This window comes from Deinococcus yavapaiensis KR-236 (genome assembly GCF_003217515.1).
Taxonomy (GTDB): Bacteria; Deinococcota; Deinococci; order Deinococcales; family Deinococcaceae; genus Deinococcus_A; species Deinococcus_A yavapaiensis.
Genome location: NZ_QJSX01000007.1, coordinates 74,075 through 189,417 on the forward strand (window position 1 = coordinate 74,075; position 115,343 = coordinate 189,417).

Annotated in this window: 95 protein-coding genes and 3 pseudogenes (1 of these 98 cut by a window edge); 47 read left to right on the forward strand and 51 right to left on the reverse strand. The window is 65.6% G+C overall.

The features are described 5' to 3' along the window. Positions 1-6: 6 nt before the first annotated feature. The 10 genes from DES52_RS10220 to DES52_RS23270 form a co-directional block, all read right to left on the reverse strand. The gene (locus tag DES52_RS10220) at positions 7-1,206 is read right to left on the reverse strand and encodes a sensor histidine kinase (RefSeq protein WP_146237249.1); all 1,200 of its coding nucleotides are present in this window, start codon (positions 1,204-1,206) and stop codon (positions 7-9) included. Continuing rightward, the gene (locus tag DES52_RS10225) at positions 1,199-2,980 is read right to left on the reverse strand and encodes an ATP-binding protein (RefSeq protein WP_110886722.1); all 1,782 of its coding nucleotides are present in this window, start codon (positions 2,978-2,980) and stop codon (positions 1,199-1,201) included. Before DES52_RS10225 ends, DES52_RS10220 begins: the two co-directional genes overlap by 8 nt. Next, a complete protein-coding gene (locus DES52_RS10230) occupies positions 2,977-3,978 on the reverse strand; it encodes an ATP-binding SpoIIE family protein phosphatase (protein ID WP_245900898.1) in 1,002 nt (333 codons plus the stop codon). Before DES52_RS10230 ends, DES52_RS10225 begins: the two co-directional genes overlap by 4 nt. Positions 3,979-3,982: 4 nt before the next feature. Then, positions 3,983-4,387 (reverse strand): anti-sigma regulatory factor, encoded by a 405-nt coding sequence (locus DES52_RS10235; RefSeq protein ID WP_110886723.1) that lies wholly within the window; start codon positions 4,385-4,387, stop codon positions 3,983-3,985. Continuing rightward, complete coding sequence (locus tag DES52_RS10240) at positions 4,368-4,769, reverse strand: STAS domain-containing protein (RefSeq protein WP_110886724.1); 402 nt, start codon at positions 4,767-4,769, stop codon at positions 4,368-4,370. Before DES52_RS10240 ends, DES52_RS10235 begins: the two co-directional genes overlap by 20 nt. A gap of 7 nt (positions 4,770-4,776) precedes the next feature. After that, entirely contained in the window at positions 4,777-5,634 is an 858-nt protein-coding gene (locus DES52_RS10245; protein ID WP_110886725.1) for an STAS domain-containing protein, read from the reverse strand. 78 nt (positions 5,635-5,712) lie between these two features. After that, the gene (locus DES52_RS10250; RefSeq protein WP_110886726.1) at positions 5,713-6,150 is read right to left on the reverse strand and encodes a response regulator; all 438 of its coding nucleotides are present in this window, start codon (positions 6,148-6,150) and stop codon (positions 5,713-5,715) included. A gap of 90 nt (positions 6,151-6,240) precedes the next feature. After that, positions 6,241-7,461: an NAD(P)/FAD-dependent oxidoreductase gene (locus tag DES52_RS10255; RefSeq protein ID WP_170130989.1), complete on the reverse strand. Its 1,221-nt coding sequence runs from the start codon at positions 7,459-7,461 to the stop codon at positions 6,241-6,243. Positions 7,462-7,561: 100 nt separating this feature from the next. Continuing rightward, a complete protein-coding gene (locus tag DES52_RS10260) occupies positions 7,562-7,903 on the reverse strand; it encodes an amidase family protein (RefSeq protein ID WP_211317898.1) in 342 nt (113 codons plus the stop codon). 169 nt (positions 7,904-8,072) lie between these two features. Beyond that, entirely contained in the window at positions 8,073-8,276 is a 204-nt protein-coding gene (locus tag DES52_RS23270; RefSeq protein ID WP_211317899.1) for a hypothetical protein, read from the reverse strand. Between the two features lie 35 nt (positions 8,277-8,311). On the opposite strand from DES52_RS23270, the pseudogene DES52_RS10265 reads away from it, so the two are divergent. The 6 genes and pseudogenes from DES52_RS10265 to DES52_RS10290 all read left to right on the forward strand — a co-directional run bounded on the left by DES52_RS10265 (position 8,312) and on the right by DES52_RS10290 (position 15,985). After that, positions 8,312-8,990 (forward strand): annotated as a pseudogene (locus DES52_RS10265) (SDR family NAD(P)-dependent oxidoreductase). Positions 8,991-9,359: 369 nt separating this feature from the next. Continuing rightward, complete coding sequence (locus DES52_RS10270; RefSeq protein WP_110886728.1) at positions 9,360-10,943, forward strand: PxKF domain-containing protein; 1,584 nt, start codon at positions 9,360-9,362, stop codon at positions 10,941-10,943. Between the two features lie 241 nt (positions 10,944-11,184). Beyond that, the gene (locus DES52_RS10275; protein WP_110886729.1) at positions 11,185-12,195 is read left to right on the forward strand and encodes a GlxA family transcriptional regulator; all 1,011 of its coding nucleotides are present in this window, start codon (positions 11,185-11,187) and stop codon (positions 12,193-12,195) included. A gap of 46 nt (positions 12,196-12,241) precedes the next feature. Then, on the forward strand, positions 12,242-13,531 hold the full coding sequence (locus DES52_RS10280; RefSeq protein WP_110886730.1) for a DJ-1/PfpI family protein: 1,290 nt from the start codon (positions 12,242-12,244) through the stop codon (positions 13,529-13,531). Beyond that, positions 13,528-14,700, forward strand: a complete 1,173-nt coding sequence (locus DES52_RS10285; RefSeq protein WP_110886731.1) for an alpha/beta fold hydrolase — start codon at positions 13,528-13,530, stop codon at positions 14,698-14,700. The genes DES52_RS10280 and DES52_RS10285 overlap by 4 nt, the downstream gene beginning before the upstream one ends. Positions 14,701-14,704: 4 nt before the next feature. Further along, on the forward strand, positions 14,705-15,985 hold the full coding sequence (locus DES52_RS10290) for an MFS transporter (protein ID WP_170130990.1): 1,281 nt from the start codon (positions 14,705-14,707) through the stop codon (positions 15,983-15,985). A gap of 563 nt (positions 15,986-16,548) precedes the next feature. Here the strand turns inward: DES52_RS10290 and DES52_RS10295 are convergent. Further along, positions 16,549-17,409: a hypothetical protein gene (locus tag DES52_RS10295; RefSeq protein WP_110886733.1), complete on the reverse strand. Its 861-nt coding sequence runs from the start codon at positions 17,407-17,409 to the stop codon at positions 16,549-16,551. 478 nt (positions 17,410-17,887) lie between these two features. On the opposite strand from DES52_RS10295, the gene DES52_RS10300 reads away from it, so the two are divergent. Next, on the forward strand, positions 17,888-18,997 hold the full coding sequence (locus tag DES52_RS10300; protein WP_245900899.1) for an MFS transporter: 1,110 nt from the start codon (positions 17,888-17,890) through the stop codon (positions 18,995-18,997). 127 nt (positions 18,998-19,124) lie between these two features. Here the strand turns inward: DES52_RS10300 and DES52_RS10305 are convergent, their stop codons facing one another. Beyond that, a complete protein-coding gene (locus DES52_RS10305) occupies positions 19,125-21,155 on the reverse strand; it encodes a beta-galactosidase (RefSeq protein WP_110886735.1) in 2,031 nt (676 codons plus the stop codon). A 745-nt stretch (positions 21,156-21,900) separates the two neighbouring features. On the opposite strand from DES52_RS10305, the gene DES52_RS10315 reads away from it, so the two are divergent. Then, positions 21,901-22,104, forward strand: coding sequence for a hypothetical protein (locus tag DES52_RS10315; RefSeq protein WP_110886737.1), 204 nt, complete (start codon positions 21,901-21,903; stop codon positions 22,102-22,104). A 76-nt stretch (positions 22,105-22,180) separates the two neighbouring features. On the opposite strand, the gene DES52_RS10320 is transcribed toward DES52_RS10315, so the two are convergent. Next, positions 22,181-22,468, reverse strand: a complete 288-nt coding sequence (locus DES52_RS10320; protein WP_110886738.1) for a hypothetical protein — start codon at positions 22,466-22,468, stop codon at positions 22,181-22,183. Between the two features lie 251 nt (positions 22,469-22,719). Between DES52_RS10320 and DES52_RS10325 the strand changes: the two genes are divergently transcribed. Next, positions 22,720-26,568, forward strand: a complete 3,849-nt coding sequence (locus tag DES52_RS10325; RefSeq protein WP_110886739.1) for a PAS domain S-box protein — start codon at positions 22,720-22,722, stop codon at positions 26,566-26,568. A 93-nt stretch (positions 26,569-26,661) separates the two neighbouring features. Here DES52_RS10325 and DES52_RS10330 read toward each other — a convergent pair whose 3' ends face one another. Further along, positions 26,662-27,339 (reverse strand): M15 family metallopeptidase, encoded by a 678-nt coding sequence (locus DES52_RS10330; RefSeq protein WP_110886740.1) that lies wholly within the window; start codon positions 27,337-27,339, stop codon positions 26,662-26,664. Positions 27,340-27,539: 200 nt separating this feature from the next. Further along, complete coding sequence (locus DES52_RS22905) at positions 27,540-27,701, reverse strand: hypothetical protein (protein ID WP_170130991.1); 162 nt, start codon at positions 27,699-27,701, stop codon at positions 27,540-27,542. A 160-nt stretch (positions 27,702-27,861) separates the two neighbouring features. Between DES52_RS22905 and DES52_RS22550 the strand changes: the two genes are divergently transcribed. Then, a complete protein-coding gene (locus DES52_RS22550) occupies positions 27,862-28,065 on the forward strand; it encodes a hypothetical protein (RefSeq protein WP_146237251.1) in 204 nt (67 codons plus the stop codon). 207 nt (positions 28,066-28,272) lie between these two features. Here DES52_RS22550 and DES52_RS10340 read toward each other — a convergent pair whose 3' ends face one another. Further along, positions 28,273-31,737, reverse strand: coding sequence for an ATP-binding protein (locus DES52_RS10340; RefSeq protein WP_110886742.1), 3,465 nt, complete (start codon positions 31,735-31,737; stop codon positions 28,273-28,275). A 263-nt stretch (positions 31,738-32,000) separates the two neighbouring features. Between DES52_RS10340 and DES52_RS10345 the strand changes: the two genes are divergently transcribed. Genes DES52_RS10345 through DES52_RS10355 form a run of 3 tightly spaced genes read left to right on the forward strand, consistent with a single transcriptional unit; the run spans position 32,001 to position 34,897 of the window. Beyond that, on the forward strand, positions 32,001-33,260 hold the full coding sequence (locus DES52_RS10345; RefSeq protein ID WP_146237252.1) for a DUF3500 domain-containing protein: 1,260 nt from the start codon (positions 32,001-32,003) through the stop codon (positions 33,258-33,260). A gap of 9 nt (positions 33,261-33,269) precedes the next feature. Then, a complete protein-coding gene (locus DES52_RS10350) occupies positions 33,270-33,815 on the forward strand; it encodes a hypothetical protein (RefSeq protein WP_110886744.1) in 546 nt (181 codons plus the stop codon). Continuing rightward, on the forward strand, positions 33,812-34,897 hold the full coding sequence (locus DES52_RS10355; protein WP_170130992.1) for a HupE/UreJ family protein: 1,086 nt from the start codon (positions 33,812-33,814) through the stop codon (positions 34,895-34,897). The genes DES52_RS10350 and DES52_RS10355 overlap by 4 nt, the downstream gene beginning before the upstream one ends. Positions 34,898-35,024: 127 nt before the next feature. Here DES52_RS10355 and DES52_RS10360 read toward each other — a convergent pair whose 3' ends face one another. Both DES52_RS10360 and DES52_RS10365 read right to left on the reverse strand, forming a co-directional pair. Further along, the gene (locus DES52_RS10360; RefSeq protein ID WP_211317901.1) at positions 35,025-36,137 is read right to left on the reverse strand and encodes a glycoside hydrolase family 43 protein; all 1,113 of its coding nucleotides are present in this window, start codon (positions 36,135-36,137) and stop codon (positions 35,025-35,027) included. 416 nt (positions 36,138-36,553) lie between these two features. Continuing rightward, the gene (locus tag DES52_RS10365) at positions 36,554-37,339 is read right to left on the reverse strand and encodes a hydroxypyruvate isomerase family protein (protein ID WP_110886840.1); all 786 of its coding nucleotides are present in this window, start codon (positions 37,337-37,339) and stop codon (positions 36,554-36,556) included. A 266-nt stretch (positions 37,340-37,605) separates the two neighbouring features. Here DES52_RS10365 and DES52_RS10375 point away from each other — a divergent pair, with 266 nt between their 5' ends. From DES52_RS10375 to DES52_RS10395, 5 genes are all read left to right on the forward strand, one after another. Continuing rightward, a complete protein-coding gene (locus tag DES52_RS10375; protein ID WP_146237253.1) occupies positions 37,606-40,224 on the forward strand; it encodes an ATP-binding protein in 2,619 nt (872 codons plus the stop codon). 84 nt (positions 40,225-40,308) lie between these two features. After that, positions 40,309-40,581 (forward strand): DUF4242 domain-containing protein, encoded by a 273-nt coding sequence (locus tag DES52_RS10380; RefSeq protein ID WP_110886748.1) that lies wholly within the window; start codon positions 40,309-40,311, stop codon positions 40,579-40,581. A 22-nt stretch (positions 40,582-40,603) separates the two neighbouring features. Next, complete coding sequence (locus DES52_RS10385; protein WP_110886749.1) at positions 40,604-41,149, forward strand: hypothetical protein; 546 nt, start codon at positions 40,604-40,606, stop codon at positions 41,147-41,149. 253 nt (positions 41,150-41,402) lie between these two features. Beyond that, complete coding sequence (locus DES52_RS10390) at positions 41,403-42,281, forward strand: helix-turn-helix domain-containing protein (RefSeq protein WP_110886841.1); 879 nt, start codon at positions 41,403-41,405, stop codon at positions 42,279-42,281. Positions 42,282-42,347: 66 nt separating this feature from the next. Further along, positions 42,348-43,595: an MFS transporter gene (locus DES52_RS10395; RefSeq protein ID WP_110886750.1), complete on the forward strand. Its 1,248-nt coding sequence runs from the start codon at positions 42,348-42,350 to the stop codon at positions 43,593-43,595. A 120-nt stretch (positions 43,596-43,715) separates the two neighbouring features. Here DES52_RS10395 and DES52_RS10400 read toward each other — a convergent pair whose 3' ends face one another. Next, the gene (locus DES52_RS10400) at positions 43,716-44,288 is read right to left on the reverse strand and encodes a GNAT family N-acetyltransferase (RefSeq protein WP_245900901.1); all 573 of its coding nucleotides are present in this window, start codon (positions 44,286-44,288) and stop codon (positions 43,716-43,718) included. A 209-nt stretch (positions 44,289-44,497) separates the two neighbouring features. Between DES52_RS10400 and DES52_RS10405 the strand changes: the two genes are divergently transcribed. Next, on the forward strand, positions 44,498-45,268 hold the full coding sequence (locus tag DES52_RS10405; protein ID WP_211317902.1) for an alpha/beta fold hydrolase: 771 nt from the start codon (positions 44,498-44,500) through the stop codon (positions 45,266-45,268). 23 nt (positions 45,269-45,291) lie between these two features. On the opposite strand, the gene DES52_RS10410 is transcribed toward DES52_RS10405, so the two are convergent. Continuing rightward, a complete protein-coding gene (locus DES52_RS10410) occupies positions 45,292-45,969 on the reverse strand; it encodes an ABC transporter substrate-binding protein (RefSeq protein WP_110886752.1) in 678 nt (225 codons plus the stop codon). Positions 45,970-46,409: 440 nt separating this feature from the next. Here DES52_RS10410 and DES52_RS10415 point away from each other — a divergent pair, with 440 nt between their 5' ends. Continuing rightward, positions 46,410-47,471, forward strand: coding sequence for an EAL domain-containing protein (locus DES52_RS10415; RefSeq protein ID WP_110886753.1), 1,062 nt, complete (start codon positions 46,410-46,412; stop codon positions 47,469-47,471). A 17-nt stretch (positions 47,472-47,488) separates the two neighbouring features. Then, entirely contained in the window at positions 47,489-48,337 is an 849-nt protein-coding gene (locus DES52_RS10420) for a sensor domain-containing diguanylate cyclase (RefSeq protein WP_170130993.1), read from the forward strand. A 246-nt stretch (positions 48,338-48,583) separates the two neighbouring features. Here DES52_RS10420 and DES52_RS22910 read toward each other — a convergent pair whose 3' ends face one another. Further along, positions 48,584-49,225 (reverse strand): DUF1517 domain-containing protein, encoded by a 642-nt coding sequence (locus DES52_RS22910; RefSeq protein WP_170130994.1) that lies wholly within the window; start codon positions 49,223-49,225, stop codon positions 48,584-48,586. A 43-nt stretch (positions 49,226-49,268) separates the two neighbouring features. Here DES52_RS22910 and DES52_RS22915 point away from each other — a divergent pair, with 43 nt between their 5' ends. Next, complete coding sequence (locus tag DES52_RS22915; protein WP_170130995.1) at positions 49,269-49,529, forward strand: hypothetical protein; 261 nt, start codon at positions 49,269-49,271, stop codon at positions 49,527-49,529. Between the two features lie 696 nt (positions 49,530-50,225). Here the strand turns inward: DES52_RS22915 and DES52_RS10430 are convergent. Continuing rightward, positions 50,226-50,627 carry a nuclear transport factor 2 family protein gene (locus tag DES52_RS10430; protein WP_110886756.1) on the reverse strand — a complete coding sequence of 134 codons (402 nt, stop codon included), beginning with the start codon at positions 50,625-50,627 and terminating at the stop codon, positions 50,226-50,228. A 291-nt stretch (positions 50,628-50,918) separates the two neighbouring features. Here DES52_RS10430 and DES52_RS23715 point away from each other — a divergent pair, with 291 nt between their 5' ends. After that, a complete protein-coding gene (locus DES52_RS23715) occupies positions 50,919-51,089 on the forward strand; it encodes an IS1/IS1595 family N-terminal zinc-binding domain-containing protein (RefSeq protein WP_110886757.1) in 171 nt (56 codons plus the stop codon). A 196-nt stretch (positions 51,090-51,285) separates the two neighbouring features. Continuing rightward, positions 51,286-51,639, forward strand: a pseudogene (locus tag DES52_RS10440) (IS1 family transposase); the annotation flags it as partial. Between the two features lie 137 nt (positions 51,640-51,776). Here the strand turns inward: DES52_RS10440 and DES52_RS10445 are convergent. From DES52_RS10445 to rsgA, 5 genes are all read right to left on the reverse strand, one after another. Continuing rightward, positions 51,777-53,132 (reverse strand): AAA family ATPase, encoded by a 1,356-nt coding sequence (locus DES52_RS10445; RefSeq protein ID WP_170130997.1) that lies wholly within the window; start codon positions 53,130-53,132, stop codon positions 51,777-51,779. A gap of 456 nt (positions 53,133-53,588) precedes the next feature. Beyond that, complete coding sequence (locus DES52_RS10450) at positions 53,589-54,761, reverse strand: PQQ-dependent sugar dehydrogenase (RefSeq protein WP_110886760.1); 1,173 nt, start codon at positions 54,759-54,761, stop codon at positions 53,589-53,591. Positions 54,762-55,209: 448 nt separating this feature from the next. After that, positions 55,210-57,693: a UvrD-helicase domain-containing protein gene (locus DES52_RS10455; RefSeq protein ID WP_170130998.1), complete on the reverse strand. Its 2,484-nt coding sequence runs from the start codon at positions 57,691-57,693 to the stop codon at positions 55,210-55,212. Further along, positions 57,690-60,278, reverse strand: a complete 2,589-nt coding sequence (locus DES52_RS10460; protein ID WP_110886762.1) for a PD-(D/E)XK nuclease family protein — start codon at positions 60,276-60,278, stop codon at positions 57,690-57,692. The genes DES52_RS10455 and DES52_RS10460 overlap by 4 nt, the downstream gene beginning before the upstream one ends. 141 nt (positions 60,279-60,419) lie before the next feature. After that, the gene (rsgA, locus tag DES52_RS10465) at positions 60,420-61,427 is read right to left on the reverse strand and encodes a ribosome small subunit-dependent GTPase A (protein ID WP_110886763.1); all 1,008 of its coding nucleotides are present in this window, start codon (positions 61,425-61,427) and stop codon (positions 60,420-60,422) included. Between the two features lie 450 nt (positions 61,428-61,877). On the opposite strand from rsgA, the gene DES52_RS10470 reads away from it, so the two are divergent. After that, positions 61,878-64,154 carry a 3'-5' exonuclease gene (locus DES52_RS10470; protein WP_245900903.1) on the forward strand — a complete coding sequence of 759 codons (2,277 nt, stop codon included), beginning with the start codon at positions 61,878-61,880 and terminating at the stop codon, positions 64,152-64,154. A gap of 42 nt (positions 64,155-64,196) precedes the next feature. Here the strand turns inward: DES52_RS10470 and DES52_RS10475 are convergent, their stop codons facing one another. Beyond that, the gene (locus DES52_RS10475; protein WP_146237254.1) at positions 64,197-64,397 is read right to left on the reverse strand and encodes a hypothetical protein; all 201 of its coding nucleotides are present in this window, start codon (positions 64,395-64,397) and stop codon (positions 64,197-64,199) included. A gap of 797 nt (positions 64,398-65,194) precedes the next feature. Between DES52_RS10475 and DES52_RS10485 the strand changes: the two genes are divergently transcribed. Together DES52_RS10485 and DES52_RS10490 are read left to right on the forward strand one after the other, a co-directional pair. Next, complete coding sequence (locus tag DES52_RS10485) at positions 65,195-65,998, forward strand: recombinase family protein (RefSeq protein ID WP_110886767.1); 804 nt, start codon at positions 65,195-65,197, stop codon at positions 65,996-65,998. 190 nt (positions 65,999-66,188) lie between these two features. Beyond that, positions 66,189-67,295, forward strand: a complete 1,107-nt coding sequence (locus tag DES52_RS10490) for an acyl-ACP desaturase (RefSeq protein ID WP_110886768.1) — start codon at positions 66,189-66,191, stop codon at positions 67,293-67,295. A 54-nt stretch (positions 67,296-67,349) separates the two neighbouring features. Here DES52_RS10490 and DES52_RS10495 read toward each other — a convergent pair whose 3' ends face one another. The 5 genes from DES52_RS10495 to DES52_RS10515 are packed head-to-tail and all read right to left on the reverse strand — an operon-like array spanning position 67,350 to position 73,186. After that, positions 67,350-69,128 (reverse strand): ABC transporter substrate-binding protein, encoded by a 1,779-nt coding sequence (locus DES52_RS10495; RefSeq protein ID WP_110886769.1) that lies wholly within the window; start codon positions 69,126-69,128, stop codon positions 67,350-67,352. Between the two features lie 60 nt (positions 69,129-69,188). Next, positions 69,189-70,226: an ABC transporter ATP-binding protein gene (locus tag DES52_RS10500; protein WP_110886770.1), complete on the reverse strand. Its 1,038-nt coding sequence runs from the start codon at positions 70,224-70,226 to the stop codon at positions 69,189-69,191. Beyond that, the gene (locus tag DES52_RS10505; RefSeq protein ID WP_110886771.1) at positions 70,219-71,238 is read right to left on the reverse strand and encodes an ABC transporter ATP-binding protein; all 1,020 of its coding nucleotides are present in this window, start codon (positions 71,236-71,238) and stop codon (positions 70,219-70,221) included. The genes DES52_RS10500 and DES52_RS10505 overlap by 8 nt, the downstream gene beginning before the upstream one ends. Further along, positions 71,235-72,101 carry an ABC transporter permease gene (locus DES52_RS10510; protein ID WP_110886772.1) on the reverse strand — a complete coding sequence of 289 codons (867 nt, stop codon included), beginning with the start codon at positions 72,099-72,101 and terminating at the stop codon, positions 71,235-71,237. Before DES52_RS10510 ends, DES52_RS10505 begins: the two co-directional genes overlap by 4 nt. After that, the gene (locus DES52_RS10515; protein ID WP_110886773.1) at positions 72,098-73,186 is read right to left on the reverse strand and encodes an ABC transporter permease; all 1,089 of its coding nucleotides are present in this window, start codon (positions 73,184-73,186) and stop codon (positions 72,098-72,100) included. The genes DES52_RS10510 and DES52_RS10515 overlap by 4 nt, the downstream gene beginning before the upstream one ends. Positions 73,187-73,472: 286 nt before the next feature. On the opposite strand from DES52_RS10515, the gene DES52_RS10520 reads away from it, so the two are divergent. Continuing rightward, the gene (locus tag DES52_RS10520) at positions 73,473-74,204 is read left to right on the forward strand and encodes a GntR family transcriptional regulator (RefSeq protein ID WP_110886774.1); all 732 of its coding nucleotides are present in this window, start codon (positions 73,473-73,475) and stop codon (positions 74,202-74,204) included. Positions 74,205-74,301: 97 nt separating this feature from the next. Here the strand turns inward: DES52_RS10520 and DES52_RS10525 are convergent, their stop codons facing one another. Together DES52_RS10525 and DES52_RS22920 are read right to left on the reverse strand one after the other, a co-directional pair. Next, positions 74,302-75,753 (reverse strand): serine hydrolase domain-containing protein, encoded by a 1,452-nt coding sequence (locus DES52_RS10525; protein WP_110886775.1) that lies wholly within the window; start codon positions 75,751-75,753, stop codon positions 74,302-74,304. A gap of 152 nt (positions 75,754-75,905) precedes the next feature. Further along, positions 75,906-76,073 carry a hypothetical protein gene (locus tag DES52_RS22920; protein WP_170131000.1) on the reverse strand — a complete coding sequence of 56 codons (168 nt, stop codon included), beginning with the start codon at positions 76,071-76,073 and terminating at the stop codon, positions 75,906-75,908. A gap of 743 nt (positions 76,074-76,816) precedes the next feature. Here DES52_RS22920 and DES52_RS10535 point away from each other — a divergent pair. Both DES52_RS10535 and DES52_RS10540 read left to right on the forward strand, forming a co-directional pair. Continuing rightward, positions 76,817-77,626, forward strand: a complete 810-nt coding sequence (locus DES52_RS10535; RefSeq protein ID WP_146237255.1) for a hypothetical protein — start codon at positions 76,817-76,819, stop codon at positions 77,624-77,626. Between the two features lie 121 nt (positions 77,627-77,747). Continuing rightward, positions 77,748-79,919, forward strand: a complete 2,172-nt coding sequence (locus DES52_RS10540; protein ID WP_170131001.1) for an ATP-binding protein — start codon at positions 77,748-77,750, stop codon at positions 79,917-79,919. 21 nt (positions 79,920-79,940) lie between these two features. On the opposite strand, the gene DES52_RS10545 is transcribed toward DES52_RS10540, so the two are convergent. The 4 genes from DES52_RS10545 to DES52_RS10560 form a co-directional block, all read right to left on the reverse strand. Beyond that, positions 79,941-80,192, reverse strand: coding sequence for a DUF2249 domain-containing protein (locus DES52_RS10545; protein ID WP_110886779.1), 252 nt, complete (start codon positions 80,190-80,192; stop codon positions 79,941-79,943). An 87-nt stretch (positions 80,193-80,279) separates the two neighbouring features. Then, positions 80,280-80,978, reverse strand: a complete 699-nt coding sequence (locus tag DES52_RS10550; RefSeq protein ID WP_110886780.1) for a Crp/Fnr family transcriptional regulator — start codon at positions 80,976-80,978, stop codon at positions 80,280-80,282. 284 nt (positions 80,979-81,262) lie between these two features. Further along, positions 81,263-82,525: a multicopper oxidase family protein gene (locus DES52_RS10555; RefSeq protein WP_110886781.1), complete on the reverse strand. Its 1,263-nt coding sequence runs from the start codon at positions 82,523-82,525 to the stop codon at positions 81,263-81,265. Further along, complete coding sequence (locus tag DES52_RS10560) at positions 82,522-83,781, reverse strand: multicopper oxidase domain-containing protein (protein ID WP_170131002.1); 1,260 nt, start codon at positions 83,779-83,781, stop codon at positions 82,522-82,524. Before DES52_RS10560 ends, DES52_RS10555 begins: the two co-directional genes overlap by 4 nt. Before the next feature lie 486 nt (positions 83,782-84,267). Between DES52_RS10560 and DES52_RS10565 the strand changes: the two genes are divergently transcribed. Next, on the forward strand, positions 84,268-85,089 hold the full coding sequence (locus DES52_RS10565) for a hypothetical protein (RefSeq protein ID WP_110886783.1): 822 nt from the start codon (positions 84,268-84,270) through the stop codon (positions 85,087-85,089). 92 nt (positions 85,090-85,181) lie between these two features. Here DES52_RS10565 and DES52_RS10570 read toward each other — a convergent pair whose 3' ends face one another. The 3 genes from DES52_RS10570 to DES52_RS10580 form a co-directional block, all read right to left on the reverse strand. Then, positions 85,182-86,312, reverse strand: a complete 1,131-nt coding sequence (locus DES52_RS10570) for a serine hydrolase domain-containing protein (RefSeq protein WP_110886784.1) — start codon at positions 86,310-86,312, stop codon at positions 85,182-85,184. A 433-nt stretch (positions 86,313-86,745) separates the two neighbouring features. Further along, positions 86,746-87,207: a hypothetical protein gene (locus tag DES52_RS10575; RefSeq protein WP_146237256.1), complete on the reverse strand. Its 462-nt coding sequence runs from the start codon at positions 87,205-87,207 to the stop codon at positions 86,746-86,748. 245 nt (positions 87,208-87,452) lie between these two features. Beyond that, positions 87,453-88,439, reverse strand: a complete 987-nt coding sequence (locus DES52_RS10580; RefSeq protein WP_110886786.1) for a hypothetical protein — start codon at positions 88,437-88,439, stop codon at positions 87,453-87,455. A 626-nt stretch (positions 88,440-89,065) separates the two neighbouring features. On the opposite strand from DES52_RS10580, the gene DES52_RS10585 reads away from it, so the two are divergent. Continuing rightward, positions 89,066-89,731, forward strand: a complete 666-nt coding sequence (locus tag DES52_RS10585; RefSeq protein WP_110886787.1) for a Type 1 glutamine amidotransferase-like domain-containing protein — start codon at positions 89,066-89,068, stop codon at positions 89,729-89,731. A gap of 230 nt (positions 89,732-89,961) precedes the next feature. On the opposite strand, the gene DES52_RS10590 is transcribed toward DES52_RS10585, so the two are convergent. The 3 genes from DES52_RS10590 to DES52_RS10600 all read right to left on the reverse strand — a co-directional run bounded on the left by DES52_RS10590 (position 89,962) and on the right by DES52_RS10600 (position 92,544). Further along, positions 89,962-90,339: a GIY-YIG nuclease family protein gene (locus DES52_RS10590; protein ID WP_211317903.1), complete on the reverse strand. Its 378-nt coding sequence runs from the start codon at positions 90,337-90,339 to the stop codon at positions 89,962-89,964. A gap of 68 nt (positions 90,340-90,407) precedes the next feature. Continuing rightward, positions 90,408-90,968 carry a DUF2239 family protein gene (locus DES52_RS10595; protein ID WP_110886788.1) on the reverse strand — a complete coding sequence of 187 codons (561 nt, stop codon included), beginning with the start codon at positions 90,966-90,968 and terminating at the stop codon, positions 90,408-90,410. Between the two features lie 208 nt (positions 90,969-91,176). Continuing rightward, complete coding sequence (locus tag DES52_RS10600) at positions 91,177-92,544, reverse strand: hypothetical protein (protein ID WP_110886789.1); 1,368 nt, start codon at positions 92,542-92,544, stop codon at positions 91,177-91,179. Between the two features lie 182 nt (positions 92,545-92,726). Between DES52_RS10600 and DES52_RS10605 the strand changes: the two genes are divergently transcribed. Beyond that, positions 92,727-92,978, forward strand: a complete 252-nt coding sequence (locus DES52_RS10605) for a hypothetical protein (protein WP_110886790.1) — start codon at positions 92,727-92,729, stop codon at positions 92,976-92,978. Positions 92,979-93,262: 284 nt separating this feature from the next. Beyond that, a pseudogene (locus tag DES52_RS23815) lies at positions 93,263-93,574 on the forward strand (hypothetical protein); the annotation flags it as partial. 282 nt (positions 93,575-93,856) lie between these two features. Here DES52_RS23815 and DES52_RS10615 read toward each other — a convergent pair. Beyond that, a complete protein-coding gene (locus DES52_RS10615) occupies positions 93,857-95,368 on the reverse strand; it encodes a S8 family peptidase (protein WP_110886844.1) in 1,512 nt (503 codons plus the stop codon). Positions 95,369-95,850: 482 nt separating this feature from the next. On the opposite strand from DES52_RS10615, the gene DES52_RS23580 reads away from it, so the two are divergent. After that, a complete protein-coding gene (locus DES52_RS23580) occupies positions 95,851-96,078 on the forward strand; it encodes a serine hydrolase (RefSeq protein WP_281268566.1) in 228 nt (75 codons plus the stop codon). Then, positions 96,018-97,172 (forward strand): serine hydrolase domain-containing protein, encoded by a 1,155-nt coding sequence (locus tag DES52_RS10620; protein ID WP_281268567.1) that lies wholly within the window; start codon positions 96,018-96,020, stop codon positions 97,170-97,172. Before DES52_RS23580 ends, DES52_RS10620 begins: the two co-directional genes overlap by 61 nt. Before the next feature lie 105 nt (positions 97,173-97,277). On the opposite strand, the gene DES52_RS10625 is transcribed toward DES52_RS10620, so the two are convergent. From DES52_RS10625 to DES52_RS10635, 3 genes are read right to left on the reverse strand one after another with little or no spacing between them, the layout of a single operon-like run. After that, complete coding sequence (locus tag DES52_RS10625) at positions 97,278-98,126, reverse strand: transglutaminase family protein (protein WP_110886792.1); 849 nt, start codon at positions 98,124-98,126, stop codon at positions 97,278-97,280. 4 nt (positions 98,127-98,130) lie between these two features. Beyond that, positions 98,131-99,093, reverse strand: a complete 963-nt coding sequence (locus DES52_RS10630; protein WP_110886793.1) for an alpha-E domain-containing protein — start codon at positions 99,091-99,093, stop codon at positions 98,131-98,133. Next, positions 99,093-100,589 carry a circularly permuted type 2 ATP-grasp protein gene (locus tag DES52_RS10635; protein ID WP_110886794.1) on the reverse strand — a complete coding sequence of 499 codons (1,497 nt, stop codon included), beginning with the start codon at positions 100,587-100,589 and terminating at the stop codon, positions 99,093-99,095. The genes DES52_RS10630 and DES52_RS10635 overlap by 1 nt, the downstream gene beginning before the upstream one ends. A gap of 105 nt (positions 100,590-100,694) precedes the next feature. Here DES52_RS10635 and DES52_RS10640 point away from each other — a divergent pair, with 105 nt between their 5' ends. The 3 genes from DES52_RS10640 (at position 100,695) to DES52_RS10650 (ending at position 103,936) form a co-directional block, all read left to right on the forward strand. Beyond that, the gene (locus DES52_RS10640) at positions 100,695-101,555 is read left to right on the forward strand and encodes a transglutaminase-like domain-containing protein (protein WP_110886795.1); all 861 of its coding nucleotides are present in this window, start codon (positions 100,695-100,697) and stop codon (positions 101,553-101,555) included. After that, a complete protein-coding gene (locus DES52_RS10645; protein WP_170131004.1) occupies positions 101,552-102,484 on the forward strand; it encodes a transglutaminase family protein in 933 nt (310 codons plus the stop codon). Before DES52_RS10640 ends, DES52_RS10645 begins: the two co-directional genes overlap by 4 nt. A 489-nt stretch (positions 102,485-102,973) precedes the next feature. Continuing rightward, the gene (locus tag DES52_RS10650; protein WP_110886797.1) at positions 102,974-103,936 is read left to right on the forward strand and encodes a GNAT family N-acetyltransferase; all 963 of its coding nucleotides are present in this window, start codon (positions 102,974-102,976) and stop codon (positions 103,934-103,936) included. A gap of 196 nt (positions 103,937-104,132) precedes the next feature. Here the strand turns inward: DES52_RS10650 and DES52_RS10655 are convergent, their stop codons facing one another. Further along, positions 104,133-104,573, reverse strand: a complete 441-nt coding sequence (locus tag DES52_RS10655; RefSeq protein WP_170131005.1) for an ester cyclase — start codon at positions 104,571-104,573, stop codon at positions 104,133-104,135. A gap of 467 nt (positions 104,574-105,040) precedes the next feature. On the opposite strand from DES52_RS10655, the gene DES52_RS10665 reads away from it, so the two are divergent. The 4 genes from DES52_RS10665 to DES52_RS10680 all read left to right on the forward strand — a co-directional run bounded on the left by DES52_RS10665 (position 105,041) and on the right by DES52_RS10680 (position 110,205). After that, the gene (locus DES52_RS10665; protein WP_110886845.1) at positions 105,041-107,341 is read left to right on the forward strand and encodes a LuxR C-terminal-related transcriptional regulator; all 2,301 of its coding nucleotides are present in this window, start codon (positions 105,041-105,043) and stop codon (positions 107,339-107,341) included. A gap of 400 nt (positions 107,342-107,741) precedes the next feature. Beyond that, on the forward strand, positions 107,742-108,353 hold the full coding sequence (locus DES52_RS10670) for a hypothetical protein (RefSeq protein ID WP_146237257.1): 612 nt from the start codon (positions 107,742-107,744) through the stop codon (positions 108,351-108,353). 168 nt (positions 108,354-108,521) lie between these two features. Continuing rightward, positions 108,522-109,157: a phospholipase A2 gene (locus DES52_RS10675; RefSeq protein ID WP_170131006.1), complete on the forward strand. Its 636-nt coding sequence runs from the start codon at positions 108,522-108,524 to the stop codon at positions 109,155-109,157. A gap of 466 nt (positions 109,158-109,623) precedes the next feature. Then, complete coding sequence (locus DES52_RS10680; protein ID WP_110886802.1) at positions 109,624-110,205, forward strand: hypothetical protein; 582 nt, start codon at positions 109,624-109,626, stop codon at positions 110,203-110,205. Positions 110,206-110,685: 480 nt separating this feature from the next. Here the strand turns inward: DES52_RS10680 and DES52_RS10685 are convergent, their stop codons facing one another. Then, entirely contained in the window at positions 110,686-110,955 is a 270-nt protein-coding gene (locus tag DES52_RS10685; RefSeq protein WP_146237258.1) for a hypothetical protein, read from the reverse strand. 269 nt (positions 110,956-111,224) lie between these two features. Between DES52_RS10685 and DES52_RS10690 the strand changes: the two genes are divergently transcribed. From DES52_RS10690 to DES52_RS10705, 4 genes are all read left to right on the forward strand, one after another. Further along, positions 111,225-111,425, forward strand: a complete 201-nt coding sequence (locus tag DES52_RS10690; protein ID WP_110886804.1) for a lysozyme inhibitor LprI family protein — start codon at positions 111,225-111,227, stop codon at positions 111,423-111,425. Between the two features lie 45 nt (positions 111,426-111,470). Next, on the forward strand, positions 111,471-111,710 hold the full coding sequence (locus tag DES52_RS22555; protein ID WP_146237259.1) for a hypothetical protein: 240 nt from the start codon (positions 111,471-111,473) through the stop codon (positions 111,708-111,710). 61 nt (positions 111,711-111,771) lie between these two features. Next, a complete protein-coding gene (locus DES52_RS10700) occupies positions 111,772-114,201 on the forward strand; it encodes an ABC transporter substrate-binding protein (RefSeq protein ID WP_170131007.1) in 2,430 nt (809 codons plus the stop codon). 427 nt (positions 114,202-114,628) lie between these two features. Further along, a protein-coding gene (locus DES52_RS10705) for a beta strand repeat-containing protein (protein ID WP_146237260.1) crosses the window boundary here: on the forward strand, positions 114,629-115,343 show its 5' end (the start). Its footprint extends 1,901 nt past the window's final position; only the first 715 of its 2,616 coding nucleotides appear in the window; it begins with the start codon at positions 114,629-114,631; the stop codon falls past the right edge of the window.

Genomic DNA, 115,343 nt, shown 5'->3' on the forward strand with positions numbered 1-115,343 from the left:
CTTCTCTCAAGGCGCCTTGGGAAGCGAGAAGCCGAACAGCGCGCCCTGACCGACGTGGCCTTCGGCCCATACGCGGCCGCCGTGCCTCACGACGACGCGCTTGACGTTCGCGAGACCCACGCCGGTACCTTCGAAGTCCCGCTCGTGATGCAAACGCTGAAAGACGCCGAACAGCTTGTGCTCGTACCTGGGGTCGAAGCCGACGCCGTTGTCGCGCACGAAGATCACGTCTTCGTCCACGCTCGCTTCCGACCACACTTCGATCACAGGGTTCGGCGTGTGCCGCGTGTACTTCACGGCGTTTTCGAGCAGGTTTTGCATCACCGAGCGCAGCAATCGCGCGTCTCCCCACACGAGCGGCAACGACTTGACGCGCCACGTCACGTCGCGTCCGTGCGTGTGAGCGTGCAAGTCCGCCTGTATGTCGCGCACGAGACGTTGCACGTCCACGCGCTCGAAGCGCAACTCTTCACGCGACGCTCGAGACAACGTCAGCAGCGCTTCGATGAGCCCGTTCATGGTGTGCGCGGCGCTCTCGATCGTGTTCATGTACGCGTGTGCCTGCTCGTCCGGGTAACGTTCCAGGCGGCGGCGCAGCAAGGTCGTGAAGCCGCTGATGTGCCGCACGGGCGTGCGTAAATCGTGCGACACCGAGTACGCGAACGCTTCGAGGTCCTGGTTGGCGAGTTCCAATGCCTGTTTTTGCCGCGCGAGGAGGCGTGCTTGCGCTTCGAGCGCGGCGTTGCGCTCCTCGAGTTGCGTCGTGCGTTCGGCGACCGTGCGCTCCAACGCTTCGTTGAGCTCGCGCAAGTTCGCCTCGGCCGATTGCGTGCGCAGCAAGGCTCGCACGGTCGCGAGCAGCACCGTGGGCTCGATCGGATGCGTGAGGTACGCGTCCGCGCCGCCCTCGAGGCCCATCACGCGGTCCGCGCTCGACAAGTGCGCGGCGGACACCATGAGAATCGGCACGTGCGCCGTTTCCTCCTCGGCGCGCACGAGTCGCGCGACTTCGAAGCCGCTCATGTCCGGCAAGTTCACGTCCAGGATGATCGCGCTCGGAAGGTCGCGCGCCACGTCCAAGGCCGTACGGCCGGTGGCGGCTTCCAGCACGTCGTACCCACCGTGCCGAAGCGTGCGAACCAGCACGTACCGTCCGGCGTCGTTGTCGTCGACGATCAGCACGCGTGGCGGCGCGCTGTCAGGCACGGCCTTCCTCCGAACGCGCGGCCGCGCCGCGCAGCGCCGCCGTGAAGGTCGCGTTGTCACCTTGATACAACCGCTCTTTGGCGTGCGCGGACGCGCCCAGCGCTTGAAACTCGCGGTGAAGCGCGTCCGTCAGCGGTTGCGACGTGACGATCAACACCGGGACATCGCGCGTCGCCTCGTCGGCTCGTAAAGCCTGCAAGACCTCCTGTCCGGACACGTCGGGCAAGTTGAGGTCGAGCACGATGACGCGGTGCGCGCGTGTGCGCGCCGCGGAAAGCCCCGCCTGTCCGTGGTGCGCTTCTTGCACGGTGAAGCCTTCGCGTTGGAGCAGCGTCCTCAGCAAATACCGATCCGAGGCTTGATCGTCCACGAGCAGGACGGTGCCGCTTTGCACCGCCGAGCCGTCTTGCTCGGGCAGGACGAGTGGAACGTTCGAGGCGGCGATCCCCGCGTACACCGCGGGCAGAACCGCGAAGAACTCGGAGCCTTCGCCGAGGGTGCTGATGACGCCGACGTGCCCACCGAGCAACTCGGTGAAGGTGCGCGCGATCGACAAGCCGAGGCCCGTGCCGCGCGGCACCTTCATCATCGGCGTGCGAAGCTGCGAAAAGTCCTGAAAGAGCTTTTCTCGATCGCCGGGCGCGATGCCGATGCCCGTGTCACGCACCGCGAAACGTACGACGCCGCGCGACGCGTCGTACGACGCGGACACGCGCACATCGCCGTGAGACGTGAACTTGAGGGCGTTGGCGATGAAGTTGCGCAACACTTGCGACACCTTGCCTTCGTCCGTCGAGAGGCGCGGTACGTCCAGCGGCTCCTCGAAGACCAGCTTCACGTCCGGATTCGTGACGAGCGGCGCGAACAAGGCGCGCAAGGTGCCGAACAAGGCACCGACTTCGAACGTCGACACGTGCACGTCCGTCTTGCCCGCCTCGACTTTCGCGAGGTCCAGCAAGTCGCCGACCATCGCCAGCAAATCGCTGGCCGCGCCTTGAATGAGCGTGACCTGCTTGTGCTGCTCGTCCGTCAAGTCCCCGTCGAGGCGCGCGAGCAGAAAGCCGGCGAGGCCCAGAATCGAGTGAAGCGGCGTGCGGAACTCGTGACTCATGTACGACAAAAACGTCGACTTGAGGTCGTTCGCTTCACGCAAGCGCTCGGCTTTCTCTTCGAGTTCCGCGTACAACGCGACCACGCCGCGGTTGGTTTCTTCCAACTCTTGGTTGAGCGACCGCAAGCGCTCTTCTCGCTCGGCGAGTTCGGCGAGCGCGCCCATCAATTCTTGGTTGTGCTCTCGCAACTCGCCGAGCACGCCGACGGGGTGTGTGCGGGCGAGGGCGTCCACGGCGCGTCGGAGATCCGCCGCGTTGACGTCGGACGGCAAGCGCTTGCCGACTTCCACGATCGTTCCGCCGCCGGGTCGCGCGCGCACATCGAAGGTGTCCATGAGGCGTTTCGAGCCGAGCAGGCCCACGCCGAGCCCGGTGGTGGACGCGTACGTGCCGCTCAACACCTTGTCCAGCTGGCGAATGCCCGGCCCGCGGTCGCTCACGGTCATCGACAGCGTCAACGGCGCGGCGTTCGTGTCCACGTGGAACTCCACGGTGCCGCCGCCCGCGTAACGCAAGGCGTTGCGCGCGAGTTCCGACACGACGGTGGCCACGCGCGCTTGCTCTTGCGGTCCGAGCCCGAGCGCGCCCGCGAGGTGCTTGGCGCGCCCGCGCGCGTCCACCAAGTCCTGCTCGGATTGCACGTGCACCGTCAGCAACTTCACGCGCGGGCCTCTTTCACGACCAGTACGCCCGCGTCGTCTCGGTCCCGCGAGAAGTCGCGGTAAAGCACGCCCGCGATGAGGGTGGCGGGCTTCATCAAGAGTCCCGGGTAACGCTCCAGGCTCCAAGTGGACGTCAGACCGTCCGAGTGCATCACGAGCGTGCTGTCACGCGTCCACGGGCGCGTGTCTTCGTGCACGCGCGGCGTGGTCAAGCCGAGCGTGCCGTTTTGCGATACCAGGCCGCGCCGTCCTTCGGCCGTGACGATCGTCGCGCTGACGTTGCCCATGCCGCTGAACGTCACGACGCCGTCGCTCGGCTGCACGCGCGCCACGCCCGCCACGCCGCCGCGCGTGCCGCGCAAGCCGTGATGCACGGCGGCGAGCACGTCGTACGGCGCGGCGGCGGCGTGCGCGTGAAACGCGTCCAAGGCAGCGCGCGCCGCCTCGTGCGCGCCTACTCCGTGCCCGAGGCCGTCGACGAGGAGCGCGCCGAGATGTCCGCCACGCACGCTGATCGCCACGCCGTCTCCGCACACGCGCTCGCGAGGATGCGCGACGAGCAGCACCCCGAAGTCGAACGCCGAGGAAGCCTGCGGCGGCGTGGTGTACATGCGGGCGAGCACGGCCGTACCGAGGTCGGGCACCGAGTGGAAATCGAACACGCTCGCCAGACGCCGCACGGCGCCAAGGCCGGTGCCCGGCGTGCCCGCCGTGGAGTACCCGTCGCGCAGCACCTCGGCGGGTCGCGCCACGCCCGGCCCACGGTCGAGCGCCAGCACGTCGAGGCCCGTCACGCCTTCGAGCTCGAACGGTTGCACGAGCAATTCGCCGCCACGCGCGTGCTTCACGAGGTTCGACGCGAGTTCCGTGACGATGATCGCCACTTCGCCTTGCCGCACTTCCGTCATGCCGAGGATGCGCGCGAGCGTCACGCTCGCGCGTCGCGCCTCGCCGACACCGCTGTCTTCTTGCACGGCGCACTTCAAGCTTTCGCGCACATCGTCACTTCCATTTCGTCGCGATGACGCGCGTGCCCACCCCGGGGGTGGACTGAACTTCGAAGTCGCTCATGAGCCTCTTGGAGCCGCCGAGGCCGAGACCGAGACCGCCGCCCGTGGTAAAGCCGTCTTGAAGCGCGCGCGCCACATCGGGAATCCCGGGGCCTTGATCTTCGAAGGTGAGGCGCACGCCGATGCGTCCGCCCAGCTCGACGCGCTCGAGGCGCGCGAGGCCGCCGCCGCCGTGAATGAGCGTGTTACGCGCGAGCTCCGAGGCGGCCGTGACGAGTTTCGTCTGCTCGACGAGGCTGAAGCGCGTGTCCACGGCCAGTTGTCGCACCGCGTGCCGCACGCGCACCACGTCTTCTTCGCTGCGAATCGGCAACGTGTCAAGAGAAGCGGTCGTCACGCCCGCCCCCGAATTCGGTGCGCCGCGCGTCGATGGAGGCGCGCAGACGCCCCATGCCTTGCTCTACGTTCAAGGCGGTGCGCACGTGCTTCCACGTCACGCCGAGTTCCACGAGCGTGATCGCCACGGCCGGTTGCATGCCGACGATCATCGTGTCCGCGTCGAGCACGCGGCTCATCGCGGCGATGTTGCCGAGCACCCGACCGATGAACGAGTCGACGATGTCGAGCGCGGAAATGTCGATGAGCACGCCGCGCGCGCCCGTCTTGACGATCATGTTCGTGAGGTCGTCTTGCAAAGCGAGCGCGAGCCGATCGTGCATGTCCACTTGAATCGTGACGAGCAGGCAATCGCCGAGCTTGAGAATCGGAAGGCGGTCCATGCCGCCGTTACGCGAGCGGACCGCGCGCGACGCGGAAGCCGCTGCGTTCCATGGCGACTTGAATGGCGTCCGCGAGGGACGCTTTCGTAAGGACGCCGCTGAGGTCGATGCCGAGATGCACGATGGTCTGCGCGATTTGAGGGCGGATGCCGCTGATGATGCACTCCGTGCCCATGAGTTGCGCGGCTGCCACCGTGCGCAGCAGGTGCTGCGCGACGAGCGTGTCGACGGTCGGAACGCCGGTGATGTCGATGATCGCGATCGTCGCGCTCGTCTCGACGATGCGCGTGAGAAGCGTCTCCATCACGATTTGCGTGCGCTCGCTGTCGAGGGTGCCGATGAGCGGCAACGCCACGACGCCTTCCCAGACTTTCACGACGGGCGTCGAGAGTTCGAGCATCTCTTGGCGTTGCCGCTCGATGATCGTTTCACGGCTGCGTTGGTACACCTCGACGGTGTAAAGCCCCAAGCGGTCGAGGAGCGTCGTGATCGTCCACAACGCCTCGGCGAGATCCACGATGGAGGTGTCGGCACGCAGACGCTCGAACAGCGGTTGCTTGAACGAGAAGACGAACGTCGCGACTTCCGAGAAGGTGAAGCCTTGAGCGGCGCGTTGCCTCGACAAGCTTTCCAGGAACGCGCGCACGCCCGTCCACGGCTCGCCTTGAACGTCGTTCAAGGCGCCGCTTTGCACGGCGCGCGTGAAATGCCGCAAGAAGTCTTGCGATTGCATGCGCAGTTCCGCTTCCCCGATCAAATCACGGCGAAACGTGGCCGAGGCCAATTGCTCGCCGACCCAGCGTTGCAGCAACGCGTCCGGGTCATGCTGTACGGCTTGTACGATCCATTGGTCAGAGTTCGTCATACGTCAATATGCTTCCGTCGAGCTCGAGGCGGGCCGACGCCTTTGCGAGGAGTGTAGCAGCAAGCGCTTCGTGCGGCGTCACGAGAGCTCGGATGAAGGGGGACGGTCGGGCGCGAACAGCACGTGGTGAAACCAAAAGGCGTTCAAGGCGCTCAAGGCCGCCTGGAGTCGCTCGGGCGTGTCGGGCTTGATCAGCACGGCGTTCGCGTACTGCTGGTACGCGCCGCGCACGTTGTGATCGTCGTCGTGCCCGGTCAGCACGATGATGGGCATCGCCGAGGTGCTCGGATCGCTTTTCAAGTGCCGCAGCAACTCCAAGCCGGACAAGGAGGGCATCACGAGGTCGAGCAGCATCAAGCGCGGAGGATGCTCGCGTACCGCCGACAGGGCTTCTTGGCCGTCGCGCGCCACCTGCACGTCGAAAGCGGGATTGATGCGTTCGAGAAGTCGACGCGTCAGGTACGAATACCCTTCGTTGTCTTCGGCGAGCAGCACGGGAAGTGAACGTGTCGACATGGATTCTCCCCGTTCAGCTTACCTCGCTTTGTCGCGGCGTGGACGACGCCACCTCGGTGGCCGAAGCGAACGACGGCCAGGAGGACTCGCTCAAATGCCCGCGGCGTGCTCGCGTTGCTCGCTCGGCTGCACGTCATCGAGCCGCACGCCTCGCCGCAACCGCTCGAATTCGAACACGCTCAAATCCAGCGTGGTGTACCGCCCGTCGAGCAGCACCTCCGCCACGCCACGCCCGATTCCCGGCGCGTGCATCACGCCGTGGCCGCTCAAGCCGCACGCGAACAGCAAGTTCCGCATATCCGGGTGCGGACCGATCACGGCGTTCTGATCGAAGGTGTTCAGCTCGTAATGTCCCGCCCAAGCGTCCACCAGCGTCACGCGCTCGAAGCCGCGCACGCGACGCGCCAACGCCGGACGCAGCACCTCCTCGAACAACGCGTGATCCACGCCGAGGTCCTCGGTGTCCGGATCGTCGTGCGGCAACGGCGACGTCACCGCCATGAATCCGCCTCCGTACGGCCTCGCGTACAGCCCTCGTCCGTCCGGCAGGGGCTCGACGAGGTTCACGAAGCCCACCGGGGGCGTGTCCGCGTGGAACACGAAGGCGCTGCGTTTACGCGACTCGACCGGCAACGGCACGCCTGCCTGCGCCGCCACCCGGCCCGCTTGCGCTCCGGCGGCGTTCACGACGCTCTCCACCGTCAAGGAGGTGCCGTCGTCGAGGTGGACGCGTTCCACCCGCTCACGCCGAACGTCCATCGCGATCGCGCGCCGGGGAAGGAACTCGGCGCCGAGCGATTCGGCTTTTCGCCTCAACGCGTCGAGGGCGCGCCTAGGATCGAACCAGCCTTCCCCTCCTTGCCCGAGGGTTCCGGCCCCGAGACCGTTCGGACGCAACCACGGCAAGCGGTGCGTCAGCGTCTCGACGTCCAGGAACGCGACGTGCGCGCCGTGGCGGACTTGTTGCTCGTGCGCGTCACGCAGGCGGGCGACGCCTCGAGGCGCGGCGAGCACCAAGTACGGACAGTCCTGGAAGCGAAGGTCGACGATCTCGTCGTTCACGCCGAGGTGCTCGGAGGCGTTCTTGTAGAAGTCGTACCCGACGCGGGACAAGGCGACGTTGGCGCCGAGGTGGAATTGGGTGCGAATGGCGCTGGCGGAGCGGGGAGTGGAGGCGCGGGCGTAGCTGGCGTCGGGTTCGAGCACGACGACGCGCGGCGCGCCGGGATGGCGGGCGAGGAAGTAGGCGACCGAGCAGCCGAGGATGCCGCCGCCGACCACGACGATGGGTGCGCGCGAAGGAGAAGTCATGATGGTTCCTGGAGGCAGCATACGCGCTGCGCTTCACGCGTGCTTTCCGTCGTTTCCGTGAAGCGTGACCCGACCAAGGAGCCCGCTTCGTCGGTGTGCCCTAGGTGACTCCAGCCTCGCGAGCCGAGCGTCGCGTTCCCCGCCCGCGTCGCTGGCGGGGACGGGAGAAGGGGTTCCATGGCTGCGCCGAGCGCCAGGCAGACCGAGTCGGTTCCGGGCGGCGTGACGAGTTGAAGCCCGAGGGGAACTCGGGCATGATGGTCTTCCCGAGGCACGCCCCGCCCGCTTCACGCAGGCGCGTCGCGATGGAGGCGTCCCGGTCGGGAACGCGGTCGGCGAGAATGCGCGAGGCGCAGGTGGTGCGGACGCCCTCGGTGTCCACGAGGTCCTTGACGGCAATGGGAATGCCATGCAGGGGACCGAGGTCGCGTCCCGCTCGCAAGTTCCTCGCGAAGCGCGGCGTCCTCGGTAACGGTGATGAAGGCGTTCAAGGTCGGCTGTGCGGCATGGAGGCGGTCCAGGCACATCCGCGTGACCTCGACGGGGGAGACTTGGCCCGCGCGGTACTGCGCCGCGAGGTGCGTGATGAACCCGAACTCGAGGGGTGCCGCTCACGACTCGCCTCCTTCCAGGCCTTTGAAGGGCTGAAGGGTGCCGAGGCCGAGCTCGATGACGCGCGCGTCGGCTCGCAAGATCACTTCGAGGGCGAGCGCGGCGTTTCGCGGGTCGGTCAGGGTGACGTGCACGCCCGAGAGCGCCGCGAGGCGCTGCACGGTCGGAGCGTCGAGCGCCGAGCGGGGCGCTTCCTCATTCACGGATGCGCCTGCGCATCGTCACGGCGTGCGCGGCCATGCCTTCGGCGCCAGCATCTGCTGTGAACTTGCCGCGTCGGGCGCGACCGTCCTCGTCGGCTACTCGCGTGGCGCGCGCCGAGCACCTCGCCTCGCAACTCGACGGGCCGCGCCGCGCCCTGCGCGTTCAAGTGGACGACGGCGCGTCCGTCGCACTCGCCGCCGAAAGCGTGCGAAGCACCGAGGGCCGTTTGGACGTCCTCGTGAACAACGCGGGCGTCACGACTCCCGTTCCTCACGAGAACCTCGAGGGGCTCAGCGACGACTGGATCGATACCATCTTTCGCGTGAACGTCCGCGGCGCCTTCGCGTGCGTTCACGCGTTCGCTCCCCTTCTGCGCGCCGACGAAGGCGGCCTGGTCGTGAACATCAGCTCGATCGCCGGACGAACCGGGATAGGCAGCAACGTCGCGTACTGCGCCAGCAAAGCCGCCCTCGATTCCATGACGCGCAGCCTCGGCCGAGATTCGCGTCGTGAGCGTCTCGCCCGGTTGGGTCCAAGGCGAGTACGCGCGGCGCATGCCGCCCGAGCTGATCGAGGCGCAGGCGAACCGCACACCGCTCGGACGCATCGCTCGACCCGAAGAAGTCGCGCGGGCCGTCTTGGCCGCCGCGACCCTCCTGACGCTCAGCACGGGCTGCGTGATTCCTGTCGACGGCGGTCGCCCGCTGACGTGAACTCCACGGCGTCGGCGCGCCTGGAAAACAGCGCGCCGACGAGAAAGCCGCGTTCTTGCTCGAGGGTCCGTGACGCCGCTTCGGGTCATGTCGAACGGTTGACTCGAGGGCGTTGAAGGCACGGCTTCGTGGCAAAGCTCCTGTGAACTCGGCGGCTTCCGGAGCGGAAGCTGTTGTTCGAGCTGGCCGACTCACCGATGAGTGTAAGAACTCTGTCAGTACCACGTGAGTACGATACGTGCAGTCGAAAATTCCACGAAGAGCTCATGACGCCTGCGCTGAGATCGTCGGAGGAATGCGATGAAGTCCGCTCCCAACTGCCCCGGCAGCAGGATTCCGCCGTATCGCTACTTCCCAAGGAGCAGCACCATGCGCAAGATTCACCATTACGTCGTCGGTTGTACTGCCCTGCTCATGCTCGCCGCCTGCGGCCAGCAGAACTTGGCGGGCACGCCCAGTCCCGTCAAACCGCTCGACATCGTCGTCGTGAACGACCAGACGAACACCGTCACGGTGCCCGGCAACATCACGGCCGCTCCCGGTGAGTCGGGCAGCATTCCCATCTACCTCCATCCCACCAACGATGACGGGAAAAACGGCTGCAACGCGACAGGCGGTCCCTCGGTTCCCAATGTCAACGTGCAAGTCACCTCCAGCCATCCCGGCGTCATCTCGAGCGGCGTGGTCTTGGACGTCAAGTGCGGAACGGCCAATCCTGCCACGTTCAACTACGCGGTCTCTTCCTCCGCCGTGCCGGGCACGGTCGTCACCCTCACCACGAGCGCCAGTGGCGGCGCTTCCGGCAGCACGTACACCTCCACGAACGCCGTCAGCAAGTTGACGATCACGATCGTCCAGCCGAACGTCGCCGACACCACCGGTCCGGTCATCACCCCCGTCATCGTGAGCGGCACGCTCGGCGAGAACGGCTGGTACACCAGCGACGTCGAGTTGAAATGGGACATCTCCGATCCCGAAAGCGCGACGATCCTCACGAAGACGGGCTGCGACACGGTCATCATCAGCAGCGACACGCCGTTCGTCGGCAACACGTACACGTGCTCCGCGACGAGCGCCGGCGGAACGAGCACGAACTCCATCACCATCAAGCGCGACGCCACCGCCCCGGTGGTTCAACCCGCCGATCAAATCGAGACGGCGTGGCGCAACAGCGACTTCATCAACAACTTCACGGCGAGCGACGCCACGTCCGGTCTCGCCGACTCGAACGACGCGGCGTTCACCCTCACGGCGTCCGCCGAATCCGTCGATACGACGACGCCCACCACGAGCAGCCGCGTCGTCAAGGACCAAGCGGGGAACAGCACCACCCGAACGATATCGGCGTTCATCGACAAGACCCCGCCCACCAACCTTCAATTCGACTTCGGCTCGAACCCCGTCATCAACGACAACAGTAGCTTCTACTGGGGCGAAGTTCCCGCCGCTCCCCTCGGATGCAGCGCGAGCGACGCCTTGTCGGGCCTGGCCAGCTGCAACGTGAGCGGCTACGCGAGCAGCATCGGCCAGCACACCTTGACGGCGACGGCGACCGATAACGCCACGAACACTGCGAAATTGGAGCGTAAGTACAGCGTGCTGGCTTGGAGAACGGAAGGCTTCTTCCAGCCGGTGGACATGGGCAAGGCCGTGTACAACACCGTCAAGGGCGGATCGACCGTTCCCTTGAAGTTCCGGGTGTTCGGATCGACCGAGAAGACGAGCGTCGACGCGATCAAGCCGCTGACGTGGACGAAGGTGAGCTGTCAGCCCAGCGTTCCCGCGGACGACGTGACGGTCGTCGCGACGGGCGGCACGAACTTGCGGTACGACACGACCGCCGGTCAGTTCGTGTACAACTGGCAAACACCGAAAACGGCGGGCATGTGCTACACGGTGACCGTGACCCTCGCGGACGGCTCGAAGATCAGCGCGAACTTCAAAATCAAGTAACCCGACCTCGGCCGCTCGAAGAGGAGGAACGTGTGATCCACGTTCCTCCTCTTCCGTTCGGTCCTCCTCGGCGAGCTCGACTGCCTCCTGTTCCTCCTGCCCGAAGGCGAACGGCGCGGCTGCCGACGTTCGTACGGTCATCGGCACGAAGCGTAGTCCCCGCCTGGTCAGTGCCATATCCGCCCGCACAATCACGTTCGCGTCCCTGTTCAAGCCGTCTGGCGGCGCTTAAGCTCGGGGCATGACCGACTCCCTCGGGTTCTCCAATCCGCCAAGCGACGGGTCGCGCCCACCGCGCCGGGTGTTGGTCCTGGTCTTGCCCCAGGTGAACGTCCTCGACCTCGGCGGCCCCGTTCAAGTCTTCGAGACCGCCGCGCGCTTCGGCGCTCCCTACGCGTTGGAGTTCCACGCCTTCACGACAAACGTCCTGAGCGCCCAAGGCTTACCGCTCGGTTCCTTCACGCTTCCGCCAACGCCGTGCCAGGACGACCTCGTGCTCGTGCCCGGCCCCAGGGTGTCCACGCCCGCGCCTGGACAGCCGCTGTACGACCCGCGCGTCCTCACCTGGCTGCGCGAAGCTTACCGGCAAGGTGCGGAGGTGGCGTCCATCTGCAGCGGGGCCGTCGCCCTCGGTGAGGCCGGACTGCTCGACGGCAGACGCTGCACCACCCACTGGTCCATGATCGACTTGATGCGCGAGCGTTACCCCGACGCGCACGTGCAAGACGGCGTGCTCTTCACGCATGACGGACGAATTACCACGAGTGCGGGCATCGCTTCCGGAATCGACATGGCGCTTGCCCTCATCGAGCGCGAGCATGGCCCACAACTCACCGCGAAGGTCGCGCGCTACCTGGTGGTGTACCTGCGGCGAGACGCCTCGCACGGTCAGGGCAGCGTCTACCTCGACCACCGTACCCACCTGCACCCGGGCGTACACCGCGTGCAAGACCACCTCGCCCAGCATCCCACCGAACGCTCGACGCTCGACGCTCTCGCCGGCATCGCGCGCATGAGCGCCCGCGGTCTCACCAAGGCGTTTCGGCAGCACACGGGTCTCACGCCCTTCGAATACCAGCAGAAACTGCGCTTGGAACTCGCCGCGCAACTCATGCACGATCCGCGTCTGACCCTCGAGGCCATCGCCGCGCGCAGCGGCTTCGACGATCCGCGCCACTTCCGGCGCGTGTGGCGCGATCACCACGGCACCTCGCCCTCCGAGGCGCGCGTCGCATCCGTTCGCCCTTCCTGACGTCCGCCGACGCTCGAACATTTTCCTTTCCGAAAGGAGCAAGACCATGCCGTCATTGCTCAGGGTCGGCCTGTCCCTGACCGCCTTCCTCGTCGCGCCCGCCCTCGTGGGCGTGGTGAATTTGAGCCGAGCGACGACCGAGCAGCGAGCGCCGTCGCCGCTTCGAACCTCGGAAGCCCGGCCGCCCGCCCCGACCCTCGATCCCGCCAAGCCCACCGTCGCCGTCGTTCTCGGCGCGGACGTTTCGGAAGTCGCGGATGTCCTCGCTCCCTACGCGGTCTTCGCGGCTTCCGGGCGGTTCAACGTCGTCACCGTCGCTCCTGACGCGACGCCCGTGGTGCTGACGGGCGGCCTCGACCTCCTGCCGCACTTCAGCCTCGCCGCCCTCGACCGAGCGGTGCCCGGAGGACCGGCGGTGATCGTCATTCCCAACATCCCCACGATCCGCGCCGAGCAGAACCGCTCCTTGCTGTCATGGCTGCGCGCGCGAGGCAAGACGGACACCAGCCTCCTGTTGAGTATCTGCACCGGAGCGGACGCCCTCGCCGAGACGGGTCTGCTCGACGGTCGGCAGGCAACAGCCCACTGGGGTGATCTGGGCTGGCTGTCGAAAAAGCACCCCCGCGTGAAGTGGGTGCGCGGCGAGCGGTACGTGGACGAAGGGCGGATCGTGAGCTCGGCGGGCCTCCTCTCGGGCATCGACGCCAGCTTGCACGTCCTCGCCCGCTTGACGAGCCGCGAGGAGGCGATGCGAACGGCCCGGGCGCTGAACTATCCCGGCGCCCGATTTCTCGACGATCCTCGCATGACGCCCTACCGCCTCGCGCCGTCCGACGCCATCACCCTGCTCAACGCGGCCTTCCTCTGGGATCGTCCCACGTACGGGGTGGCGCTGCGCGACGGCATGGACGAGCTGACCCTCGCCGCCCTGTTCGACACCTACGCCGCGAGCTCGGCGGCTCGGCTGGCCACGACCGCGCCGAGCGCTTCGGGCGTCACGTCCCGCTACGGACTGCGGCTGCTTCCCCGCTTCGACTCGGCACGAAGCCACTTCCCGGCGCTGACCCTCGAAGGGCTCGGCTTTCCCTTCGATCGTGCGCTGACCGACTTGGCCGCTCGGCAAGACGTCCCCACCGCTCGGTTCGCCGCTCGACGCCTGGAATACCGCTTCGGCCCGACCGACCTGCGCGGGCGAGGCTGGTCGGGCAAGGCCGTCTACCGCCCCCTGCTGCTGGGCGTGCTCGCCGCCCTGGGCGTGTGGGCGCTCGACCCGCTCGTGAGACGGCGCGGAAATCGACGCGTCCGGTCGCCGAACCAGCGGGCGCGTGTTTCGTGAGCGAACCGAGCGACGCTTCGCCGCTCGCGGTGAGCCACGAGGTTCAGGGCGCACCTCCCACGCCGCCAAGATCGGCGGCGGACGACCGCGGCGACGCCGCGCTTCGGAAGGACGAGATGATTCAGCACGAACAACCCCCGAGAGCCAAGCGGCCCGACATTCGGTTCCTCCTCAAGGCCCGGTTTCACCTGCTGAGTCGCTGGCTGCTGCTGGCCCTGGGCCTGCTGATGCTCGGGACCTCTTACGAAACGGCCTCCGAGGCGTCCGACGCCCTGACCTACCGCCCTCCAGGTCGGCTCATCAACGTGGGCGGCCACCGACTGCACCTTCACTGCCTGGGGCGCGGCGGCCCCACGGTGGTCATCGACGCCGGACTGGGCGACTGGTCGACGTCTTGGATGCAGGTACAAGCCCTGGCGGCGAGAACCACGCGCGTCTGCACCTACGACCGAGCCGGCATGGGCTTCAGTGAACCGGGCGAGTGGCCGCGCACGGCCGAGCGGTTCGCCGCGGAACTGCATACCCTGCTGCGACGAGCAGGCGTCGAGGGGCCGTACGTGCTGGCCGGCCACTCCATGGGCGGCTTGACGGTGCGAGTGTTCACGCGGCGGTACCCGACAGAGGTGGCGGGTGTGGTGCTGATCGAATCGATGAGCCCGCAACCCTCGCACGCTGCCGTCGTGGCGACCTCGCACGCTCCGTCGGTCTCGCTGGCCTGGCTGGCCGCACGAGTCGGGCTCGTGCGCTTGCTGGCCGGACCGTTGGGCCTGACGGAGGGCATGCCGCGGCACGTCGGCCCCACGTACTTGGCGTTGCTCGCCACGCCACGGTACTTCCGGACCCTCGCGGACGAAACGGAGGGCCTGCCGACGAGTTTGAAGCAGGCGGGCGCCGTGACGACCTTGGGTGACTTGCCGTTGATCGTCTTGTCGAGAGGGCTGAATTCGACGCCGGACTGGCAGGCGCGGCAGGCTCGGTTGCTGCAGCTCTCCTCCAACAGCCGGCAGTTCTTCGCGCGGCACAGCGGCCACAGCATCCAACTCGACCAGCCCGACGCGGCCGTCGCGGCCATCGTGGACATGGTCGAGGCGCTGCGCTCGGCACGGCCCGACCATGACTCGACGCGCCCGGCCCGCCCCGTCGTGGCCGCAACCGAAGAGGAGGTGTGACGGCATGCAGACTCGACGCGAAGGGCGCTCGAGCCTCACACGCCCCGAGATCGCGCGTTCCGCTCGCCTTGCCGCTTGGGCGGTGCTGCGTCACGGCAACTTCCGGTTGCTGTGGATCGGACAGGCCGTGTCGGGCGTCGGGACGTTCATGCAGGTCGTCGGGCAGAGCCTGCTGGTGTTGAAGCTCAGCCACGACTCGGCCGTGGCGCTCGGCGCGGTGTCCCTCGCGCAGGCACTGGCCTTCTTCGCCTTCTCGCTCCTCGGTGGGGGCGTCGTGGACCGCTTCGACAAGCGCCGCGTGCTGTTCGTCACCCAGTCGCTGCTGGCACTGCTGGCCGGGACCCTGGCCGCGCTCACCGCGACGAACACGGCCACACTTCCCATCGTGGTAGGCCTCGCGTTTCTCTCGGGCGTGGTGGCCAGCTTCGACCAGCCCGCCCGTTCGTCGTTGCTGCCCAGTCTCGTGCCGCGCGAAGACTTACCGCACGCCACCGCCCTGAACTCGCTCGCGATGACCACCGCCGGGACCCTGGGTCCCGCGGTCGCGGGTCTCACGGCGGCGACGCTGGGGCTCGCCGTGAACTTCGGCGTGAACGCGCTGGGATTCCTGGTGGTGCTCGTGTGCCTCGCCCTGATGCGCCTTCCGCGCGCGCCTGCCGTCCAAAAGCCTTCGACTCCGCTGTTCGCGTCCGTGGGAGAGGGCCTCGCGGTCGTCGCTCGCCACTCCACGCTGCCGTGGGTGGTGAGTGGGTACGGTTTGCTGCTGCTGCTCGGCCCTTCCCCGTCCGTGATCTTGCCGCTGTACGCGGTGCGAGTGCTGCACGTCGGAGGCGGCCAACTCGGAATGCTGTTCTTGATGGTGGGGGCCGGTACCGTGCTGGCATCGGTCACGCAGGCGTTGCTCGGAGCCGGTCGTCACTCGCGTGTCTTCGTGGTGGTGCTGAGCGTGTGGGCGATGGCGCTGGTGGTGTTCTCGCTCAGCTCGTCTTTGCTCGTGTGCGCCGGTGCGCTGCTGTTGCACGGTGCGGCGCGAAACGTGGTCGGAACCACGGCGGTCACGATGATGCAGCTTTTCTCGCCGGACTCGGCGCGCGGGCGGGTGATGAGTTTGAACACCCTGCTCGTGGGCGGCTTGCGTCCCCTGGGCGACTTCGGGGTGAGCGCGGCGATGGCCGCGAGCTCCGTGGAGATCGTCACGACCGCGTGCGGAGTCTTGGTGGCCTCGTACGCGCTGTGGTTGCGAGGCCGCCTGCGCTCCGACTCGCTCGGGGAAGAGCAGCCTTGATTGGCCACGAGGTCGAAGGTTTCGAATCGGGATTGCAAAAGCCTCTCGCCGTAGCGCCGTGCTTCGAAAGCAGAATCCTCGCGAGCGTCAGGTCCTGAAGACGCGAGCGAGCCACGAAGAAGACGCGTCAACCGACAAGGGCGAGCCTCCTCGTGCTGGGCCGTTGGCGCTCGGTAATTAGATTCTCCCGAAACAAGAGACGATCAACATCAAGAAGCTTGACATTGAGGAGCTTAGATTCTATACTGTGGTCATCAGCGGAGACGTGAACGCGTACCCGCCAGATCACTTCCGGAGGTCCTCACCTTGATGCATCCCAACTCCGTCCGCGAAGTTCTCCAACTCGCCTAAACACACTCAACAGGCCACGCTCGAGCGTGGCCTGTTCATTTCGATCGATCCAACGGGGTATCCAAGTACGAAGGCTCGACAAGCGCCCGCCCGACCTTGACGGATCACTCCGGCATGAGCGATCGTCGCTCATGCCGTTGCCTCGTATCACGGCTGGGACTGCGGTCGAACGCGGGACGCGACAGGAGGTGAGGGCGAAGCCTGGGCCGCCCTCAAGGCTCCACGGAAGGAGCGGCGAGTTGATTCAACCATCGTCTCGCCTTGGCGGTTTGACCGACTTCGGGAAGATGCCGCGCCACGAGGTCGTACGTCTCTTCCCACAGGCCGTGAAGCACCTCGACGCCTTCTCGCGGAGGGCCGCTCAGCACGGCGGCGAGGCGAGCCGTGAGGTCGCGCGGAGCCCACGCCAACGAAGCTTCCAAAGCCGCCAGCCATTTGAACTCGGCGTGCGGCAAGTAGACACCGTTGAGCGCGGCGAGCACCATCAGCAAGTGCTTTTGGTCGCGCACCAACCGCTCGTACAGCAAGATCCACTCGCCACGCTCGACGTGCTGACGAAGCCACACCGTCGGCGTCGGCTCGAGGTGCGCGTCGATCACCGCGTCGCGCAACACCGGCGGGTACACCGCGATTCGCTCACGCCAGCCGCTCAGCGATTCCATGCTCGTCAGCGGCAAAGCGTACTGTAGAACCGCGAGCGCGTTGAGCGCGTACACGCTCCACTCACCCCGCGTCACGACGGCCTCGATGCCTTGCTCGACGCCCTGCACGGTACGGTGGATGATGTCGAGTCGAACGTCGTCCACGAGCCCCTGATCGAGCCACAAATCCTCGTCGGGAAAGTACGGAAACGACCGCGGATGCCGAACATGCCCCGCACGAAGCAGGGCGGCGCGGTCGTCGTCGGTGGGCGGCGAGTGCCAGAACACGCCCAACTCGAGGTCGGATCGAGCGTCCGCCAAGTCGCGGGCGACCGACCCGCCCACGACGACGCACGCCACTTCAGGATGCGGAGCGTAAACGCTCGCGAGTGTTTGGGCGAGCGTGACTCGCCGCCGAGTGTGATCATTCATGAAGTTCCTGCTTTCCAACGTCGGGCGAAAAGTGAACCTCGAACGGCGAACGACCACGGGCCGCCGCGCCGAGGGATGGCACGAACAGTCATCGAAGCGAAGTAGCCCCGAGGGAAGCGTGCACGAGCGCCCGGCGTTCAAACGAGAAAACAGGCAGAGGGCGAGATCGTCGCCGACGGAGCGCGTTGCACGCGACGAAGCGCGTTCCCTTGTGGCACGATGTCACCCCCTTTCGCCGTCATCGTACACCACGTGACGCCGCCGTGAGCGGCGCGGATCGAGCGTGACCGAGGCGACCTTCCCTCTCAAAGCGCCGCCCGCGACTTCGAGGTGTTCGCGCGAACGGCCTGTTCGGTCGCGGCGGGAAAGCCGAACGCGGCCATGGCTCGTTCGTCCGTCGCACCGCTCGCCTTTGCCGCCCTTCCACCGCGACCGAGCTTCAGATGATCTCTCGGGAACGCCTACGATGACACACGACATGACGGTTTCCCCTCGCGCCGCCCTGACCAGCATCCTCGTCTTCGTGCTCATCGGCGCGACGCAAGCGCTGTACGGTCCCGCCTTGCCCAGCCTCAGTCGCCAGTTCGGCGTGAGCGTCAGCACGGCTGGCCTGCTCATCAGCGCGCACAGCCTCGGCGCGTTGCTCGGCGTGCTCAGCGCCGTTCCCCTGCAAGGACGTCCGTTCGCGCGGTGGCGCGCGGGCGTGGCCGTCGCGCTGCTCGGCGTGGGCGCGGCGCTTCTCGCCGTCGCCTCCTCGTGGAGCGCCGCGCTCCTCGCCGCCTTGCTGATCGGCCTCGGCTACGGCGCGATCACCGTCGGCCTCAACAGCTTGTTCGCCGCGGGGTTCGGGCCGCGAAGCGCCGCCATGGTGAACCTCCTCAACGCGCTGTTCGGTGTCGGCGCGGTTCTCGGGCCGCTCGTCGTCGCCGCCGCTCCCGCCAACGCCCGCCTGCCCTTCGTGGTCATCGCGGCGAGCGCGTTGCTGCTGCTGCCATTCGCCGTGGCGCTCGACGACCGTGTCGCGTCCGCCCCGAACACGAGCCGACCGCGCTCACCCAAAGGACCGCTCGTGGGATTCATCATGCTGCTCGCGCTCGGCGTGGGCGTGGAAGCGAGCAGCATCGGGTGGAACGCCACGTACCTCGTCAGCCTCGGCAAGACGCCGCAAGCCGCCGCGAGCTTCACGGCGTTGTTCTTCGTGCTGTTCACGCTGGGCCGCCTCGCCGCCGTGCCGCTCAGCTTGCGTTTCGCCCCGCCGATCCTCGTGCTCGTCGCCCTCACGCTCGCCATGGGCTTGCTGCTCGTCGCGCACGTGCCGAGCGCCGCGCCGTACGCGCTCGTCGCGCTGGGCGGAGCGCTCGCCGCCGTCTTCCCGAACACCTTCACGTGGGCGTCGCGCGCCGTGCAAGCGCGGCAGGACGCCACCGCCGTGATCGTCGCGGGCGCCCTGCTGGGCAGCACGATCTTCCCGGCGGTGGTGGGACGAGCCGTGGCACTGTTCGGAGAACGCGCGATTCCGACGACGCTCGCGACCCTGGCCGCGCTCACGTTGACGATGGCGCTGTGGATGCGCTGGCGCACTCGCTGAACCGGCCCGCGTTGGCCGCGCTGAACACGTGCTCGTCCGAGCTTCCCTGACCGCTCCGACGCCGAGGGCATTGCGGCGAGCAAGCCGAGAGCGATCGCGCGAAGCGTCGACGGCGAGAAGACGAACGTCACCGCGTGGGGCGACCGACCAGCACTCCGTACGGCGGTAAGCGCACCTCGTCCTTCACGATGCCGCCGCCCAGCAAGTCTCGCACCGCCTCCACGAGCGGCACCGTGACCGCCTGAGATCCGTGATTGAGCAGGAACAACACGTGATCGTCATCGTCACCACGCACCACCGCCTCCACGCCGACCGGGAGGTTCGGGTACGTCGGCTCGACTCGCTGCTCGCGGCAGAGGTGTCCGAACAACTTCCTCAGGAATTCAGGTTCGGCGCTCGACGCGACATGCCACGCGTACCCCTCGCCGTACGCGTGCCGCGTCAACGCGGGCGTACCCGCGTAGAAGTCTCCCTCGTACGTACCGAGCACTTCGGCGCCCTCCACGCGGATGATGTCGAACAGCAAGTTGCAGTCGTAAGCGCCCTTCAGCTCACCGAGCGGCTCGGACAAGACGATTCGGTTCGTGACCTCGGGTGCAAGCGCGTCGATTTCCTCCACCCACAAGCCCAGCAACGCTCGCAGCGGTCCCGGAGGTCCCCCGGGGAAAACGCGGTCGCTGACGTCCGCGACTCCGCTCAGGAAGGTCGTCACCAAGTGCCCCCCGCGCTTCACGAACGCGCTGAGGGCGTCCACCGTCTCGGGATGCAACAAGTACAGCACCGGCGCGGCCAAAACCTCGTACCCGCTCAAGTCGCTGCCAGGTCCGACGAGATCCACGGCCACGCCGTTGGCGTACAACGCGTCGTACATCTGCGCGACCTGCTCGACGTAATCCAACGCCTGACTCGGCCCGAGGGAGTTCTCGCTCGCCCACCAGCTCTCCCAATCGAACCACACCGCCGTTCGCGAGCGGATGCGTTTCCCCAGGGTGACGTTCCCGAGTCGCCGAAGCTCCTCGCCGAGCGCCGCCACTTCTCGGAACACGCGCGTGTCGGCGCGTCCGTGATGCTCGATCACCGCGCCATGGAACTTCTCGCCCGCGCCGGGCGAGCGACGCATTTGGAAGAACATCACCGCTTCCGCGCCGTGCGCCACCGCGTGGTAACTTTGCAGGCGCATCACTCCGGGGCGTTTCAGGGCATTGAACGGCTGCCAGTTGGTTTGACTGGGCGTCTGCTCCATCAGCAGGAACGGCTGGCCGTCCTTGAGGCCGCGCATCAAGTCGTGCAGCATCGCCGTCCTGGGGGGCGTGTCACGCCCCCCAGGGTAGGAGTCCCACGCGATGACGTCCAAGTGAGGCGCCCACGCACGGTAGTCCAGCGAACGGTACGCTCCCATCAAGTTGGTCGTGATCACCGCGTCGGGATGATGAGCGCGAATGGCGCGTTCCTCCAGCACGTACGTGTCGAGGATGTTGTCGCTGTTGAAACGCAGGTAATCCAGGGACAAGCCTTGAAGGACCGTCCGTCGATCGTGCGCCTGCACGCTCAGGACGTTCGGCGCGACGATCTCGTCCCAATCGGTGACGGTCTGATTCCAAAACCGTGCGTTCCACGCGTGGTTCAGCGCTTCGAGGGTGCCGTACCGCGCGCGCAGCCACTCGCGGAAGCGGCCTTCGCATCGCTCGCAGTAACAGGCGCCGCTGAACTCATTGCTGACGTGCCACAACGCGAGCGCCGGGTGCGCCGCGTACCGCTCGGCGAGCGCCCCGGCGAGACGAGGCGCGAACCGTCGGTAGGTCGGACTGCTGGGGCAGGAGTTGTGGCGGTTCCCGAACTTGCGTTTGCGGCCCTGCGCGTCCACCCGCAGAATGTCCGGGTAGCGTGTCGCCATCCACGCGGGGTGCGCGGCCGTGGCGGTACCGAGGCACACGCGCATGCCGTGGGCGTGCAGCAGCGTGAAGATCTCGTCGAGGTGCGTGAAGTCGTAGGTGTCCTCGTCGGGTTGCAGCATCGTCCACGCGAAGATGTTGATGCTGAGCAAGTCGATGCCAGCCTCGCGGAACAACCGGACGTCTTCGCGCCACACGTCACGGTCCCACTGTTCGGGGTTCCAGTCGCCGCCGTACGCGATTTTCTCGAAGTCAAGGTCGGTCACGTGGATTCCTCTCGCTCGAGGTGACGGAAGGCAAAGGGGACGAGGACGTGCCGAGCACGCTCGGGCCCTCTGCGTTGCCGCTCACTTCCACGGGCGAGTTCCTTTCGCTGAAATCGGGGACGCCCCGTGAAACGATGGGAGCGGCCCGTGCGGTACGGGCCGCTCGAGGTCTTGGAGGTGAGCGCGGCAACTACCTCGCGAAGTGCGCGCCAAGATCGGCGGCGTACAAAACGAGGCACGTCCTTCTGTGACTTCGGGCGGCCAGTTGCAAGGCTGACCGAGGATTACTCGTTCGTGTGCGCGTGGCGCTTTGCCGGAACGCGTCCGGAAAGCGCTGGAGAACCGCCGGGAGATCGACGGGGATGACGCATGATCGGAGAGGGGCATCGATGTAGGGCGCATTCTACGAAGGCGGCGTGCGTGAATGGCGGAACGTCCTCGAACTCTTTGGAGAACATGAAGATAGCGTTCGCGCTCGAAGCGCCTGGCACGCTGTCCGCAGCGCAACGCCTTGAATCACGAATCGACCAACGGGTGATCGACGCATCGGGGCGGCTTGGTCGGTGAACCGCGACCGCCCCCCGCCTTGCTCGCGCGAGCCGCCTCACGGAACGGGTTCGGTGACTTGCCAAGCTCGCGCCGTGCTGAATCGGACGCGCTGAGAGCGGTCTCGACTGAGAGCTCGACATTCAGCGCGTGAAGAGAAGCGTCATAACAAGCGTTCGTTTCCTCGATATGCTGAGGCATGCTGCCAAGCGAGACCATCGCGATTCCCATCGAGGACGTCACGGTGTCCGGATTCATCACGCGCGACGACCTTCAGCGTATCGAGCGTGGCGAGCGTGTCACCGTCCTCATTCACCACGCAGCCGGAAACGGCGTCGAGCTGGGCAAACTGCGTGCCGTGTTCGACCACGGCGACCTGACGGAAGGCCCCGTGCCTTACTGAACGGTCGCTCGATCGGCGTCATACGAAGAGCGAGCGCTCCACCAAGAGGGCGCTCGCTTTCACGACGTCGACCGCTTCAATTGAGCGGTTTGGGTCGACTCGAATCGGGAAGCGTCAACTTCGTCTCGACTTCGAGGTAAAGAACGTCGAAGGCGGCGCCGATGTCGTTCTGCTCGTGCTGAACGGCAAGCAAGACGTGGTCGATCACGGCGCTCAATCGCACGTGCGCCGGGATGCCGTTCTGCTCGTCCGCAGACACGAACACCGCTTCGACGCGGCACTTGCGGGCGCGAAGCGCGGCGAGCCGCTCGCGCTGCTCGTCAGACAAGGCCGCCTCCCAGGTTTCGACACGCTCGTGATCCATTGCTTGCAGTGTAGGCGCAAGGTGCAGAAGCGCGCCCAAACGACTTCTTTACCAACCATGATAGGGAATTTCACCAGCGCGGCGCCGCACCGAACCTTCGAGAGAACGCGTCCACTCTGCTTGTCCATCGTCCATCGGCGGCGAGTCGGCACGCGCAGCTCGAACCCACCACTCGCTCGATTGACCGCCCGCCGCCCTCGGGATGGTAAAAAAGCAACCATACCTTCGAGCTTTCCCCATATCCTTGGTAGATGCCCGAGCAGTCCGCCGAACGCCTGACGTCCTTCCTGCTGGACCAGCTGCCGCTCCCTGCTTGCCTGAGCGACGCGAGCGGCAGGGTGGTGTTCGGCAATGCCGCGTTCACCGCGCACGTCGGCCTCGAACTGACTTCGCAACGTGGAGGCGACTTCACGAGCCTCCTGCACCCAGACGACCGCGAGCATGCCCGGCGCGTTCCGCGCGACGGTCGATCCGACGAAATCGAGCTGCGCGTGCGTGTACGCGACGGCGCGTACCGCTGGCACCGCCTGCGCAGCCTCGCGACGTTCGATGGTGGGCGCCTCGCGTACGTCATCAATACCTTCCACGACGTGCACGCTTTCAAACAAGCCGAGGTTCACGCGCACTCGCTGTTCCAGACCGCACCGCAGATCATGTGGACGAAGCGCCCCGACGAAGAAAGCACGCGTTTGAATCGCGCGTGGAGGGAGTACACCGGCTTGCGGCAGGAGTCCGACGGGCACGGGTGGCTCATCGCCGTTCATCCCGGCGACCGCGAGCACGTGAGCCGCCTTCACGCCAGCAGCCTCGCGCGAACCGAGGAGTTCGCGCTCGACGTGCGTTTGCGCCGACACGACGGCGTGTACCGTTGGCACCACGTCGTCATGCGCCCGCTCGACGGCGGGGGGTGGCTGGGGACGGCGACGGACGTGCACGACCGTCTGCAAGCCGAACAAACCGCGTTGGAAGTGATCACCGAGCGCGTGGAAGCCGAGCGGGCTCACTTCGCGGCCGACGAGCGCTTTCGCGCGGTGTTCGAGAACGCCGCGGTGGGCGTGGCGCGCGTGAGCTTCGAAGGTGAGCGCTTCTTGGAAGTGAACGACGCGTTATGCGCCATTCTCGGCTACGGCCGCGAAGAACTGCTCGCGACGCCGTGGACGGCGATCACGTCTCCGCAAGACGTCGACCTCGCCCTCGCGTCCTTTCGGCGCATGGCCGCCGGCGAGCTCGGTTCGTACACGCTCGAGAAGCGCTTCGTGCACAAGCTGGGCCACGTCGTGTGGACGCAGTCGACCCTGTCGCTCGTTCGAGACGTGCACGGCCAGCCCGACTACGGCATCGGCATCATCGAGGACACCTCCGAGCGCAAGGTGACCGAAGCGCGCGTGCGCGCCAACGCCGAGACCTTCACCAACCTCGTGCAGAACAATCCGTTCGGCATTTACGTCGTGGACGCCGACTTCCGCTTGACCGAAGTGAGCCGGGGCGCGAGGAAGGTCTTCGAGAACGTCCGTCCGCTGCTCGGGCGGGACTTCGCGCAAGTGCTGAGGCTCATTTGGACCGAACCGTTCGCGTCCGAGGCCATCTCGCGCTTTCGGAACACGCTCGCGACGGGCGAGCCGTACGTCTCGACGCGGACCAACGAGCAGCGTCAAGACGTCGACGAGACTGAAGCGTACGACTGGCGCATCGAGCGTCTCATCCTGCCCGACGGCCGCTTCGGCGTCGTGTGCTATTTCTACGACTTGTCCGAACGCCTCGCGTGGGAAGCGAAGTTGCAGGCGAGTGAAGCGCGCCTCACGGCAGCGCTCGACGCGCTTCCCGTCGGCGTGGTCTTCTCCGACGCTTCCGGCCACCTCATGCACGACAACGCCGCGCATCGCGCGTTGTGGGGAGGCGCTCCTGAAACGACGAGTTGGAAGCAGTACGGAGAATGGATCGGCTGGTGGCCGAAATCCGGAGCGCGCATCCAAGCGGACGAGTGGGCGATGGCCCGCGCGTTGCTGCACGGTGAGACCGTGCGAGGCGAACTCGTCGAGTACCAACTGTTCGGCACGAACGAACGACGGTTCTTCCTCAACAACGCCGCGCCCGTGCTCGACAGCGAAGGGCGCGTGATCGGCGCGGTGATCGCCGAGCAGGACGTGACCGAGCAGATCACCGCCGAACGGCTGCTTCGGGAGAACGCCGAGCGCGTGCAACTCGCGCTGTCGGCCGGGGCGATCCTCGGCACGTGGTTCTGGGATTTGCGCGCCAACCAGGTGACCGTCGACGAAGGGTTCGCGGTGAACTTCGGCCTCGACCCGGCGCTCGGACGCGAAGGGCTCAGCGCGGAGCGGATTCTCGAGACGGTGCATCCCGATGATCTTTCGGGCGTCGTCGCCGCCATCACCGAGGGCATCGCGCGCGGCGGACCGTACGCGTACCAATACCGCGTGCGGCGACTCGACGGACGTTACTACTGGATCGAAGCGAACGGCCGCGTCGATCACGCCGAGGACGGCACGCCGCTGTCCTTTCCCGGTGTCCTGCTCGACGTGCAGGAACGCCGCTCGATGCTCGCCGCGTTGAGCGAACGCGAAGAACGCTTGCGCCTCGCGACGCAAGCGGCGTCGATCGGCACGTGGGATTACGATCTCGTGGCGGGAACGCTGCAGTGGGACGCGCGCACGAAAGAACTCTTCGGCTTGGCACCTCAAGCGGACGTGGCGTACGAAGCGACCTTCCTGGCGAACTTGCATCCCGACGATCGCGACCGAGTCGAAGCGGCCGTCGCGGCGGCGCTCGATCCCGGCGGAGCGGGTGAATTGAACGTCGAGTACCGCGCCATCGACCACGAAGACGGCGCGGAATGCTGGATGGCGGCGCGCGGCCGCGCCTTCGTCGACGGCGGGCGCGTCGTGCGCTTCATCGGCACGGTCATCGACATCACCGAACGCAAGTACCTCGAAGTGGAACTCGCGCGGCAAAACGCCTTTCAACGAAGCTTGCTCGACAGCAACGCCGACTGCATCAAGGTCCTCGACATGGACGCGCACCTCGTGTGGATGAATGAAGGCGGCCTCGACGTCATGGAAGTCGAGGACTTCCAGATGTGCAAGAACGCCTTGTGGCCGACCTTCTGGAGCGGCGAGGCCCGCGAGCACGTCGAGCAGGCGTTGCGCGAAGCCCGTGAAGGGCACGTCGCGTCCTTCACGGGCTTTTGCCCCACCATGAAAGGCACTCCGAGGTGGTGGCACGTCACCGTCAGCCCGATTCGTGACGAAGGAGGCAACGTGACGCGCTTGCTGGGCGTGTCACGTGACATCACCGAACTGCACGCCAAAGAGCAGGCGCTTCGCGACCTCACCGCCACGCTCGAAGCGCGCGTGGCGGAACGCACGGCGGAACTCTCGACGGCCAACGAAGCCTTGTCGCGCAGCAACGAGGAACTCGAACGCTTCGCGTACATCACCAGCCACGACCTTCAAGAGCCCATCCGAACCGTGTCGAGCTTCGCGGGCCTGCTGGAGAAACGCTACGCCGAGAGCCTCGACGAGCGAGGCCTGCTGTACCTTTCGACGCTCGTGAAAGGCGCGGAGCGCATGAAAGCGCTCGTGGACGACTTGTTGACGTTCTCGCGCGTTCACGGCGACGCCGCGCCCCTCAAGGCCGTGGACTTGCACCAACCCCTGACCGAAGCGCGCGCGCGGCTAGCGAGACGCTTGGCGGACACGCGCGCGCAACTCCTCGTGGGCGAACTCCCGATGGTGCTCGGCGACGGACCGCAACTCGCGCAACTCTTCCAGAACTTGGTGTCGAACGCCGTGAAGTTCCAAGCGCTGGGCACCACGCCCATCGTGCGCATCACGGCCGAGCGGGAAGGAAACGCGTGGCACGTGCGCGTGGCCGACAACGGCATCGGCATCGAGCAAGCGTACTTGGAGCGGGTGTTCGAGTTGTTCAAGCGCCTTCACTCGCACGACAAGTTCGAAGGTACGGGCTTGGGTCTCGGCATCTGCCAGAAGATCGTCGAGCGGCACGGCGGGCGCATCTGGGCGGAATCGACGGTGGGGCAGGGCAGTACGTTTCACTTCACGCTGCGCGCCGTCGATGCTTGAGGGCGCGCGACACGACGATGAGGGTCGGTCCTCCTGGTCGGCGTGTGAATCCTCGCTTGACGTCGGTGCAAGCCGCGTTCGCGAAGCCTGCTTTCAGCGCCCGGACTTCGAGAAGTGCTGGTAATCCTTGGGCGACGTCCACGATCCGCCCCAACTCCACCCGATCGCCGTGAACGCGGCGACGACACGGTCATTCGCGTGAATCATGCCAGGACGAACTCGAGCGCGGTTCTCGAACGCCGTCGCCGACGGTGGCAGCACGGTCCGCCCGCGCACGTAGGGATTTTGCACGGGGTTGATGTCGATGGCCCGTCCGTACGAGTGCTCCGACCACACGCCCGGGCGTCCCGTCACCGCGCGGCAGTTGAAGGCCGAGGTGTTGTTCGCCTCCATCGACTTGTCGTCGTTCCCGTCGTACACGTCCACGAGCTTCATCTCCTCGATGGGAAACCGCTGCTCGTACAAGGCCCGCATGACGGCCATCACATCCGAGGCGACCTCTTCGTGGACGACCAGTTCGCCTCGGTGCGGTTTCGTGTCGAAGCCCCAATAGCTCAGTTGCAGCAACCGCAGCCGTTCCAACGAGACGGGACAGCCCACATGCCACGAGGAAGTCATTCGGGCGCGCGTCGCCGCGTCGATCTTCGAGATGGTGCCGTCGAAGGCGACAAGGGACGCCTCCTGCGCCGCTCCTTGGCCGAGCGGCATCGAGGTGAACGTGAGCGACAGCAGGACGACGCGGCGGGCGAAGCGTCGGGTGGCATGAATCATGGCAAGCTCCTGACGAGGAGAGGCGCGACCGACCGCGTCGCTTCGTAGCGCGACGTCGACGGGACATGACAGACGAGGGCAAAGGGGCGCGTCGGCGCCGTCATGCCTTCCCGGATTTCTTGAAGTCGAAGCGCGAACTCAGGCGGAACGCGCGCTGTCGATGCTTCGTGGAACGCCGTGCGTTCGACGGCGAGACGTCTTCAATCGATGGGCGTCACGGACGGCCGTCGATCCTCGGGACGTGACGTGAAGAGCGCGTTCGAGAATTCCACTGCCGAAGGAGGCGGACGCGTCGAGCGTGCAGCACGGTGTTCCTTGAACGCCGAAGCGGACGCGGCGGGCGGCAAGGGTGGGATGAGCATGCCTTCCTCCTGCCTGCAACGTACGAACGCAGCGCAACAAGCGCGTAATCGCGAGGTCCGGCCGACGTCGGACGTGAATTGCGGTGCGATTGCGCAGCCCACGTACCGTGAAGGCAGATCGACCGGCCTTCCGCTTCTCTCCCTCGAATCGAGGTTCCTCATGTTCGACGCCACGCACGTTCAAGAACAAGCCCAACGCAAGCTCGACGTCCTGCGCCACGAGGCTCGCGTGGCACGCGCGTTGCCGCGCCGCGAACCTCGCGGCGTTCTTCGCACCTTGCGTGCCTGGTCGGGCCGCGACAAGGTGACCCATATCCTCGACTTTGTCGCCGCGCTCGATTTGCCTTCCATGCGCTTCTATTGATGACCCGCGCAGTCGGGACCAGGTAGACCGACCCGAGGGACTTCAGGGCGGACCCGCCCTGAAGTCCCTCGTCGCGAGCCGAAAAGCCGCCCTCACGTTCCGCTTCCACGATCTTCGAGCGAGCCAAGAGAAGGCATGTTCGGCCTTCGGGGAGAAGGGCGTTTCAGGTGAGCGCGGCAAACGGCGCGCGATGCGCGGACCGGCCGATCATCCGCGGTATTCGTACGCGCGTCGAAAGCTCGACGCGACCTCGTTCGGCAGGAACTTCGCGTGCTGCTCGACCGCCTCGGCGATCCAAGCCGCGACCGTTCGCGCCTCCTCGGTTCGGTTCGACTCGCCGAGCAGCCGCGCGTGCTCGCCCGCGAGACGCAAGCCGAGCAGAGGCCGCCGCAACGCCTCGGCGTGCTCCCGAGCTCGGGAGTACAAGCGTTCGGCTCGCTCGGCGTGACCGAGGTGCCGTTCGAGCGTCGCGGTCGTCCACGCCTGCCACAACGGCGCGTCCGCGCTTTCCGAGGCGTACTCGAAGTACCCGACGACTTCTCGGGCGCGCGTGACGTCACCCGAGCGCGCGAGCGCGGCGACTTCGCTCGCGACGCCGCTGAACGCCAAGGGCACCACGCCGCCGCCTCGGCGTGCCGCCGCGAGCTTGGCGAAGGTGGCCGCTTCGTCGAGGCGGCCTTCTCTCCACGCGAGGTCGCTCAGTCCGGACGGCGCGTAATCCGAGAAGTACGGCAGCGCGACGCGCGTGTGCGTCGCTTCGACTTCCAAGTACGCCGCGCGCGCCTCGCCGAACTGCCCGAGGGCGTGCCGAGCAATGGCGAGGTCGAGCAGGCACAGGGCTCGGAAGGCCTCGTCGTCCCGTTCTTCGAGGAGCGCCTCGAAGCGCGCGAGGACCGCGTGCAAGTCCGCCGTTCGTCCGAGGGCGGTGAGGCCCGTCAGCATCGGTCTCATGGCCGACACCTCGAATTGCGGAGAGTGCAGTTCCCGAGACGTGAGGACCGAGGCGTTCGCGACGCGAACGCATCCCTCGAGGTCGTCGGCGTACCACAGTCCGTACGCGGCCGTGACGGCACTTCGCTGCGCCGCGAGGCGGTTGTGAGCTCGCTCGAGTTGCTCGGCCGCGTCGAGCGCGGCGCGTGACGCGACCGTCCAGTCACGTGTGTACCCGAGGGCGGTGGAGAGATTCGCGAGGCACATGCCGATCAGGTACTCGTTGTCGGTGCGGCGCGCTTCCTCCAAAGCGACGCGCGCGTGGCGCAACTGCGCTTCGCCGTCGCCGTGACGAACCGCGACGTAGAAGCGGGCGCTTTCGAGCCAAGCGCGCGTCTCACCGCTCGTCACGAGCGCCGCCGCTTCCTCGAGGCATCGCGCGGCTTGCTCTTCTTCTCCGGGCGTCCAGACGTGGATCACGGTGAGTTCGGTCAAGGCGCGGACGGTGAGGCGCTCGTCGCGCCTCTCTCGGCCTTCGGCGTGCATTCGAACGAGCGCCGCGCGCCGATTGGGATGCCGATCTTCCGTGTCGTCGTACGCGACGTTGAGCGCGTCGAACAGCTCGAACACCTCGTCGCCCGTGAGGGCCGCGCGGTCGAAGCCACGCGGCGAGCTCTGCAGGACGTCGAGCGCTCGCTCGAAGTGAGCGATGGCCTCGGTGTTGGCGGCGAGCTTCGCGGCGGCGCGTCCTGCCGCGAGGTCGAAGCGAACGGCGTCCGTCCAAGCGTGCGCTTCGCGCGCGTGCCACGCGAGCATGGCGCTCGCTTCGCCCGTCGAGCGCAACACCTCGAGCGCGCGGCGGTGCAGCGCACGCCGCCGCGCGTCCGTCACGTCCTGAGCGGCGACTTCGCGAAGTTGATCGTGGGTGAACACCACGACGTCGCCGTGCTCGACGAGGACGCCCCGGGCGCTCGTTTCGTCGAGCGCGTCGAGGGCGTCGTCCTCTTCGAATCCGCAAACGGCGCGCAGCACGTCGAGCGGCACCGGACGCCCCAGCGTGCTCGCGGCATTCACGAGGCGAGCGGCACTCGGTGAAAGTCGTGACAGCCTCGCCTGCACCGCGTCGCGCACGCCTTGCGGCGTGTCGTCGATGCGTTCGAGCGCGGCGGCGTCCACGTTCACCGCGCCCGACGCGTCCACGAGCAGGACGCGTTCGTCTTGCAGGGTGCGCAGCGTTTCCGCCATGAACAACGGCTGTCCCGCCGTGCGGGCGTGCATCCAAGATTCGAGCCGGTCGAGGTCCGCGCCTGCCACGAGGGATGACAGCCACGCGCGTCCGTCATCCCTCGCGAGCGGACCGAGGGAGATGCGCGTCACGCGCCATGCGCGGGGTAACTCGGCAAGCCAGCGGCGCAGTTCGGGTTGCGCGAGCGCTTCACGGCGAACGTTGAGAAAGAGCAGGCGCCGCGCTTCACGGTGCTCGGGACGCGAAGCGAGCCACGCGACCGCGTCGAGCGTCGCTTGGTCGGCCCACTGCACGTCGTCGAGGAACAGCACCAACGGCGAGCCATTCGCGGCGCCCTTGAGCGCTTCGCCGATGACGGCGAGGCGTCGGGCGCTCGCGACGGCCGCGTCGCCGCTGGGCTCGGGCAAGTCGGGATGGCGTTCTCGCAAGTCCGGCAGCAGCATCGTGAGTTCCGCCAATCCGGCGGGATCGAGGGGCGTGCGGGCGAGGTCGTCGGGCAGGACGCTCCGCAAGATGTCGGTCAAGGCGTGGTACGGCAGGAAGCGCGCTGTTTCGAGCGCTCGTCCGCGCAGCACGCGCGCGCCGTTGGCGGCGGCCTGTTCCAGGAACGCTTCGACCAACCGCGTCTTGCCGATGCCGGGCTCACCGTCGATGACGACGGCGCCCGCTTCGCGCTGCGCTTCACGAAAAGCGCCCATCATCCGTTCGAGTTCCGACGTGCGCCCGAAGAAGGCGGCGGTTCGCGGAACCCCGGGGGTCGAGGAGACAGGTGAAGTGACCCTCGCGGTTCGCAGCGTCGCGGCGAAGTCGAGCAGCGCTTGAGAGGGACGAGCGCCGAACGAATGCGAAACGTGCGCCGCGTGCGCTTCGAGGACGCGGCGAGCCGCGTCGGGTCGTCCGGCTTCGACATGCAGGCGCATCAAGATGAGGACCGCCTGCTCGACGTGAGGTTCGAGCGTCACCCAGCCGCTCGCGGCGTCGAGGGCGCCGCCTGCATCGCCGCTGCCGAGGTGGTGCTCGACCGCTCGTTGCAGCAGGGCGGCGGCGTCTCGTCGAACGCGCTCGCGTGCGTCGACCAGCCACGCGCCGAACGCGTCGTCCGGAGCGTCGGGCACGCCGCCGAGCAACTCCAAGGTGAGCGAACGCACGTCGATCTCGTCGAGGGCGACGTCACGCAGGGTGAAGGCGCAGTCGAGTTCGTCGTCGGGCTGAAGCCGCAGTTCGACCGTGGAGCCTCGCGCGTGCAAGCGATCGGCCGCCTCGCCGAGCAGGTCGCGCAGAAACGACAAGGTGTTGCGCAAGGCGGAGCGCGCCGTCGCGTCCTCCGAGTCGGGCCACAACAACCCGGCGAGAGCGCTTCTCGTGTGCGGTCGCGGCTCCAAGACGAGGTAAGCGAGTAGCGCGAGGGCCTTTCGGTGCGAGAAGCGCGTGACGGGCGCGTTCTGATCGACTCGCACCTGGGGTGGACCGAGAAGGCGAACGTGCAGCACACTCATGCCGTCTCACTTTACACGGCGAGGCGGGCTTTCTTGCCTGAAGCGTCCGCGAAAGTGAAGTCGGACCGCCCCCTTTCGCGCTCGTCGTGGAAGCCACCGTGCGCTCTAGATTCGTGAACGTGACGTGGGCCCTCGAATCGGCGTGAAGGTCGCGCGTGGCTCGGCCGCGAAAGCGATGAACGGCCCGTATGCAAGGCGGCCCCGACGTCGGGCGCGGCACTTCGGTCGTGAAGAAGGTCTTTGCAACTTCCTAACATGCCCCCGTGAAACTGTCCCCTGAGCGATTGAACCTTCCGCTCCTTTCCCGCACGGTGGCGCCCAAGCCCCGCTTCCTCTCGCTCACGTCGGTCCCTGCGGGCACGACGCGCTTTTCGAAAGGCTCTTCCATGCTCAAGAAATCCATGATCCTCACCGCCGTCCTCGCCACGGTCCTCACCGGGGCTTCGCTCACCAGCTTTTCGCACGCGACGGCGGCCACTGCGACCACGACCGTGGCGGCAGACGCACAAACGGTCAAGGTCGTCAACGCCGCCAACGCCTTCCTGAACACCCTTTCCGCCTCGCAGAAGAAGGCCGTGAGCTTCGCTTGGACGGACGCGGCGCAACGCGCCCGCTGGTCGAACTTTCCCAGCGGCATCTTCCAACGCCAAGGATTGCGCTGGGGTGACATGACGAGCGCGCAACGCACGGCCCTCATGAGCCTTCTCGGCGCGGTGCTCAGCGCGGACGGCCTGAAGATGGTCAAGGAGCAGATGGCTGCCGACGACGTCCTCAAAACCACCGACGGTGGCCGACAAGGCGGCGGTCAAAGCGGCGTGCCCGCGGGCGGTCCTCCGAACGGCGGTACGCCGCCTGCGGGCGGTGGGGGAGGCTTGAACTTCGGGAGCGACGAGTATTACGTGTCCTTTCTCGGTTCGCCGTCCACCACCAACGCCTGGACCTTGCAGTTCGGCGGACACCACCTGGCGATCAACGCGACCGTCGTCGGACCGAACATCACCCTCGCGCCGACCCTCACCGGCGGGCAACCTGTTCGAACGACGGTGAACGGCAAGACCGTCACGGTCGTCACGCAAGTCCCCGAGGAAGTCAAGGACGCGTCCGCACTTTTGAGCAGCCTGAACGCGGCTCAAAAAGCCAAGGCGGTCGTGAGTACGAACCGCATCGACCTCGTGCTCGGCCCCGGCCAAGACAACAAGACTTTGCAAGCCGAAGGCTTGTCCGGCAGCGACATGACGGCGGCGCAAAAGACGCAACTTCTCGCCCTGATTCGCCAGCGTCTCGGCATCCTCAACGCCAACGACCTCGCGCCGAAGATGGCGGCCATCGAGAAGAACTTGAAGCGAACGTACTTCGCTTGGTACGGCCCCACGACGAGCGCGGGCGACGCGTACTTTCGCGTGACCGGCCCGACCTTCGTCATGGAGTTCTCCCCGCAATCGATGGGCGGCGACTCCAGCAACCACTTGCACAACATGTACCGCGAAATCGGCAACGATTACGGCGCCGCGTGGACGAAGTGAGGTCGTGACGTGAAACGCGCGCGCCTTCTCCCCGCCGCCCTCGTCGTCCTCGCGTCGAGCGCCGCCTTCGCGCATCCCGTGGACGAGGTCGTGCAAGGCGCGTACCTCACCCTCGCTCCCGGTGAGGTGCGCTTGGAACTGGACCTCACGCCGGGCACGAAGGTGATGGGCGCGGTCGTGACGGCCTTGGACACGAACAAGGATGGAGTCGTGTCGCATCAGGAAGCGCGCGCGTACGGCATGAAGGTTCTCGGTCGATCCACCTTGAAGATCGACGGCAAGACCGTGCCCTGGACGCTGGGCACCGTGGAGGTGCCATCGCTGAGCACGCTGCGCCTCGGGAACGTCATCAAGATCTACGCGACCGCCAAGCGTTCGGACGCGGCGGGCACGCGAACCTTGTCGTACCAGAATCGCTATCAGCCCGCCAAAAGCTCGTGGATTGCCAACGTCTTCTTGCAGCCCGCCTCGGGATGGCAGTACCGAGTGACGAAGCAGGCGCGAAGCAACGACGGCCGTACCCTCGCCGTCACGTACGGAGCGTCGAGGTCGTGAAGCGCGTCCGCCTTTTCCTGGTGGGCCTGCTCGCCGTGTGTACCTTCGCCTCCGCGCACTCGATCACCTTCAGCCACGTCGACGTGCGTCTGGCGAAAAGTACGACCACCATCGACGTGACGCTGCCGATCGCGGCGTTGCTGCACGAACGACCCTCACCGCTTCCCTCGGGCACGACCGAGGCGGCGGTGCGTTCGAGCACGCTCCCGAAAAACGTTCGAGCGTCCCTGACGGCATTGCTGACCGCGCGCTTGCGGCTTTCTTCAAATGGCGAAGCGGTCGCGCCGACGATCAAGCGAATGCGACTCGCCGGGGAGGACATCGAGATCACCGCGACGGCCCCCGCCATTCGCGGCGATCTCGCCGTGTCGGCCAACCTTTTTCCGGAAGATGCCCTGCACAAGGTGTTCGTCGACGTCTACCGAGGCGAGGAACTCGCGGGGCAGTACGCCCTGGACCGCTCGGACGCGTCGTTCACGCTCGCCGCGTCACGGCGTCCCTTGGTCGACGTCATCGCGGCGTTCGTGCGTGAAGGCGTCCATCACATCTTCATCGGACCGGATCACATCCTGTTCGTCCTCGCGCTCATCTTGCTCGGCGGGCGGCTTCGGACGCAAGTCGAGATCATCACGGCCTTCACCGTGGCGCATTCCATCACCCTCGCGCTCGCGACGTTGCAAGTCGTGCAACTTCCGTCGCGCCTCGTGGAAAGCGTCATCGCCCTCAGTATCGTCATCGTCGGGTTGCACGACCTGCGGCAACTGCGAACGGGCGGTGTCGCCGTCCGGGATCCGCGGGCAATGTTCGCGTTCGGCTTCGGTCTCGTTCACGGCTTCGGGTTCGCGAGCGTGCTGAGTGAGTTGGACTTGCCGAGGCAAGCCCTGGCGTGGTCGCTCGCGGCCTTCAACGTGGGAGTGGAGGTCGGGCAGGTGACGATCGTGCTGCTCGCGGCCCCCCTGCTGCTGTTGCTGCGCCGAAGCGCCACGCCTCGCCTCGCACGAAACCTGCTGATGATGGGGGCGGCGGGCGTGACGATCACGGGCGGGTTCTGGTTCGTTCAACGCGCCCTCGGCGTGGGTTGAACGAACCAGGGTGGACGTGCACGGCGCGCGTTCGCGCCGCGTGCCTCGGCGTGAATCGTCGACGAAACCCGCCATTTCCAGTCGTGCGCGATGACCGGAGTCGCCGACCACGCCGCCTCGTCCCGCGTTACTCGAAGAACTTCAAGCTGTAGCCGGTGTTCGTCGTGGCGCCCGGCACGTTGCTCCGGCTGTACGTGATGTTGCTCCACCACATGAACGTGCCGCTGTACCACATGCGGTTCGCCCACGAGTACGTCGTGCCTTTGGGCACCGCGTGGTACGCGAGCGGAAAGGCCGACCCGGCGGGCGGGCTGGTGTTGATGTCGCCGTTTTGCAGCACGAACGAGTGATGGCCCGGCCCGTTGACGTAGAGGGTCGGGTCCCAACCGCTCATCAACGTCGAACGGTTCGAACCGAACAGGCAACCGTTGGACTTGTACCAATCCCACACGTACGTCGGGTCGCCGCCCGCGCGAAGCCGCAAGTCCGCCAGGCAGTACTGGTCGCTCCACGAGCCGTTCGCGGAGTACACCACGTGCAGTTGCCCGTTCGGGTCCTTGATCGCTTCGGGCGCTTCGTTGATGTACGGATTGCCGACGACGCGCTCCCACGTTTCGCGCGGTTGGGAAATGACGGTCCGCGCGCCGGTCGTGGCGGTCGGACTCGACATCTTGGCGATGTAAAGGTTTTGCTCGACGTTCGTGGTGCCCGCCCAGCCGGACCACACGAGGTAGCGTTGATTGTTGTACGTGAACATCGTCGCGTCGATCGCCCAACGGTCGTCGGGCAGCGCCATGCGGACGGGATTGCTGTAGCCGCTGCCGGGACTGGTGGACTCGGTGACGTACGTGCGTTGACCCGCGCCGCCGTCTCCGGAGGCGAAGTAGACGTAGTAGCGCCCCGTGCCAGCGTCACGCACGAGTTCGGGCGCCCACACGTTGGGCATGTTCTTCGGGCTCGACCAGATGAGTGTCCTGGCCGAGTTCGCGAGACCGTCGACGCTGCTCGCGGCACGTGAGTAGATGTTGTTGCCGTCGGACTCCACGGAGTAGTAGGTGCTGTTCACGCGGATGACGCTGGGGTCGGCGTTGCGAATCGCGAGTTGCCCTTGCGCTTGCACCTTCGCGTTCATGGTGGGCGTCGGCATGGTGGCGCAACTCGCCAAGGTGAGGGTGAGGCCGAGGCTCACCAGAGGGTGGAATCGTGCCCGCCTCGTCGAAGTGCTTTCTTGCGCTGCCATTCTTCGCTCCTTTCGCCGTCCCGTGACGGTCGTCGATGCCGAAAAACCCCATGAATACGAGTGAAATGTCGCGTTCGATCGCAAAGGTCGTCTTGTGAGGAGCAGACGCCTGGCGCGAGGATTTCGTTATTTTCGATCCACCTTACTCGCTGGGCCTTCGTTCGAAAAGAGCGTCCGGTTCACCTTGCCTTGATTTGATCGTTTCGAGCGAACTTTCCGGTCGCGCTTCCACGCCGTGTACGAATCGGCGGGACGGCTCTCACTCGCCGAACTCGCGCATGTCGACTCGTTGGGAAACCGTGCGGTCACCGAGACGGGCCACCGCTCACGCACCCCACAAGCTCGACGTTCTTTATCGACGAACGGGGGAGGTTCCACTCTCTCGTTCCCCTCATGGCCGCCCGAGTAACAAACGGTCAGACGACGCTCGTTCGCGTGAGGTCGAAGGCGCCGCGCAAGGCAAGGGCGGGATCGCCCTTCGGAACGAACTCGTGCGCGACGAATCCTCGGTAGCCCGTGTCGTGAATGGCGCGCAGCACCTCCGGGTAGTAGATTTCCTGCGCGTCGTCCAGGTCGTGGCGTCCCGGGACCCCGGCCGTGTGGTAGTGCCCGATGTCCCCGGCGTTCTCGCGAATCGTCGCGATGATGTTTCCTTCCATGACTTGCGCGTGATACACGTCGTACAACAACTTCACGCTCGGAGAATTCACGGCCCGAACGACGTTCAGGCCCCACGCGGACGTATCGCATTGATAGTCGGGATGATCGACTTTGGAGTTGAGCAGTTCGAGCACGAGCGTCACGCCCGCCGCCTCCGCGACGGGAGCGGCCCGCCGGAGGCCCTCGATGGTCACGAGCGCGCCCTCGGCATCCGTGCGCCCCGCGCGGTTGCCGCTGAAGCAAATGAGGTTCGGGACGTTCCAACGTTCGGCGAGACGGACGTTCTCGTGGATTTCACGAACAATCCGGTCATGGTGCCCTCGGCGGTTGAGGCCGGCTTCGATGGATGCGTGACCGTTCATGGCGGAGACGGCGAGGCCCACGTCTTTGGCGCGGGGCCACAAGTCAATCGGGAGGAGTTCGACCGCCTCGTACCCGACGGCGGCGGCGCTCCGCAGCAGGTCATCGGGATTCGTCCCGGGCTTCGCGAAGGACCACCAGGTGAACGACTGACGAATCGCTTCGGCGGAATGGGGTGCCATGATCTGGTTGTATCGCACATCCGGCTCGCCGTGAAGCAAGCTTCGTGCGAGGCGCGGCTCGCGACCTCGCCGGTGATCGACGTGATGAACGAGGCCCCTGGAACTTCGCGATTCCCGCGCGCGGCCGTTGAAGCGCGCGAACGTGCCGTTCGGACGGCGACGTGTTCCGTGTCGGCTCGACTTGACCGCTTCCGACGCGTGAACGGAACGACCGCCGACCGACGCCTCGCCGACCTGTGATCGACCAAGATGCCTACAATCGCTTTATGGACATCCTTGAGCGGGAGCCGTTCTTGCAAACGCTTGAGCAGAGCCTGAGCCGAGCGGCCACCGGGCTCGGTTGCGTGGTGTTCCTCGGAGGAGAAGCCGGGGTGGGCAAGACGACGTTGGTGCGGCAACTGGCGCAACGGCTGCGTGGCCGCGCGCGACTCGCCGTCGGCGCCTGCGATCCGCTGTCCACGCCCCGTCCCCTGGGCCCTCTCTCCGACGCGGCGACGGCGCTCGGGCTCGAATCGTTCGGCAGCGACGCTCCTCGCCTGCAAGTGTTCCAAGCCGTCTTGGACCGACTCGGCTCGGGACCGCGTCCCACCGTGCTGATCATCGAGGACGCGCACTGGGCCGACGAGGCGACGCTGGACTTGCTGCGCTTCATCGGACGGCGCGTCGCGGAAACACGCACCTTGATCATCGTCACGTACCGCGACGACGAGAGCGGAGCGGGGCATCCCCTTCGGATCGTGCTGGGCGACCTCGCCACCTCGCCCGCCACTCGTCGCATGACGCTGCCTCCCCTGAGCGAAGCGGCCGTGGCCGAGCTCGCGGCAGGGCACGCTTTGGACGCGGGCGTCCTGTTTCGCCGAACCGCGGGCAATTCCTTTTTCGTCACGGAGATTCTCGCGAGCGGTTCCACGGGCATTCCGCCGAGCGTACGGGACGCGGTGCTCGCGAGGGCGGCGCGCCTGCCGCCGTCGGCGCGAGCGGTGCTGGAGGCGGCGGCGGTCATCGGTGCACGCATCGAACCTGGCGTGCTCGCCGAGGTGACCGGGGCGGAGTGGGAAGCGATCGAGACGTGCCGAGCCATCGGCGTGATGCAAAGCCAAGACGATTCCACCCACGGATACGTGCTGACCTTTCGGCACGAACTGGCCCGGCAAGCCGTTCTGGAAGCCGTGCCTCCCCACCGTCGGCAAGTGCTGCACCGCCTGGCGCTGCAAGCGCTGGAGGCCGCGCCGAGCACGCGCGCGGAGGCGGCTCGCCTCGCGCACCACGCCGAAGCCGCCGGGAACCGCGAGGCGGTGCTGAAGTACGCGCCCGAAGCCGCTCGGCAAGCGGCCGAACTGCACGCGCACCGGGAAGCGGCGGCGCAGTACGCCCGGGCCCTGCGCTTCGCCGGTGACTTGCCGCTCGCCGAGCGCGCGTCGCTGCTGGAACGGTTCGCTCAGGAGTGCAGCATCTGCGACCGACGAGCCGACGCGATCGTCGCTCGACGCGAAGCGGTGGAGTTGTGGAAAGCACTGAACGACCCGCTGGGACAAGGAAGAAACTTCGCGTCGATGATGAGCTTGCACGTCGGCCTCGGGCAGACCGCAGAGGCGGAGGCCGTCAGCCGAGCGGCGCTCGACTTGCTCGAAGCGTTACCTCCGAGCCCCGAACTCGCGCTGGCGCGTTATGCGCAGGCGACCATGCGGATGTTCGAGCGTGACATCGACGAAGCGATCGCCGAATCCGAGCAAGCGATCACGCTGGCGGACCGCTTCGAGGACAACGTCGTACTCACCGCTTCGTACAACACCCTCGGTTCGTCGCTCATGTTCGTGGATTACGAGCGGGGACGCGAGAACTTGGAGCGGGCCCTCGCCATCGCGCTGGAAGCGCAACTTCCCGTGCATGTCGCCAACGCGTACTCGAACCTCGGTTCGGCTTCGGGCGAGGTGCACGAGTTTCTTCGCGCCGAACAAGACTTGCAGCGGGGCATCGCCTTTTGCGCCAAGCACGACATGGAAGGCCCTCTCCGGTACATGCTGTCGTGGCAAGCGATCGTGCAGATGCGCCTCGGTCGCTGGAACGACGCGGTCGATCTGGCGCGGCAAGTGCTGCAGTACCCCGAAGGCGCCTTGATTCAACGAGTCATGGCCCTCGTGGCGTTGGGCCACGTGTACGCGCGTCAAGGCCACGTCGACGTGTGGACCGTCCTCGACGAGGCGTTGGCGCTCGCCGATCGGTCGGCGACTTTGCAGCGAGTCGCCGCCGTGCGCATCGCGCGCGCGGAAGCCGCGTGGCTCGGCGGTCAGCCGGAGCGTGCCGCCGAGGAAGCACGCGCGGTGTACGACGACGCGGTACGGCACCGTCACCCTTGGTTCACCGGCGAGTTGGCGTACTGGCAGTGGAAGGCGGAGAAGCTGCGAGGCGGAGTGCCCGCGCTCGCCTCGCGGCCTTGCGCGCTGCAGATGGAAGGACGATGGGCGGAAGCGGCCGCCGCGTGGCGCACCTCGGGATGCCCTTACGAAGCGGCCGTCGCCCTCTCGGAGTCGGGCGACCCGGACGCGTTGAAAGAAGCGCTGCGCGTCTTCGAGGAGCTCGGCGCGCGTCCCATGGCGGCCGTCGTCGGTCGTCACCTGCGCGATCTCGGCGTGAAAAGCTTGCCTCGCGGACCGCGCGCTTCGACGCGGGCACATCCGGCCGGCCTGACGAAACGTGAAGTCGAAGTCCTCGGCTGGATGGCGGCAGGCCTGCGCAACAGCGCGATCGCCGAGCGAATGGTCCTCTCGGCGAAAACCGTGGATCATCACGTCTCGTCGGTGCTCTCCAAGCTCGGTGCGAAGAGCCGAACGGAGGCGGTCAGGACGGCAATCGAGATGGGCTTGCTGCAAAATAGGGAAGCTTGACCGTCAACCTGGGGAATTCCGCCGATGTGCCGCTCTTGGGCCGCGCCGCACAATGACCTCGGCTCGTAAGCCAAGGAGGTTCGAATGCCCCGGTACATGGTCGAACGGACGTTTCCCGAAGGATTGCAGATTCCCGTTTCCGAAGAAGGCGCCTTGGCGTGCCTGAACGTGGTGGGCCAGAACGCCGACGTCGGCGTCACCTGGGTGCACTCGTACGTCAGCGACGACAAGAAGAAGACGTTTTGCGTTTATGACGGCCCCAATCCCGAAGCCATTCGGCAAGCGGCCAACCGCAACGGGCTTCCGCTGGACCGCATCGTCGAGGTGCGCGTGCTGGACCCGTACTTTTACCGGTGACTGCGCCGGAGAGGAGAACAGCATGCGTCAGCTCTTCATCGGTACCTCCGTCGTCGCGTTGGGTTTCACGGCGTGGGCCGCCGCTCAATACACTCCGGAGCCCACGCAAGCGCAACTCGCTCAACTTCGCCAGATGATGTCCCGCTTCGAGAACGTCGAGGCGGCGCGCGCCGCCGGATACACCCAGTTCGGCGACTGCATGAGCAACGCCCAGGGCGCCCAAGGAATCCACTTCACCAACCAAGCGCTGATCGACGATCCCGCCGTCGACCCGATGCGCCCCGAGCTGCTGATGTACGAGCCACGCGAGGACGGCTCGCTGCGCTTGGTGGGCGTGGAGTATCTCGTGTTTCAAAAGGCGTGGCATGACAAGGGCAACAAGGCCTCGCCGGCGATGCTCGGTCAAGAGTTCGTTCCCAACATGACCTTGCTGCCGCAACCGTTCTACGCGTTGCACTTGTGGGCTTGGCAGTACAACCCCAAGGGGTTGTTCGCCAACTGGAACCCGCTCGTGAATTGCCCGAAGGTAGGAGCGCTCGCCCCCGCCTCGGATGCTCACGGACACTGAAAAGAACCCTTCGCGAAGTCGGCGTGCGATGCCGCGGACGCGAGCGTATCCCGCACGCCCTTCGCCCGTGCACTGACCCGAGGAAAGGAACTCCTTCCAGGAAGGAGTTCCTTCTTCGGGGCGCCCGCGCCACTTGCCCTTCGGGTCGGCGCGCTCCGAGAAGCCACGCGACATCCAAGGTCGACCGCCCTTCTTCGACAGGGTTTCGAGGGTGCTTCACGTGTCCGCTTGCACGAACGGCCAGAATGACGGCATGGTCCGCCGCCTGATTCTGCCTCCACCCGCCTTGAGGTCGCTGGTGCAGGTCTACTGGTTGATGGACGAGCACCTTTCGCAAGCCGAGCAGCACGTCTTCCTTCCCGAGCAACTCGCGCACTTGACTTTCTCGTCGGGCCGCTCGTGGGTGATCGGGGCGGGCGGCGTGCTCACGCTTCTGCCGCCGGCCACACTGGAGGGACTGGTGACGGCGCCCACGCGATTGTTCTCGGAAGGCGCGGTGCGGACGCTGCGGGCCGAGCTGTACCCTTGGGCCGCGCGGCAACTTTTCGGCTGGAGCTATCCCGACGCGGCGCTGGATTTGCTGGCGGGCGCGGCGGGCAGCGGCGCGGCCCGCACGGCCCGGGCCATCCAAGCCGCGTTGGTCGCCCGCGACGACGAGGCGGCGCTCGCCTTGCTGAGCGACTGGCTGCTGGCGCTCGCGTCCGGTCGGCAGGCAGCGCGCGCGGGCCGCGCGTGGACGGCCGGAGAGGGGGTTCGGGCTGCCGTGCGGCTCTACCACAGCGGTGGGCAGCGGCGCGTGGCGGAGTTGGCAAGCGAGTCGGAGTTGAGTCCGCGCACGCTGGAGCGCTTGTTCGTGCAGGAGGTGGGCGTCGGCGCCAAGACACTGGCGCGCCTCATTCGCTTCGAAACGGCACACAACGCCTTGGCTCAAGGGCCGCAGACGCCGCTGGTCACCCTCGCTCACGACTTGGGCTTCTCGGATCAGGCGCACCTCACGCGCGAGTTTCGCGCTCTGGGCGGCTTGACGCCCGCCACCTTCGCCCGCTTGAGCGACGCGCGCAACCAAAAGAGCGCGGAGTTGGACGGCTCGCGGCACGATCCGCGCGTCTTGCTGCCTCCGATGCCGCCGTGAGACGTCGCGACTCCCTTGTCGCTTTTTTTCAATACCTCGCCGTGCGGCCGCGTCTACGCTGTCCGCATGACTGAGACGTCCTCGTTCGACCCGGCGACCGGGAAGCGCCCGCCCATCGTGTTCCTGCTCGCCACCGCCTTCCTCTTCTCGATGGGGCTTTCGTTGGCGATCCCGGTGCTGCCCTTCGTGGTCGCCAAGTACGTGCCGGACCTTCACTTGCAAGCCAACGTGGTCGGCTGGCTGGCGGCCTTCTACGCGCTGCTGACCTTCTTCTCCTCGCCCTTGCTGGGCGCGTTGAGCGACGCGTACGGACGCCGACCCGTGCTCATCATCTCGCTGCTCGGCTCGGCCATCGGCTACGTGATCTTCGGCCTCGGCGGCAGCTTGTTCATGCTGTTCTTGGGGCGCGGCATCGACGGTTCCACGGCCGGCGGCTTGAGCGCCCTCTTCGGCTACGTGGCCGACACCACCCCGGAGGAAGCGCGTGGCAAGGTCTTCGGGCAGATCGGCGCGACGGTCGGAGCGGGCTTCATCGTCGGCCCGGCCCTCGGAGGGCTGCTGTCGCACCTGGGCTTGAGCGCGCCTTTCTACGCCGCCGCCTTCGTGAGCGTCCTGAACTTGCTGTGGGGATACTTCATCTTGCCCGAGAGCTTGCCGGTGGAGCGGCGCACCCGGCAGTTCGACGCCGCGCACTTGAATCCGCTCGCGCCGCTTCGAGGCGCGCTCGAACTGCCCGTCGTGCGCCGCTTGCTGACGGTGAGCGTGCTGTTCATCTTGCCGTTCTCCCTCATGCAGGTGGTCTTGACCTTGATGGCCCGCGACAGCCTTGACTGGGGGCCAAGCCGAGTCAGCGTGGTGTTCACGGCGGTGGGCGTGTGCGACATCGTGGCGCAAGGGCTGCTGCTGCCCATCTTGCTGAAGCGGTTCGGGGACCGCCGGGTGTCGCAGCTTGGCCTCTCGGCGGGCGTGATCGGCATGCTGCTGCTGGCGCTCGTGCCGTTGACAGGCCAAGCGGCGCTGCTGTACGTCGGCGTGATTCTCTTTGCGGCCGGTGAGGGCGTCTTCAACGCGACGCTGGCGTCCCTGCTTTCCGCGGCAGCTCCCGAGGACGCGCAGGGGCGCGTCCAGGGTGGCGCGCAGGGCGTGCAGTCGCTGGCGCAGGTGGCGGGGCCGCTCTTGAGCGGCACGCTGTACGCGAGGCTGGGCGGCGGTCCCACGTTCGCGGCGGGCGCGGCGGTCGTGGCCTTGGCCCTCGCGGTGCTGACGGGCAGCCGCCTCTCGGCGTCGAAGGTCAGGGCCGAAGCCGTCGACTGAGGAACTTCGGCGGGCCGGTCAGGCATCTCCGGCCCGCTCCGCCTTCACGCCGAACGCCGTCTTGACCGACGAGGGGTGAGCGCGAAGTGGAGGTCGTGAACAGTTCGCGTGGAATTCCCTTCAAGCCGACGAGACAGCATTGGACGCCGTGGTGCGTTCGAACAGAAGGGTCGGCTGATCACGGTACGTCACTTGACTGCGCAGATGGTACCCGCACTTTCGAGCGACGCGCACGGACGCGAGGTTGTCCGGGTGAATCAAACAGAAGGTCGGTTTCGCGGCGCCTTCGGGCGTCGCGAGGTGCGTGTCGCTCCAACGGAGCACGGCGCTCAACGCTTCCGTCGCGAGGCCTTGGCCGTGTACGCTCGGCAGCAACACCCAGCCTGCTTCCGGCACTCCTTTCATGCCGGGCGTGAGGTCCCGGTGGAAGTCTGCCAATCCGACTTCTCCGACGAAAGCGCTCGTGGACCGCTCGCGAATCGCCCAGTATCCGAAGCCCAGCAAGGCCCACAAACCCGCGTAGCGCAGAAGGCGGCTCCACACCTCCTCGCGAGTGGACGGCCGACCGCCGATGAAGCGCGTGACGAGCGGATCGCTCCACAGCCGAAGGCAGGCGTCGAAGTCGGCCGTCGTGTGTCCACTCAACATGAGTCGGTCGGTGATCAACGTCGGTGCGTTCGCGTGCTCCATCATAGATTCCTCGCGCTTGGCATGCCCCACGGTAACGCGGAACGTACGTGGCGGCGGGCAAGACGTCGGACGAGTCGGCAATCGGAAAAACGAACCTCTCGACTGCCTGAAGCCTCAGGCGTTTCGAGCCCGAGGCGACGACGTGTGAGATTCTACTTCGCATGAATGATGTCGGTCCGTTTCCTGCGGCCTGGACAAGCGGAAGCTGCGAGGTGAACGCCGTCGAGATCCACTACGTGCGAACGGGTGGAGACAAGCCCACGTTGATCGCCCTGCACGGATTGGCGGGAAGCGGCGCGTGCTGGACGGCTTTGGCGCGCACGCTCGAAGACGAGTACGACGTGGTGATGCCCGACGCGCGCGGGCACGGAAGGTCGAGCGCTCCGTCCGACGGGTACCTGTACTGCGACCACGCGAGCGACGTCGTGGGCCTCATCGACGCGTTGCAACTGACCGACCCGATTCTGCTCGGACACTCGATGGGCGGCATGACGGCGGCCGTCGTGGCGAGCGAACTCGGAACCGCCCTTCGCGGCGTCGTTCTCGTCGACCCGACGTTCATCGGTCCCGAGCAACAGCGTGACGTCTACGAGAGCGAGGTGGTCGAGCAGCATCGCCACCTCCTTCGAGCGGACAAAAGCGAGTTGCTGACGCAGTCACGACTTCGTCATCCGCATCGTTCGGCGGAGATGATCGAACTTCTCGTCGACGCGCGCCTTCGAACCCACATCCGGGCGTTCGAGGTGCTGACGCCGCCCAACCCGCCGTATCACGACTTGATTCGCCGCATTCGCGCGCCTCTGCTGATGGTCCTGGCGAGCAAGGGCGTCGTTTCGATCGAAGCCGCTCGCGCGCTGCAAGGGCTCAATCCTCGCCTCGGCTACGAGGTCGTCTCGGAGGTCGGTCACGGTCTTCCGTACGACCGACCCGAACAGTTGGGAGCCGTGGTCAAAGCCTTCGCGCGGTCGCAGATCGTCGAGTGATCCGCCGTGGAGACGCGGGCAAGTCATCGCGGGCGAGCGCCGGTCGAAGCGAGCGCCGCGGAATTAGAGGTGAAGCGAACCGTGCCGTACGACGACGGCATCGCCACGTCGGTCAAAGCTTGCGGTAAGGCGTCGCGGCGCTCGGCGTCCCGGTCGTGAAGGGCGGTGGCCGCGGCGAGCAGGCCGAGGTACGCACGAACGGCGGCCGCGGAGGTCGCGTTCTTGCCGAGTTGCTTGCGAAAAACGGGCGCCGCGGTCTTGGCGCCGAGCTTCACGCCCGAGAGGCGAACGACGAAGGGAGACGCGCCGAAGGAGCCGCGCCCCTCGAGGAAGACGAGCGGTAGCCGCTGTTTCGTCGCGAAGCTCGCCAAGGGCTTGGCGCCATGAATGGCGTCGAAGGAGAAGATCAGTCGTACGTTTCGGGCCGCCAAACTGTTCGCGGCGAGAACGGCTTGCGGGACGCTGGACGCGTCGTCTTGCACAATGAGAGTCACTTGCCGATCGCCGAAGAGCTTGCGGCGTTTTATCTCGGCGACGCCTGCCGCGAAACCGGCGAGTTGTTGAGCGCCGACGGACGCGCCACGGCCCGTGATGGACGTGATGACACCGAAGCGGAGGGGAGCGGCAACGCCGACGGAAGTCGCGGCGAGCGAAAGGGTGAGGATCAGGGGCAAGCGCCGAGCGGCAAGCAAAGAAACCATGATGACTCCTTCGACGACACGTCGTGCCGTCTTCGTTCGAATCGAGTCGAAAGTGAACCGTGAACAGGGTGGATGCCGAGGCGTGCGAAGTCGCGCGGTTGGTTTCGACGCGTCTCCTGCTCCGCCGAACGCATGGTGGCAGCGAAATTCTTACAAGAACATCACTTTGGTAGCCTACAAAACGACATGAAGTGCGAATAAATGTCGTCCGATTACACAGTCGCCGCTTTGTATGCGTTCGCGCACTACCGAAGGAAGACGTTCAATATTCTCGACAATTTTCCAAAATCGAAGCGTTGGGCGCCGACTCGAATAGAGAACGTATCGACGCCTAACTTCACGTCGCGGTCGATCGAAGTCTCGCCTTCGACAGATCCTTGTAAGACTTCGCTTCGTATGCTTTTCGCAAGGCACTTCACCCTTCACGCCATTGAGGAACCATGAATACCTTGTGCGATTGTCAAAGCATCCGAGCGGCCGAGCTTCCCGACGCGCTCGCCGTACGCGCTTCATCCATTCACGTTCACCGCAAGCTGCACGCGTCCTTGCACGCCTTCGACGTTCCCTTCGAGCTTCACGGCGACACCTTCGTCATAACGACGAGCGCCGCGAGCACCTTGCGCGGCTTGCTCGACACCTTCTCGCTCAACGAGCGCGCCGACCTTCACGCCGCTCCACACACCGACAACCGCACGGACGCTTGGCAATCCGCGCCGCTTCACCTGTGGCTGCATCGCCTCGCCACTCCTTGGTTCGCCGACGTGGCCAAACACCTTCACTTTCACCTTCAACCGATCGTGCGCCTCACGAGCGGTGAAGTGTACGGGTACGAAGCGCTCGCTCGAGGCCGCCTCGACAGCGTGGAACTGGGCGCGGCCGTCCTCCTCGAAGCGGCCGCGGCGCACGGTCAGGCGCGCGCCTTCGACGCCCACGCCCGTCGACACGCCATCGGCACCGCCTACCCGTTGCTCCAACCTCACGAACTGCTGTTCATCAACTTCGCGCCGGGCGTGGTCTACAACCCCGACATCTGCTTGCAAACCACGTTCCAAGCCTGCCGTGACGTGAACGCCGATTTCTCCCGCCTGCTGTTCGAGGTCACCGAAAGCGAAGCCTTCCCGGACTTGACGTTGCTCAAAGCAATTCTCGAGCGATACCGAGCACAAGGCGCCAAAGTCGCGCTCGACGACCTTGGGGCGGGCTATACCAGCTTGACGTTCCTCGAAACGCTTCGGCCCGACATCGTGAAGCTCGACCGAGCGCTCATCCGTGGGTTGCACGACGCCGATCCGCGCGTCGATCTCGTGGCGGCGCTCGTACGCTTCGCGCACGAACTGGGCGTGCAAGTCGTGATCGAAGGCGTGGAAACCGAGCGCGAACTGCGCTTCGCGCAGGAACTCGGCGCGGACTTCGCGCAAGGCTACTTTCTCGGTCGTCCAACTTCGCGTCCCGCCGGACTCGCCACGCCCGCCGCCGCGTTCTGGTCGAGTGTGCAAGCATGAGGACGCGTGAACGTCGAATGCCACCGTTGAGTCCGAGCGTTCTCGCCGCCGCGCTCGAACACGCCGGCATCGGCATTCTCATCACGGACGATCGTCGCCGCGTCTTGTACGTCAACGAGACTTTCACGCGCGACACCGGCTACTCCCTGGACGACATCCGGGGCCTCAGTTGCGCCGTCCTGCAAGGCCCGGGCACGAACCCTGCGGACGTCGAGGTGCTGCGCGGAGCGCTCGACCGCGCCGAACCGATCGAACAAGTCTTGCTGAACTACCGCAAGGACGGCACGCCGCTGTGGTACAAGGTGCGCATCCGCCCGATGTTCGAAGACGGCACGCTGCGGTACTTCGTCGGCGTGCAAGAAAACTACACGCCGCTCAAGGACTTGCAGCGTCAGTTGGAGCACGCGGCGAACACCGACAGCCTCACCGACCTCGGCAATCGCCGCGCCTTCGAACTGCATCTCGCCGAGCTCGAGAAGCGCGCGCACCCCTTCGCGATCGTGATCCTCGACGTCAACAACCTCAAGCACGTGAACGACAGCTTCGGGCACGCTGCGGGCGACGCGCTCATCGAGCGTGTCGCGAGCGGTCTGCGCGCCGCTTGCGATACTCAGGAGCGCGCGTTTCGATTGGGCGGCGACGAGTTCTCGTGGCTCGTCCCCCTCGCCGAGGCTCACGCGTTGACGCACAGCTTGGAGCGGTTGTACGAAGAGTTGAAACGGCAAGGAATCGCTCGACAAGAAATCAGCGTAGGCGCGGCGATCTTCCCGATCGAGAATCTTGACGTGTGGAGCGCGGTGCGCTTGGCCGACTGCAGGATGTACGAGCAGAAAGACGCCCTGAAGGCGTCTACGCCGCGCGCGTGAAGTGGCGACCGATGCTCCTTCGTGCTCGAGCATCGGGGAATGCCCCGGGTCCGAAGGGTCGCGCTCGCGGTCACCGCGAGCGCGACCCTTCGGCGTTCGGGCGAGACTGAAGCCGGAACGGTGCCAACGCGAGGGCAACGTCAATTCGCGTAATCTCACCTTGCTTGGACAAGGCGCGCCGTGTTGGCGCGGCGACCGGGGAAGGAGGCCGAACGCATCGAGCACGAGGGGGGTGGGCGCCCCAGTTTACAACCGCGTCAAGGCAGGGTAGCGGCGGATGGCCTCGTCCTCGTTCAAGAACTCGCCCTCGGCGTCCGGGCTCCAAACGACCTCCAAGCGGCCCAATTGCCCCTCCTCCACGCCCGCCAGCGCGAGCAGGGCCGTTTCCAAGCTCTCGGGCGTGCCACGCGCCACCTTGAAGTTGGTCGTGTCCACCGTCGAGGCCGCCAGGGTCACTGCGAGGTACGTGCCGCCCGGTCGACCTTGATTCTTTCGAGTTCCGACGAAGCCCTTGTGGGCGTTTCCATCCTGATACTGACTCGTCGTCTGGGTCTCGAAGGCCGCCCGTGCGCGCGCCGCCCACCCGCCCACCACGCTCGCCGCGCCCGAAAGGTTACCTGCCCGGCGCCGTTCCAAGGTGCCGTAGGCCCAATCTCCTTTGTGCCGCAGCAGCAGCAGCGCACTTTCGCGCAGCAAGGTGAGCAGACCGCCTGGCCGGTCCGGATCGTGCGATTGCGCGAGCTTCTGGAGTTGCGCCTTGACCTTCGCGCCGTCCGTGAGCAGCACTTGCACCTGCACGGCCTGAGGAGAGCGCCGCCGCGCCTTCACCCAGTCGACCAGCGAGGAAATCACCGCAAAGGCGACGAACAAGCTCATCACGAACAGCACCTCGCCCAGCGTCCAGTTCGAGTCGGAGGAGGAACTGGACCTCGTGCTCGGCGAGGACGAGGACGAGGACGAGGACGATCCCGTGATGGAGGACGAAGACCCGAACGAGGAACTCGAGGAGCTCGGAGAGGACGAATTGCTGCTGCTCGATGGAGACGAGCCGCCGAAGCCGCCTCCGGTCACCGCGCGGGCGGTGCCCACGAGAAGCAGAGCGGCGAGGAAAAAGGCGAGCAGCGCGTGGAAGGAACGTTTGGTCATCTCGTCACCTCGGCGGCCCGTGTGCTGCGACGTGCGGGCCGAGTGAATGCAGTGAACGGGTCTTCTTGACCGACGTTCCGTGTGTAAGAGGCGACGTCGGCGCCGATCTCGATCGACAGGCGGTCCTGCTCGGTGATGGCTCCGGCGGACCCATGGCGCCGCACGGTAAGAATTGGAAGCCGTCGTCATCGAATCTCTCGTGACGCGAGTAGTTCAGCGGCTCGGTCCGAAGCTTCGGCGTCACCAAGGTCTTATTCACGGGCATGACAAGCTCCTTCCGACGTCCGCTCGTGCGGCGCCGCTTCCCAGCGGAAGTGAGGGCAGCCTAGGCGTACCACCGTGACCGGACGATGACTGCACCGATCCACTCGTTTCGCCCGACCGGAGAAAGGCGGTTTGCACGCCGTGATCGGGAAGTTGCAGGAGGTGGGCAGCGTCACGAGCCAGGCTCGCGCGAGAAGTCCGCACGTCGCTGCGAACTGCTTGGAGGCACTGCCGACATCGAACCAGGCGTCGAGGCGTGGTGCGAGTTCCGCCCGCTCGGGTGGGCGGGGTCAAGCGAGGGGCAGTGCGACCGGTAGGGGAACGGCGCCGCGTCAAGCGTGCGCACTGCTCGTGATCGTCCGTAGGCCCGTCCGCACGAGCCACGAAGAAAGCGGCCATTCAAGGCCGCCCATGAGAACGAGCTCGCGTCGTGGCCTGCGCGTCGACGCTCCTAGAAGCAGTTGCGCGCGTCTCGTCGTTACGAGTGCGCGAGCGCTCGTTGGAACAGCATCGTGTCGGTGTACTGCACGAAGCGGGTGATCTTGCCGCCACGAACGGTCCAAGCGTGCGCGACCGGAATGCGAATGCTCTTTCCGGTCGCCTTGTACGTCCCGCTGTACTCGCCGAGCATCACCACGGTCTCGCCGTCGTCCACGAGTTGATGAGGCGTGACGGTAAAGCGATCCCACTCCGTCCCAAGCTTCATGAACACGTTCTGCAGCACGGCCTCGGGACCACGCGAGGTGCCAGGGTACGGACCGCCTTCAGCTTCGATCCATTCCACCTCCGGGTCAAGGTTTCCGAGCACCGCGGGGACATCGCCACGGGAGAAGGCGTCGTAAAGTGATTGAACGGTTTCGCGACTGTTGGTTGCGATCATGCTCGCACTCCTCTTCCACACCAAAAGGAAGCGGGAACGACCTTCGAGGCTTCTCATGTTTGGTGTTCTTGCATGATACTCCTCGGCTCCGCGCTGGCGGCATCCGGTCATGCTCCTCTGGTAAAGCGGGTGACGGGGAACCGAAGGCGAGAGGAATTGGCTTTCACTTGGAAACGAAAAAAGCGTCCTTTCGGACGCTGATAAGGAAAAGATAGCGTGCTATGCGCCATGAGTCAACGGTATTCGTGGTGCGGTAGTGGCTTTAAGAGCATGACGGGTGTTCAATGAAGCATGAACGGAGTGACGTGCCCGCGCTGCGCTTCCGTCACCATCGTCAAAAACGGCCATGCCCACACCGGCAAGCAACGCTTCCTCTGCCGAGCCTGCACCTTTCAATTCACGTTCGATCATGCCCGCCCTCGCATTTCTGACGACACAGAGCCCTCGTCAACCGTTTGTTGACCGAACGTCTCTCGCACCGCGGCATCTGCCGCGCTGTGGGCGTGAGCCGTTCCTGGTTGCGTCTCCACCTCCAAAAGCTGCACAAGACCGTGCCACACAGCCTTGAAGACCAGGTGGTCGCGTCAAAAAAAGCGTGAGCGCCCCGAAGACCGCGCCACTCGTCATGGAGTGCGACGAGTGATGCACCTTCGTCGGTCGGCGTTCACGCGAGCTTTGGGTGTGGCTGGCGATGGACCGTCCCACACGGCGCCTCGTGGGGTGCTTTCTCGGGCCTCGGGACGCGGTGGGCGCGTTCGGGTTGTGGCAAAGCCTGCCGGGCGCGTACGTGAGCGCGGAGTGCCACACGGATAAACTGGCCGCGTACCGAGGCGTGGTGTTCGGGGCGTTGCATAAGCTGGGGGGGACGCAGCACATCGAGCGCTTGAATGCGACGTTACGCGCGAGGTTGCCGCACTTGGTGCGTCGGTCCTTGTCGTTCAGTCGAAGTCGAGCGAACTTGGAGACGTTGGTGTGGTTGTTCGTGCACCGCTACAATGCGTCATTCCTTTGAATCAACTACCCGCCTCATGTTCTTTCGACGGCGAGACCGTCTCGTGCGCGTTCTCCCGCCTTCCTACTGCCCGCGAGGCGCAGGGCGGCGCGTCAATCGGCAACTGCTTCGAGGCGAACGAGTCGTTTCCTTGCCGCTTACGCGCTGAGGAGGCGTAACTTCGTCGGGCAGCCTTTGTGCACCGAGACCAGCCAAGCATTCCAGTCACGCTGCACCGCGTCGAAGTCACCGCGGCGCGCCAGCAGGAACTCCTGAACCGCCGCCATGCTCACCGCGCCGTCCGGCACGCGATGCGCGAGTTCTCGCACCACGCCCTCCGTCACGTCCGGCCAGAAGCGGCGCAGCATGCCCGCCACTTGCGCCCTCGACGCGTTTCCCAGGAACACGTGCACGTCCGCGCGGCCCGGTCGAATCAGCGCCGCGTCGAGATGCTCCAGGTGATTCGTCGTCATGAACGTCACCCGCCCGTCCTCCCCGGCCGCCACGCCGTCCAAGGCGTTCAAGAGGCCGTTGAAGGACAGCTTCACGCTCGGCGTTCTCGGCGCGCGCCCGTGAAAGACCGCGTCGATGTCTTCGAGCAAAATCACCGCGCGGCGCGGCAAGTTGCTCAGCAACGCCACGAGACGGTCGTCGCTCAGCTCGGGCGTCGCGAGGTTGAGAATGCACACGCCGAGCCCGAACTCCCCGGCGAGCGCCGCCACGAGGCTCGATTTGCCGTTGCCGGGCGGGCCGTGCAGCAAGTACCCGCGGCGGTACGGAATGCCGACCTCGGCGTACCACGCGCGATCTGCCAGGAACGCCGCGAGGTCTCCGCGCGCACGCTGCAAGACGTCCCCGTCGTACACGAGGCTCGACAATGGGCGTGCCGCGCGCCGCTCGGCGAGGTTCCACCCCTGGTACTCGGGTACGTGGATTTCCACGCGGCCGTCGTGCCGCCCGGCGGTGAAGTCGTACGCGTCTTGCAGAAGTTGCGGAATCACGTTGCGCGCCGAGGCGAACATGCGGAAGGTCAACGCGTGCGTGTAGCCGAGGAACTTGCGGTCCTGCCCGTCGCGCCGCTCCCGGCTTGGACGCGCGAGCACCCAGTGGCCGCGGTAACGCAGCAGCACCTGCCCGCCCAGCGGCACGAGGCGCACGTGCACGGCGTCCCCGTCACGGTCGGTGCCGAGCGTGAGGTTCTGGCCGCCCATGTGCTCGTTGAAGCGCGTCACCACGCCGAGGTGGCGCAAGTGCCGCCCGACGGGTTGCGCGGCCAGCCACGCGGCGAGCCAGGGAAAGGCGTGGTCGTCGCCTTGCACGTCGAGCGTGAGGGTGAAGCGGTTCTTGAAGGCTTCCCATAGTCGTCCTGGAAAGGTGCGTAGGGTGGCGGCGAGCGCGCCGAGCGCGCCGAGGAGGAGGCCGCCTTGGGCCAGCTCGTTCGAGGCGAGCGTGCGGTGCAAGGTCGTCACGATGTCATGCCAGGTGGTTGCAAGGAGGTTGATCAAGGTGTCCATAACGGTTCCCGGGAGAGTCGTGAGGCGGCCGCTTCCCGGGAACGAGGGAAGCATGGAAAAGCCGCGCGGCAGGGCGTCGAGCACGACGAGCGCGAGCAGTGGAAGCTCATCGACTGTAGCAAGCGGCCCTTCGTTCGTTCGTCCGCCGAGTGGCCACGGGCTCGCTACGCCCTTCGGCTCAGCCCGCGATCGAAGCGCTCGCCACGAGTCCACGAGACGTCACCACATCTCCGTCGCCCCGCTCTCGCAGCGCGAGTTGCTCATCGTCGGGCACGCACGGATTCCTAGACCCGTGGCCGTGTCGCTCGCGGACGACAAGCGAAAAGCAGGCCGCCCATGGACGGCGCGGCAGTGGAAACGCGGCGCGAGAGGCAACTCCTCTCGCGCCGCGAGCACGCTCAGGGCCGCAGTCGCACCTTGACGAGGCGGCGCTCGTCCGAGGTACCGCCGACCTCCTTACTGACCGTAGGTGATGCGGTAGATGACGCCGTTATCGTCGTCCGTGAGCAGCATGGCGCCGTCCGGCAGGACCGCGAGATCCACGGGGCGGCCACGAACGGTTTGCCCGTCCAGAAAGCCGGTGACGAAGTCCTGGGCCTCCCCGGTCTGTGGATTCACCATCACGACCTTGTACCCGGTGCGTTCGGTGCGGTTCCAAGAGCCGTGCAGCGCTACGAACATCTGGTTGCGGTAGGCGGTGGGGAACTTCGTGCCCGTGTAGAACGCCAAGCCGAGCGGCGCGCTGTGCGCTGTGACCGTCGCGAAGGCCGGGGTGGCGTTCGTGCAGACCGCGGCGGTCTTCCGTCCGAACTGCTGATCGAACACTTGCTTGCCGCTCAAGGTGTAGCAGTACGGCCAGCCGTAATTCCCCCCGGCTTGGAGTTTGTAGAAGCTTTCCGGCGGGATGTCGTCGCCGAGCATGTCACGGCCGTTATTGGTGGCGTACAGGGTGCCGCCGAACCATTCCAGTCCCACGGCGTTGCGCAGCCCTGTCGCGTACGCCTTGCCGTTTTTGCCGTTCGCGTCGTACGCCCACACGGCGGCACGCCGCGGGTCGCTCTCCTCGCAGACGTTGCAGCTGCTGCCGATGGAAACGTACATCCGCCCGTCCCGCCCGAACGTGACCGTTCGCGTGCTGTGCCCGCTGCCGGACGGAAGATCGACCAACTTCTGGGCTGCCCCGCTCGCTTTCGTGTCCCCGGACTTGTACGCGAATCGCACGACCGCGTCGGTGTTCGCGACGTACAGATACCCGTTGTGGAATGCCAACCCGTGTGGCTGGCGTAATCCCGTGGCGAAGGCGGACTTGCCGTCGGGCTTTCCGTCTCGGTTGCGGTCCGGGAGGACGAAGACCGTGCCCGCTCCCATGTCGCTGACGAACACGTCCCCGTTGGGTGCGACGGCGAGCAGGCGAGGGCTCTCGAAGCCGCTCGCGTACTCCGTGACGTGAAAGCCGCTCGGAACGTTCAGCTTGCTCGCGATTCCCTGACCGGACGCCGCCGTCAGGGCCGTGAGGCAGAGGGTGCCGGTCAGGACGGACGCGGCGCGTCGGAAGGAAGCCGTCGTCCGTGCGACTCGATGCTGAAGGGGGTGTCGATGCTGGCGAGGTCGAGCGTCACGAGTCTGCATGGTGTTCCTCCGATTGAGTTCAAAGCCTGCGTGATGTTCTCCGGGCGCTTGCCACCACGAATAACTCCTCGGCAGGGGAATACCACTACACCTCTCGACCGTGAAGCCGCGCTGAGGATGCGCCGCCGCGAATGGAAAGATGACGATTGCGACAACGTCTCGATGGCGCGGTGTTCGTTATCGTGCGGGGTCCTGTGCCGTCCCGTCGGGTCGAACACCAAGCCGGGGTCGAACTTCCCGTACGACGTACTCGACGTGTCCGCTCCTCGGAGCGGAGCGAGTCGCTTGCGTCATGGACGTCCGGGTGCCCACCGAGGGGCCTCCATGAAGCGACTTTGCAAGGCGTCGTGACCGCGCTGTCCGTCGACGCCGTCACGCTTGTCGAGGTAACGCGCCACCGCTTCTTTCGTCAAAGGCCGAGCGAGTCCGTCGAAGGTGCGTGAGCGTATCAATCGTCGGACGGAACGGGAGCGGGAGAAGCGCTCGGGGATGCGTCACGCTCGTCGTCCGCGTCGGCCACGACCCGTTGCACGTCGACGCCCGCCGCCTCCAAGCCGGGTTCGAGCAAGGCGAACAGTGAGCGCGGCGGGCGCTTCGACGCCGTGAGGACGAGGTGGTCGCGCGCGCGCGTGAGCGCCACGTACAGCAAGCGGCGCGCTTCGGCATCTTCACGCCGCGCGGCGAGCGTGCTTTGCAGCGCGTACGGCACGGGCAGCTCGGTCTCTGATCCCTCGGGTCGGCACGCCACGCCGAAGGTGGGGGAGAACAGCACGCTCGGCGCGTCACTCGTCGGCGTCCACGCGAGGTCCGCGACGACGACGATCGGCCACTCGAGGCCTTTCGCGCCGTGCATCGTCGATAACGTCACGGCGTTTCCGCTCGCCACCGCCGGACGCTTCACGTTCCATCCGGCTTGCAGATACTCACGCAAGCGACGCACCACGAGGAACACGTCCTCCTCGCCTCGCTCGAGTTCCCGCAGGAGGTCGAGGGTGCCGCGCCAATCCGCCAGGCGACGCTCCGCGTCCGGCAGGTGCGCGAGCACGGCGCTGTACCCGCCGAGGCGATCGGCGAGTTGCACGAGTCGGCTCGGCGACCACGACCGACGGTGCGCTTCCAACGTCCGCAGGAACTCGCTCGCGCGGCGAGCGAGCGGATCCGTGCACGCCGCCAGCGCGTCCAGCCACGGACGCTCTCCGCGCGCTCGGTGCATGGTGTGCAGCGTGGTGTCGCTCAGGCCGCACCACGGCGAGCGCAGCACCGCGATCAGCGCGACGTCGTCGTGCAATGCCACGGCTGTCAGGAGGTTGACGACGTCACGCGCGGGCGTCGTGTCGAGCAGCGAGCCGCTGCCCGCCGCCACCACGGGCACGCCGTGCGCGGCGAGGGCCGCGCCGATCGCCGGTAAGGCTGCCCAGGTGCGCGTCAGCACCGCCACGTCTCCCGGCCTCGCCTCGCGAGGACCGTCTCGGTCCTCCACGAGCAGGCCCTCGTCCAGCAAGGCGCTCACGCGCCGCGCGACGAGGTGGGCTTCCAAGCGTCGCTGCTCGGCCGTGGATTCTTCGCCGTCCACGACGTGCGCCTCGATGGGAAAGACGGCGGTGCTCGAAGGGCGCGCGGCGCGCAGCGGCGCGTGGAGGTCGCCGAGGAGCGGCGCGAAGACGGCGTTGCACGCGTCCACGAGGCGCGCGTGGGTGCGGAAGCTCACGTCGAGCGCGACCTCCTCGCCGCCCTCGGCCGTGACGGCAGTGCGGGCGCGGCGAAAGGTGTCGACGTCCGCGCGACGAAAACCGTAGATGCTCTGCTTCTCGTCGCCCACGACGGTCAAGCGCGCCGTCGCATACAAGTGCCGAAGAATTTCGTCTTGAACGGGGTTGACGTCTTGCGCCTCGTCGATCAGGAACGCCTTCCAGCGCCGCGCGTAGTGCGCGCGGACCTGCTCGTCTTGCAGCGCGTGCAGGGCGTGCACTTCGAGGTCCGCGAAGTCCAGCAGTCCCTCGCGTTGCTTGCGCGCGCTCAATTCGGCTTGCACGCCCTCGAAGGCTTCACGCACGTCCGGAAGCGCTTCTTGCCACCACGCGTCGCCCACCCCGACTTGGAGCGTGAGGTCACCGCGATCCGTGGCGAGGGCCTTGATGGTCTTCAACGCGTCCTTGACGCTCGCGAGCGCGCCGTCCGGCCACGCTTTGGCGCTTCCGCCGCGCAAGTCGAGCGTGCGCAACACCTCCGCGTGCGTCGAGGGATCGTCGAGGAGACGTCGAGCGCTGTCGAGTGCGGTGCGTCGCGCGTCCTCTACGCGGTCGCCTTCCTCTCCTAGCACCGCCTGCAGGGTGCGCAGGGCTTCGCGCCACGTCGGCTCGCTCGTCAACGCGTGCGCCGCGTCTCGTCTCGCTTGCGCGGCCCACACGCTCCAAGACTCTCCTCCTACCGCGAACGCGCGCTGAGCCGTGAGAGGATCGCCGAGCAGGGCGCGCAGCACCTCGGAAAGCCGCGAGTACGGCAGGCGCGTGAACAGGCGTGGCGGCAGGGCGGCGAGCGCGAGCGCGAAGTGCTCGTCGAGCCACGCCGCGCGCTCCTGCTCGTCGATGACCCTCGCGTCGGCCCGCACGCCCGCCGAGCGCGGATGGTCGCGTACGATGCGGCCGCACAAGGCGTGCAGCGTTCCGATCGGCGCGGCTTCCAGCTCCGCGAGCGCCTCGAAGTCGTCCGGCCGCGCGCTTTGCACGCCTCGGCGCACGCGGGCGCGCAGTTCCGTCGCTGCTTTCTCCGTGAACGTCACCGCCACGACCTCCAGCGGGGACAGGCCGTGCGCTTCGAGGTGATGCAGGAAGCGCGCGACGAGCATGTGCGTCTTCCCGCTGCCCGCCCCGGCGACGACGGCGACGCTGCCCGCCGCGTGCGCCGCGCGCGCCTGTGCGTCCGTGAGGCTCACGCGGGCTCCTTGCGTGCGAGGCGAGGCCCGGCGCGACACACGGCCGGGTACGGGCAGCGTTCGCACGCTTTGCGCGCCGCGTCCGGCCTCGGTGGAAACGCGCCGCCCTCCAGGGCGTGCTTCACGCGATTCGCGAACGCTTCCAAGGCGGCGTCGCCGAGGCGCAGTTGCCCCAGGTTGTCCCCGGTGCTCAGCGATACGTACCGCGCTCCGCCCGGCGGGCGACCCGGCATGAGGGCGGGCAGGGCCGTTTGCTGGTAGATCGGGAGTTGCACGTCGAGGCCGAGCTTGCCGTCCGTGTCCTGCGCGCCCGGAGGTTTGCTCGACCCGCTTTTGTAATCCACGATCGCCACGGCCCGCCCGAGGTCGTCGACACGGTCGACGACGCCGCGCACTCGCAAGCCGTACCACGCGCCTTCGAAGGGCGCTTCGACGAGGGCGATGCGCGCGTTCGGCGCGAGAAACTTCGGGGCGCTCAGGGCGCGCCGGAGGCGCGTGAGTTCCTCGAGGCGCTGCACGTCCCACAGGGGTGTGCGCGGCCAGCCGAGGCGCTCTTCCGCTTCGCGCAGCGCGCCCTCGAGCGCGCCGAGCATGACACTTCGCGCGTCCTCGCCCGGCCTCGCTTGAGCGCGCAGCGCCAGCAAGCGCATCGTCTCGTGCCGCAAGCGCCCCAGGCCTAGCGACTCGTCGTCGTTCTCGTCGGTCACGTCGACGCGCAGCTCGTACGACAACCACCAGCGGAACGCGCACGTGCCAAGCACGCGCAACTCGCTCGCGGAGTACACCCGCTCGGTCACCGCGACGGAAAGGCCGGTGAGGCCGTCGAAGGCGTCGAAGGTCGTCGCGGTTTCTCGGCGGCGCTCCACGTCGAGGGCGTGCCGCGCGAACGCCGTGACGTCGTCGGCCGCGTCGAGCGAGACGCGCCGAGCTTCCTCCTCGCTGCAAGGCGTGCGGCGCTCGTGCGCTTCGATGTCGGTCGTGAGGCGCGTGAGGTACGAGCTGGGCAGTCCCTCGCCGCCGCTCTGGCCTTGCCGTGCGTGACTTCCGGTGAGGGTGCCGCTCGCGGCGCACAGCAACGACCAGAAGGACAACGCGTCCCGCCTCGCCAGGGACGCCGGGACTTCGAGCGGCACGCCGCTCGCGTTCAGGCGGCGGCGTTCGATGAAGTCCAGCAGCGGATCGTCGGCGAGCGGCGCGGGCCACTCGCCTTCCACGAGGCCCAGGATGAACACGTGCGGTACCCTCGCGCCGATCACGGCGTACGGCGTGAGAAGCTCCAGCGCCTGCCCGCTCGCTTGAGGAGCGACGGCTAGCAAGGAGAGCAACGTACGCACTTCTTCCAAGAACGCCTCGCGCGACACCAGTTCCTCCGCGGGGCGGGCCAAGGCGCGCACCTCTCCTGTCAGCGCGTCGAGGGCCGCCTCGTCGAGCGACCCTCGCGCGCGTGCGCGTGCCTCGACGTCCCGAGCTTCGAGGAGGTTCGTTACCCGCGCCGTCCACGCGGCGCGCGTCGCTTGCGCGGGCCACGCGAACGCGCTCAAGTCCACGCCCGCCTCGCTCCACCCGTCGAATGCGTCGGGCCTCGCGCTTCTCAACGCTCGCCAAGCGTGCGGCTCCACGCCGACATCGAGCGGATGGCCGAGCAGTCGCGCGACCCGCTCGAACGCCGGACCACGCTCCACCACCTCCAGAGCTACGCGCAGCCACGAGCCGACGCGTGTCTCCCCGAGCGGTACGGACGCGGTGACGTCCACGTCGAGGTCGTACTCCCACGCCACGGCTTGCACGAGCGGTCCCCAAGCGGCGTCGTCCGCCACGACGAGGGCGACGTCCGACACGGGCACGCCGCGCTTCAACAAGTCTCGAATTTCACTCAGGGCGGCGCGCACTTCCTCTTCGCGGTGCGCGGATGACCGCGCCCGCACCTTCGCCAGCCCACCGCCCAGAAAGGCGTTCGCGGCGTCGGGCAGGGGCGGGGCGTCGAACTGCACCGTCCACCCGCGCGCTTCCAGCCAAGCTCCGGCCTCCTCGTTCTCCGTGAACAAGCGGTGCGGCGTCCACGGCAGGCAGACGACGCTGCCGTCCCCGGCGAACGCGTCGAGGAAGCGGCGCTCGTCGAGCGTGAGCCGCACGTACCCGAACAGCGTCAACGGTCCGCCTCGCTCGATGGTGCGCGCGGCGACCGCGAGGACTTCCGCGCCGTCCACCACGCTTTCGCCGCGCAAGAAGCTGCGGTAGCGAGCGGCGACGCGCGCCACGTCGCGCACCCGCGGCACGTCATCGCGCGCGAGCGCGTCGAGGTCGACTTCGAGGCGCAGCAACTCACGCACGGCCGGACCGAAGGTGCGAGCGCTGCCCGAGGGGGCCGCCGCGCCGAGTTCGATGCTCACCGCGTCGGTCAGCAGGCGGTGAGCGAGCACCGGCGACGCGACCTCGATGCCCCGTGACGTGAGGTGCGTGCGCGCGAAGCTCGACAGGGGCGTCGCGGCTCGCCCGTAGCGAGCGGCGGCGCGGCGGTTGAGCGTCACGAGCTCGCCGTGCACGACGGGTGGCGCGGCGGACGAAAGAAGCAGCGTGCGAAGCATGACGAAGACTCCTCAGTGTACGCGCCTCCGCACGCGTGGTCGGAGCGGACATCACCGAAGATCCCGCGAAAGCTTCACGCGAAGAACTGGTCGGAGCGACTGCTCCGATCGCTTCTCGGCGTCGCTGGAGACCCGCGGGCCTCAACGTCTCTTCGGGCGTCGCGTGGAAAGGCCCTGCGCTTGGTGGTAGGCCGTCAGCGTTTCGGCGGAAATGGTTCCTTGCTGAACGGCTCGTTTCACGGCGCAGCCCGGTTCGGTGGTGTGCGTGCACTTCCGGAAGCGGCAGTTGGCCGCCGTTTCCTCGATCACCTCGAATCCGGAGGGCCGACCTGCCGCGTCCCAAACCGCGATGTCACGAAGACCCGGATTGTCGATCAGCAACCCGCCGCCTGGAAGGGGGTAGAGCGTACGACCCGTGGTGGTGTGACGTCCTTGCTGATCGCTTTGCCGAATCAACCCGGTGACGGCCGCTTCCCGTCCTAGGAGCGCGTTGGTGAGCGTCGACTTTCCGACCCCGGACGAGCCGATCAGCGCGACGGTGACGCCTTTTTGGAAGTAAGGTCGTACCGCGTCGAGCCCGTACTCGCTTGTGGCGGCCACCTCGTGCACGGGCAGGTCGAGCGCCAACGTTTTGATTTGCTCGACGAACAGGGCGGCGTCTTCGATCAAATCCGTTTTGTTCAGCAACACCACCGGTCGTGCCCCACTCGTTTGGACGGCTGCGACGTAGCGTCCCAAGCGAGATACGTCGAAGTCCTCGCCCGGCGTGGTCACGATAAAGACCACATCGACGTTGGCGGCAATGATCTGCTCGGACAGGCCGCTGTTCACCGCCCGCGCGAAGGTGGTTCGGCGCGGCAGGACATGAACGATTCGCAGCGCCGATCCCGCCGCGAGGTGTTGAACGACGAGCCAGTCACCGATGACCGGCTGCGTGAGGAGTTCCGAGCCGCTTTGCCGCAAGGTGCCGGCCAAAAGCGCCTCGGTGGGTCCGTTGGCCGTCCAAACTTGAAAGGTCGCGCGCTCGACGCCCACCACGCGGCCCATCTCCAATTCCGCTCGTGCTTCCGGCGGGAACGTCGCCATGAACGATCGCCCGGCTTCGAGGAAGAAGTCGCTCAGGCCGAGGTCCTCAAGCGTGCTGATCATGGCCGCCCCGGCTCTTGAACACCCGTCGAGTCCCAGCGTCCTTGTGTTCGGGAGTCCACATAGCGTTAGGGTAAGCCTCGGGCCCGGCCTTGTCCTGTCACGTTAAGGCTCGCTGAGAGCAGGAGGGCTTCGAAACGGCAAAGGAGGCGCGCCGATCGATCACGCGCTTCACGTCTCACCTCTCGGTGGGGATTCTCGCCGGGCACCACGTCGGCCAGGCGTTGGTGGACAAGTGACCGAGGACGACCGTGGGCCTCGCCCCGAGAGGCCGAGCTTCGGACGGTCCTCGAGGGTGGCGCGCGACCGACCGGACTTCGCGGGAAACGGGCGCCCTTCTTGTTCGCGCGGCACCGAGCTCGCTCCGCGGTGATAAGATGCGCTCCCTTTCCGGCCCCGCCGCTTTTCCGAGGAATCATGCCGACCGATTCACCTGCTTCGTCCCCTCCGAACGTGCGTTCATGGCTGCAAGGCCACGACGACACGTCCGGCATCGTGAGCGTGCACGCCGATTCTCGAGGTCGAGCGATCGTTTGGCGACGAGTCCAAGGGCGACTTGTCGCCGAGCGCGCCACCTTTCGGCCGTTCGTCTTCGCGCGTGACGTCCACGACCTCGCTCACGTCGGTCATCGCCTTCGCCGAGACGACGACACCGCCGAATTTTCACATCACTCCTTGAAAGGCGCCGAGGGCAGCCTGCGCGTGCTGATCAGCGCCCGGGACGGCTTCACCTTGCGTCAGGAGCTTCTGCGCGGAGCGTCCCTGCGGCTCGGGCGCTCCTTGTCGAGCTTGCCCGACGCGGAGTACCACACGCTCGGGCCGATCGAGCAGTACCTGACGTGCACGGGCCGCACGTACTTCAAGGAACTCGCGTTCGACGACCTCGTTCGTTTGCGCTTCGACCTCGAGACGACCAGCCTCGATCCCACGGACGGGCGCATCTTCCTGATCGCCGTGTCGGACTCGCGCGGCTTGGAAGCCGTGCTCGAAGCGCCCCGTGACGAGGACGAGGCGGAGATGCTGCGCGCCCTCGTGCGTCTCGTGCGGGCGCGCGACCCGGACGTCATCGAGAACCACAACATCCAAGGCTTCGACCTGCCGTTTCTGATCGAGCGCGCTCGACGGTTGAACGTGGACCTCGACCTCGGGCGACTCGGCGGACCGAGGGGCGTGCGCCGCGTCGGCGATGGGCAGCGAACGCCGCACTTCACGGTGACGGGACGGGAAGTCGTGGACACCCTCGACGGGGCGCGGCGCACCCTGAGCTTGTCGAGCTTCGGCCTCAAGAACGTCGCGCGCGCCTTGGGCTTCGCCGAGGAAGGCCGCGTGTACCTCGACGGCGCGGAAATCTACCCGACGTACCAACGTGAACCCGACCTCGTGCGGACGTACGCGCTCCAAGACGTGCGGGAAGTGGGCCTCGTGAGCGAGCGGGTGTTCGCGCCGGCGTTCGCCCTCGCGAAGCTCGCCCCGAGGCCGTTCGCGCGCGTTACGTACGCGGGCACGGCCACCGGGATTCTCGAGCCGATGCTCGTTCGGGCGTACCTGCACGAACGGCACGCGCTGCCCGGAAACACGTGCACGACCGGCGACGCCCATCGAGGCGGCGCGGTGCACTTGTTCGCGGAGGGCGTGCTGCCGCGCGTGGTGAAAGCCGACATCGCCAGCCTCTACCCCAGCCTCATCCGCACGTACCGCATCTCCCCGAAGTGCGATCCGCTCGAAGTCTTCTACCACCTCGTGGATGCATTGACGCGCGAACGCTTGCGCCACAAGACCCTCGCCTCGCAACTTCCGAGGGGGACGCGCGAGCAAGCGGAAAGCTTCGCGATGCAAGCCGCGATGAAAACGGTGATCAACAGCGCGTACGGTTACCTCGGGGCGGGGGAGATGAGTCGCTTCGGCGATCGGGAAGCCGCGGACGCCATCACGCGGCACGGCCGGGCCGTCCTGCGAACCGTCCTGGAGGGCTTGCGGGCGCACGGAGTCACCTTGATCGAGGCGGACACCGACGGCGTGTACTTCGGCGTGCCGACCGATTGGGACGAGGCGCGCGAACGGCAAGTCGTCGAGGACGTCGGACGGAGCCTTCCGGCGGAAGTGACGTTGGCGTTCGAAGGACGGTACGCCGCGATGTTCAGCCACGAAGTCAAGAATTACGCCTTGCTGGGGTATGACGCGAGCCTCACGGTGCGGGGCGCGAGCTTCCACTCCAGCCGCGCCGAACCGTACGGAGAGGCGTTTCTTCGCGCGGCCCTGACGGCCTTGCTGCGCGGCGACGTGCCGAGCGTGCGCGCCGCCTTCGACGACACGCTGCGCAAGCTGCGCGCTCGGACGTTCACGAACGCGGACGTGAGCGTCACCGTGCGCGTCAGCAAGACGCCTCAGGCGTACTTGCAATTTCGGTCGACGCGCAAAGAACCCACGTACGAAGCGTTGCTCTCGGCGGGCGTGACCGACTGGCAGCCCGGCGCGCGAATTCGCTACTTTCGGCACGCGAACGGGACGGACGTGCTTCTCACGGATCAAAACGTCACAGGGCGCGCGTACGACGCGCGGCATTACGAGCGCGTTCTGCGCGACGGGTACGCGACGCGCCTTCGCAAAGCGTTTTCTCCCAGGGACTTCCAATCGTTGTTTCGCGACGACACCCAGGCGTCGTTGTTCGATCCGCCGATCGATGATGTCCGTACGACTTGGCGGACGGTGACGACTGAACGAAGCGCTTGACCGGGACGGCAAGACCGTCGAGTTCGCCTGACCGGCGGTGAATCACTGCCTCTTCAGCACCAGCCGCAGCTCATGTTCCCAACTCGGGAACTGGCCTTCCGCCTTCAAGTCCTGGGTGTACTCGCGCACGAAATCGATGGCATTCTGAACGGCCAACTCGTGGTTGGAACTCACATCCATGGATTGCCAGTACCGCAGTTTCGCGAGGGCAAACACGTTTGCGCGGATCTGAGTCATGTCCATACCAAGCAGCATAAACGTAAGGCCGCCGACCCCACGAACACCTTACCCTCACGTCCTCCACGTCCACCGAGACCAACAGAAGCTCCGGATTGGAAGTGAACGTGCGGCCCGCACCCTGGCTCATGAAAGGCGGAAGTCCACTCGCTCTATCGTTCCAACGGACGCCTCGCGTGTCCGTGACACTCGCGCCAAGCGTGTTCGCTTCGAACTCCCGTGCCGAGCACGCTCGGCCTCCTCGCTCTTCACAAGGCAAGCGCGCCCGGTATTGCCGAGGTGCTTGAAGCGCATAATGCACTTACTTCAGAACGCAGCGTCGTGCTCGACGATGGGCAGGAATTCTCGGTTCCTGCCACCCCTCGTTCCTCAGCCACTCAAATCAAGCGGGACGCTTTCCGCTCCTCGAGTTCAATGACGTCCAGTCAGCACTTCGAGGTCGGAGCGTCACGCATCGACCTTCGCACGCCTCGTCACGAAGACTGTGAAGCACCGAAACACGACGCTCGAAGGAGTACTGGTATTGATGCAAACCCCATTGAATGACTTCATCCTCGAGACTTCACCTTCTACCACCGTGGACGCCTGGGTCGACGGGCCGCCGCCGGAACACCACGCTCGTCCGAGGCAACAGGGTGAGGCGCCTGTGAACCGCGCCCTCTTCGAACGACAACGGCATGACGACGACATCTTTTTGCTTTTGAACAGTCGATGAGCTGCCTCGTCGGCTCGGGGGGCAGTCGCCTCGGCTTCGCGGTGATTGCCAAAGCGCCCCATGCCCCTCACCTGCTCGGCGTTCACGGATGCAGGTCGCGCTTTCCCTGCCTCGGGACGGAACGCCGTGGGTCGCCTGCGTGCTGATCGGGTACGTCCGATCCCTGCGCTTGATGCAGCAGCCGTACATGCAGGCGACCAAACTGATCGCGGTGGGGTGTCAGTCGATTTATATCGAGATGAGCAGCGGCGATCACCTCGCGAGGCCGGTGCTGCACCGCGCGATCGCCGGCCTGGAGCCGGGCGACGTCCTGATCGTCGGGGACGGAGATCGATTGAGCCGCAACGAACTCCAGACGGACATCCTGCTGCGTCGCATTCACGCCAAAGGCGCCACCTTGCAACTGCTCGACGCGAACGACGAGTTGCTGCCGGTCGTGCCGATCGACACGAACGTTCGACAAAGGCCGCGTCCAGCTTCGGCGACAGGAGCGCTGCCGGTGCGCGGCTCTTCTTGCGAGGCGCCGTTTATTCGGATGCGTGGAGCGTCAACTATGAAACGAGGAGGAAAGTATATGGGAACATTTGTTTTGAAGGGCCGTTGGTTTGGTGACGTCGAGTCACCCGAACGTTGTTTCAAAGGAACGGTCGAGCATGCCGGTGAGACCGAGATACCGCTGGGCGAGCAGGCGGTCGTGTCGTATGAGGGCGGGCAGGGCACGCCCACCAGTGACCGCCGTGTCGAGCACGGCCGCTACAACTTGCTGGTGACGAACATGGCGCCCGAGCAGTTCAGCTTGGTGAGTTTCGTTCGCAAGGACGGCAGTATGAGCCGTGAAGCGGAGCAGACCGACGAAGACCAATTGTGGGGCGGCGACGTCTTCGAGTCCTGATTGCGCCTGACGGGGTCGTCACGTCGACCTTCACAACGTCGACGCGGCATTCCGCCCCCGTCGGTCGCCTTGATTCGCCCACTCGGCGGTGCCACGCGTGTCGAAGGTTCTCGGACTTTCGATCGTGGCTTGTCGTGCGTTGTCGCGCCGACGACGCAGGGGCGCCGCCCTCGATGGTTTGGAGGTTTTCATGACGAGCATCATTCCACCCTCGGTCGTTCCGCTTGGACGTCGACAACCCGCCGCGCTTCTCAGCCATCGAGAGAAGGACAAATTGATCGAGCGTGCCTTTCTCGGGTTGTACCGCTGGTACACCTCGCGCAGCCAGGAAACGCGTAATTGGAATCCCGACAAGAGCTTCGATTGGCGAGCTTTACGCACGAATGCCTCGGCGGACGTGACGACCATCGTGCAAGGCTTTTTCGCGGTGGAGCAGTACGCGCCCGACTACACGTCGGAACTCGTGAACCTCGTGCGGCGCAGCCACGGGCGCAGTCACTTCCAATTGCGCTGGGGCAGCGAAGAGGAGAAGCACGCCGACGCCTGGGAAAACGTCCTGCTGTTTTCGCGTCAACGCTCGCCGCAGTGGATCGCCGAGTACAAGGAGCGCCTGCGAAGTCAGCAGTGGACGCTGCCCTTTCCGGACGCCATCACGAACCTCGTGTACACGGTGTTTCAAGAGCGCGCCACGCAACTGAACTACCTCAACTTGATGGCGGTCGCGTCCGGCAAGAGCGACAAGGCGCACCTGCGAGGGCAAGAGGACCCGGTGCTGGCGAGCGTCGCGCGAACCATCGCGGTGGACGAAGCGGCGCACTACAACTTCTTCCTCGAAGGCGTGCGCCTGTACTTGTACTACTATCCTCAGCAAACGCTGGAAGCGATTCGCACGGTGATCACGCAGTTCAGCATGCCGTCGTCGCACCTCGTTCCGGATTGGGACAAGTTCGCCGAGACGGTGTACCGCGCGGGCGTGTACGGGCCGAGGGACTTCAGCCGTGACGTGATGCAAGTGGTCTTTCGAAACTTGGGCATCGAAAGCCGCCGGACGCTGGAAGAAGGCATCAAAGCCACGCGGGCCGTGCCGAATTTCGATGCGAACGCCACGCAGCAAACGGCGATTTGGGACACGTTCGATTACGGCCTCGTGGAGGGCGACGTGAAACGCTTGCACGTCAAGATCGGGAAGTACGAGCAGGAAGTCGGCTTGTCCGACCTCGACCCGACGGAATTCGTGGAAAATCCCGAGTTGCCCAAGGCGTTCGGCCTCGTCAATCAAGAGCGGGAGCGCTCGTGACCGCTTCGTCGTGGAGGACGACCCCGCGAAGGCGGGGTCGTCCTCCACGACGGCTTACTTGAGTTCGGTGACGGTGTACTTCTGCGCGACGGCGGGCGTGTAGCGCTGCTGCGTTTCGCTGTACCACATGAGCGGCGGGAAGGCCATGTGATACACCGGCGAGCTGAAGCTCTGTTGAAGGCTGTTGCCCGTGAAGAAGTTGAACGAGTAATCCTGCTGCTGGTACGGCAAGGCGGTGCGGAAGGACTTGTCGCTGCCCGCGATGGGTTTGAGGGTGCCGTTCAGGAACTGAATGGCGATGTAGTTGTCGCTGCCTTGGTTGTTCTTGTAGATGCTGTTGTTCATTGGCAACCAACCGGTCACGCGCGCTTTGGTGTTGATGGGGTCGGTGGTGTAGCGCTCGAAGATCGGGATGACGGGCAACTGGTCGTTGAAGATCTGCGCGAGGGTTTGCACGTACGTCTTCTGCTTGGCGACGTCGTCTCCCGCGAGGGACTGCTGGATGAGCGTGCGGATGTTGACGGTCTTGCCGTCCTTGGTTTTTTGGGTGAGCGGCCAATTCATGCCTTTGGATCCCGTCTTGGCGTCGGGTTTGTTGCTGCCGAAGAACCCCTCGGTCATGTAGTACCCGTACGAGGTGGACGGATGGGAAGGCGTGGAGATCAACCCGAAGTCCATCAAGGCTTGATAGCGAGCTTGGTCGATGGTGGCGGGACGTTCTTGCGCGGCGATGCTGCGAACGGTGGTTTGAAAGCCGAAGCGGTTGAGTTGCTGCGAAACGGCTTGCGCGGCCGCGAGGAAATCGACGAAGTCGCCGGGCGCGGTGATCTCGAACTTGACGGGTTTGCCTTCGTCGTCGACCCACGTGGCGCCTTGCTTCTTGAAGCCGATGCTTTGCAAAAGCGCCGTGGCCTTGCTGACGTCCGTCTTGTACTCGTCGAGGCCGCGCCGCGTGGTGGCGTTGAGCCAACCGGGAACGAGCAGATCGGAGAAGCCCGCCATGTACTGGATGGGCTTGCCGGCGTCGCCGAGGGCAATGCGGGCGACTTCGTCTCGGTTGATGACGTGCGCGACGGCTTGACGGAACTCTTTTTTGCTGAAGGTGTCGATGTTCTGGTTGAACCACAAGGCGGGGCCGACGGAAAGCGGGCTCTTGATCAATTGCAAGTTGGGGTTTTGGGCGATGGCCTTGACGTCGCTGGGCGTGAACGCCGCGATGGAGTAGTCGATTTGGTTGGACAGCAAGAGCGGCAGGACTTGTTGCGTCTCGCCGTAGTAGACGATGACGCGGTCGAAGCCGATGCGGCCCGCGTTGTACCCGCCCTTGTTCTTGACGAGTTCGAGTTGGGTGGGGCCGACTTTGTTCGACGTGAGATAGAAGGGGCCGTAGCTGACGGTGGTGGTGGGCTTGTACTTCTCGAGGTCGTTGAGGAGGTCTTTGACGTCGGCGCCGTTGCGATCGGCGCCCTTGACGCGTAGTTGCCGCGCGCGGGTGTAGAGCGGGCCGTACTGCGACCACGAACCGGTCTGGTTGCTGCGAACGAGTTGACGCAAAATGGTGGGGGAGACGTCCTTGAGGTAGAACTCGATGGTCGCGTCATCTTTAGCTTTGACGTCGGTGAGTTGATTCCAGATGCCGTAGCCTTGCGCCCAGATGAGGTCGTATCCGCCGACGAAGTCGCGGGCGGTGAGCGGCGTTCCGTCGCTCCACTTGATGCCGGGCTTGAGGGTGACGGACACGAGGTACTTCGCGTCTTGGGCGAAGGAGGCGGTGCCGGTCATCGCGGCGAGGGCGAGCGCTCCGGTGAGGACGTTCGTGAGGACCTTTATCATACCTGTCTCCTTTGACGGGTGAAGCTGGACGAGAGGAAGGTGCCGTGGAGCGCCGCGCGCTCAGTGACTTCCGGAAGGCGCGTCGGTGGTCGCTGCCGCATCCGGCGTCATGCCCGGATGGAAGCCCGTGAAGACGGTGCACGCGGTGGCGTGCCGAGGAGACGTGGTGACGAGCGCGGGAACGGCCGTGTCGCACACTCCCGCGACGAACTGCGGGCAACGGGGATGAAAGGGGCAGCCGGCGGGACGTGCGAGCAAGCTCGGAATGTCGTCTTGCCGAAGCTGGACGGGCGCGGATCGCGGCGCGTTTGAGAGCGGGTCGGGCGGGCTCGCGGCGAGCAAGGCCCGCGTGTACGGATGCTGAGGATGACGGATGAGTTCGTCGGCGTCGGCGATTTCGACGATGCGGCCGAGGTACATCACGCCGACGCGGCCGTTTCCGGCGACGTGCCGCGCGAGGGCGAGGTCGTGGGTGATGAAGAGGATGGCGAGGCCGTGTTCGTCTCGCAGGCGCCGCAAGGTGTTGAGGATGCTGATGCGAATGCTGACGTCGACCATCGAGACGGCTTCGTCCGCGACGAGAAACGACGGGCGGACGCTGAGCGCGCGGGCGATGGAGAGGCGTTGGCGCTGCCCGCCGGACAGCTGATGGGGAAACTTCGTGAGGACCTCGTCGGCGGGCGTGAGATCGACGCTTTGCAGAAGTTCGCGCAGGCGCACTTCGAGTTCGTCGCGGTGACGAACGAGGCGGTGGCGCTTGAGGGGCGCGGCGAGAATGTCACGAACGCGCTGAGACGGGTTGAGGCTGGCGTACGGATCTTGGTGGACGAGTTGAACGCCGAGGCGGTAGGCGCGGCGTTCGGCGCCACGAAGACGCGTGATGTCCGCGCCGGAGTAAGACACGCGACCGGTGGACGGAGGAGTGAGGCCGGCGATCATGCGCCCAGTGGTGGTCTTGCCGCACCCAGACTCGCCGACGAGGGAGACGATTTCGCCAGGATGGATGTCGAGGGTGACGTCCTCGATGACGCTGACGGGACGGCCTTTTTGCAAGAAGGACTTGCCGACGTGTTCGAGACGGACGAGCGCGTCAGACATGCTGCTTCCTTTCGCGGACGGTCTGCGCCTGGACGTTCCCGGCGAAGTGGCAGGCGCTGCCGTGACCGGCGTCGACGAGGTCGAGCGGCGGCGCGTGTCCGCGCGTGCACTGGGGGCGCGCGTGAACGCAGCGAGGATGAAACGGGCAGCCGGTCGGGAGGGTGACGAGGTTAGGAGGGGAGCCGGGAATGCTGGTGACGTCACGCTGCGTTTCGAGCGAGGGAATGGCGCGCAGCAAGCTGGCGGTGTAAGGGTGCGCGGTGCGCCGCAGGACTTGCTCGGTGGTTCCGGTTTCGACGATGCGTCCGGCGTACATGGTGAACAGGCGGTCGGCGAGTTCGCTGGCGACGCCGAGGTCGTGGCTGATGAAGATGATGCCGAGCTTCTTTCGGCGCCGCACGGAGGTGAGAACGTCGATGATGGCGCGTTGCGTGAGCACGTCGAGGGCTGTCGTGGGCTCGTCGAGAATCAGGATCTTGGGTTCGAGCAGCAGGGCGAGGGCGAGCAGGACGCGTTGCCGCATGCCGCCGCTCAGCTCGTGTGGATAGGCGTTCCATACGCGGGTCGGTTCCAACCGGACGCTTTCGAGCAATTCGAAGGCTGCCGTGCGCGATCCTCTGCCGAAGGCGCCGTGCGCGCGGGCGGTCTCCTCGAAGTGCTCGGAGATGCGGAGCAGCGGATTGAAGGCGCTGATGGCGCTTTGCGTGACGTACGCGCATTCCCGCCAGCGGAAGGCGCGCAGGTCGGGGGCGGTGAAGGTCAAGACGTTCTCGGGGCCGCGCCGACCGTGGTAGGTGACTTGGCCGGTGATGGCGGTCGTCTTGACGGGCAGGAGACGCGCGAGGCTCTGCCCGAGGGTGCTCTTGCCGCTGCCGCTCTCGCCGATCAGGGCGATGCACTCGTCGACGTGCAAGTCGAAGCTGGCGTCACTCACGGCATGAACGGGGCCTCGCGCGCCGCGGTACGTGACGTTCAAGTCGCGAACCGTGAGAACGGAAGATGAAGCGGTCATCGCTGGCTCCTGAGGCGGGGGTTGAAGGTTTCCTCGTAGCCGCGCGCCATCATCACGAGCGACAGTTGCAGCAAGCAGATCGCGCCGATGGGAGCGAGGACGCTCCACGCGGCGTCGGCGAAGTAGATGGCGTTTTGTCCGTACGCGACGCTGAACAGCAGACCCCAGTTGTCGCGCAGGGGGAGGATGCCGAGGAAGGCGAGGCCGACTTGTTGGTAGATCGCTTGCGTCATCGATTGGATGGTGCTGACGACGATGAACGGCGCCATGCTCGGAAGCAGTTCTCGCAGCAGCATGTGGACGGGGCCGAGGTCGAGCAGGCGGGCCGCTTCGATGTACTCGCGTTCTTTGAGTGACAAGACGTTCGCGCGAACTTGCCGCGCGAGGACCGGCCAACTGAACACGGCGATGAGGGCGGCCAGGGCGACGGTGGATTGAACGCGCCACGTGCTGGCGACGACGACGAGGAGGATGAAGCGGGGAATGGTGAGCCACAGGTCGGTGGCGCGCATCAGCAGGGCGTCGACACGACCGCCGACGTACGCGCTGGCGCTGCCGAGGGTGACGGCGACGAGCGTGGTGAGCGTCCCGGCGATCAAGGCGAGCAGGACCATGTCGGCGCCGCCCCGAACGAGCAACGCCAAGTTGTCGCGCCCTTGGTAGTCGGTGCCGAGCACGTGCGAGGCGCTGGGCGGCCCGCTGATCGTCGTCGCGTCGAGTTGCGGAGCGCCGACGACGAGCGCGCCGAGGAAGGAGACCACGACGAGCAAGGCGAACAGCGTGGTGCCGATCAGCGCGGTGGGCGTGGCATTCGAGCGAACGCGGCGCGCGCTCGCGGCGAGTGGAGTGGGAGGAGTGGTCACGCCGAATCGCCTCCGAGGCGGATGCGAGGATCGAGCCAGGTGGACAACGCGTCGGCGACGGCGGTCGCGACGAGCACGGCGAAGGTGGTGATCAAGACGACGCCTTGCATCAGCGGATAGTCGCGGCGGGCGATGGCGTCGGCGAGGAGGGCGCCGACGCCGGGCGTGACGAAGACTTTCTCGATCAGGACGCTGCCGCTGACGGTGAAGCCCACCGCGATGGCGAAGCCGGTGACGAGCGGCAAGATGGCGTTGCGGCCGACGTACGCGTCACGAATGCGCGGCTCGCCGAGACCGCGGGCGCGGGCGACGTGAACGTAATCGTCGCTGATCGCGCTCATGGCGTTGCTGCGCATCGCCAGCACCCACCCGCCGAGCGAGGTGAGGGTGTAGACGGTGCCTGGCACGAGGTAGTGCAGCAAGGCGCTTTTGATGAACGGCCAGTTGAACCCTGGGGTGGTCGCCGGGTCGTACGCGCCGCGCATCCACTCGATGGGAACGATCTTCCACACCACGCCCAACAACAAGATCGCGACGACGGCGAGCAGAACGGCGGGAATGGAGTCGATGGCGGCCCAGGTGTTGCTGATAAGGTGGTCGGTCCACGCGTGGCGGCGCATCGCGGCGATCAAGCCAAGGCGAACGCCGATGATGAAGCTGAGCGTGAGCGCGATGCCGACGCTGAGGATCGTCCACGGAAGGCGCGCGAGGATCATGGGAAGGACGGGCGAGCCGGGCGAGAGGATCGACGAGTTGCCGAGGTCACCGCGAGTGACGTTGGTGACGTATTGGACGTACTGCTCCAGAAAGCTGCCCTGCACGTCGAAGCGCAGGACGGCCGAGGCGCGCGAACGCGCTTCTTCGGGGCTAAGGCCCGAAGCGGCGAGATCTTGGATGTACAAATCGATCGGGTTGCCGGGCAGCGCGCGAACGACGACGAAGGTGATGGTCGTGACGAGCCAAAGCATCACGACCATGCGCAGCAAGATCGCGGCGACGTGCCGAACGAGGCGGCGGCGGTCGGCGGCGCGCAGAGACGCGTCTGCGGTGGGGACCGCGTCCGGTGTTCCACGGTGATGCGTCACGCGGCGCTCCGCCGGGAGCGCGCTTTGCGAGATGGATTGTTCGGTGTGCCGCGAATGGCGTGAACGTGGTAGCGCACGACGCGTCCTCCTTCGAAAGTTCGGATGGGGCGGTTGTGGTTCAAGAAAGAGTCTAAGTGGTCCCTAAGAGGTTTTCAAGGGGTTCCACTCCTTTCGCGCCTTCGAACCTGGGGCGCACTGCTCGAATGAACGTGCGACACGCGTGAACTTGTTGCAAGTCAAATCACGACACGATAGGTTGATTGGTATGGGTTTGGTCCACGAGCCGATGACGGATGACACGCCGCTGTACCTGCAAGTCGAGGCGCGGCTCCGCCAAGGCCTCGCCATTGGTACCTGGCCGGCGGACCAAGCGCTTCCCCCCGAACGCCAACTGGCCGAGGAACTCGGCGTGTCCCGCCGTACCCTCCGCAAAGCCCTCGAACGCCTCGAAGACGAAGGCGCCGTCATTCGAAAGCGCGGCTCGGGCACGTACGCCGCCAGCATTCCCGCGCAGGATGAGGACGTCCCACGCCTTCATCGACCGCTCCAGACGCTCACGAGCTTCACAGAGGACATGCGCGCGCGCGGCCACACCGTCACGTCGAGGTGGCTGATTCGAGAGATCACGGCCGCCACGCCCGACGAGGCGCTCGCCCTCGCCATCTCCCCGACCGCTCGCGTCGCGCGCCTCAAACGCCTGCGGTTCGCCGACGACGAACCGGTCGGCGTGGAACTGGCCGTCCTGCCCGCCGAGATCGCGCCCGAACCCGAGAAGATCGAGCACTCCCTGTACTCGTACTTGGACGTGACCAACTCCCGGCCCGTCCGCGCCCTTCAACACATCCGCGCGATGCTCATGCCCGCCAAAGAAGCCGAACTTTTGCAAATTCCGCCGACCGAACCGGCGTTGTTCACGCGTCGCGTCACGTACCATGCCAGCGGCCGACCCATCGAATTCACCCGCAGCTTCTACCGCGCCGACCGGTACGACTTCGTCGTGGAAATCGGCGGACGCTGAGCGGCGCGCTCGTCTGGCGCGGCGAAGGCCCGATTCGCTCCGAGCGTTCGGGCACCTTACGATGTGCTTGGCACTGGAACGGTCCGCCACTGAAACGTCAGGCGCGGGCGAGGAGGCTGCGCAACTCGCGCCCGACGCGGTGCGCGGCGGGCGGCGCGTAGTTGGAAAGCACCACCGTGGTGGTGTCGCGCTCCAAGTCGTGGTCGAGCCACGCGCTGATCCCGGCGCCCGCCCCGGAAACGTGCAGCAACGCGCGCTCGTCGGCGTGCACGTGAAACAGGCCATACCCGGCTTGACTGTCGGGGCGGTTGGTCGGCACGACGGATTCGAGCATCAGGCGCGTGCGCTCCTCGTCGAGGAGTTGTCCGCCGCGCAGCGCGCGAATGAAGCGAACGAGGTCCGCGGCGGTCGAGTACGCGTACCCGTGGGGACCGCCTCGAATCTCCACTTCGCGCACGTGACTGCGGCGCGGTCGCGCCGGTAGGTCCGGCTTGGACGCGTGCACCTCGTAGCCCATGGCGCGCTCCGGATGCTCGAAGTCGAGCTCGTCGAAGTCCGCGCCGTCCATGCCCGCCGCGTCGAACACGACGCGCTTGACGTAGGTGTAGTAATCCTCTTCGGCGGCGTGCTGAATGGCCAGACCCAGGATGACGTACCCGACGTTGCTGTAGTGCCACCCGCCGCGACGCGCGGCGTCCGGCTCGCGGAAGCGCACGAGGTGCCACCACGCGGCCATGTCGCGGCAGCGGTCCTTCCACAGCCAGTGCAAGTCCCCCGTGAGGACGGCGGGGTCGAAGCCGGCGGTGTGGGTGAGCAACTGGTGTGGCGTGACGCCTCGCCAAGCGTTCACGGGCTGTGGCAGGAAAGCGTTCACCTCGTCGTGCACATCGAACCGGCCCTCTTGCGCGAGGCGAAGTGCCGCGACGGCCGTGAACGCCTTGGTGATGGACGCGAGGTTGAAGCGCGTGCGTGACGTGATCATCGCGCCGGTCGCCTGGTGCGCTTCGCCGAGGCACATGTCGAGCAGGGGCTCGGCGGGACCTTGCACGAGGACGCAGCCGGAGAAGACGTCGAGGTTGCCCACGGTATCGAGGTAATTGCGCGCTGCCGCCCAGACGGACGTGCGCGCGGCAGGACGGACGGGCACCGTCACGAAGCGGTGCCCGTCGTGAACGGACGCCATGTGGAACCGTTGAAGCTGACCGGTGAGCGGGTCGACGGTGACCGTCAAGCGGACGCGGCCCGTCACGACGGGAAGGCGTTCGCGCGCCGTGACGCAGATGCGAGCGTTGGTTTCCTCGTGCACGACCTCGACTTTCAGGCCGCGGTTGAGGTACACGAGGGGCGCGACCCAATCGCCGAGGTGCGGCGCGGGCGTCGCGACGGGCCGAAGGTCGCTTTCCTCCACGCGCACGTCGGGCGCGGAGGTCGAGGAGACGTACGCGACGAGTTCGGCAAGGGTCGACTCGTCGTACAGATGAAGGAAGCCTCGAAGCCAGCGAGCGGACGTGGTTCTCGTGAGTTGCGCGGTGGACACGGTCAGGGTCACGCCTCCTGAAGTCGGTCAGGGTTGCCCGCCGAAGGCACGGAGGTGTGCGCCGACATCGATGGTACCACTGTGATTCCACAGTAAGCCAATCACCTCTATGAGTCAACCATAATGTTACCAAAGAGATTCCAATCTGGTTGGAACGGCCCGGATCACTCGCTGGCGTGTCGCTCCTCGTCGGCGTCACGGCACTTCAAGGCGCCTTGAAGAAACTGGAGGAGGGCGTCAGCGGAAGCGAAGTACCGGCGCGCCTCACTGTTTTGCTGCACGGAAGCGCGCCACACGGAGCGCAGGTCGTCCTGCTCGAACCAGACTCTCATCACATATAACTGCCGCTCCTTCGAGCGTGCGGTCGTTTCGTCCGACAACGGCGTCTCATGAAAGGAAAGGCTCGCGCGCTCGTCCGCGCTCATGGCGAGCCACCAGGAGAGCGTCGAGCTTCCTGCTCGCGCCAAGACGTTCGCTCTACCGAGCGCGAGAAGCTGAAGCCCACACCACCGGCGAGGCGTGTCGACGAACGTGAATACGAGCGGATGCGCATGAAACCTCCTGCATCGAAAGGGTGGCGGCAATGATCCTGCCGAGGCCGTCACGTGAACGGACCTGCCAAGGCACCGTACGCACCCGCAGGTGATCTCCCGGTGATTTCGCGGCCATCGCCGAAGTACGAGGAAGCGGGAAGGCATGAACGCAGATTCGGTCTTGGCCGTCCACCTTCCGTGAAGTTTGAATTCCTCCAAAAGCCGAGGAACCGGGCTCCTGCCTCTCCTGCCCGCCTCGGTGCATCCCTCGCGCAAAAGGGCTCGAGCGGGACGCGCCCCACTTCCACGCTCTCTCTCGCCGTCAGTCAACCGTGTTCTTGCGTCCGGACGGGCTCGAAAGGTCGGTCACCTCCAAATCACCTGTGGCTTGGCATGCTGCCGTTCGACGAGCACGAAGTTCGGCTCGCACCGCCCAAAGGCGCCGTGAGAACGCTCGTCGCGGTTCGCCCCTTCACCAAACCCAAGCCGGCAACGCCCGTGCCGCTCGACGTTCGACAAGCTCGAAGCAGTGGGAGGAATTCATGCACACAAATCACCAACCTCAAGTCCTGCCTCCGTCGTCCGGTTCCACGAAGGCGCCCGACATAGTTCGTTCTGCCGCGCCCCGGGCGTGGTCGTTCGACGCCGCGCGACGTTCGGCACTGGTGTGGGTGGCGTTGATGGCGTACTGGGCGCTGGCGGACGTGCTCACGCCGCTCTTTCCGTCCGGGGGACGCTCCGTTCATCCGGACTCTTGGCTGACGCATACCGTCATCACGCTGCTGGGTTTGGCGGCCGTGTGGTGCATGCACCACACGGGCTTCCCGAGCGGATGGGACCGACGAAATCATCGCGCGGGTTGGCTCGCTTGGCCCGCCTTCACCGGAGTGGCGCTCGGGGCGCTGCAAGTGGGAACGGAAGTCGTCACGAACGCGAGCGAGGTTCTCGCGGCTCGACTCGGGCAGGCGTTCAACGTTGCCTTTCCCCAGTCGTTCTGGGTGTACACCGGCGGCGCCATCACGTGGGAGTTCGTCTTCCTGCTGTTTCCGGTGCCTGTCCTGCTCTGGCTCATCTCGCGCGTCGTGCTGCGTGGACGTGCGCAAGAAGTCGTTTTCTGGACCTTGGCCGTGATGTCGGCGTGCCTGGAGCCGTTGATGCAGGGAAGTCGAATGGTCAGTGTTGCCGATGGCGCGCTGAGCCCCGGCGTCTTTGTCGCTTACGCCGTTCAAGCGTTCGCCTTGAACTTCTCGGCGGCGGCGTTCTTCCGAAGGTACGGTTTGCTGGCCCCCGTCGTCGTTCGCCTCTCGTACTACCTCGTTTGGCACGTCATCTACGGCAACTTCTTCGGGTAAATTCCCTGTTCGTTTCCAAGACGGCGATTACGTGTCCTGAAGTCGACAGTTCTCCAAGACGTACGACGCCGCTTCGCTGGCTTCGATTGAGCTTCGTTCACGCGCGCCGTACACTGTGATGGTGTCTTCAATTTGGCGATTCAGCGCCCTCGGTGTCGCCGCGCTCCACCCTCCCGTGGGATCGCTCGTCTTGCTCGAACGCAAGACCGCCGGATTGCTGACGATACTCGCGCTCAACGGCCCGATGATTCGCTCCCGAGCCGCCGGAATCCTCTGGCCGGACTCGCGGGACATGACCGCGCGCAACAACTTGACGCAGTTGCTGCGCAAGCTTCGCCTCACGACAGGCGAGGAACTCGTAACGAGTTCGAGCACCAGCGTCCTGAGCCTCGCGCCCCACCTTCACGTGGACGCCCTCGACGCTCTCGCGCACTTCGAACACGCGCGGTACGAGGCCTTCCTCACGCATGACGGCGAACTGCTGGCTGAATTCGAATACGACGATTGCCCGAACTTCGAGGAGTGGCTGCTGACCGAACGCGACCGCTGGCACGACGCGCGGCGCAAGGCCCTCGTGGCGCTCGCCGACGCCACAGAACGAAGCGGTGACGTTCCGCTCGCCTTGACGCACGCGCAGCGATTGCTGCTGGCCGAACCGCAGTCCGAGGAAGCGTTCGTGCGTGTCATCAAGTATCAGTACCTGCTGGGCGACCGCTCGCTCGCGCTCGAAACCTCCCACCGGCTCGAAGTCATGCTGCAACGCGAATTCGGCGTCGAACCGCTCGTGTCGACCAAGGCGCTCATTCGGACGGTGCAGCACGACCGTGGATTGCCCGACCGACCGTCGCGCCTGAAGCGCGAGACGCCCGTCAGCATCCTGCGACCGCCCGTGCTGGCCGGTCGTGAACGGCAGTGGGAGTTGATGGAGGACGCGTGGACCCGCGGTCAAGGCATCATCGTGTGCGGTCAGCCCGGCGTGGGCAAATCACGCTTGATGCATGAATTCGCGAGCAGCAAAGGCCGCGTCTTGCGGTTCGAGGCGCGTCCCGGCGATCAGAACGTGCCGTATGCGACGTACTCTCGATCGTGGCGGAACATCTTGCGCGCCCGCCCGCACCTGGACTTGCCAGAGTGGGTGCGACGCGAATTCTCCCGCTTGGTTCCCGAAGTCTGGGACCGCGATCCGCCGCCCTTGCTGTCCCCGGCCGACCGAATTCGCTTCTTCGACGCGACCGCCGAAATCGCGCGCCTTGTCAGCGAAGACGCTGATGTCGTCGTGTCCGACGACTTGCAGTACTACGACTCGGCGAGCAGCGAGTTGAGCATGCACATCGCCAAGACGTTCGCGCCGTACACCAAAGACGGCGGCCTCGTCCAGCCGATCTTGGCCTTTCGTCAAGGAGAACTGCCCGCCTCGATGGAGGCGTATGGCCGAAGCGTCGTCGACGCGGGCCTGTACGTCTGGATCGACGTGCCTCCGCTCGACGCGGGCGCCGTTCAAGTGCTTTTGGACGGCTTGGGCTTGCCGGGCGCCGCTCGGCACGCTTCACGCCTCGCGTCCTTCAGTGGCGGCAACCCGCTGTACCTGCTCGAAACCGTGAAGCACTTGTACGAGACGGCTCAACTCGAAGCCGACCGCGTTGAGGACCTGCCGATTCCCCCGAAAGCGGCCGCGTTGATCAACGAGCGCTTGCTGAGACTCTCCCCGATGGCGCGGCACGCCGCCCAAGCCGCCGCGGTCTTGCAGAGCAACTTCACGGTGGAATTGATCGCCGAGGTTCTACGCGCGCCTCTGTTGGAGTGCGTGGATGCCTGGCAGGAACTGGAAGCGGCTCAAGTCATCGACGGCGAGCAGTTCGCGCACGACTTGATCTACGAAGGCGTTCGGCAAGGCATGACGGACAGCATGCGCGCCGCCCTTCATCGCAGCGCGGCGCGGGTGTTGGAGGCGTACAAGGCGAACCCCATGCGCGTCGCGCAACAGTGGCTCGCCGGGAACGCTCCGCAGCACGCCGCGCCAGTTTTGCTGCGCGCCGGACGAGCCGCCGAGGACGCCTTGCTGCTCCTCGAAGCCGAACGAGCCTATCAACATGCCGTGACGCTGTACCAGGAACTCCACGATGACCGCGGCGTCTTCGAGGCCTACCTCGCGTTCGTTCGCCTCGCCGTTCGCGTTCGCCCTCTCGAACACCTGCCAGGCCTTCTCGAGACGCTCGGACGGTACGCTCGGCAGCCCGAAGAGCGCGCGGCGGTACGTGCCGTCAGCGAGCTGGCCGCAGCGCGCGAATGCTGAGCGAGCGGACGGGCCTTCCTTTCAAGCGATCCGCTCGATGCGAACGTGCCATACGTCCGGGCCACGCTGCAGGTACTGCCAGTCGAAAAGCCCGTGGCGCTCCACCTGAAATTGATAGTGCAACGGCAACGGATCGTGGTTGTTGACGACCTCGACGCTCGCTCCGACCGGTAAGTCGTCGAAGGTCGCCAAGATAAGCGGATGCCGTCGTTCGCGTGGAATGTCACGAACGTCGATGACTTGGTTGTTCTTCGGATCGAGTGGCGTGTTCATGTCGATAAGTCCTTCGCGGTCGCCCGGGGCCTTGGCCCACGACGCTGCTCAACATGGGATTTCGGAGTTCGCCGAACGTCGTTCGATTCAGTGATCGTAGGCTACCATCGGCGCGGGAAGCAAGGTCGCGAGGGCGTCCGGATCGGGAATCCACACGCGGCGCCCCTCCAAGCGGATGAGCTTTTGACGGTACAAGTGGCCGAGTTTTCGACTGATGAGCTCGGGAACCGTGCCGAGCATCGCCGCCATCTCGGGATTGCTCGGCAAGCAGTATCCTTGGCCGTCGCGTTCCAATCGCTCCAGCAAGTCTTGAGCCAGCCGGGACGCCAATTCTTGGAAGAACATCTTGTCGACGAGGTGGACGAGCTTGCTTTGCCGAGACGCGAGGTACCGGATGACGTTTCTGGCCAACACGGGGTACTGCTCGACGCAGTGGTGAAACGTGGCGCTCGCGACGCGCAAGACTTCCGAGTCTTCCAGGGCTTCACACGACGCGGGATACACCCGTCGCTCCAAGAAGACGGCCACCTCGGCGAGCACCTGGCCGGGACCTTCGATGTGCAAGACCAGCTGCTTGCGTCCGTTCGGGTCTTGCTTGTAGACCTTCGCCCAACCGCTCGCCATCAGGTAGAGGGAGTCCACGAGGTCTCCTTCGAAGAAGATCGTCTGACCGACGTGGACGGTCGTGAGGGTCGAGTCTCGCGCCAGGACCTCCAGGATCTCGCGAGGCAAACCGCGAAACACGGAGCAGTCGAGCAAGACTTCCTCGGCTTTCGAAGAGGTCATGCCGCTCCGGCGAGTGGGCGGTGCCACGCGGCCCTTGTGCGCCGCTCGTGTTCGCGAGTGCCGCGTGGCCCTTCGGGTGGTCGCCGGTTCGGCGTGAAAACGCTGCCTGAATCGTTCACAAGTCTCCTCCCTGGCATCCGACGCGCTCTTGCTGAGCGTCCGGGTTGGATGCGACTTCACGCTAGTGACGTCGAGGTGACTGACAGGTGATCGGAGGCCGTCCAGCGTGGGCGAGCAGGACGACAGGGCACGGATCATGTTCGTGCCCTGTTCGTCGGCGCGCTTCAATGCTTGCCGGGTTCCGTGGGCGAGAACGTCCAAGCGCCCGTCTTGGCGTCGAACGTGCCGTTGACGAAGCTGGCCAGCTTGAGGTTCTCGGCTTGCAGTCGCGCTTGCTCGAGGGGCGGCGCGGTGCGAGCGGCTTCCGCGTTCCTCGAGATCAGCTCCTTGATAAAGTCCGGGTCGCCTTCGCTGACGGCCGCATGTCCGTCTTGGCCGTGCACGGCGCCTTCCAGGGGAAGGCGAGTCACCGCTTGTGCCTGCTGCGCATCGAACGGCTCGTCCTTCGAGCCCCGAACGTGCATCAGCATGCCGCCAGGATAGACGCCGTCGTTCGTCGCCGCGAGTGAATTGTGGTCGTGCCAAGGCCACGTTCCGTCGCGGCCCTTGACGAACACGTCGTACGTCTCGCCCGGAGCGATGTCGAGCGTGTCGGCGCCGTACGGCGCGAGCAACTGGTAGCCGTCCTTGTGGGTCACGACGAAGTGAGTGCCGTGCAAGTGCAAGGCGTGGCTTTGAAAGCCGGCGTTGATCAACCGGATGCGCGCGACTTGGCCCTTCTCGATTTTCATGTCGGGCGCTTCGTTGCCCACCTTGCCGTTCACGAGGTAGTAGTTGAAGTTCGGCTTCTCCGTGGGCTTCGCGAGGTCACGCTTGGTGTCCCACTCGCCGAGGATCGCGACGAATTCACGATCCCACGTCGGCGCGTCCTTGTCCTCGACGATCAACGAACCGTACATGCCCATGCTTTGGTGAAGAGACGTTTGCACGTGGCAGTGGTACCAATGCGTGCCCGCTTCCTTCGCGACGAACTGGTACGTCATCGTCTTTCCCGGCAGGATGTACGCGCCGGAGATGTGCGGCACGCCGTCGTTCAGTTCGTCGAGGCCGGTGATGCCGTGCGAGTGGACCGAGTGCGGTTGGCTCGTGTTGTTCTTGACGTTGATGACGACCGTGTCGCCTTCACGGACGCGAAGCGAAGGGCCGGGAACCGTGGCGGGCTGACCTTCGAGCCCGAACGCCCACGCCTTGACGGAAACGCCGTCCGCGAGCGTGTGCTGCACTTCCTCGATGTGAAGGTCGAATCGCCGAACGCGTCCGGTCGTTTGATCGCTGCTGACCGTGCCGCCCATCCAGGTGGTTCGAAGTTCTTTGACGAGGTCGCCGACCGACCAGTTCGGACTCAAAAGCTGCGCGGCCGTGGCGGCTGACGTCATGCCGACGAGGGACGTCACGACGAGGATGCGGCGCGACGAGGACCGGCTCATTGGACTTCCACCACGCCTTTCATGAAAGGATGAAGCGAGCACAGATACTCGTACAACCCGGCCTTGCTGAAGGTCACCGTGAACTTGTCGCCCTTGCCAAGGCCGTCCTTGAGTTCACCGCGCGAATCGAAGTTCGCGCCGACGATGGTGTGCAAGGTGTTCTCGTGGTTGACCCACGTGACGCTCGTTCCCGCCTTCACGACGATCTTCTTGTTGGAGAACGCGAAGTTCTCGATGTTGAGCTCCAAGCCGGCCCCGGACGGTTGCTCGGGAAGGCCCGTCATGTGACCGTGCGACTCTTCGACGGTGGAGCTCGCCTCACCGACCTTCAAGATGCCCAGCGCGCCTTTCATCGCGTCGCGCAGCGAGTGAGACAAGATCGCGTACGATCCGGCCGCCGCCGATAATTCGGCCACCAAGGCCCCGCCGGGCGCGACGCTCACCGTTTGCACGCCGTACAACGTGTTCTTCGGGTTGCCGTCGAGCAGCACCTTGTCGAAGATCGTTCCGATCACGTGGAACGCCGAGGTGTTGTTGATGCCCGCGTTGACGAAGTACAACCGCACGGTCTCGTTGGGCTTGGCCGTCAACGGAGCGGTGGTGTACTGCGCGGGAATGCCGTTGAATGCCAGCGCTTCGGGCTCCTCGTGAATCAACGCGCCGAGGTCCGTGCCGTTCTTGTACCACTCGTGTTGCACCAGCACGTACTCTTTGCCTTTGGGCGTGTAACCGGGTGGATCGACGATGACGGCGCCGAACATGCCGTTGGCGACGTGCATGATCACCGGTCCGGCGCTGCAGTGGTACAAGAACACGCCGGGGTAGTGGGCGACCCAATCGAACGTGATGCTTTCGCCCGGCTTGATGGCCTTGTGGTACTGCCCCATGTCCATCTGCCCGGCGTGAAAGTCCAAGCCGTGGTCCATGTTGGGATCGCGGTTGGTCAACGTGAAGCGCACGGTGTCCCCTTGATGAACGCGCAAGACCGGGCCGGGCACGCTGTTGTTGAACGTCCACACCTCCTTGGTTTCGCCGCTCGGCAACGTCAGCTTGGCGAGTTTGGCTTCGAGCTTGAACTCGACGATCTTGCCTTTTTGAGGCTGCGCGGGCGCGAGCGGATCGAAGGGCGTGACGGACATGGGTGTGGCGGGCGTGGCGACGCCGCGCGTGACGACGGCGGGCGTGGGCGTGTCCACGGCGAGAACCGTGGAGAGGGCGAGCAAGGACAGCGTGGACATCCGTACGACGTGCTTCATGGTTTCTCCTGGCCGGTCCGGTCTTCGGCACGGTTGACGCGTCGAAAGGAGCGCGTCGCGGCGTGTCAAGACGACCGGAAGTCCGGCGTGGCGTATTGGAAGTTGTCGCGCCCCGCTTCGCGGCAGGAACGACGACGGCATTGTCGACGTCGCCTTCGCCTTCGGCATTGACCTGGGTCAAACCTCGACGGCGGCCCGTCAATGCGAGGAGGCGCGCCCGAAGTGCCCGGGCCTTTCGATCACCTGCAAATCACCACCCGCCGCGCAAGGTCGTGACATGACTCAGGACGGCAATCGAACGGAAAGGAGATGGGCGACGCCATGACGTGAACGCAGAAGGCATCCAACCTCGCTGCAAGCGGCGCCAAGCTTGCCTGTGACGGCAACACCCACCGCTGTGCACATCACCCGACCCGAATCCAGGCCCCCCGACTTCAAGTGGTTCAGGCACGACGCCGAACCTTCGCTTCACGCGCAGGAGAACACATGAACGCCTCAGGTCAGAAACGCCGGTACCTCCTCCTCCTCGACGGGCTGTTGCTCACGATCACCGGACTCGTTCAAGCGCTGAGCGACGTCGCGAGCTACTTCTTCGGCCTCGGGCCGCTCGGCGGCCGTCTGCACGACAACCCAGCGTCTCTCGGCTTTTTTGAAGCGCATATTCTCGCCTTGATCTTGGGCGTCGTCATCCTCCTGGGACGCCACGACGCGAAGCCCCTTCGCTGGTATGCCGCCGCCGCCGTTTGCCACTTGGTTCTCGCGAGCGCCAACCTTCTCTACTGGGACGCTTTCGTCGCCTTCGACTTTCAACGCGTCGGCACGGTCGTGACCGTCGTGCACGGCGCGCTCTTCTTGGCGATGACGGTGGCCGCGCTCTCCTTGCGCCCCCAACTCGTCGTCGGTCAGGGCGCGACGTTCCGCTGGGCCGCGCTGATCACGCTCGCCGCCGGGTTGCTGCTGCACGGATCGAGCTTGGCGCTCGGACGAGAAGCGTTCATCGCGACGATCTTCACGCCGAAGGTCGATCTCCTCTTGGCGGTTCCCATGGTCGTCGCGACCTTCACGGGGTGGCGCATGCTTCGCTCGGCTCTCCACCCTCACCTGTGGGGAAAGGCGCTTCACGTGCTGTTGCTGGTGTACTTCACGATCAGCATCCCCGTGCACCTGCAAACCCTCATTCGTGGCGACACGCGGTACGTCCTGGGCTTCCCCGAGTGGTACAGCGTCCCGATCCTCGGCTTGCTGTCCGCCTTCGCCGCCTTCATCCTCTCCTTGCGTTTCGACACCTCGAAGCCTCGCCACGCGTGAACGTTTGAAGCGCGGCAAAGGATCGGGTCCGTGACGTTTCGTCACGGACCCGATCCTTTGCGTTTTGTCAGGTGTCGAAGCGCCGCGGCGCTTCAACGGCCAAAGACATCGTGGGCCAGTCGCGCGATCCGGTCGTGATCGAAACGCGTCGCGTTTCCCATCAAGACCACGGCGATTTCCACGTCCCGGTACAAGCGCATCAGCGTCCAGAAGCCCGCGCCACCGCCGAGGTGCTCCACGAACGACGAATCGCCACTCGATGAATCGGAAGCGTGGAACCAGCCGAGGCCGACGTTCAATTTCGCTCCCTTCGCGCGCAGATGCCGCATCTCCAGCGTCGCCTCGCGCGAAAGGATACGCGCCCCGTCGAGGACGCCTCCGGCCAAGTGCATTCGCGCGAACCGCGACGCGTCCGTGACGCTGCCGCTCAAGCCGCCGTACGCCGCGCCGTTGACTTGAAAGGGCGCGAAGTCGAGGTACCCGCCGACGTGGCCCGCGATGACGCCGGGCGGGAAGATGGCGCGCATGATCGGAGTGAGCGCGCGCGGCAAGCGGTGATGCCCCGTGGCGCGCGGAGCGTGCCGTGAAGCGTGAAAGGCCGTGTCGTGCATGTTCAGCGGAGAAAGGATTTCCTGCTGGACGTACGTTTCGAAAGGCTGCCCGGACGCGCGAGCGATCAGGCAGCCGAGCGCCAAGTAGCCGATGTTCGAGTAACGAACGAACGTCCCGGGTTGTCGAACGACACGGCGCACGCGCTTGAAGACCGCCTGAACGAACGCGTCCTCGTCGAACGTGGAATCGCCTTCGACGTGCACCCAACGCAGTGGAAGGGGATTGGGCAGGCCGGACGTGTGGCTGAGCAAGTGCCGCGCGGTCATCGGTGCGGTCGTGATGCGACCGAGTTCCGGTAGGAGATCCGTCACGGGGGCGTCGAGGTCGAGTCGGCCGCGCTCGGCAAGGCGGACGGTCGCCGTGGCGGTGACGAGCTTGGTCAGAGAAAACCAGGGGATGACGGTGCGCGTCGTCATCAACCGACCGGTGCGGACACTGGCTCGCCCGAACGCGTGGGCGTACACGGGTCCTTCCGGCCCGACGACGGCCACCGTGAGCCCCGGAAGGTGTTGCCGAGCAAGCGCTTCCTCGATTCGACGTGTCAGTACGTTCGCTCTGAAGTCGTCTGCAGGAACGTCGCGTGCGTAGTCGGGCTGGACGTAAATGGTCATGATGCAAATCCTTTCTTCGCCGATTGGCGTGGGAGGGTTCCTCGAGCAGCCACGGCTTGCTTGAGTCGCCCGGCAAGACGGGGACCGCTCGATCGCAAGAGGGCTCTCCCGGCGTGACGTGGCGGCGTCTGCGGCCGTGCACGTTGTCCTCGTGGTCGAGCAGCGAACGTCGTTCAGTGCGAGGAGCAAGGACGAGCCGCCTTCATCGACCTTCGCGCTTCCCGAGAGTGAGGCGCGAAGGTCCCACCGTTTTCAGGCATGACCGATACCCCTGGGAATGCAATGCGGGTGATGGCGAGAGGGTGGGGTGTCATGCCCTGGAACTCGGCCACCTGGTATTGAAAATCGAATGCACCTCCTTCGCTTTGACCGTAGGAGGTGCGAGGTGATTGCCTGGTGATCGTCAATCGGCGCGGCTGGGGTCCTTTCGTTGTCACGGCGAAGATCGACGGGAAGTCGAACGCCGATGAGACCACCGCAACGATTCGCGCGCCGCGAACTGCAAGCCAAGCGCCACCCCGACGACTTTGGCGGCCAGCGCGCCAAGGTCGGGCCTCAAGGGGGAGGAACTCGTCAGCACGACGGTCGTCACGACACCGACCAGGACGGCAGCGGAGAACAGCATGTTCAAGGCGAAGCGGCGTGCAGGCACCTTCATCCGCGCACTTCCAAGGCGACACGCGAGGTAGGCGCCGACGGCGCCTTGCAGGGGAGACAAGACCCACACCATCACGCCTTCGTGAACACTGTTCGCCGGGACGAACCGCAGGGCGATCACGGCGACGGCTTCGAAGACCGCGAGGACGCAGATGAGCGCGGCAGCACTCACGCCGAACTCGACCAGCCGCTTCCACATCGATGGTCGTAGATGCAGTCCGGCCTTTTCGTTCATCACATTCGACCTCCTATGGCGTCACCGACGAACCGCGCCTTGACGGCGGGCCGAAGGAGCTTCGCGGGACAAGGGAGTCGTGGCGGTGTGACCGCCGAGTGACCAGCGCCCTTCCCACGCCTTTCGGCGGGCAGCGAGCCCAGCCGGGTTTCGACGCGGGCCGAGGAGTACCAGCCCTCGGCCGAGCGTCAAGCAAAGGAACCGGCCTGGCGCCGATTCCCTTCGCCGATGATCCACGAAGCGCGGCGTTACCGAGCTACGCTCCACGCCTCGCGGCCTTGGGCTCGTGTGACCTTCGGGTGGACGTGTGCCAGCAGCATGAGGCCGAGGCCCACGGCCGTCCACGCCGCGAGCGTGACGGCCGGTTGGAGCGCCCCCGCCCCGCCGAAGAACGCCACGGAGCGGAGAAGCGATCCGAACGCGCCGGGCGGCAGAAGTTGACCCAAGGCGCCCCAGCCGTCAGGCAGCAGTTGCGGAGCGCTGGTCAGGGCGCTCAACGGATTGCCGAGCAGCATCATGATCGTCAGGCCCAAGCTCAGTCCGCCCGCGCCGAGGAGACGTTCGAGACCCATGACGAAGACCGCGAGAGCCGTGATGCTGCCTCCCAGAACCGCGCTGTTCAAGAAGTAGCTTCCCGAGAGAGTCCCGAACCAGAATTGAAGCATGGCCGTGAGGGCCAAGCCGCCGAGCAGGGCGACGAGCAGGACGCCGACCAAGCGTGTTCTCGCGCTTCGGTAAAAGCGACCGAGCATCATCGTGCACAGCGAGCCGCAGAAGATCAAGGGAAGCGCCGCCGCTCCCAGCCCTGCTTGCCGAGGATCGCCCGTCGTGGCAGGAGCGACGTCCTCGACCGTACTGCCGCGCTCGGCACGCATCGCCGAGGGGAGTTGGCTCAGCAGTTGGGCGACTGCGGGGCTCGCCGCCGACGCGGTCAGCACGCTCACTTCCTGGGGCGTCACGAGAAGCGCTCCGTAGACGTCACGGTTCATGATCGCGGCACGTGCGGACTCGACGCTCTTCGTGGCGTGCAGTTCGAAAGCGCCCGGCTTCGCTCGCTCCAGCCTGGCTTGCAAGAGCCTGTAGATGGGTGCGGAAGCCACGACCGCGACGGGAACGCGTCTTGGCGCGGTGTGCACGGCAGGCCACGCGAGCGCGGCGAGCATCACGCAAGCGATCGACGTGATCAGAAAGCAGACGGCGACAAGCGGCGGTGTTGAAATCCGTTGAGGTTTCATCGAAATCTCCAGGGTGGTTGGCGGCGTCGCGGAGGCGAGTGCGAGGCCGCGGAATGACGGTGCCGGGGAACGCGATCGATTTCGAGCATTTGGTTTCATGTGCGCGGCACTGTTTCCTGCCTTTCGTCGTGCTACCTCACGTGAACCGTCCCTCGACGGGCGGGTACGAATCCGGCAGCCAGGGTGACGGTTCGCTCACCTCGGCGTTCGGTTCTTGTGGAACGCCGACCGTCCCGGTCGAAGTCAGCATGCGTATTGCGATGTGATCCGGCGGTGATTCGGTCACGCGCTGAACCTTGACGGTCGGCACCCGCTCACCTTTCCTGGGAGTCGCGCGGACGAAGGCTTCGCGACGCCGAGTTGCTTGTACGCGTTGCAACTCGGCGTGCGGACCTCGTGCGGCGGCGAACCCGAAAGTGCTCGTGAGGCCCCTCGACCCCGGCTGTTCTCGTGCTCGCCTATACTGTGGCGCACACGCCGATACGGTTCGGATCGGCACCGAAGGCATCGGTCACGCACGTAGAAAACGCACGGCGGCCTTCATGTCGCGCTCGGCGCGAGGCTCTCGGTCTGACACAATGACGGAAAGACACCTTGCCGCACCGAGTCCATCCAGGAGAGGCCTTATGAAATTGTTGCTGACGTCCGCCGGGATCACCAACGCGAGCATCCACGACGCCCTGGTCGGGCTGCTGGGCAAGCCGATCGCCGAGTCCAACGCCTTGTGCATCCCCACGGCGATCTATCCCTTTCCCGGAGGGCCCGCGATGGCATACCGGTTCATCAGCGGAGCAACCCCCAACCCCATGTGCGAATTGGGGTGGAAGTCGTTGGGCGTGTTGGAGCTCACGGCGCTTCCCAGCATCAAAGAAGAGTATTGGACGGCCGCTGTTCGAGAGGCGGACGCCCTGCTGGTGTACGGCGGAGACGTCTGGTACCTGCAACGGTGGATGCGGGAGTCCGGATTGGCGGCCTTGCTGCCGTCCTTGCGCGACACCGTCTACGTGGGAATCAGTGCGGGCAGCATGGTGACGGCCCCCATCTTCGGCGAGACGTACGATGATCCCGCCGCGCCCTTCGTCATCGATCAGGGGATGGGGCTGGTCGACTTCGCGTTGCTTCCTCACCTGGATCACGAGCGTCACCCGGAAAGCTCGTCGGCGCGCGTGCAGAAAATGGCCGCCGAGGTTCCCGTCCCGACGTACGGAATCGACGACCAGACCGCCCTCAAGGTCACGGATGGCGCCGTCGAAGTGGTGTCGGAGGGACGCTGGAAGCTGTTCACGCGCTGACAGGCGAGGTCTCCCCCAAGACCTCGCCTGTCAGCGGACGCGAGCGCAAAGACTTCCTAGAGAAGAACGTGTCCGCCGATCGGCGGTACGCTTCTCATTCGAACGGCCCATGACTGGACCTCGAAGGCTCCGATGTCGATTGCGGCGGCAGGCTCGGGAAGGCTTCCTCGGGCGGCGCGTGATGGTCGAGCCGCTTGTGGAACGCGGCGACCGCACGCCCTTCCGCGCCTTCACGCCCGAGAGGTGGACGGGTGATAGCCCGCGTCGCCGTACGGTTGAAGTTCGTCGAGCCAGAGGCGTTCGAGATCTTTGAGCTCGCGTGCGTCATCGTCTTCACTGCGGCCTTCGTGCCGATCGAGGACGTGCAGCACTTCGGTGACGAAGGCAGCCTCGCCGTGCTCGCGCCACTCTTGCTGAAGGATGCGGTCGCGATGGTTTCCGAGGCGCAGCGTGAACACCAACTTGTTGATCGCGGCGGCCGTGTGAAGGCTCGCGCCGATGAGCCGCTTGCCGTTGACGGTGTTGCGCAGGGACCAGACGCCCATGACGGGCTCGAAGTTCTTGTACGGGCGGGTGGGAGCGAACAGGACGGGATCCGTCGTTTTCATGGCAGGACGTCCTTCAAGCGTGTGCGGAGGGCGTGACGTGACGTAGAGCGCGGAGAATCTGCTCGTTGTCAGGAGGTGAAGGCGGGTTCGGCGAGGCGCGCGGCATGAGTTCGAACGTCCGAAGCCCAGGAGGCGGTGTGGTGGGCGAACAGGTCGCTTTGGCGGGCGTAGAGGGCGCGGAGCGCTTCCTCGTAGTAGGGGTGGTCGCCCGCCATGGCCGTGATGAACAGGCGAGTTGTTTCGATGGCGCGCCTTGCTTCCTGGCCTCGGGGGTCGTGCTTGCGTGCCTCGTCGACGAGGCGGCGCAGGGCGGCCGACGCGCCGCCTTGTTGTTCGTCGAGCCAAGCCCAGTGGCGGGGGAGAAGGGTGACGTCGCGGGCCGTGACGCCGAGCTTCGGTCGGTCGGGTCCGGCGGGTGCTGGGCTGACGTAGCGGGCGAGGACGTCGTCGAGCGTGCCGGTGAGGTCGAAGTCGACGTGTCGTCCGGTGCGGTCGTCGAAGATGACGACGTCGAGGTGGCGGTCGTGCTGTTGGTCGTGGTGATGCTTGAGGATGTGTAGGAGTTCGGCGAGGGGGGCGGTGACGAGGCGCCGATCGCCTTGAAAGGCCGTGTAGGTCGTTGCATCCATGACCGAATTATTGTACGGGTAAAAAGATGTGTCAATATCACCCGGCTAAAATACTTACGGCTGCAGCAAAGCGAGCATAAAACCCACCATTTCACGCTCGCAAGAAAAGAAGGCGGCTTCGACCCCGCCTCATGTCAAACGTCACCACGAGGGGAGCAGCCTGCTCCCCTCGTGGTGGCCCGTGTACGGAAGTACACGCGCCACCACGTCAGCGGCCACCGCCCGAAATGATGTTGCGCTTGTCTCTCGTCAACGTCACCGTGACAGGCGGGCGATCCTCGATGAGGATGAAGTCGTGAATTCGAATTTCCCACGGTGTGGCCGTCCCCCGGTAGGTGCGGTCACCGAAGTGGAACAGCACGTCGTCGCCGCGTCCCGTGAACTCGATGGTCCCTTGAGATCCGGAGATGTATTCGTCGCTCCAGTCCGAATCCTCTCCATCGGCCGAGAACTGCGTTGTCGCCGTGAGGGAGGCCAGATCCGTCGTGAGCGGCACCAAGCCGTCTCGTCGATCGGGGTGGAAGCCGGTCGAGGCGTCGTACAGCCAGTGCTTGAGGTACAACACGGGCGGCTCTCCCCAGGCGTCGCGCTGAGACACGTATGCGTGCACGTCCAAGTAGTACGTGTCGCTCTCCTCACCGGGCAAGCGAGGCAAGGCGTACGCGAACGGCGATCCGTCGACGCGCAAGCCCTTGTAATCGCATCCTTGATAGCCGTCGCCCGGCGGTTGGCACACGTTACGAAGAATCTGCACGCGAGAAGCGAGGGTCAGCGTACCGTATCCGCCCGCCGACGCGAGATCGAGTTGCACCGCGACGCTCACGGGATTGCCGGGCGGCATGGCGTCCGGCGCGACGTACGTCACGCCCATCGAACTTTGACCGGACATGACGCGGCCCACGAGGGTGTTGCCGCCACGAACGCCGTTCACCGTCCAACCGAGCACGCCGACGTCGAAGTGCCGCTCGTCGAACGTCAACGAGCACTCTTTCGCCGAGGCCGGACAGGGCGCGCTCATCGTCACGACCTCCAAGTCGAGAGGATCGCCGAGTTGCACGGCGGCCCGCTCGGGAACGAGCTTCCACTGCTTGTACAACCCCCAGTCCGCGAAGAAATCGAGCTCCGCGCTCACCTCTTGCTTCTCGGCGTTCACGCCCGGCACGCGATTGATGCCCTTCCACGCGCCGCTCGCGTCTTGGTAAGCGAGGCGCAGCCCTTCCGTCGTTCCCGTCACGACGTTCGAATCGTACTCGATCTTGACGGTGGCGGGCTTCGCGAGCTTCTGACCCTTCGGCGTGAAACGGTAAGCATTGCCGACCGCGCTCGGCGCTTCGTTCGTGATGGCTTGAATGCCGACTTCCGTGGGTTGACTCAACGCACCGCTGGGAATGACGAGCTCGATGAGGCCGTCGTCGGACGAGACCGTTCCGCCCGCCGGGCCGATGATGCGCGTCGTCGCGTCCCCGACTTCCCCGCCGGGCGCCGTGGTGGCGGGCGTGACGGCGCTTTGCGCGAGGATGGTGGTGGCGGCGAGAACGCCGAGGAAGAGCAGGGATCGTCGAGGATGTTCGAGCATGAGGATTCTTCTTTCACGCGTGCGCACTCGATCTCGTCGATGATGCCTTCACGCGCCGTCAGTGTGGAACGCCCCGCGTGATTTTCGCGTGATAGGCAGCGGAACGATCGGCGCGGGCGTGGCAGTCGAGGGTATAGGACGGCGTCATTCGGCCATCACGCACCACGGTTTACCTTGGCCGCATGGACGCCTTGATCACTTTGACGTTGTACGTGCTCGGATGGCTACTGTACGGCTTGTGGAAGCTGCTAGGCAACTTCTTCGGTTTGGGGGCGACGTGCGTCTTGGTCGCCCTGTACGGTCTTGGCAGCGACTGGCCCCTCGCCGGGGTCATCCCGATCGCCGTCGTTGCCCTTGGGGCGTGGAGCGTGTCGCTTCACGGCGGGCTTCGTTCTTGGCGAGAAGCACGGGCGGCGCGCGAGCTTCGAGGGTAACAAGCCGGGAAACATCCGTAGCGCGCACGTCGAGCAGGTCGTTCGCATCCTCGCGTCGAGAGCTTCGCGTGAGCACGCCCCTTCGAGCCTCCGTCGTGAAGGTCGTCGTCCTGACGTCTTGTTGCGCGGCCGTCTATTTCCCAAGATCCTCGATGGCCGCGTCGGCGGTCGATCTACACGGGCGACGCGCCCGCCACGTACGCCGTCGTCGAGGCGACCGAGCCACCGAAGCCCGAGGATGATCGCCTCGGCCACGCCGAAATGCCCTCGAGCCCCGCGCAGAGTGGGCGCGGATCGTCGGTGAGACCGTGCGCATCCACCGCGACTTCTTCCACGATCCGGCGATGCACGGGCTCGACAGGGCGTCAGGGGCAAAGCGAGACCGCGCGTTCCTGCCGCACGTCGGTCAGCGTGAAGGCTCGTGGCCGAGGCGTCCGGCGAACGCGTGGGGTACGCCTACGCCTCGGACAGTGACGTGTCGCGGACCATGTCGGGTCGCTGGGCGCACATTTGGGCGGTCGCTTTCGCTTCTGGCACATTCTCGGCGGCTTCAGACGAGGTCGAGGTGCCGACCGTCCGCCCGTCGGCGTTCGTGAGAGGCGGTCGCTTCGCGCCTCGTCGACTCAGGTTTGAAACCTCCACCGGGGGGCGCTTCGTTCCCTTGTCACGAAACCTCGCGGTGGAACGCGACCGGACGTACCGACGCGAAGGGTCGGCCCCGACTGTTTCCTTTTCGCGTTCAGGCAACAGCGGTCGAGCAAGGAGTCTTGCCAGGACAAAGGCGATGCGCGAACTTCACTCGGCGGCTGGACGCCCTCCCGGGACGTGGCAGCAACGCGGGGTGCGGGCGCCTTCCCGGCGCCCGCACCTCTGGGATGTCACTTCGTGATGGCCGCCAGGGCGTCGACTTCACCCGCGCCGTAGAAGCCGTTGTGGCCCATGCCGCCCAGGCAGGTCGCCGTGAAGTCGACGCCGGGGAGAAACTGCGGCAACGGATTGTACGAGCGTGCCGGGCAGTCCAGCGGTTTGGCCGTCTGCATCAGCCGAGCCTTCACCGCGCCCGGCGACATAGGACCGAACTGGCTGATCATCAGCGCGACGACTCCCGTGACGTGCGGCCCGGCCATGGAGGTGCCCTGCAGGTAGCCGTACGTCGCACAAGGTGCTGTCTGGCAGTCCTGCACGATCCTGCTGGGGAGAAGGTTGTTCCGGTGTGACGCGGGCCATGTCGAAAGAATCAGCCCGGACACGATGGTTCCCTCTGGCCCGGGAACGAACCGATCGCCTCCTGGCGCCGCCACGTCGATGACGCCCGCGCCGTAATTCGAGTAGTAGGCTTTGCGCTGCTGTCGGTTGTCGGCGGAGACGCTGATCACGCCCGGCACTTCGGCGGGCACTTGCGCGCAGGCGTTCGTGACTTCCCGTGTCATCGCCGTGGTGTTGTCGGGGCTGATGGTGTCCACGTTCTGCCTCGAGAGGTCCATGTTCTCGTTGCCTGCCGAGGCCACCACGGTCACACCCTTGCCGATCGCGTAGCGGATGGCGCGCCGCTCCGCTTCCCAGATCGCGCGCTGCTCGGCATCGTTTCGGCAATTGAACAACCAGGGATCGGCGAAGTAGCTGTTGTTCGTGACGGCCATGCCCTTTTCGGCGGCCCACATGAATCCGCACACTACGGCCTCGGGGTAGAAGAAGCCGTTCGCGTCGCCGACCTTGATGCCGGCGATTCGGACGTTGGGAGCCACGCCGGTGATGCCGATGCCGTTCTTCGCGGCGGCGATCGTACCCGCCGTGTGCGTGCCGTGTCCGTCGTCGTCCATCCACGCGGCGGGTGTCTGGTCCGGAGAGCCGCCCACGCACGAGGCGCTGCTGGAAAAGTCGACGTTTGCCGCGAGATCCGGGTGGGTGTAGTCCAAGCCGGTATCGAGGTCGCCGACGAGGACGGCGCGCGAGCCGGAATTGACGGCTTGCGCTTCCGGCACGCGGATTTGCCGCATGTCTCCCTGCAGCACGCTGAGCGGGTCTCCGGAGGCGACCGGGGTCGTCGGCGCCGCTTCGACCTCGGGCTTTTGAAGCTGCACGGCGAAGTCGGCGGTGCCGGACGCGCCCTGCACGCGGGCGTCACGGCGAACGGCGGAGGCGAAGGCGGGGTCCGCGGCGCGCGCCACCGCCACCCCGATGGCGTCGTACCGAGCGACCAGCGTGCCGCCCGCACGGGTGATGGCGTCGAGGGCGACTTCGTTTCCGCGGTACACCACCAGGTAGGTTCGCGTCGCCTGGGACGAGAGGGCAGCCGCCGAGGCCACTCTCAGGGAGGACGGCGTGTGACCGCAGGCCGTGAGCGACAAGGTCAGCGCGATGGCGGCAGCGGCAGACGGAGAAAGCTTCATCGATCTCATGTGGTGTTCCTCCACGAGCAACAAGAAGCTTCGGGCCGGTCTCACCATTCGCTCCGGTACTTCTGCTGGTGACCGTGCTTAGAAGTACCTTCTCAGCTCCCGATGACTTATCGAAACATGAAGACGGGACGCCGCGTTTGGGTATTTAATGAACGCTACTTCATGGCTTCTTGATTCTCGGGCTTCTTGTGTTGTTAACCTTTGCAGGAAAGGTCGCGTGAGAAGCCTCAAGGCGTACTTTTGCCTGTCGCCGCACATCGACTCGATCCTCCTTCGTCCCGAGCTTCCAGGTCGTCCTCGCGAGCGCCGCCGGTAGCACGCGCTCCAATCAGAACTCAACGTCGGACGCCGGCACGCTCTCGGACGCTATCCTGCTTTTCGACACCGTACGCGCCCTGGCCCCCTACCTCCAGTCGTGGTTGGAGTACCAGCGGGATCTGGCGCGAGTGCCGGGCGTCCAGGTGGCCGTGCGGGTGAACGGTGAATTGGCGGCCTCGTTCGCGCTGGGCGTGGCGAACGAAGCCACCGGGCAGCCCCTCACGCCACGGCACCTCTTCCGGATCGCCTCACACTCCAAGACCTTCACCGCGACCGCGATCTTCCAACTGGTCGAGAACTGGTCGAGGCCGGGGCGCTGCGCTTGGACGACTCCGCGGGCCGCTGGCTGCCGGAACTGGAGGAATCGCCCGCGGCGGACTTGACCGTGCGGGCACTGCTGGGGCACCAGTCGGGCATCAACCGCGACGGAGCCGACAGCGACTACTGGCAGCAACTCCACGACTTCCCCGACCGCGACGCTCTGATCGCACTGTGCCGAGCCGACGCCGTGTTCCCACAGAATCAGTTCTTCAAGTACTCGAACATGGGCTACTCGCTGCTGGGCCTGATCATCGAGGCGGCCAGCGGCCAGACGTACGAGGATTACGTGGCGGCGCACATCACAGGGCCGCTCACGCTGACCGACCTGGGACCGGAACTGCCGCCAGAGCGCGAGCCCGAACTGGCGGCCGGGCACAGCGGGCGCTTGGCGGGCAACGATGCCCGGCGGGTGCTGCCCTCGTCGGATACCCGGGCGATGGCGGCCGCCACGGGATTTTACGGAACGGCGGAAGATGTCACGGCCTACCTGGCCGCGCACGCACCGGGCCGCGCCGAGTTGCTCACGGACGCGTCCAAGCGCCTCATGCAACGCAAGGAATCCGAGATCAGCCGACCCGTGAAGCGCTGGTACGGCCTGGGCTTCATCATCGATGAAATCGGGGGGCGCACGGTCGTGGGCCACTCGGGCGGCTTTCCCGGGCACATCACGCAGTCTTGGCTCGACCCGGAATCGGGCTTGGCGGTGTCCGTCCTCACGAACTGCTTGGGCGGCCCCGCGACCGAATGGGCGACGAACCTCATCAAGCTGATCGATCTTGCCGTGCACGCACCGGAGAAGAAGACCGCCGACGTTCCCGGCTTCGACCTGAAAACCTACACGGGTCGCTTCGCCACCGACTGGGGAGCGTTCGACGTGGTCGATCTGGCAGGCCGACTGGTGTCGCTGATGCCACAAGGCGATCCTGCGTTCAGCGCCACTGAATTGACCGTGGTCGACGCCGACACGCTGATGCCCGAACCGCAAGCTGGCTTCGGCGCGGTCGGTGAGCCGTTCCGGTTTCAGCGCACGGCGACCGGCGACATCGAGTGGGTGCGTCAAGGCGGCGGGCGAGCTTGGCCCGTCGCGGCGTACCGGGAGCGAGTGGGCCTCGCTCCGCTGTCTCCCCGCGGACGCACAGGCGAACGTTCCGCCTGAAACGCGCCGCGCGGTGACGCGGCGGCATGCCAGCACGGACGGCGCCCGAGGTGGTCGGCGAGAGGCGGGAAGAACGAGAGAGGGAGCAGTCGGGAAGGGGCGAAGTTACTGCTCCGCGCCTTCCCGGCGCACGCGAACGTCCACTTCCAACGCCGCTTGACCGCCTCCTCGAAGCACGCCGCGCACGGGCGGCACGTCACCGTAGTCACGTCCGTGGCCGATCTTGATGTGCGCCTCGCCGACGAGGACGTCGTTCGTGGGATCGAACCCCACCCAGCGCGGCGGCAAGAAGCACTCCACCCAAGCGTGCGTCGCCGCCGCGCCGACGAAGTCCTCACCGGCGTGCACGTACCCCGACACGTACCGAGCGGGGATCCCTCGCGAGCGGCACACGGCGATCATCGCGTGCGCGTAATCCTGGCAGACACCGGCGCCTGTTCGTGCGAACGCCTCCAGCGGCGTATCGACCCGCGTCGCGCCCGGCGTGTACGAAAAGCGGCGATGCAAATGCGTCGTGAGCTCGCTCAACTCCCCTGCGAGCTCGGCATCTTGGGAAGTGGGACGCCAGCCGAACGCCTCGCCGGGATCCGCGCTCAACGTCGTGCGCGGCGAGGGCGACACGAACTCGACGAGATGCTCGTGCGAAGGATGCCGAAGGAACGAGGTCAACGTCGCGCGCGTGACACGCGGCGGCGGTGAGTCGGGCGAGGTGAAGACGAGCGACGTCGCTTCCAAGCGCAAGGTCGTGTGACGTTCGGGCACCTCGACGTGATGAACGATGGTGCCGAAGTAGTCGGTGCGCACCTCGACGTGCGCTTCGGGGGTAACGACGAGCGAGAAGTTCGAGACGGACTGCCGTTCGTCCTGCGTGGGCTGCAAGCGCAATTCGTTGAACGAATCCCACGCGGGCGCCGGGTAACGGTACTCGGTGACGTGCCGAATGAAGGCGCGCATGCGTTCAGGCGGTGAAGTACGCTCGGTGAATGGCCGTCCCGATCGCCGTGACGTCGGCGAGAAGGTCGCCCAGCCCGGGGGACGCGTCGTCGATGACGTGCCGGACGTCCACGTGCGCCAAACGCGCGACCAGCCAATCGGCGTCTCTCAGCAAGGAGCGGACGGCAGGCCGCATCGCTTCGGGTCCTTCTGTGACGGCGGCGATGTCTCGCAGCGACTTTGCCAGGGACATCGCCGAGTACCGAACGGAACGCGGAAAGTCCGGGGCGAGCAGCAAGAACTCCGCGACCCGCCTCGGTTCGAGCCGCGAGCGGTAGCGCTTGCGGTGCGCTTCGTACGCGCTCGCCGTCTTGAGGACCGCCATGAGCCGGTGGTTTTCGAGCGCTTGCGCGCCTTCTTGCGCGTCCTCCTCGCTCGGGCGGGTGCGCACTTGCAAGAGCCGCAAGACGTTGTCGGCCCGTTCGAGCTTCTGGCCGAGACGCAAGAACGCCCATCCTTGATCGCGCGGCAACGCCGCGAAGGCCATGCCGAAAAAGAGTTGGCACGCTTCGCGAACGGCGACGCAGTAATCGTGTAGCGCGTCCGTGCGCAACACCCGCTCCGTGTCGAAGCACAACGAGAGGTACGCGCGGTTGATCGCTTCCCACATTTCGCTCGGAATGCGGTCGCGTAACGACCGAGCGTTCTCTCGCGCGCGCGACAAGCACGAAACGATCGACGAAGGATTCGCGCGGTCGAACGCCAACCAAATCGGAACGCCTTGCCCGTCCATGCCCGCGCTGCCGTACCGCTCCTGGTAACTCGCCATCGAACCGCTGATCGCGATGAGCGGCTCCCAGAAGTCCTCGACGACGCCCGCGCTTTCGAGCGTCGCGTAGTAATTGACATCCAGCAGACGCGCGGTGTTCTCCGCGCGTTCCACGTACCGTCCAATCCAGTACAACGACTCCGCGACCCTCGCGAGCATCAATGCCCTCCTTCTTGCTCTTGGTGTTGACGCTGAACGCGTTCACGACGCGGTTCGCTCAACACCCACGTGTCCTTGCTTCCGCCGCCTTGCGACGAGTTCACGACGAGCGACCCTCTCGTCAAAGCGACGCGTGTGAGGCCGCCCGGCACGATCGTGATGTTCTCGCCGACGAGAATGTACGGCCGAAGGTCGACGTGCGCGGGCTCGAACTTCCCGCTGTCCGGGTAGTACGTCGGGTGGCGAGACAACGCGATCGTCGGCTGCGCGATGTAACCGCGCGGATGCGCCCGCACGTTCTTCAAGAAGCGCTCGATCTCGTCCTTGCTCGCCGCCGGACCGATCAGCATGCCGTACCCGCCCGCTTCGCCCACCGCTTTGATCACGAGACTCGACGCGTTCGAAAGCATGAAGTCGAGGCCGTCCTTGTCGAGCCCCAAGTGCGTCTCGACGTTGTTGAGGATCGGCGTTTCCGACAGGTAATAGCGAATCATCGCCGGGACGTACGCGTACACGGCCTTGTCGTCGGCGACGCCCGTCCCGATCGCGTTCGCGAGCGCCACGCGTCCCTTTCGGTACACTTCCACGAGGCCGGGCACGCCGAGCAACGAGTCCTCACGAAACGTCAGCGGATCGAGGAAGTCGTCGTCGAGGCGGCGGTAGATGACGTCCACTTGCGCGCGACCGGCCGTCGTTCGCATCCACACCCGCCCACCTTCCACGAACAAGTCGCGTCCCTCGACGAGTTCGATGCCCATCTGCTGCGCGAGAAACGCGTGCTCGAAGTACGCGGAGTTGTACATGCCCGGCGTGAGCAGCACGATCGTCGGGTCGTTCACGTCACGCGGCGACAACGAACGCAGCAATTCGAGCAGCGCGGTCGTGTAGTGCTGCACGGGCCGCACGCGCGCTCCGGAAAACAAGCCGGGCAAGGCGCGCGTCATCGCGACGCGGTTGGCGAGCAGGTACGAAACGCCGCTCGGCGTGCGAAGGTTGTCTTCGAGCACGAGGTACTCGCCCGTCTCGTTGCGCACGAGGTCCGTTCCCACGACGTGCGTGTACAACCCGTGCGGGACGGTCACGCCGTGCACTTCGCGTCGAAAGTGCGTGGAGCTGTACACGAGTTCACGCGGAATGACGCCGTCCCGCAAGATTTCGCCGCGTCCGTACACGTCACGCAAGAAGGCATTCAGCGCTTTCACGCGTTGCGTGAGGCCACGCTCGATGTGCGCCCACTCGTCGGCGGGAATGACGCGCGGCACGGGATCGAAGGGAATGGTGCGCTCCGTTCCGGCGCCGTCGACGTCGAGGCCGCCGTACACCGTGAACGTGATGCCTTGATTGCGAAAGGCGAGATCCAACAGGGCGCGTCGTCGTTCGAACTCCGCTCGCCCGAGGCCTTGAAGGTACGCGTGAATGCGTTCGTAATGCGCCCGCACGCCCTGGGCGTCGAACATCTCATCGTAAAAACCGCTCGCCGCGTACCCGTCGAACATGCTCGCCTCCGTGTGAGTATGAAGATACACGGTCTGTGTTTTTCATGCTGCCTTGCGTAGACCACGGCAAGCTCATCGCTTGTGAAGATGACTAGGGTAGGGAGCATGACTTCGCGCGACGACCCTTCCGGCGCATTGCTCGTGCGCGTCGGCTTCGAACTCACGTACGACGTGCCGTACGTGGCGCCGCTGCTCTTCCTCGTGGAGCCCAGCGACGGCCCTTTGCAGCGCGTCATGTCATCACGGCGCCTCTTGCCGCCGGACTTGCCGCTCGACCGCTTTTCGACGTACCGCGATGCGTTCGGCAACCTCGTGTGGCGCGTCTTGGCCCCGACGGGGTCATTTCGAATCGGGCACGACCTCGTCGTGCGCGTTCCGACGGCGAAAGATCCCGTGCTGCCGCACCTCGACAAGCCGAGCATCGAGCACATTCCCGACGACGCGTTCGTGTACACCCTGCCCAGCCGATACTGTCCATCCGACTTGTTCATGACGATGGCGTGGGATTTGTTCGGAGATCTTCGCAGCGGCTGGGAGCAAGTGCAAGCCATTTGCGACCACTTGCACCTGCGCGTGCGTTACGGCGTGGGTAGCACGGCGTCCTCGGACGCGCTACAAACGTACGAAGCGCGCGTCGGCGTGTGCCGTGACTTCACGCACATGGCGATCTCGTTTTGCCGTGCGCTCAACATTCCCGCTCGGTACGTCGGAGGCTACCTGCCCGATTTGTACATCGAACCGAACGACGCCCCGATGGACTTCCACGCTTGGTTCGAAGCGTACCTGGGCGGCGCGTGGCGCACCTTCGACGCGCGTCACAACATCCCCAGGGCAGGACGGGTCAAGATCGGCGTGGGCCGTGACGCCACGGACGTCGCGTTCAGCACCTCGTACGGCGCCACGAGACTCCAGTCCATGCGCGTGTGGGCCGACGAGTACCACGACGCTTCGGAGCAAAGCACGTGAACGCGCCGTGGCCGAGCGACGTCGTTGCTCGCGCGCCGTTCTCGCCCGACGTCCTCGATCACCGCGCGATCGAATGGCCTCGGGTGCGACGCGCGACGCTGCAGGCGTTTCAACGCTTTCGGTACGTGTACTCGGCGCCCGCGTACGACTTGTCGCAACGCCTCGTGATTCGCCCGGCGGACGACCGCGTCGATCAGCGCGTGGTGTCGTTCGAGTTGCGCGTGCATCCCCGGCGCTCGACGCGCATCGAGCGCCGAGACGTGTATGGAAACGTCGTGGTGGACGTCGACGCCTCGTACGTGCGGCGCGAAGCTCGATTCGACGTGAGTTTCGTCGTGGAGCGCCTCGCGAGCGCTTCGCGTCCCGTCGCTTCCGCTCGACAAGCGGAGCTTCTAGCTCATCCGACGCTTCTCACGACGCCGAGCGCGCCCATGCTGGAAGTCGCGCGGAACTTGCGCGTTCGAGCGACCTCACCGCACGATCTCGCGGCCCGTATTTCCGACTTCGTCAGCGAGCACATGACGTACAAAGCGGGCGTCACGACGGTCAAGACGCCCGCTTCAGACGCGTTCGACATTGGCGCGGGCCTGTGCCAGGATTACGCGCACGTCGCACTCGCCTTGTGCCGCGCGGCCGGAATCAGCGCTCGGTACGTGTCGGGTCACATGCTCGGCGAGGGTGGCTCGCACGCGTGGATCGAAGTCCTGCTGCCTCGGCAGGACGGCTTGTTCGAAGCGATAGGACTCGATCCCACGAACGCTCGTGCGCCGAACCTCAGTTACGTCGTCGTGGCGACGGGCGCGGATTACGCGGACGTCGCGCCCACCACGGGCTTGTTTCGAAGCTCGAAGGGCGGCGTGCTGCAGTACGAGAAGCGCGCCGGACCCGTGCGCGTGGAGTACGAGGATGGAACGGTGCTCGAACGCTGAACGCCACCACGAGGCGGGCGCGTGCCGACGACAGCAAGGGCGTTCACCGACGCGCGAGCACGAGCAGGACAAGAAAGAACCTCGGCAAGATGCTGCCGCGTCCTGAACACACTCACCGACACGCGCCCAAACTTCCATCCTCGACACGAGCGCGAACCGAGACGCCCCTATCGATCACGGCACGGGCTGAGTGCCTAAGTTGGGCAGGCGCGTTGACATCTCGAACGTGGTACCACGCGACGACCCGTCCCGCCTTTAATCGTTGGTCGTCGCGCTCGTCCGGGTGCGCAAGAGCTTGTGGAAGCGATGCGTCGTCCAGGCGGCGCCGAGAAAGTCGTGCGAGAGGGCGCCTCGTCGGAGGAGGGCACGCACCTGTTCACGTCGAGGTGCCGTGCTTCTTGCCGGGTCGTGCCCCAAGGGGAAGATGACGCGTCGGGGCCGTGGAGGGCACGAGTTGAACGAGGTGCTTCCAAGGGGTCATGCTGAGTCATGACGACCCCGCCCACGTCGTACACCATTCGTGACGTGCAGCCCAACGACCTCGCCGTGTACACCGCGATCGTCAACACCGAAGAGACCGAGCCGCTCACGCCCGAACACCTCGCCGAGCTTGAGCGCATCACACGGGAGCGAGCGATCTTCCGTCAGCGCTGGGTGCTCGAAGACGCCGAAGGACACATGCAAGGCACCGCCTCGCTGTTCAACTTTCCCGTGCAACCGGGTGCGTTCTACCTCACCCTGGTCGTGACTCCCGAGGCCCGAGGACGCGGGTACGGCGCGGCGTTGCTGACCCATGCGCACGACGTCGCCCTCGCCAGAGGGGCTCGGACGTTGCAGGGAAGCGTGCGCGACATCAACTCCGCGTCGCGCGCGTGGGCGGAGCAGCGAGGCTTTTCGCTGCTCTTCCATCGCTTCGAGTCCACCCTCGACCTCACCACCTTCGATGAAGCCGCGCACGCCGAGGTGGAGCGCCGCGTCGCCGACGCTGGAATCACCTTCGAGGACATGCGGACGCTGGGCAACGACGAGGCGAACTGGTCGCGGTTGTACGACTTCTACGCCGACCGCAATGTGGAGACGCCAGACGCGAGATTGTCGGGCATGCCGCGCATGTCCGTGGAGGAGTCGCGGCAGTCGCTGCGCGAGTCCTTGGAGGTGCGGCCGGAATGGATGGTGCTAGCGACACGCGGCGACGAGTGGTTGGGCTTGAGCGTGCTCACGTCACATCCGCACGGTTCGTACAACCACTTCACCGGCGTGGCCCCTGAAGCGCGCGGCTTGGGGTTGGCGCGGGCGTTGAAGGTGGAGGTGATTCGTCGGGCGCGCGCGGCAGGCTTCTCGCTGATGATCACGAACAACCTCAGCGTGAACGCGCCGATGCTGGCGGTGAACCGCCATTTGGGATTCGAGGCGCGGCCGGGCCTGTGGGTGATGCAGCGAACGTTGGCGTAGCCTCAGCTCTTGGCCAACACGACCCGAAGTGCGTGTGTCGACGGCTCGGAGTCGTACACGCACTTTTCACCGTGCGGTGAGGCCGGTGTTGACGTTGATCTTCGCTCTGAAGTTCAGCCGGTTGTGCACAAGCACCTGAGGCTCGGCGATTCCCTCGGTGACCATGCTCCTCGAGGTCTACAGAAGAACCTCGTCGTCAGCCGCGCAGTTCGGCCATCATGCCGCCGCCGTCAAAGCCGCTCCAGGCCTCCTCGATCAGGCCGTCCTTGAGACGTGCCATGAGGATGCCCGGCACCCGTATCGACCGACCGGTCGCCGCGAGGCCACCGAACGATCCGTCGTGGGTCCCGGCGAAGGTGTAGCGCACCGCCACCAAGTCGCCCTCGGCCATCACGTCGTCCAACGTGAAATGAATGTCGGGAAAGCCAGCGCGAAACATGGCCACCCGGTTCTTGAGCCCCTCACGGCCTCGAGTGAGCGTGGCGTCTGCGCTGCCGTCGGTACGCACCGGGGCATCGAGAACGTAGGTGGGTGCGTAAAGCTCATCCACCACTTCGAGGCGGCCAGCATTGAGCACTTCCTCGAAGTGGCGGCGGACGACCTGCTTGTTGCGTTCGGCCGATTGAGTTAGGGACACGTCCCGAATTATAGGCCGATCCCAGGGAGCAGGGGGTACGAAGAGAAACAACGACGGGTCATCGTGATACGGCGAGTCCGGGTGGCGGTCTTGTCCCGGTACACACGCTGGCCGACGAACACCATGAGTTGACCATCGAAGAAGGGCCGCGATTCCTTGGATTCACCGTGGTGATCCCACGAGGGAAGGGAAGTGCTGAGAGAGTTGGATGCGGAGCCCCGCTGGAACGTCGGGGCGTTCCAGTCGGGCGAAAAGCTATCGGAAGAAAGATTCGGCTTCCATGGGAACGAAGGAATCGACGCCATGGTCGTCGGGTACAGGCCCCCGGTCGTGCCCAGTCGTCAGGTCATCGAAACGGAACTTCACGCCCTCGGCATCGACAAAACGCCTTCTTACACGCCCCTTGGACGGCGATCGAAAAGTTGACGGCGGGCGCGTTCACCCTCTCGGCGTTTGTACACTGGAGCATGGACAGCCACGAGGTTCCGGGCGCCCATGTCCACCTCCCCTTCCCCTTCCTGCCTCCGATCATCGGGAGAGACCGCGAACTCGCCCTCGCGCACGCCCTGCTGCTGCGAGATGACGTTCACCTCGTCAACCTTCGCGGACCCGGCGGCATCGGCAAGACCCGCCTCGCGCAAGAACTGACGCAGCGACTCGTCTCGACCTTCGACCTCGTCGTGTTCGTCGAGTTGGCTCCCCTGCGCGAACCCACCTTGATCCTCCCGGCCATCTCCAGCGCGCTTCACGCGCCTCCACACCGCCCGGTCCTGGAAGGCCTCATCGAGACGATCGGCGAGCGGCGCGTCCTGCTCGTCCTCGACAACCTCGAACACCTCCTGCCGCACGTGCAGGACCTCACGACCCTGCTCGCGCACGCGCCGCACTTGAAGATCGTCACGACCAGCCGCCGAGTGCTGCACCTTCGAAGCGAGCACGACTTGCCGCTCGCGCCCCTCTCGCTGCCTCAGGACGACACGGAGCAAAGTGAGGCGGTGCAGTTGTTCGTGCGCCTGGCCAAGACGGTCGATCCGACGTTCGAACTCGACGACAAGAACCGTGCGTTGGTGGAACGGGTGTGCGTGCTGCTCGACGGCATGCCCCTCGCGCTGGAACTCGCCGCGGCGAGACTGCGCGCCGTTCCGCTCGAGGAACTCGTGGAGTGGCTCGGCACCCCCCTGGAGGTACTCGCCGACGGTCCGACGGACGCTCCGAGGCGCTCCCGCTCGCTGCGGGACACCGTGGGGTGGAGCTACGACCTCTTGACGCCCAACGAACAGGAGATGTTCGCGGTCTGCGGGGTGTTCGTCGGGGGATTCACGAAGGCGGCGTTGGAAGCCGTGACAGGCCGCCCGGACGTCCGGAACTTCCTGATTCAACTCGTGGAGCACAGCCTGCTGAGATCGACGACGAGCCTTGGAGGTCGCTGGTCGATGCTCGAGCCCATCCGCGAGTTCGCTCACGAACGCCTCGACGAGTCGCCGGACGTGCGGAACGTCCGCGAGAGGCACGCGAACTACTACTTGACGCTCTCCGAACAAGCCGAGAGTTGGACGCAGACGCTCAAAGCCGAGTGGATGGAGCGTTTCAAGGCCGAGCACGCCAACTTCGAAGGAAGCTTGCAGTGGTTCATCCAGGAGGACCGCGCCGAGGACGCGACGCGACTTTGCAAAGCCTTGCGCCCCTACTGGCTCGGGCGCGGCTTGAACCGAACGGCCATCGCCTGGATCGAGCGTGTCCTCGCGACTCCGAGCGGGAGGCCCCGGACGACTCACCGAGCGGAATTATTGGGCTTTGCCGCGGATCATACCGTGCAACTCGGAGACTCGTACGACTCGGGCGAACGGTACTGTCATGAAAGTATCGAGCTTCACCGCGAATACGGGAACGCGCTCGGTGAAGCGAACGTCATGTGCTCCTTGGCATGGCTGTATGACGGCAGCGGAAAAGGCGACGCGGCCCGTGATCTGCGCCTGGACTTGTTGAATCGGTACGAGGTTCTCGGAGACCAGGCCCAGGTGGCGATGGTGCTGTGCAATCTCGGAACGGGCTTCATCGATGCCGGGAAGTACGATCGCGCGCTGGCGTACTTCGATCAGGCGCTTCCGGAATTGGAGCGACTCGGAGACGTGACCAATTTGGCATTTCACGCGGTGTTTCGAGCCGTCGTGTTCAAGCGGACGGGAAACGTGGATGCCTGCCTTCACGAGATGAAGCGGTCGTGGCAATTGGGAGCGGCGATCGAGGATCGAGCCTTCCTGTGGAGGGCGCTGGGAATCGTGGCGTACCTCGTTCGGCAGTCCGGGCAGGCGGACTTCGCGACTCGATTGCTCAGCGCGCAAGAGCACGTCCGGTTGCAAATGCAGCGAGCCATGCTGCCGTCCCGTCAGAAGGAGTTGGAAGAAGAGCAGCAGGCGTTGCGCTCCATCCTCGGCCAAGCGGCCTTCGAGAAAGCGTGGCGAGCGGGCGAGAAGATCAGTTTGGCAAAGATCCAGTCGCAGGTGGACGCGTGGTTCGCCGCTCCCGTGGCGATGAGAGCGAAGCCGGAAGACCAAGGGATGCCGGACGTCCTGACTTCCCGCGAGCGAGACGTGGTCGCCCTCGTCGCCGCTGGATTTTCGGACAAGCAAGTGGCGTCCAAACTCGGGATTCGTGGTGGCACCGTCAGTAAGCACGTGGGAAACGTCCTCGGAAAGCTCGAGTTGAAGAATCGCACGGAACTCGCCCGCTGGGCCATGACGCATGGCGTTTCGCCTTCCATAACTTGATCCACCCGCTGGGAAGGTGCAAGACGCTCGGCCGGACCGAAGGAAGAAGGACGTCGTCCAATTCGGCGTCGAACCTGTGGGGCCAGGTTGAGCGGACCCACGAAGCGACCCCACCCACACACCGTACGCTTCGTGACCGCCGCCAACCACCCGAGCTTGGAAGCGCGGGCGAACGCTCGACCTTCGACGGCAAACGGCGCGCGGCGACTACCTAATTCTGTCAGGGTCCCAATCCTGGGGATGCGCCTCGCTCCATCTTCCTCCTACCGTGAGGAGTCAGCTCGGCGGCGACGCTCACTCGAGGCGCGGGGCCTTCGTCGGCAGGATGGAGGTCCATCCTGCTTCCTCTGTGCGCAGCGAAGCAGGGGGACGGGGGCGTGCCTGTCCGGAAGGAGTGAACATGAGCGCCGGGAGGCTCGGTGACCAAGACGCCTCCCGTTTGGGTTCCAGTGCGGCTCGTTCGGAAGAAACCCTTCTTTGCTGCTGTGCAAGCAGGAGCGAGACCGATTCGAAGGAGGAACTCATGAACCAATTGCGCGCGCGCTTCCTGCTCATTCCCGTAACCGCCGCCGCTTTGTCGGGGAGCGTCGAAGCCACGGACTTCGGCATGCGCAACCTCAAAGGAGTACGCGTATGTACCGACGAAGCCAGTGTGCAAGCGCAAGACAACACGGAATTGCAGCACGCGCTCCTTGTGGAGATGCGCCGACAACTACGTGTTGGCACTGTGTCGTCCGTGGAAGGAGCCTGCCAAACCCGTCGAGATGCTGTTCACCTCATCGTGGACGTCGACTATCAAATCAAGTCGGCTTTCTCGACCGAGATCGAGCTTTTCAACCGCAACCTCGCGGGATTCGCCGACGCTCTCAAAGTGTATCAGCGAGGAAGTTTCGGTGTCACGGAGGACGAGGAAACACTCATGGAATTTGTCATGTCCGAGTTCGATGAGTTCGTGATGGACTGGCGCGAACAAAACGATTTGCCCACGACTCGGTCGAATCGGCAAACGTAAGACGAACCGATGAAGGGTTCTAATTCAATGTACGCTTGTCTTGCCGCCTTCGTCCTGTGTTCGTTGGCATAAGCAACAAGCCATTTGTCGAAAAGTGAATTTATAGGGGCGACAGACTCTATCTGTCCGCGCACTTGACACCTTTCAGTACCACGAATGGAGATTGTTATGAGGATGTGGCCGCTTTTTGTCTGCTGCAGCATTGCCATCACGCCCGCGGCCGTCGCTGGTGGAGCGGGCGCTCCCGTCGGGGCGTTGAACTTGTCCACCATCGAACGCATGACGCCCGCTCAACTTCAGCGCCTGAGCCTCAACCAAATCGATGACTTGACGACCGTCGCAGGTGCCAGCATCGATCAGTTCCTCAAGACCATGCTCGTGGGGCCGTTGCCCGGCCCGGTCTGGCCCAGCGCCGATTACACCCTGTACTACTCGGCCATGCTTTCGTCCGACGCGTGGATCAACAGCGACTACAAAAAAGACGCCGGAGCGGACTTGACCAGCAACGGCTGCGCCTTCCCGGTCGCGGCGGCGTACCAGAAGACGTTTGGCGCCAACGCCTGCCGCCACCAGAACTTTGGCTACCGCAATGTCGCACAGTACCACCGAACGCACACCGAAGCTGTCCGCAAGGTGCTGGACATGCGCTTCTTGCTGGACATGTACGTTCAGTGCTTGGATGAAAGCACGTCACCGGCGGGTCGGCTGGCGTGTGAGCGAGCGGCGGTGGCGGCGTACGTACAGGCGCGGACGCTGGGGACCAGGGTCTTCGACGCGGTTCAAGCGCGCTACAGCAACCCGTAAGCACAGAGGTGAACGGTTTGGAGCACCCTCGGTCGGGTGCTCCATCTGAATGACTTGGGCTGCCTTGATCGTCATGGCGTTTGTGGAACGCGACGAATCGTTGATAACGCGGAGCGTGCGAGCAGCAAGCATTCCAAGTGATGCAGCTCTTGAGAAGGCGTCGCGGTACGAATCGCACCTCGAGCGGCAGTCGTACAAGGGCTGCACGAACTCGAAGTCGGGCAGCGGGCCAAGCGTCGCCCTTCGCGCACGAATCGGGCGTGGTCGGCCCCTTCTGGAGTCCAGGGGAATGCCGTCAACGTTGACCTCGCCGCCTTGTGCTATGAGAGCGAACGGTGGGGGAGCCGCTCCAGCTTCCCGCTGGCTCCTTGGAACGCCGCTCGACGCCGAAGGATGAAGGCGACGTCTGCAAGTGGATACAAGCTGTAAGACTGCCGTTGTGGTACAACGGTCGCGTGAAGTCCTGATGCTCGCAGAAGCCCCACCGCGTCAAGACAGCCCGGAGCCGCAAGCTCCGGGCACGCCTTGGTTGCTGCGCTGGGACCGCATTGCCCGGCAACGTGCCAAGGGAGCGCCGATCAAGCACACCGCGGCGCAAGCGTACCAGCTCGCTGCCCCGCTGGCCTTGGAGTGGGCGTCCGTGCGTGACACGGAGGACGAGGCGACCTTCCTGATCGAGGGCGGCAAGGCCACGCGAGCGCTCAACATGCCGTCTCGGCTGTGGGTGTGGTACTGGACGGAGAGCCTCGCTCCGATGGTGTTCGACGACCTCGACGTGCTGGAACGCCGACTCACGGATCCGCCCCTCCTCAACCCCAGGGGCATCCGACGACTGCTGGCAGAGGCGGACGGCGAGGTGGGGTGCGCGGTGCTGCAAGCGGCGATGTGGGCGACGAACGTGCGCTGGGCGATGCTGCGGAGCGTGCAGAGCATCCCCGACTTGGAGCGCATGGTGCTCGAAGAGGGGCCGCCCAGTGAGGACAGCACCTTGTACTGGACGCAGCTCCTCGGCTTCGCACAGCAGCAACATACCGTTCCGAGACGGTGAATCGATGCCATTTTGGAGCCTCACTACCGCCACGTAATTGAGGTGAAGCGATACGGCGTTCCTCGGCGAGTCTCCGGTTCTCGACCTCCATGGGGCCGAAGGCGGCATGCCGCCGTTTGCGATTATAAAAAGCCTCGATGTCTCCGAGGATCACATGCCGACGGGCGGCGTCATCTCCTCGAGGTCGTCCTCGTGAAGGGCATCGAAATGAACGGATTGACGCTCGACGCGAGCCAAAGGAAACGGGATTAACCATCGCGTTCCTTGAGGGGAGATCACGATCAGGTAGCGAGGAGTTGATTGGTTCGTGGAGAATAGCCCTCCATGGACGACGCCAACCTTCATTCTCATCGTCAGGTACGCTGGCAATCCCCAAGGACTCGATCCTTCTCCAAGCCAGGAAGACGTGTGGCTCCGCTCGATCAAGTTGTCCATCCGGCTTGACGTCATTGTCTGTCCTCGCGTCTCTGAGCCCACGTTTCAGTCCGTCGAACGATTCTGGGGAGTGGAGGAGGGCATGGCGATCTGAAAGGCGTCGTAGAACGCTTTGGACACGGTGGATGCCGTGCTGGACGCGACGGGAAACCAGCCTCGCTTGATCAGTACCCGGACGTTCACGCCTTCGATGTGCCGACCGTACACTTGGAGGTGCACGCGGAATCCGGCACGTACGAGCTTCTCGTGCATGAGTTTCTCGGTGATGGAAAGGTCATCCCAGAAAGCCGGATGTGGTCTGGGTTGCAGTCGCATGAATCAGTGTGCGCTTCCAGGGGCGGCAACATTCGCTTGCAGCCTTCTTTGTGGCGTCCCTGTGAAGTGCTCGACGAGCAGGACCGCTTCTCCCAAGCTCCAGCGGGGTCTCGAAGCTCCTTCTTGCACCGTCACCCTGATAGCCTTTCATGCCCTTTGACGTCCCTTGAGCGCGGGAGCGATTGGACACGCGAACGCATCGAAGCCACCTCGCCTCATCTGCTCGTTCGAACGGTAGGGCGGGGGTGTAACGTGACGGCGAAGGACTTATGAACCCCAGCTTTGCCACCGTCATCGCCGCCGCTTTGATCGCCTCCATGGCGGACGCGCAAAACGACTGCGACGGTGACTTGTCGGATTTCGACGCGGTGTACTGCTCCCAGAAGTTGGCCGTGCAAGCTGACAAGAACCTCAACGCGGTCTACCGAAAGCTCGTTACAGCGTTGACGGTGAGCGCTCGCGGCACGTGACGCGCTTATCAGCGTGCGTGGATCGTGCGGCGAGACGCTCGAAGCGTGCTGACGCGTGACGGCTTAGAGTACGTGTGGATCGACCGCGCGACGGACTTGACGGTGTCACGCACGAACAAGCTCGACGACCGCTCGCGCGAGTGTCTCAGCAGCGGTTGTTGCGGGCGTCTCAGCGAAGCAGACGCCTGCAACAACTCCATCATCTCCGGCAGGCCGAGCAAGGACACCAGGCCCGGCTGGGCGCCTCGGTTGCCGCGCTTGAATGTACAACCTCTCATCTTTTGACGGGCCCTTGACGCTCGCTCGTGAATACTGCGGCGTCTCATCAACCAAAGGAGTGTTGTTCATGGTCTTACACCCGCGTCAAGGTTCTCTCCGTCTTGCCTCCAGTCTTGGCCTCGTCACGTTGGGTCTCGTCGCGTGCAGCCCCAGCGGTTCCACCCCGCCTCCCCCCACCTTTACTGCCGTCACGAGCACGAACGACTCGGGCGCGGGAAGCCTTCGCACGCTCCTCACGACCGCCAAGAGCGGGGACACGCTTCGCTTCACGACAAGCGGCACCGTGACCCTGGCGGCGCCACTCGTGCTCGACAAGAACGTGACGATCGAAGCCGACGAAGGCGTGAACGTCGTGTTGCGCGCGGCCGGACAAGTATTGAGTGTGAACGCGAACACCACGGCGCGCGTTCGTCGCCTCATCCTGAGCGGCGCGAACGCCGCGCCGCTCGCCGCGCAGCAAGTCGTCGCGCCTCGCTTGGGCGGCGTCATCTCGAACGAAGGCAACCTCACCCTCGACACGGTCACCGTCACGAACGGACGGGCGACGGGCGGCGGCGGCATCTGGAACAAAGCCAACGCCACGCTGGAACTCGTCAACGTCACGATCAGCAACAACGCGGCCGAGTTGCTTTCGAACTCCGCCGACCCGGCGAATCTCGGGCAGGGTGGCGGTATCCTCAACGACGGCGCCGTGCGGTTGCAAAGCGGAACGATGTCGAACAACACGGCGACCGTGGCGGGCGGCGGCATCTTCAACCGTGGCGCCGGGACGTTCACGCGCACGGGCGGCACCGTCGCGAACAACACGCCCGATCAAATCAACCCCGATCCTGCCTTGACCGAGCGTGATTTCGTGTGGCCGAGCGACTGGACGGTCAGCAGCCCCGGCGAAGCGCGTCGAGGTGGCACGCTTCGCCAAAGCATCACCTCCAATTACCTGACCGCCAATCCTTTCACGGCGGCGGACGCTCTTTCCATTCCTTCCCAACTCGGCAGCGCCGGGCTTCTCGTTCAAGATCCACGCACGGGCGACTTCGTGCCGTACATGGCGCAGAGTTACACGGTGTCGAGCGACGGCCTCACGTGGGATTTCAAATTGCGGCCCGACTTGAAGTTCTCGGACGGCTCTCCGATCACTCCCGACGACTTCGTCTCGACGGTTCGAATTCATCAGGACGAAGCGGTCGGCTCGAGCGCCCGCTTGACCTTCACGGGCGTGACGATTTCGAAGACCGGCTCGGACACCTTGCGCGTCGTCTTCGCCACGCGGTCGGCGTCCACGCCTTCGCGCCTGTCGTTCACTCCGTGGCCCGACAAAATCTTCGGGTCCGCTTACCGTTCGGGCGGCGCGAACGCCGTGAAAGCCTTGTGGCCTCTCACCGTGGATCCCGCCACGGTCGTTTCACCCGGACCGTTCAAGCTCGCGACCATCAGCGCGGGAGGGGCGGGCGCCACCTTCGTTCGGAACGACTTCTTCGGCGAGTGGAACGTGGATTCCGCGAACAACCCGCTTCCGTACCTCGATGGCGTCACCGTTTCCAAAAGCGCGACTTCACCGCTCGACGACTTCCTGGCCGATCGTATCGACCTCATCGGCCTCGGCTCTTCACAGCTCGACGCGGTGCGCGGTCAAGCGGGGATCGTCCTCAAAGAGAATTACAGCGCGCAAGCGGCGAGCACGTGGATCACGTTCAACATGAACCGCGCGTCCGACCCTGAAAAGCAGCGCCTCTTCCGAGACGTGAACTTCCGTCGAGCGATGAGCCACCTCGTGAACCGAGCACGAATCATCCAGGAGGTGTTCGGTGGTGCGGCCGAACCCGTGTACACGTCCGTCTACCCCATCTTCGACGAGTGGATTTCACCGACGGCCTCGAAGTACGACTTCAACGTCGACGAAGCCAAGCGTCTGCTCGCCACGCTCGGCTACGACCGGATGAACGCCGAAGGCTTCTTGACGAACGCGCAAGGGCGCGTCCTCGAATTCGATCTTGAGACGAACCCTGGCCAGCGTGAAGCGCTCGTTCGCATTTTCGCCGAGGGCGCGCGCTTGGCGGGAGTGAAGGTCAACCAGAAGATCATCGACTTCAACATCCTCGGGCAGCACTTGACCTCGACGGGCGACGACCGACCCTTCGACGCGATTCTGCTCGGCCTTTCGGGTGGGAACGATACCTGGCCGGTCGGGGGAGTCAACGTGACGCCGTGCACCGGCAACCTGCACGCCTTCAATCGCTCGGGTGCGTGCTTGTTCGATTGGGAACGTGAAGCTGAACGCTTGTACCTGGAGGGAGACGCTGAACTCAACTCCGTGCGGCGCCGACAAATCGGATACCAACTTCAGGACCTCGAGTCGAGTCAGCAGCCGTTCATTTACCTCGCGGCGCCCAAGGCGAGCGTCGCGTGGCGTTCACGCGTGCGCGGCGAGCTGCCCGAACGTCTCGCGAACGCGTACAACGGCACGCGCTTCTTGCCCCTCACTTGGATTGGCAACTGAAGACCTCCGATGGAACGCTCGCGAGCGTCCACAACACGTGAAGCATTGAGGTTGCCTTCTTCCACTCGATAAGGTCGAGTGGAAGAAGGCAACCTTCGCGTCGGCATCGTCGAGTCATGGAAGCATGACCTTGGGAAGCCGAAAATCTCGTCCTACGCGTTTGCTCCACCGACTTGAGCGAGCGGCGTCCGGTTCACCTCGGGTGGGGAGGACCACGAGCGGAGCTCGGCTTCGTTCGTGCCGCGCTTCGCGTGTTGACGGCAATTCACCATGGCCGACATCGCGGATGAACGTCGCGCTTCGCCTCGGCGAGCACGTCAGGGGGCACGCCGGCTTACGTTTGGTGGCGCTTCTCTCATCTTTTGACATCGGCTTGACGGCCCTTCTCGCATACTGCGGCGTCTCGTCGATCAAAGGAGAACTGCACGTGCTTACACGCAACACCTTCAGGGATCTTCGTCGTGCCGTCGGCTTGTCGCTCGTCACGCTCGCGCTGGCTGCTTGCGGACCGGGCGTGACCACGCCGCCCCCACCCACGTTCACGGGCGTCACGAGCAGCAACGACGCTGGCGCGGGAAGCTTGCGAGACACGATCGCGAATGCCAAGGACGGCGACGTGCTGCGCTTCACGTCCAGCGGCACGGTAGACCTTCAAACCTCGGTCGTCGTGACGAAGGACGTCACGATCGAGGTGCAAGAAGGCGCGAACGTCACGCTTCGCCACACGAACGGCCCCGTGCTCGACGTGCGTGAAGGCGCGGTCGTCACCTTGCGCGGCCTCACCCTCGACGGCGGTGGAAGCGCCACGCCGTTGCAGACTCCGCCTTACAGACTCGGCGGGTTGATCGTCAACGCGGGCACCCTCACCATCGAAAGCGGCACGACCCTCACGGGAGGACGCGCCAATGGCGGCGGCGCCATTTACAACAAAGCGGGCGCCACCTTGACGCTCCGCGGCGGCACGATCAAGAACAACACCGCCAGCAACCTCGGCAGCGGCTCGGACCTCGGCGACGGCGACGGAGGCGCGATCTTCAACGAAGGTACGTTCACCATGACGGGCGGCGAAATTTCCGGGAATGAAAGCTTCGCCACGGGTGCGGTCATCAACGAGGGAACGTTCACCTTGTCCGGCGGCGTCA

Excerpts from the sequence above, each read along its gene's own strand:
- DES52_RS10390 (WP_110886841.1), top strand. The coding sequence starts at position 41,403 with ATGGTCCGCCGCCTGATTCTGCCTCCACCCGCCTTGAGGTCGCTGGTG.
- DES52_RS10295 (WP_110886733.1), bottom strand. The coding sequence starts at position 17,409 with ATGAATGATCACACTCGGCGGCGAGTCACGCTCGCCCAAACACTCGCG.
- DES52_RS10410 (WP_110886752.1), bottom strand. The coding sequence starts at position 45,969 with ATGGTTTCTTTGCTTGCCGCTCGGCGCTTGCCCCTGATCCTCACCCTT.
- DES52_RS10255 (WP_170130989.1), bottom strand. The coding sequence starts at position 7,461 with ATGACTTCTCCTTCGCGCGCACCCATCGTCGTGGTCGGCGGCGGCATC.
- DES52_RS10270 (WP_110886728.1), top strand. The coding sequence starts at position 9,360 with ATGCGCAAGATTCACCATTACGTCGTCGGTTGTACTGCCCTGCTCATG.
- DES52_RS10700 (WP_170131007.1), top strand. The coding sequence starts at position 111,772 with ATGGTCTTACACCCGCGTCAAGGTTCTCTCCGTCTTGCCTCCAGTCTT.
- DES52_RS10280 (WP_110886730.1), top strand. The coding sequence starts at position 12,242 with ATGCCGTCATTGCTCAGGGTCGGCCTGTCCCTGACCGCCTTCCTCGTC.
- DES52_RS10245 (WP_110886725.1), bottom strand. The coding sequence starts at position 5,634 with ATGACGAACTCTGACCAATGGATCGTACAAGCCGTACAGCATGACCCG.
- DES52_RS10680 (WP_110886802.1), top strand. The coding sequence starts at position 109,624 with ATGCTCGCAGAAGCCCCACCGCGTCAAGACAGCCCGGAGCCGCAAGCT.
- DES52_RS10600 (WP_110886789.1), bottom strand. The coding sequence starts at position 92,544 with ATGCTCGAACATCCTCGACGATCCCTGCTCTTCCTCGGCGTTCTCGCC.
- DES52_RS10385 (WP_110886749.1), top strand. The coding sequence starts at position 40,604 with ATGCGTCAGCTCTTCATCGGTACCTCCGTCGTCGCGTTGGGTTTCACG.
- DES52_RS10450 (WP_110886760.1), bottom strand. The coding sequence starts at position 54,761 with ATGCAGACTCGTGACGCTCGACCTCGCCAGCATCGACACCCCCTTCAG.
- DES52_RS10490 (WP_110886768.1), top strand. The coding sequence starts at position 66,189 with ATGACGAGCATCATTCCACCCTCGGTCGTTCCGCTTGGACGTCGACAA.
- DES52_RS10420 (WP_170130993.1), top strand. The coding sequence starts at position 47,489 with ATGCCACCGTTGAGTCCGAGCGTTCTCGCCGCCGCGCTCGAACACGCC.
- DES52_RS10500 (WP_110886770.1), bottom strand. The coding sequence starts at position 70,226 with ATGTCTGACGCGCTCGTCCGTCTCGAACACGTCGGCAAGTCCTTCTTG.
- DES52_RS10460 (WP_110886762.1), bottom strand. The coding sequence starts at position 60,278 with ATGCTTCGCACGCTGCTTCTTTCGTCCGCCGCGCCACCCGTCGTGCAC.
- DES52_RS10365 (WP_110886840.1), bottom strand. The coding sequence starts at position 37,339 with ATGGCACCCCATTCCGCCGAAGCGATTCGTCAGTCGTTCACCTGGTGG.
- DES52_RS10275 (WP_110886729.1), top strand. The coding sequence starts at position 11,185 with ATGACCGACTCCCTCGGGTTCTCCAATCCGCCAAGCGACGGGTCGCGC.
- DES52_RS10290 (WP_170130990.1), top strand. The coding sequence starts at position 14,705 with ATGCAGACTCGACGCGAAGGGCGCTCGAGCCTCACACGCCCCGAGATC.
- DES52_RS10545 (WP_110886779.1), bottom strand. The coding sequence starts at position 80,192 with ATGAACACGCCACTCGATCCGAAGAACAACCAAGTCATCGACGTTCGT.
- DES52_RS10520 (WP_110886774.1), top strand. The coding sequence starts at position 73,473 with ATGACGGATGACACGCCGCTGTACCTGCAAGTCGAGGCGCGGCTCCGC.
- DES52_RS10580 (WP_110886786.1), bottom strand. The coding sequence starts at position 88,439 with ATGAAACCTCAACGGATTTCAACACCGCCGCTTGTCGCCGTCTGCTTT.
- DES52_RS22905 (WP_170130991.1), bottom strand. The coding sequence starts at position 27,701 with ATGCTCATCCCACCCTTGCCGCCCGCCGCGTCCGCTTCGGCGTTCAAG.
- DES52_RS10650 (WP_110886797.1), top strand. The coding sequence starts at position 102,974 with ATGACGACCCCGCCCACGTCGTACACCATTCGTGACGTGCAGCCCAAC.
- DES52_RS10380 (WP_110886748.1), top strand. The coding sequence starts at position 40,309 with ATGCCCCGGTACATGGTCGAACGGACGTTTCCCGAAGGATTGCAGATT.
- DES52_RS10630 (WP_110886793.1), bottom strand. The coding sequence starts at position 99,093 with ATGCTCGCGAGGGTCGCGGAGTCGTTGTACTGGATTGGACGGTACGTG.
- DES52_RS10375 (WP_146237253.1), top strand. The coding sequence starts at position 37,606 with ATGGACATCCTTGAGCGGGAGCCGTTCTTGCAAACGCTTGAGCAGAGC.
- DES52_RS10685 (WP_146237258.1), bottom strand. The coding sequence starts at position 110,955 with ATGCGACTGCAACCCAGACCACATCCGGCTTTCTGGGATGACCTTTCC.
- DES52_RS10330 (WP_110886740.1), bottom strand. The coding sequence starts at position 27,339 with ATGATTCATGCCACCCGACGCTTCGCCCGCCGCGTCGTCCTGCTGTCG.
- DES52_RS10690 (WP_110886804.1), top strand. The coding sequence starts at position 111,225 with ATGAACCCCAGCTTTGCCACCGTCATCGCCGCCGCTTTGATCGCCTCC.
- DES52_RS10635 (WP_110886794.1), bottom strand. The coding sequence starts at position 100,589 with ATGTTCGACGGGTACGCGGCGAGCGGTTTTTACGATGAGATGTTCGAC.
- DES52_RS23715 (WP_110886757.1), top strand. The coding sequence starts at position 50,919 with ATGAACGGAGTGACGTGCCCGCGCTGCGCTTCCGTCACCATCGTCAAA.
- DES52_RS10475 (WP_146237254.1), bottom strand. The coding sequence starts at position 64,397 with ATGGACATGACTCAGATCCGCGCAAACGTGTTTGCCCTCGCGAAACTG.
- DES52_RS10505 (WP_110886771.1), bottom strand. The coding sequence starts at position 71,238 with ATGACCGCTTCATCTTCCGTTCTCACGGTTCGCGACTTGAACGTCACG.
- DES52_RS10565 (WP_110886783.1), top strand. The coding sequence starts at position 84,268 with ATGAACGCCTCAGGTCAGAAACGCCGGTACCTCCTCCTCCTCGACGGG.
- DES52_RS10675 (WP_170131006.1), top strand. The coding sequence starts at position 108,522 with ATGAGGATGTGGCCGCTTTTTGTCTGCTGCAGCATTGCCATCACGCCC.
- DES52_RS10670 (WP_146237257.1), top strand. The coding sequence starts at position 107,742 with ATGAGCGCCGGGAGGCTCGGTGACCAAGACGCCTCCCGTTTGGGTTCC.
- DES52_RS10595 (WP_110886788.1), bottom strand. The coding sequence starts at position 90,968 with ATGGATGCAACGACCTACACGGCCTTTCAAGGCGATCGGCGCCTCGTC.
- DES52_RS10590 (WP_211317903.1), bottom strand. The coding sequence starts at position 90,339 with ATGAAAACGACGGATCCCGTCCTGTTCGCTCCCACCCGCCCGTACAAG.
- DES52_RS10570 (WP_110886784.1), bottom strand. The coding sequence starts at position 86,312 with ATGACCATTTACGTCCAGCCCGACTACGCACGCGACGTTCCTGCAGAC.
- DES52_RS10430 (WP_110886756.1), bottom strand. The coding sequence starts at position 50,627 with ATGATCGCAACCAACAGTCGCGAAACCGTTCAATCACTTTACGACGCC.
- DES52_RS10585 (WP_110886787.1), top strand. The coding sequence starts at position 89,066 with ATGAAATTGTTGCTGACGTCCGCCGGGATCACCAACGCGAGCATCCAC.
- DES52_RS10560 (WP_170131002.1), bottom strand. The coding sequence starts at position 83,781 with ATGAAGCACGTCGTACGGATGTCCACGCTGTCCTTGCTCGCCCTCTCC.
- DES52_RS22920 (WP_170131000.1), bottom strand. The coding sequence starts at position 76,073 with ATGAGAGTCTGGTTCGAGCAGGACGACCTGCGCTCCGTGTGGCGCGCT.
- DES52_RS10665 (WP_110886845.1), top strand. The coding sequence starts at position 105,041 with ATGGACAGCCACGAGGTTCCGGGCGCCCATGTCCACCTCCCCTTCCCC.
- DES52_RS10550 (WP_110886780.1), bottom strand. The coding sequence starts at position 80,978 with ATGACCTCTTCGAAAGCCGAGGAAGTCTTGCTCGACTGCTCCGTGTTT.
- DES52_RS10400 (WP_245900901.1), bottom strand. The coding sequence starts at position 44,288 with ATGATGGAGCACGCGAACGCACCGACGTTGATCACCGACCGACTCATG.
- DES52_RS10300 (WP_245900899.1), top strand. The coding sequence starts at position 17,888 with ATGACGGTTTCCCCTCGCGCCGCCCTGACCAGCATCCTCGTCTTCGTG.
- DES52_RS22550 (WP_146237251.1), top strand. The coding sequence starts at position 27,862 with ATGTTCGACGCCACGCACGTTCAAGAACAAGCCCAACGCAAGCTCGAC.
- DES52_RS10445 (WP_170130997.1), bottom strand. The coding sequence starts at position 53,132 with ATGGACACCTTGATCAACCTCCTTGCAACCACCTGGCATGACATCGTG.
- DES52_RS10320 (WP_110886738.1), bottom strand. The coding sequence starts at position 22,468 with ATGGATCACGAGCGTGTCGAAACCTGGGAGGCGGCCTTGTCTGACGAG.
- DES52_RS10555 (WP_110886781.1), bottom strand. The coding sequence starts at position 82,525 with ATGAGCCGGTCCTCGTCGCGCCGCATCCTCGTCGTGACGTCCCTCGTC.
- DES52_RS10605 (WP_110886790.1), top strand. The coding sequence starts at position 92,727 with ATGGACGCCTTGATCACTTTGACGTTGTACGTGCTCGGATGGCTACTG.
- DES52_RS10395 (WP_110886750.1), top strand. The coding sequence starts at position 42,348 with ATGACTGAGACGTCCTCGTTCGACCCGGCGACCGGGAAGCGCCCGCCC.
- DES52_RS10640 (WP_110886795.1), top strand. The coding sequence starts at position 100,695 with ATGACTTCGCGCGACGACCCTTCCGGCGCATTGCTCGTGCGCGTCGGC.
- DES52_RS10315 (WP_110886737.1), top strand. The coding sequence starts at position 21,901 with ATGCTGCCAAGCGAGACCATCGCGATTCCCATCGAGGACGTCACGGTG.
- DES52_RS10250 (WP_110886726.1), bottom strand. The coding sequence starts at position 6,150 with ATGTCGACACGTTCACTTCCCGTGCTGCTCGCCGAAGACAACGAAGGG.
- DES52_RS10325 (WP_110886739.1), top strand. The coding sequence starts at position 22,720 with ATGCCCGAGCAGTCCGCCGAACGCCTGACGTCCTTCCTGCTGGACCAG.
- DES52_RS10340 (WP_110886742.1), bottom strand. The coding sequence starts at position 31,737 with ATGAGTGTGCTGCACGTTCGCCTTCTCGGTCCACCCCAGGTGCGAGTC.
- DES52_RS10240 (WP_110886724.1), bottom strand. The coding sequence starts at position 4,769 with ATGGACCGCCTTCCGATTCTCAAGCTCGGCGATTGCCTGCTCGTCACG.
- DES52_RS10625 (WP_110886792.1), bottom strand. The coding sequence starts at position 98,126 with ATGCGCGCCTTCATTCGGCACGTCACCGAGTACCGTTACCCGGCGCCC.
- DES52_RS10415 (WP_110886753.1), top strand. The coding sequence starts at position 46,410 with ATGAATACCTTGTGCGATTGTCAAAGCATCCGAGCGGCCGAGCTTCCC.
- DES52_RS10495 (WP_110886769.1), bottom strand. The coding sequence starts at position 69,128 with ATGATAAAGGTCCTCACGAACGTCCTCACCGGAGCGCTCGCCCTCGCC.
- rsgA (WP_110886763.1), bottom strand. The coding sequence starts at position 61,427 with ATGATCAGCACGCTTGAGGACCTCGGCCTGAGCGACTTCTTCCTCGAA.
- DES52_RS10360 (WP_211317901.1), bottom strand. The coding sequence starts at position 36,137 with ATGGCAGCGCAAGAAAGCACTTCGACGAGGCGGGCACGATTCCACCCT.
- DES52_RS10615 (WP_110886844.1), bottom strand. The coding sequence starts at position 95,368 with ATGAAGCTTTCTCCGTCTGCCGCTGCCGCCATCGCGCTGACCTTGTCG.
- DES52_RS10535 (WP_146237255.1), top strand. The coding sequence starts at position 76,817 with ATGCACACAAATCACCAACCTCAAGTCCTGCCTCCGTCGTCCGGTTCC.
- DES52_RS10485 (WP_110886767.1), top strand. The coding sequence starts at position 65,195 with ATGCAGGTCGCGCTTTCCCTGCCTCGGGACGGAACGCCGTGGGTCGCC.